At 37.6% G+C, this 115343-nt stretch carries 131 protein-coding genes, 1 tRNA gene and 4 pseudogenes (2 of these 136 cut by a window edge); 77 read left to right on the top strand and 59 right to left on the bottom strand.

What is annotated here, in order from left to right; all coding sequences use genetic code 11:
- The 5 genes from QW060_RS08800 to QW060_RS08780 all read left to right on the top strand — a co-directional run.
- Positions 1-466, top strand: partial view of a GLPGLI family protein gene (locus tag QW060_RS08800; protein ID WP_290363256.1) — the 3' portion only. The gene continues 278 nt to the left of window position 1, outside the view; the window shows 466 of its 744 coding nt (coding positions 279-744); the start codon falls outside the window, past its left edge; the stop codon is at positions 464-466.
- Between the two features lie 91 nt (positions 467-557).
- Complete coding sequence (locus tag QW060_RS08795; protein WP_290363255.1) at positions 558-872, top strand: hypothetical protein; 315 nt, start codon at positions 558-560, stop codon at positions 870-872.
- A 5-nt stretch (positions 873-877) separates the two neighbouring features.
- Positions 878-1621, top strand: a complete 744-nt coding sequence (locus QW060_RS08790) for a GLPGLI family protein (protein ID WP_290363254.1) — start codon at positions 878-880, stop codon at positions 1619-1621.
- A 218-nt stretch (positions 1622-1839) separates the two neighbouring features.
- The gene (locus QW060_RS08785) at positions 1840-4464 is read left to right on the top strand and encodes a TonB-dependent receptor (RefSeq protein ID WP_290363253.1); all 2625 of its coding nucleotides are present in this window, start codon (positions 1840-1842) and stop codon (positions 4462-4464) included.
- Positions 4465-4527: 63 nt separating this feature from the next.
- A complete protein-coding gene (locus QW060_RS08780; RefSeq protein WP_290363252.1) occupies positions 4528-4656 on the top strand; it encodes a hypothetical protein in 129 nt (42 codons plus the stop codon).
- A 36-nt stretch (positions 4657-4692) separates the two neighbouring features.
- Here the strand turns inward: QW060_RS08780 and QW060_RS08775 are convergent, their stop codons facing one another.
- Positions 4693-5055 (bottom strand): winged helix-turn-helix transcriptional regulator, encoded by a 363-nt coding sequence (locus tag QW060_RS08775; protein ID WP_290363251.1) that lies wholly within the window; start codon positions 5053-5055, stop codon positions 4693-4695.
- A gap of 299 nt (positions 5056-5354) precedes the next feature.
- Between QW060_RS08775 and QW060_RS08770 the strand changes: the two genes are divergently transcribed.
- Positions 5355-6284, top strand: coding sequence for a ClpXP adapter SpxH family protein (locus QW060_RS08770; RefSeq protein WP_290364734.1), 930 nt, complete (start codon positions 5355-5357; stop codon positions 6282-6284).
- Between the two features lie 62 nt (positions 6285-6346).
- On the opposite strand, the gene QW060_RS08765 is transcribed toward QW060_RS08770, so the two are convergent.
- Together QW060_RS08765 and QW060_RS08760 are read right to left on the bottom strand one after the other, a co-directional pair.
- Positions 6347-7528 (bottom strand): hypothetical protein, encoded by a 1182-nt coding sequence (locus QW060_RS08765; protein WP_290363250.1) that lies wholly within the window; start codon positions 7526-7528, stop codon positions 6347-6349.
- A gap of 144 nt (positions 7529-7672) precedes the next feature.
- Entirely contained in the window at positions 7673-8446 is a 774-nt protein-coding gene (locus QW060_RS08760; protein WP_290363249.1) for an XRE family transcriptional regulator, read from the bottom strand.
- A gap of 194 nt (positions 8447-8640) precedes the next feature.
- On the opposite strand from QW060_RS08760, the gene QW060_RS08755 reads away from it, so the two are divergent.
- The 3 genes from QW060_RS08755 to QW060_RS08745 are packed head-to-tail and all read left to right on the top strand — an operon-like array spanning position 8641 to position 11085.
- Positions 8641-10008 carry an exonuclease domain-containing protein gene (locus QW060_RS08755; protein WP_290364733.1) on the top strand — a complete coding sequence of 456 codons (1368 nt, stop codon included), beginning with the start codon at positions 8641-8643 and terminating at the stop codon, positions 10006-10008.
- Between the two features lie 26 nt (positions 10009-10034).
- On the top strand, positions 10035-10478 hold the full coding sequence (locus tag QW060_RS08750) for a DUF1810 domain-containing protein (protein WP_290363248.1): 444 nt from the start codon (positions 10035-10037) through the stop codon (positions 10476-10478).
- The gene (locus QW060_RS08745; RefSeq protein ID WP_290363247.1) at positions 10465-11085 is read left to right on the top strand and encodes an alpha-ketoglutarate-dependent dioxygenase AlkB family protein; all 621 of its coding nucleotides are present in this window, start codon (positions 10465-10467) and stop codon (positions 11083-11085) included. Before QW060_RS08750 ends, QW060_RS08745 begins: the two co-directional genes overlap by 14 nt.
- A 126-nt stretch (positions 11086-11211) precedes the next feature.
- Here QW060_RS08745 and QW060_RS08740 read toward each other — a convergent pair whose 3' ends face one another.
- Positions 11212-11973 (bottom strand): MBL fold metallo-hydrolase, encoded by a 762-nt coding sequence (locus QW060_RS08740; protein WP_290363246.1) that lies wholly within the window; start codon positions 11971-11973, stop codon positions 11212-11214.
- Between the two features lie 101 nt (positions 11974-12074).
- On the opposite strand from QW060_RS08740, the gene QW060_RS08735 reads away from it, so the two are divergent.
- Positions 12075-12410, top strand: a complete 336-nt coding sequence (locus QW060_RS08735) for a winged helix-turn-helix transcriptional regulator (RefSeq protein ID WP_290363245.1) — start codon at positions 12075-12077, stop codon at positions 12408-12410.
- A 55-nt stretch (positions 12411-12465) separates the two neighbouring features.
- On the opposite strand, the gene QW060_RS08730 is transcribed toward QW060_RS08735, so the two are convergent.
- Positions 12466-13305, bottom strand: a complete 840-nt coding sequence (locus QW060_RS08730; RefSeq protein WP_290363244.1) for an AraC family transcriptional regulator — start codon at positions 13303-13305, stop codon at positions 12466-12468.
- An 83-nt stretch (positions 13306-13388) separates the two neighbouring features.
- Between QW060_RS08730 and QW060_RS08725 the strand changes: the two genes are divergently transcribed.
- From QW060_RS08725 to QW060_RS08680, 10 genes are all read left to right on the top strand, one after another.
- Complete coding sequence (locus QW060_RS08725) at positions 13389-14336, top strand: NADP-dependent oxidoreductase (protein WP_290363243.1); 948 nt, start codon at positions 13389-13391, stop codon at positions 14334-14336.
- Between the two features lie 12 nt (positions 14337-14348).
- Complete coding sequence (locus QW060_RS08720; protein WP_290363242.1) at positions 14349-15305, top strand: alpha/beta hydrolase; 957 nt, start codon at positions 14349-14351, stop codon at positions 15303-15305.
- Positions 15306-15308: 3 nt separating this feature from the next.
- Positions 15309-15899, top strand: coding sequence for an NAD(P)H-dependent oxidoreductase (locus QW060_RS08715; RefSeq protein ID WP_290363241.1), 591 nt, complete (start codon positions 15309-15311; stop codon positions 15897-15899).
- A gap of 347 nt (positions 15900-16246) precedes the next feature.
- On the top strand, positions 16247-17284 hold the full coding sequence (locus QW060_RS08710; protein WP_290363240.1) for a retropepsin-like aspartic protease: 1038 nt from the start codon (positions 16247-16249) through the stop codon (positions 17282-17284).
- A gap of 103 nt (positions 17285-17387) precedes the next feature.
- Positions 17388-17516, top strand: a complete 129-nt coding sequence (locus QW060_RS08705) for a hypothetical protein (protein WP_290363239.1) — start codon at positions 17388-17390, stop codon at positions 17514-17516.
- Positions 17517-17543: 27 nt separating this feature from the next.
- Complete coding sequence (locus QW060_RS08700; RefSeq protein WP_290363238.1) at positions 17544-18062, top strand: hypothetical protein; 519 nt, start codon at positions 17544-17546, stop codon at positions 18060-18062.
- Between the two features lie 251 nt (positions 18063-18313).
- Positions 18314-19582, top strand: coding sequence for a hypothetical protein (locus QW060_RS08695; RefSeq protein ID WP_290363237.1), 1269 nt, complete (start codon positions 18314-18316; stop codon positions 19580-19582).
- Between the two features lie 3 nt (positions 19583-19585).
- Positions 19586-20074, top strand: a complete 489-nt coding sequence (locus QW060_RS08690) for a hypothetical protein (protein ID WP_290363236.1) — start codon at positions 19586-19588, stop codon at positions 20072-20074.
- A 211-nt stretch (positions 20075-20285) separates the two neighbouring features.
- Positions 20286-20585, top strand: a complete 300-nt coding sequence (locus QW060_RS08685) for a hypothetical protein (protein WP_290363235.1) — start codon at positions 20286-20288, stop codon at positions 20583-20585.
- Between the two features lie 129 nt (positions 20586-20714).
- Positions 20715-21119 carry a VOC family protein gene (locus tag QW060_RS08680; RefSeq protein ID WP_290363234.1) on the top strand — a complete coding sequence of 135 codons (405 nt, stop codon included), beginning with the start codon at positions 20715-20717 and terminating at the stop codon, positions 21117-21119.
- A 46-nt stretch (positions 21120-21165) separates the two neighbouring features.
- Here QW060_RS08680 and QW060_RS08675 read toward each other — a convergent pair whose 3' ends face one another.
- Entirely contained in the window at positions 21166-21630 is a 465-nt protein-coding gene (locus QW060_RS08675) for an N-acetyltransferase (protein ID WP_290363233.1), read from the bottom strand.
- Positions 21631-21707: 77 nt separating this feature from the next.
- Here QW060_RS08675 and QW060_RS08670 point away from each other — a divergent pair, with 77 nt between their 5' ends.
- Positions 21708-21935: a DUF6713 family protein gene (locus QW060_RS08670; RefSeq protein ID WP_290363232.1), complete on the top strand. Its 228-nt coding sequence runs from the start codon at positions 21708-21710 to the stop codon at positions 21933-21935.
- 185 nt (positions 21936-22120) lie between these two features.
- Here QW060_RS08670 and QW060_RS08665 read toward each other — a convergent pair whose 3' ends face one another.
- The 5 genes from QW060_RS08665 to pdxR form a co-directional block, all read right to left on the bottom strand.
- Positions 22121-22510 (bottom strand): barstar family protein, encoded by a 390-nt coding sequence (locus QW060_RS08665; RefSeq protein WP_290363231.1) that lies wholly within the window; start codon positions 22508-22510, stop codon positions 22121-22123.
- A gap of 1 nt (position 22511) precedes the next feature.
- Positions 22512-22769, bottom strand: coding sequence for a redox-active disulfide protein 2 (locus QW060_RS08660; protein ID WP_290363230.1), 258 nt, complete (start codon positions 22767-22769; stop codon positions 22512-22514).
- Between the two features lie 199 nt (positions 22770-22968).
- Positions 22969-23313 (bottom strand): hypothetical protein, encoded by a 345-nt coding sequence (locus QW060_RS08655; RefSeq protein WP_290363229.1) that lies wholly within the window; start codon positions 23311-23313, stop codon positions 22969-22971.
- A gap of 270 nt (positions 23314-23583) precedes the next feature.
- Complete coding sequence (locus QW060_RS08650) at positions 23584-24312, bottom strand: CPBP family intramembrane glutamic endopeptidase (protein WP_290363228.1); 729 nt, start codon at positions 24310-24312, stop codon at positions 23584-23586.
- A 165-nt stretch (positions 24313-24477) separates the two neighbouring features.
- Positions 24478-25908, bottom strand: a complete 1431-nt coding sequence (gene pdxR / locus QW060_RS08645; RefSeq protein WP_290363227.1) for a MocR-like pyridoxine biosynthesis transcription factor PdxR — start codon at positions 25906-25908, stop codon at positions 24478-24480.
- 100 nt (positions 25909-26008) lie between these two features.
- Here pdxR and QW060_RS08640 point away from each other — a divergent pair, with 100 nt between their 5' ends.
- The 8 genes from QW060_RS08640 to QW060_RS08605 all read left to right on the top strand — a co-directional run bounded on the left by QW060_RS08640 (position 26009) and on the right by QW060_RS08605 (position 31077).
- Positions 26009-26512, top strand: a complete 504-nt coding sequence (locus tag QW060_RS08640; RefSeq protein WP_290363226.1) for a cupin domain-containing protein — start codon at positions 26009-26011, stop codon at positions 26510-26512.
- A 33-nt stretch (positions 26513-26545) separates the two neighbouring features.
- A complete protein-coding gene (locus QW060_RS08635) occupies positions 26546-27433 on the top strand; it encodes a dihydrodipicolinate synthase family protein (protein ID WP_290363225.1) in 888 nt (295 codons plus the stop codon).
- Positions 27434-27535: 102 nt separating this feature from the next.
- Positions 27536-27766 (top strand): thioredoxin family protein, encoded by a 231-nt coding sequence (locus QW060_RS08630; RefSeq protein ID WP_290363224.1) that lies wholly within the window; start codon positions 27536-27538, stop codon positions 27764-27766.
- A gap of 66 nt (positions 27767-27832) precedes the next feature.
- The gene (locus tag QW060_RS08625; protein ID WP_290363223.1) at positions 27833-28279 is read left to right on the top strand and encodes a GNAT family N-acetyltransferase; all 447 of its coding nucleotides are present in this window, start codon (positions 27833-27835) and stop codon (positions 28277-28279) included.
- A 58-nt stretch (positions 28280-28337) separates the two neighbouring features.
- The gene (locus QW060_RS08620) at positions 28338-29072 is read left to right on the top strand and encodes a YggS family pyridoxal phosphate-dependent enzyme (RefSeq protein ID WP_290364732.1); all 735 of its coding nucleotides are present in this window, start codon (positions 28338-28340) and stop codon (positions 29070-29072) included.
- A gap of 143 nt (positions 29073-29215) precedes the next feature.
- Complete coding sequence (locus QW060_RS08615; RefSeq protein WP_290363222.1) at positions 29216-29686, top strand: Lrp/AsnC family transcriptional regulator; 471 nt, start codon at positions 29216-29218, stop codon at positions 29684-29686.
- A 2-nt stretch (positions 29687-29688) separates the two neighbouring features.
- A complete protein-coding gene (locus QW060_RS08610) occupies positions 29689-30795 on the top strand; it encodes an EamA family transporter (protein WP_290363221.1) in 1107 nt (368 codons plus the stop codon).
- Between the two features lie 57 nt (positions 30796-30852).
- Positions 30853-31077, top strand: a complete 225-nt coding sequence (locus QW060_RS08605; protein ID WP_290363220.1) for a hypothetical protein — start codon at positions 30853-30855, stop codon at positions 31075-31077.
- 65 nt (positions 31078-31142) lie between these two features.
- Here QW060_RS08605 and QW060_RS08600 read toward each other — a convergent pair whose 3' ends face one another.
- On the bottom strand, positions 31143-32507 hold the full coding sequence (locus tag QW060_RS08600; RefSeq protein ID WP_290363219.1) for a serine hydrolase domain-containing protein: 1365 nt from the start codon (positions 32505-32507) through the stop codon (positions 31143-31145).
- Between the two features lie 36 nt (positions 32508-32543).
- Here QW060_RS08600 and QW060_RS08595 point away from each other — a divergent pair, with 36 nt between their 5' ends.
- From QW060_RS08595 to QW060_RS08585, 3 genes are read left to right on the top strand one after another with little or no spacing between them, the layout of a single operon-like run.
- The gene (locus tag QW060_RS08595) at positions 32544-32723 is read left to right on the top strand and encodes a hypothetical protein (protein WP_290363218.1); all 180 of its coding nucleotides are present in this window, start codon (positions 32544-32546) and stop codon (positions 32721-32723) included.
- A gap of 15 nt (positions 32724-32738) precedes the next feature.
- Entirely contained in the window at positions 32739-33785 is a 1047-nt protein-coding gene (locus tag QW060_RS08590; RefSeq protein WP_290363217.1) for a sensor histidine kinase, read from the top strand.
- Between the two features lie 3 nt (positions 33786-33788).
- Positions 33789-34517: a LytR/AlgR family response regulator transcription factor gene (locus QW060_RS08585; protein ID WP_290363216.1), complete on the top strand. Its 729-nt coding sequence runs from the start codon at positions 33789-33791 to the stop codon at positions 34515-34517.
- Between the two features lie 82 nt (positions 34518-34599).
- Here QW060_RS08585 and QW060_RS08580 read toward each other — a convergent pair whose 3' ends face one another.
- The 4 genes from QW060_RS08580 to QW060_RS08565 all read right to left on the bottom strand — a co-directional run bounded on the left by QW060_RS08580 (position 34600) and on the right by QW060_RS08565 (position 38461).
- Positions 34600-35421 (bottom strand): alpha/beta hydrolase, encoded by an 822-nt coding sequence (locus QW060_RS08580; RefSeq protein WP_397386091.1) that lies wholly within the window; start codon positions 35419-35421, stop codon positions 34600-34602.
- Between the two features lie 118 nt (positions 35422-35539).
- Positions 35540-36523, bottom strand: a complete 984-nt coding sequence (locus tag QW060_RS08575) for an alpha/beta hydrolase (RefSeq protein ID WP_290363214.1) — start codon at positions 36521-36523, stop codon at positions 35540-35542.
- A 156-nt stretch (positions 36524-36679) separates the two neighbouring features.
- Positions 36680-37888: a hypothetical protein gene (locus QW060_RS08570; RefSeq protein WP_290363213.1), complete on the bottom strand. Its 1209-nt coding sequence runs from the start codon at positions 37886-37888 to the stop codon at positions 36680-36682.
- A 21-nt stretch (positions 37889-37909) separates the two neighbouring features.
- Positions 37910-38461, bottom strand: coding sequence for a DUF1003 domain-containing protein (locus QW060_RS08565; RefSeq protein WP_290363212.1), 552 nt, complete (start codon positions 38459-38461; stop codon positions 37910-37912).
- Positions 38462-38530: 69 nt separating this feature from the next.
- Between QW060_RS08565 and QW060_RS08560 the strand changes: the two genes are divergently transcribed.
- The 5 genes from QW060_RS08560 to QW060_RS08540 all read left to right on the top strand — a co-directional run bounded on the left by QW060_RS08560 (position 38531) and on the right by QW060_RS08540 (position 41421).
- Complete coding sequence (locus QW060_RS08560; protein WP_290363211.1) at positions 38531-39088, top strand: methylated-DNA--[protein]-cysteine S-methyltransferase; 558 nt, start codon at positions 38531-38533, stop codon at positions 39086-39088.
- 88 nt (positions 39089-39176) lie between these two features.
- A complete protein-coding gene (locus QW060_RS08555) occupies positions 39177-39767 on the top strand; it encodes a TetR/AcrR family transcriptional regulator (protein WP_290363210.1) in 591 nt (196 codons plus the stop codon).
- A 71-nt stretch (positions 39768-39838) separates the two neighbouring features.
- Positions 39839-40333: a hypothetical protein gene (locus QW060_RS08550; protein WP_290363209.1), complete on the top strand. Its 495-nt coding sequence runs from the start codon at positions 39839-39841 to the stop codon at positions 40331-40333.
- A 29-nt stretch (positions 40334-40362) separates the two neighbouring features.
- Positions 40363-40665, top strand: a complete 303-nt coding sequence (locus QW060_RS08545) for a DUF3817 domain-containing protein (protein WP_290363208.1) — start codon at positions 40363-40365, stop codon at positions 40663-40665.
- 12 nt (positions 40666-40677) lie between these two features.
- On the top strand, positions 40678-41421 hold the full coding sequence (locus QW060_RS08540; protein ID WP_290363207.1) for an HD domain-containing protein: 744 nt from the start codon (positions 40678-40680) through the stop codon (positions 41419-41421).
- Between the two features lie 152 nt (positions 41422-41573).
- Here QW060_RS08540 and bioA read toward each other — a convergent pair whose 3' ends face one another.
- From bioA to QW060_RS08515, 5 genes are read right to left on the bottom strand one after another with little or no spacing between them, the layout of a single operon-like run.
- Complete coding sequence (bioA, locus tag QW060_RS08535; protein ID WP_290363206.1) at positions 41574-42842, bottom strand: adenosylmethionine--8-amino-7-oxononanoate transaminase; 1269 nt, start codon at positions 42840-42842, stop codon at positions 41574-41576.
- Complete coding sequence (gene bioB, locus QW060_RS08530; RefSeq protein WP_290363205.1) at positions 42827-43822, bottom strand: biotin synthase BioB; 996 nt, start codon at positions 43820-43822, stop codon at positions 42827-42829. Before bioB ends, bioA begins: the two co-directional genes overlap by 16 nt.
- Before the next feature lie 4 nt (positions 43823-43826).
- Positions 43827-44450, bottom strand: a complete 624-nt coding sequence (gene bioD, locus QW060_RS08525; protein WP_290363204.1) for a dethiobiotin synthase — start codon at positions 44448-44450, stop codon at positions 43827-43829.
- A complete protein-coding gene (locus QW060_RS08520; protein ID WP_290363203.1) occupies positions 44450-45559 on the bottom strand; it encodes an aminotransferase class I/II-fold pyridoxal phosphate-dependent enzyme in 1110 nt (369 codons plus the stop codon). Before QW060_RS08520 ends, bioD begins: the two co-directional genes overlap by 1 nt.
- Positions 45552-46160 carry a hypothetical protein gene (locus QW060_RS08515; protein WP_290363202.1) on the bottom strand — a complete coding sequence of 203 codons (609 nt, stop codon included), beginning with the start codon at positions 46158-46160 and terminating at the stop codon, positions 45552-45554. Before QW060_RS08515 ends, QW060_RS08520 begins: the two co-directional genes overlap by 8 nt.
- A gap of 66 nt (positions 46161-46226) precedes the next feature.
- On the opposite strand from QW060_RS08515, the gene QW060_RS08510 reads away from it, so the two are divergent.
- From QW060_RS08510 to QW060_RS08490, 5 genes are all read left to right on the top strand, one after another.
- Positions 46227-47714, top strand: coding sequence for an aminotransferase-like domain-containing protein (locus QW060_RS08510; protein WP_290363201.1), 1488 nt, complete (start codon positions 46227-46229; stop codon positions 47712-47714).
- Between the two features lie 103 nt (positions 47715-47817).
- On the top strand, positions 47818-48528 hold the full coding sequence (locus QW060_RS08505; RefSeq protein WP_290363200.1) for a DNA alkylation repair protein: 711 nt from the start codon (positions 47818-47820) through the stop codon (positions 48526-48528).
- Between the two features lie 30 nt (positions 48529-48558).
- The gene (locus QW060_RS08500) at positions 48559-49284 is read left to right on the top strand and encodes an MBL fold metallo-hydrolase (protein ID WP_290363199.1); all 726 of its coding nucleotides are present in this window, start codon (positions 48559-48561) and stop codon (positions 49282-49284) included.
- 224 nt (positions 49285-49508) lie between these two features.
- A tRNA-Arg gene (locus QW060_RS08495) sits at positions 49509-49582 on the top strand.
- 440 nt (positions 49583-50022) lie between these two features.
- On the top strand, positions 50023-50169 hold the full coding sequence (locus tag QW060_RS08490; protein ID WP_290363198.1) for a hypothetical protein: 147 nt from the start codon (positions 50023-50025) through the stop codon (positions 50167-50169).
- Between the two features lie 146 nt (positions 50170-50315).
- Here the strand turns inward: QW060_RS08490 and QW060_RS08485 are convergent.
- The 3 genes and pseudogenes from QW060_RS08485 to QW060_RS08475 all read right to left on the bottom strand — a co-directional run.
- A pseudogene (locus QW060_RS08485) lies at positions 50316-51038 on the bottom strand (recombinase family protein); the annotation flags it as partial.
- Between the two features lie 101 nt (positions 51039-51139).
- The gene (locus QW060_RS08480; protein ID WP_199740917.1) at positions 51140-51301 is read right to left on the bottom strand and encodes a hypothetical protein; all 162 of its coding nucleotides are present in this window, start codon (positions 51299-51301) and stop codon (positions 51140-51142) included.
- A gap of 55 nt (positions 51302-51356) precedes the next feature.
- The gene (locus QW060_RS08475; protein WP_290363197.1) at positions 51357-51503 is read right to left on the bottom strand and encodes a hypothetical protein; all 147 of its coding nucleotides are present in this window, start codon (positions 51501-51503) and stop codon (positions 51357-51359) included.
- Between the two features lie 193 nt (positions 51504-51696).
- Here QW060_RS08475 and QW060_RS08470 point away from each other — a divergent pair, with 193 nt between their 5' ends.
- The gene (locus tag QW060_RS08470) at positions 51697-52329 is read left to right on the top strand and encodes an antirestriction protein ArdA (protein ID WP_290363196.1); all 633 of its coding nucleotides are present in this window, start codon (positions 51697-51699) and stop codon (positions 52327-52329) included.
- On the opposite strand, the gene QW060_RS08465 is transcribed toward QW060_RS08470, so the two are convergent.
- Complete coding sequence (locus QW060_RS08465) at positions 52317-52460, bottom strand: hypothetical protein (protein ID WP_290363195.1); 144 nt, start codon at positions 52458-52460, stop codon at positions 52317-52319. The two genes, QW060_RS08470 and QW060_RS08465, sit on opposite strands and share 13 nt — an antisense overlap.
- Positions 52461-52622: 162 nt before the next feature.
- Between QW060_RS08465 and QW060_RS08460 the strand changes: the two genes are divergently transcribed.
- Positions 52623-53558: a DUF4238 domain-containing protein gene (locus QW060_RS08460; RefSeq protein WP_290363194.1), complete on the top strand. Its 936-nt coding sequence runs from the start codon at positions 52623-52625 to the stop codon at positions 53556-53558.
- A gap of 89 nt (positions 53559-53647) precedes the next feature.
- Here QW060_RS08460 and QW060_RS08455 read toward each other — a convergent pair whose 3' ends face one another.
- Positions 53648-53863 (bottom strand): hypothetical protein, encoded by a 216-nt coding sequence (locus tag QW060_RS08455; RefSeq protein ID WP_290363193.1) that lies wholly within the window; start codon positions 53861-53863, stop codon positions 53648-53650.
- Positions 53864-53946: 83 nt separating this feature from the next.
- Between QW060_RS08455 and QW060_RS08450 the strand changes: the two genes are divergently transcribed.
- Positions 53947-54126 carry a hypothetical protein gene (locus QW060_RS08450; protein ID WP_290363192.1) on the top strand — a complete coding sequence of 60 codons (180 nt, stop codon included), beginning with the start codon at positions 53947-53949 and terminating at the stop codon, positions 54124-54126.
- Positions 54127-54375: 249 nt separating this feature from the next.
- Here QW060_RS08450 and QW060_RS08445 read toward each other — a convergent pair whose 3' ends face one another.
- The 12 genes and pseudogenes from QW060_RS08445 to QW060_RS08390 form a co-directional block, all read right to left on the bottom strand.
- A complete protein-coding gene (locus tag QW060_RS08445; RefSeq protein ID WP_290363191.1) occupies positions 54376-54780 on the bottom strand; it encodes a DUF3872 domain-containing protein in 405 nt (134 codons plus the stop codon).
- Between the two features lie 54 nt (positions 54781-54834).
- Complete coding sequence (locus tag QW060_RS08440) at positions 54835-55287, bottom strand: conjugal transfer protein TraO (RefSeq protein WP_290364731.1); 453 nt, start codon at positions 55285-55287, stop codon at positions 54835-54837.
- Between the two features lie 122 nt (positions 55288-55409).
- Positions 55410-56312: a conjugative transposon protein TraN gene (traN, locus tag QW060_RS08435; protein WP_290363190.1), complete on the bottom strand. Its 903-nt coding sequence runs from the start codon at positions 56310-56312 to the stop codon at positions 55410-55412.
- Between the two features lie 24 nt (positions 56313-56336).
- Complete coding sequence (traM, locus tag QW060_RS08430) at positions 56337-57662, bottom strand: conjugative transposon protein TraM (RefSeq protein WP_290363189.1); 1326 nt, start codon at positions 57660-57662, stop codon at positions 56337-56339.
- A 12-nt stretch (positions 57663-57674) separates the two neighbouring features.
- Complete coding sequence (locus QW060_RS08425; RefSeq protein WP_290363188.1) at positions 57675-57935, bottom strand: nitrogen regulatory IIA protein; 261 nt, start codon at positions 57933-57935, stop codon at positions 57675-57677.
- Between the two features lie 13 nt (positions 57936-57948).
- Positions 57949-58368, bottom strand: coding sequence for a hypothetical protein (locus QW060_RS08420; protein WP_290363187.1), 420 nt, complete (start codon positions 58366-58368; stop codon positions 57949-57951).
- A gap of 9 nt (positions 58369-58377) precedes the next feature.
- Positions 58378-59001 carry a conjugative transposon protein TraK gene (gene traK / locus QW060_RS08415; protein ID WP_290363186.1) on the bottom strand — a complete coding sequence of 208 codons (624 nt, stop codon included), beginning with the start codon at positions 58999-59001 and terminating at the stop codon, positions 58378-58380.
- A 13-nt stretch (positions 59002-59014) separates the two neighbouring features.
- Entirely contained in the window at positions 59015-60010 is a 996-nt protein-coding gene (traJ, locus tag QW060_RS08410) for a conjugative transposon protein TraJ (RefSeq protein WP_290363185.1), read from the bottom strand.
- Positions 60011-60013: 3 nt separating this feature from the next.
- Entirely contained in the window at positions 60014-60646 is a 633-nt protein-coding gene (locus QW060_RS08405) for a DUF4141 domain-containing protein (RefSeq protein ID WP_290364730.1), read from the bottom strand.
- A 22-nt stretch (positions 60647-60668) separates the two neighbouring features.
- Positions 60669-63226 (bottom strand): annotated as a pseudogene (locus QW060_RS08400) (TraG family conjugative transposon ATPase).
- Positions 63223-63555, bottom strand: a complete 333-nt coding sequence (locus QW060_RS08395; protein WP_290363184.1) for a DUF4133 domain-containing protein — start codon at positions 63553-63555, stop codon at positions 63223-63225. Before QW060_RS08395 ends, QW060_RS08400 begins: the two are co-directional and overlap by 4 nt.
- A gap of 11 nt (positions 63556-63566) precedes the next feature.
- Complete coding sequence (locus tag QW060_RS08390) at positions 63567-63872, bottom strand: DUF4134 domain-containing protein (RefSeq protein ID WP_290363183.1); 306 nt, start codon at positions 63870-63872, stop codon at positions 63567-63569.
- A gap of 115 nt (positions 63873-63987) precedes the next feature.
- Between QW060_RS08390 and QW060_RS08385 the strand changes: the two genes are divergently transcribed.
- Both QW060_RS08385 and QW060_RS08380 read left to right on the top strand, forming a co-directional pair.
- Positions 63988-65880 carry an ATP-dependent nuclease gene (locus tag QW060_RS08385; protein WP_290364729.1) on the top strand — a complete coding sequence of 631 codons (1893 nt, stop codon included), beginning with the start codon at positions 63988-63990 and terminating at the stop codon, positions 65878-65880.
- Entirely contained in the window at positions 65864-67873 is a 2010-nt protein-coding gene (locus QW060_RS08380) for a UvrD-helicase domain-containing protein (protein ID WP_290363182.1), read from the top strand. Before QW060_RS08385 ends, QW060_RS08380 begins: the two co-directional genes overlap by 17 nt.
- A gap of 27 nt (positions 67874-67900) precedes the next feature.
- On the opposite strand, the gene QW060_RS08375 is transcribed toward QW060_RS08380, so the two are convergent.
- A complete protein-coding gene (locus QW060_RS08375; protein ID WP_290363181.1) occupies positions 67901-69541 on the bottom strand; it encodes a hypothetical protein in 1641 nt (546 codons plus the stop codon).
- A 243-nt stretch (positions 69542-69784) separates the two neighbouring features.
- Positions 69785-70276, bottom strand: coding sequence for a conjugal transfer protein TraD (locus tag QW060_RS08370; protein WP_317623171.1), 492 nt, complete (start codon positions 70274-70276; stop codon positions 69785-69787).
- On the opposite strand from QW060_RS08370, the gene QW060_RS08365 reads away from it, so the two are divergent.
- Positions 70245-70523, top strand: coding sequence for a hypothetical protein (locus QW060_RS08365; protein WP_290364796.1), 279 nt, complete (start codon positions 70245-70247; stop codon positions 70521-70523). The genes QW060_RS08370 and QW060_RS08365 overlap by 32 nt on opposite strands.
- On the opposite strand, the gene QW060_RS08360 is transcribed toward QW060_RS08365, so the two are convergent.
- The 4 genes and pseudogenes from QW060_RS08360 to QW060_RS08350 form a co-directional block, all read right to left on the bottom strand.
- Positions 70426-70701, bottom strand: coding sequence for a DUF3408 domain-containing protein (locus QW060_RS08360; RefSeq protein ID WP_290363180.1), 276 nt, complete (start codon positions 70699-70701; stop codon positions 70426-70428). The genes QW060_RS08365 and QW060_RS08360 overlap by 98 nt on opposite strands.
- Positions 70702-70712: 11 nt before the next feature.
- Positions 70713-70907 carry a DUF3408 domain-containing protein gene (locus tag QW060_RS28465; RefSeq protein WP_397386098.1) on the bottom strand — a complete coding sequence of 65 codons (195 nt, stop codon included), beginning with the start codon at positions 70905-70907 and terminating at the stop codon, positions 70713-70715.
- A gap of 87 nt (positions 70908-70994) precedes the next feature.
- Positions 70995-71147: pseudogene (locus QW060_RS28460) on the bottom strand (hypothetical protein); the annotation flags it as partial.
- A gap of 5 nt (positions 71148-71152) precedes the next feature.
- Positions 71153-71920, bottom strand: a complete 768-nt coding sequence (locus tag QW060_RS08350) for a ParA family protein (RefSeq protein ID WP_290363178.1) — start codon at positions 71918-71920, stop codon at positions 71153-71155.
- A gap of 705 nt (positions 71921-72625) precedes the next feature.
- On the opposite strand from QW060_RS08350, the gene mobA reads away from it, so the two are divergent.
- From mobA to QW060_RS08325, 5 genes are all read left to right on the top strand, one after another.
- Positions 72626-73063 (top strand): conjugal transfer protein MobA, encoded by a 438-nt coding sequence (mobA, locus tag QW060_RS08345; protein WP_290364727.1) that lies wholly within the window; start codon positions 72626-72628, stop codon positions 73061-73063.
- Position 73064: 1 nt separating this feature from the next.
- Positions 73065-74366 (top strand): conjugal transfer protein MobB, encoded by a 1302-nt coding sequence (gene mobB / locus QW060_RS08340; protein WP_290363177.1) that lies wholly within the window; start codon positions 73065-73067, stop codon positions 74364-74366.
- 152 nt (positions 74367-74518) lie between these two features.
- The gene (locus QW060_RS08335; RefSeq protein ID WP_290363176.1) at positions 74519-75364 is read left to right on the top strand and encodes an abortive infection family protein; all 846 of its coding nucleotides are present in this window, start codon (positions 74519-74521) and stop codon (positions 75362-75364) included.
- A gap of 138 nt (positions 75365-75502) precedes the next feature.
- Complete coding sequence (gene mobC / locus QW060_RS08330) at positions 75503-77494, top strand: conjugal transfer protein MobC (protein ID WP_290363175.1); 1992 nt, start codon at positions 75503-75505, stop codon at positions 77492-77494.
- A gap of 259 nt (positions 77495-77753) precedes the next feature.
- The gene (locus QW060_RS08325; protein ID WP_290363174.1) at positions 77754-78320 is read left to right on the top strand and encodes a Crp/Fnr family transcriptional regulator; all 567 of its coding nucleotides are present in this window, start codon (positions 77754-77756) and stop codon (positions 78318-78320) included.
- 341 nt (positions 78321-78661) lie between these two features.
- Here QW060_RS08325 and QW060_RS08320 read toward each other — a convergent pair whose 3' ends face one another.
- Positions 78662-78937, bottom strand: coding sequence for a hypothetical protein (locus QW060_RS08320; protein ID WP_290364795.1), 276 nt, complete (start codon positions 78935-78937; stop codon positions 78662-78664).
- On the opposite strand from QW060_RS08320, the gene QW060_RS08315 reads away from it, so the two are divergent.
- The 6 genes from QW060_RS08315 (at position 78831) to QW060_RS08290 (ending at position 83360) form a co-directional block, all read left to right on the top strand.
- Positions 78831-79811 carry a calcium:proton antiporter gene (locus QW060_RS08315; protein ID WP_290364726.1) on the top strand — a complete coding sequence of 327 codons (981 nt, stop codon included), beginning with the start codon at positions 78831-78833 and terminating at the stop codon, positions 79809-79811. The genes QW060_RS08320 and QW060_RS08315 overlap by 107 nt on opposite strands.
- Before the next feature lie 11 nt (positions 79812-79822).
- Complete coding sequence (locus QW060_RS08310; RefSeq protein WP_290363173.1) at positions 79823-80803, top strand: deoxyhypusine synthase family protein; 981 nt, start codon at positions 79823-79825, stop codon at positions 80801-80803.
- Positions 80804-80897: 94 nt separating this feature from the next.
- Positions 80898-81953, top strand: a complete 1056-nt coding sequence (gene atpB / locus QW060_RS08305) for a F0F1 ATP synthase subunit A (RefSeq protein ID WP_290363172.1) — start codon at positions 80898-80900, stop codon at positions 81951-81953.
- Positions 81954-82110: 157 nt separating this feature from the next.
- Entirely contained in the window at positions 82111-82701 is a 591-nt protein-coding gene (locus QW060_RS08300) for an RteC domain-containing protein (RefSeq protein WP_290363171.1), read from the top strand.
- 92 nt (positions 82702-82793) lie between these two features.
- A complete protein-coding gene (locus QW060_RS08295) occupies positions 82794-83126 on the top strand; it encodes a hypothetical protein (RefSeq protein WP_290363170.1) in 333 nt (110 codons plus the stop codon).
- Positions 83127-83138: 12 nt separating this feature from the next.
- Positions 83139-83360: a hypothetical protein gene (locus tag QW060_RS08290; protein WP_290363169.1), complete on the top strand. Its 222-nt coding sequence runs from the start codon at positions 83139-83141 to the stop codon at positions 83358-83360.
- On the opposite strand, the gene QW060_RS08285 is transcribed toward QW060_RS08290, so the two are convergent.
- From QW060_RS08285 to QW060_RS28030, 3 genes are all read right to left on the bottom strand, one after another.
- Positions 83291-85375: a type IA DNA topoisomerase gene (locus QW060_RS08285; RefSeq protein WP_290363168.1), complete on the bottom strand. Its 2085-nt coding sequence runs from the start codon at positions 85373-85375 to the stop codon at positions 83291-83293. The two genes, QW060_RS08290 and QW060_RS08285, sit on opposite strands and share 70 nt — an antisense overlap.
- A gap of 104 nt (positions 85376-85479) precedes the next feature.
- Positions 85480-86451, bottom strand: coding sequence for a DUF3945 domain-containing protein (locus QW060_RS08280; protein ID WP_317623184.1), 972 nt, complete (start codon positions 86449-86451; stop codon positions 85480-85482).
- Positions 86433-86573: a hypothetical protein gene (locus QW060_RS28030; RefSeq protein WP_317623190.1), complete on the bottom strand. Its 141-nt coding sequence runs from the start codon at positions 86571-86573 to the stop codon at positions 86433-86435. The genes QW060_RS08280 and QW060_RS28030 overlap by 19 nt, the downstream gene beginning before the upstream one ends.
- Before the next feature lie 8 nt (positions 86574-86581).
- Between QW060_RS28030 and QW060_RS28025 the strand changes: the two genes are divergently transcribed.
- Entirely contained in the window at positions 86582-86938 is a 357-nt protein-coding gene (locus QW060_RS28025) for a hypothetical protein (RefSeq protein ID WP_317623189.1), read from the top strand.
- Positions 86939-87009: 71 nt separating this feature from the next.
- Here QW060_RS28025 and QW060_RS08275 read toward each other — a convergent pair whose 3' ends face one another.
- Positions 87010-87318, bottom strand: a complete 309-nt coding sequence (locus QW060_RS08275; protein ID WP_013632691.1) for a helix-turn-helix domain-containing protein — start codon at positions 87316-87318, stop codon at positions 87010-87012.
- Between the two features lie 14 nt (positions 87319-87332).
- On the opposite strand from QW060_RS08275, the gene QW060_RS08270 reads away from it, so the two are divergent.
- On the top strand, positions 87333-87515 hold the full coding sequence (locus QW060_RS08270) for a hypothetical protein (RefSeq protein WP_290363166.1): 183 nt from the start codon (positions 87333-87335) through the stop codon (positions 87513-87515).
- 68 nt (positions 87516-87583) lie between these two features.
- Here QW060_RS08270 and QW060_RS08265 read toward each other — a convergent pair whose 3' ends face one another.
- Positions 87584-88432: an RteC domain-containing protein gene (locus QW060_RS08265; RefSeq protein ID WP_290363165.1), complete on the bottom strand. Its 849-nt coding sequence runs from the start codon at positions 88430-88432 to the stop codon at positions 87584-87586.
- A gap of 593 nt (positions 88433-89025) precedes the next feature.
- On the opposite strand from QW060_RS08265, the gene QW060_RS08260 reads away from it, so the two are divergent.
- On the top strand, positions 89026-89466 hold the full coding sequence (locus tag QW060_RS08260; RefSeq protein WP_290363164.1) for a hypothetical protein: 441 nt from the start codon (positions 89026-89028) through the stop codon (positions 89464-89466).
- 33 nt (positions 89467-89499) lie between these two features.
- On the opposite strand, the gene QW060_RS08255 is transcribed toward QW060_RS08260, so the two are convergent.
- Positions 89500-89697, bottom strand: coding sequence for a hypothetical protein (locus tag QW060_RS08255; protein WP_290363163.1), 198 nt, complete (start codon positions 89695-89697; stop codon positions 89500-89502).
- 721 nt (positions 89698-90418) lie between these two features.
- Between QW060_RS08255 and QW060_RS08250 the strand changes: the two genes are divergently transcribed.
- The 3 genes and pseudogenes from QW060_RS08250 to QW060_RS28455 all read left to right on the top strand — a co-directional run.
- Positions 90419-90829 carry a DEAD/DEAH box helicase family protein gene (locus tag QW060_RS08250; protein ID WP_290363162.1) on the top strand — a complete coding sequence of 137 codons (411 nt, stop codon included), beginning with the start codon at positions 90419-90421 and terminating at the stop codon, positions 90827-90829.
- A complete protein-coding gene (gene avs1a / locus QW060_RS08245) occupies positions 90804-92030 on the top strand; it encodes an AVAST type 1 anti-phage system MBL fold metallo-hydrolase Avs1a (protein WP_290364725.1) in 1227 nt (408 codons plus the stop codon). The genes QW060_RS08250 and avs1a overlap by 26 nt, the downstream gene beginning before the upstream one ends.
- Positions 92027-92458, top strand: a pseudogene (locus tag QW060_RS28455) (hypothetical protein); the annotation flags it as partial. The gene avs1a and the pseudogene QW060_RS28455, both read left to right, overlap by 4 nt.
- On the opposite strand, the gene QW060_RS08240 reads toward QW060_RS28455, so the two are convergent.
- The 4 genes from QW060_RS08240 to QW060_RS08225 form a co-directional block, all read right to left on the bottom strand.
- On the bottom strand, positions 92341-92598 hold the full coding sequence (locus tag QW060_RS08240) for a hypothetical protein (protein WP_290363161.1): 258 nt from the start codon (positions 92596-92598) through the stop codon (positions 92341-92343). The pseudogene QW060_RS28455 and the gene QW060_RS08240 sit on opposite strands and share 118 nt — an antisense overlap.
- Before the next feature lie 151 nt (positions 92599-92749).
- Positions 92750-92908: a hypothetical protein gene (locus QW060_RS08235; protein WP_290363160.1), complete on the bottom strand. Its 159-nt coding sequence runs from the start codon at positions 92906-92908 to the stop codon at positions 92750-92752.
- Between the two features lie 548 nt (positions 92909-93456).
- Entirely contained in the window at positions 93457-93603 is a 147-nt protein-coding gene (locus QW060_RS08230; RefSeq protein WP_290363159.1) for a hypothetical protein, read from the bottom strand.
- 144 nt (positions 93604-93747) lie between these two features.
- Positions 93748-93957 carry a hypothetical protein gene (locus QW060_RS08225; protein ID WP_290363158.1) on the bottom strand — a complete coding sequence of 70 codons (210 nt, stop codon included), beginning with the start codon at positions 93955-93957 and terminating at the stop codon, positions 93748-93750.
- 617 nt (positions 93958-94574) lie between these two features.
- Here QW060_RS08225 and QW060_RS08220 point away from each other — a divergent pair.
- Positions 94575-94721 (top strand): hypothetical protein, encoded by a 147-nt coding sequence (locus tag QW060_RS08220; RefSeq protein ID WP_290363157.1) that lies wholly within the window; start codon positions 94575-94577, stop codon positions 94719-94721.
- Positions 94722-95142: 421 nt separating this feature from the next.
- On the opposite strand, the gene QW060_RS08215 is transcribed toward QW060_RS08220, so the two are convergent.
- Positions 95143-95385 carry a hypothetical protein gene (locus QW060_RS08215; RefSeq protein ID WP_290363156.1) on the bottom strand — a complete coding sequence of 81 codons (243 nt, stop codon included), beginning with the start codon at positions 95383-95385 and terminating at the stop codon, positions 95143-95145.
- Between the two features lie 295 nt (positions 95386-95680).
- Here QW060_RS08215 and QW060_RS08210 point away from each other — a divergent pair, with 295 nt between their 5' ends.
- Genes QW060_RS08210 through QW060_RS08195 form a run of 4 tightly spaced genes read left to right on the top strand, consistent with a single transcriptional unit; the run spans position 95681 to position 98579 of the window.
- Positions 95681-97867, top strand: coding sequence for a hypothetical protein (locus QW060_RS08210; RefSeq protein ID WP_290363155.1), 2187 nt, complete (start codon positions 95681-95683; stop codon positions 97865-97867).
- A complete protein-coding gene (gene avs1c, locus QW060_RS08205) occupies positions 97864-98109 on the top strand; it encodes an AVAST type 1 anti-phage system protein Avs1c (RefSeq protein ID WP_290363154.1) in 246 nt (81 codons plus the stop codon). Before QW060_RS08210 ends, avs1c (QW060_RS08205) begins: the two co-directional genes overlap by 4 nt.
- Complete coding sequence (gene avs1c / locus QW060_RS08200) at positions 98096-98341, top strand: AVAST type 1 anti-phage system protein Avs1c (RefSeq protein WP_290363153.1); 246 nt, start codon at positions 98096-98098, stop codon at positions 98339-98341. Before avs1c (QW060_RS08205) ends, avs1c (QW060_RS08200) begins: the two co-directional genes overlap by 14 nt.
- Positions 98328-98579, top strand: a complete 252-nt coding sequence (locus QW060_RS08195) for a hypothetical protein (RefSeq protein ID WP_290363152.1) — start codon at positions 98328-98330, stop codon at positions 98577-98579. The genes avs1c (QW060_RS08200) and QW060_RS08195 overlap by 14 nt, the downstream gene beginning before the upstream one ends.
- Before the next feature lie 203 nt (positions 98580-98782).
- On the opposite strand, the gene QW060_RS08190 is transcribed toward QW060_RS08195, so the two are convergent.
- Positions 98783-98950 (bottom strand): hypothetical protein, encoded by a 168-nt coding sequence (locus QW060_RS08190; RefSeq protein ID WP_290363151.1) that lies wholly within the window; start codon positions 98948-98950, stop codon positions 98783-98785.
- A 559-nt stretch (positions 98951-99509) separates the two neighbouring features.
- On the opposite strand from QW060_RS08190, the gene QW060_RS08185 reads away from it, so the two are divergent.
- The gene (locus QW060_RS08185) at positions 99510-100016 is read left to right on the top strand and encodes a hypothetical protein (RefSeq protein ID WP_290363150.1); all 507 of its coding nucleotides are present in this window, start codon (positions 99510-99512) and stop codon (positions 100014-100016) included.
- A 3-nt stretch (positions 100017-100019) separates the two neighbouring features.
- Entirely contained in the window at positions 100020-100199 is a 180-nt protein-coding gene (locus tag QW060_RS08180) for a hypothetical protein (RefSeq protein ID WP_290363149.1), read from the top strand.
- A 253-nt stretch (positions 100200-100452) separates the two neighbouring features.
- Here the strand turns inward: QW060_RS08180 and QW060_RS08175 are convergent, their stop codons facing one another.
- Together QW060_RS08175 and QW060_RS08170 are read right to left on the bottom strand one after the other, a co-directional pair.
- Positions 100453-100653: a hypothetical protein gene (locus QW060_RS08175; protein WP_290363148.1), complete on the bottom strand. Its 201-nt coding sequence runs from the start codon at positions 100651-100653 to the stop codon at positions 100453-100455.
- Between the two features lie 57 nt (positions 100654-100710).
- Positions 100711-100863 carry a hypothetical protein gene (locus QW060_RS08170; RefSeq protein WP_290363147.1) on the bottom strand — a complete coding sequence of 51 codons (153 nt, stop codon included), beginning with the start codon at positions 100861-100863 and terminating at the stop codon, positions 100711-100713.
- A gap of 170 nt (positions 100864-101033) precedes the next feature.
- On the opposite strand from QW060_RS08170, the gene QW060_RS08165 reads away from it, so the two are divergent.
- The 5 genes from QW060_RS08165 to QW060_RS08145 all read left to right on the top strand — a co-directional run.
- Positions 101034-101174, top strand: coding sequence for a hypothetical protein (locus tag QW060_RS08165; RefSeq protein ID WP_290363146.1), 141 nt, complete (start codon positions 101034-101036; stop codon positions 101172-101174).
- A 14-nt stretch (positions 101175-101188) separates the two neighbouring features.
- Positions 101189-101731 carry a dihydrofolate reductase family protein gene (locus tag QW060_RS08160; RefSeq protein ID WP_290363145.1) on the top strand — a complete coding sequence of 181 codons (543 nt, stop codon included), beginning with the start codon at positions 101189-101191 and terminating at the stop codon, positions 101729-101731.
- Between the two features lie 396 nt (positions 101732-102127).
- Positions 102128-103864, top strand: coding sequence for a T9SS type A sorting domain-containing protein (locus tag QW060_RS08155; RefSeq protein WP_290363144.1), 1737 nt, complete (start codon positions 102128-102130; stop codon positions 103862-103864).
- 33 nt (positions 103865-103897) lie between these two features.
- Positions 103898-114955, top strand: a complete 11058-nt coding sequence (locus tag QW060_RS08150; RefSeq protein ID WP_290363143.1) for a SpvB/TcaC N-terminal domain-containing protein — start codon at positions 103898-103900, stop codon at positions 114953-114955.
- Positions 114956-115188: 233 nt separating this feature from the next.
- A protein-coding gene (locus tag QW060_RS08145) for a hypothetical protein (RefSeq protein WP_290363142.1) crosses the window boundary here: on the top strand, positions 115189-115343 show its 5' portion. It continues 46 nt past the right edge of the window; 155 of the gene's 201 nt are visible here — the first part of the coding sequence; it begins with the start codon at positions 115189-115191; its stop codon lies beyond the right edge, outside the window.

Genomic DNA, 115343 nt, shown 5'->3' with positions numbered 1-115343 from the left:
ATTTTTATATGATGATTTTGCACTAAAAAACTATAAAGTAGAAGATAATCATCCTTTTACTGATTGGGATATTTCAGAAGAAAGCAAACTTATTGCTGGCTTCCGTACCTATAAAGCAAGTTCAGAATTCAGAGGTAGAAAATGGATTGTTTGGTTTACACCCGACATCCCTTTTCCTTATGGACCGTGGAAATTCTGCGGACTTCCGGGGCTTATCTTGGAAGCACATGATGCAGAGAAACAGTGGACTTATGTCGCTAAGGAAATCAACCTTAATTCTAAAGACCAGATAATGATTCCTGATGATAAACTGTTCACAAAAGTTTCAATTAAGGAATTTGTTACTTTGAAAGATGAATTTCATACAAATTTTCTTAATAGTGTAGATCAGGATGAGCGGGAGGCTGTCATGGTTGAGAAAAGAAACCTGAGAGCAGGTATTGAAACTAAGTTTGAATGGGAGTAAAATCTTATTTCATTAACTCGTATAACTAAAAATGTCCAAGCATATTGCTTGAATTTCAAAAGTATCTATAACCAAAAAAATTAATAATATTATGAAAAACGTTGTAATTATTGCAGCCTTGTTTGCAGCCATTGCTAATGTAAGTGCCAATACAAAAGAAATCAAAGATTCTTTGAAAGTGATTGAAGAATCTCAGAATGACAATCGTGGAAAGGGTAAAAATAAAGGTAATTGCTGGTTGCTTGTTCAGTATACAGATGAAGATGGAGCGAACTATCAAAGCAAAGATTATTACTGGGAAACTAAATCATTAGAGGAATGTTTTAGTAAAATCTCGGAAAAGACCAAATCATATGAAGAAAACAGGGCAATCTCTGTACTAAGCTTTAAGTCAGAATATAAATAAGGAAGATGAGGTATCTGTTATTAGTTATAGTAAATATCATCTCGTTGAATTTGTATCCTCAACATGTAGATATTGTCTATTCAAATTATTATGATAGTTCCATACCGATCAAGAGGGATAGTCGACTGGTAATAAATAAAGTTGAGCACAAAGCATTCTATCAGGAGATCTTCAGTTCTACAAAAAATATAGATAACGACAAAGATGATCAACTTGAAACTACTGTAGGAAGGGCTAAACGGGAGATGGATATGTTTATAGTGACGGACAATAGCTGTAAACGAATCATATATGATGATTTTGTCTTAAAGAAATATACCATTCAGGACGATTTTGCAATCTTTGACTGGCAAATATCTGAGGAGTCCAAAATGATCGAAAATTTTAAAGCGTATAAGGCAATAACTACCTTTCGGGGAAGAAAATGGATCGCCTGGTTTACCCCGGATATTCCATTTCCGTTCGGACCTTGGAAGTTTTGCGGTCTTCCCGGACTTATTCTGGAAGTGTATGATAAATCGAAGATATTTAATTTTAATGCGATTTCTATCAATCTAAATTCTACTCAAAATATTAAAATGCCTGATAGCAAAAGGTTCAAACACCTCCGGATTAAAGATTTTGTAGAATTAAAGGATGATTTTTATAACAATATTATGCAGGGAGTCGGTGGCGATGACAGAAATGTTACCGTAAAAAGAGAAATGAATCTTCGTTCCGGAATTGAATCAAAATTTGAATGGGAATAAAGCTCTTTGTTAACAATTAGAAGTATGTTTAACCGGAAGGTTGCGAAATATTAATAATATTTGCAACCTTTCTTTATAATAGCCTCCTAAGTGCTACCCAAAATATATAATTGCTTGTTAAACAGCTACCTGTAACATCTCTAAAATAAGGTTTTAAGCATACTAAAATATATAACATCAAATCAATGTGTAGATTAGTACTGATATTTTTTTTGACAATGACACTAAATTATAGTTGGTCCCAAACCCGACTGGAAGGAAATGTTGTCAGTACTGAAAATTTACCTATCAGTAATGCATCCGTCGTCATTAGAAATAGTGATAATCGCATCACCAATTATGCGTTTACAAATGAGGAGGGTAATTATACCATAATCCTCAACTATCATGGTAAAATCCAAATAGAAATAAACAAGTTAGGATTTGAGAAAATTGATAATACGATTACGATTACAAAAACTCAAAAGAATCTGCAATCAAAAATTGTACTTCAGGAAAATAGCACATTGTTAGAAGACATTATTATTAAGATCGATAATCCGGTTCAGGTACGTGGTGATACTTTAGAATATGATGCCCGGGCATTCTCTACCGGACGTGAGCAGGTTGTAGAGGATCTTCTCAAAAACATTCCGGGTATAAGTGTGGAAAAAGATGGGACGATCAAATATGAAGATAAAAAAATTGAGAAAGTAATGGTGGATGGTGATGACTTGTTTAATAGAGGGTATAGCATATTGACCAAGAATATGCCAAACAAACCGTTAAATAAGGTACAGGTATTGAAACGCTATTCTAACAATAAATTATTGAAAGGTATCGAGAATTCGGACAAGGTAGCAATTAACCTAACGATACAGGAGGACTATAAAGATGTGTGGTTTGGCGATATCAGTCTCGGATACGGTATAGTATCTGAGAACAGATATGATGTTAATGGAAATCTGATGAATTTCAGCAAAAATTTTAAGAATTTTTTGTCCTACAATTTGAATAATGTTGGTGATGACCGGGTTGGTTCGTTGGACGATATGTTCTATAATAATAGTGAGATAGAATCTGTTGGGCAGAATGCCCAACTCTACAATACTATGAATATAAACAGTGGTACAGCCAGCCGCTTAAAAGACCACCGAACACGTATTAATAATGCTGAGCATGTCGCACTGAGTAGTATTATCCCAGTCGTTGAAAAGTTAAAGCTAAAACTTACCGGATTCATTGGGGCAGATGAAAACTATTCATTTAATTCTCTAACAGAGGTGGTAGATGTTGATGAAACGTACTTTACAAATGCAGAAATAAATTCTTATAAAAATCATCTCAAAAAGGGATACCTGAATTTACTTGCTACATATGATATATCTGCCTTTCAAATGTTACAGATCAGCTCTGTATGGAATCAGGGAAATAATAATGTAGATAATGATATGATTTTCAATGGAGTGAGTACCTTAGAAAAACTACAGACTAAAAACACCTTTACTGATCAGAAAGTAACATTTACCCATAAATGGAAAGAAAAAAATGCCTTATTACTAAAAGCCCGATATTTTTCAAATAAAATACCTCAGCTCTATAATATTAATGATTTTCTTATGGACGATCTGTTTTCTTTTGACGCAAAGGGAATGGACAACACGATCCGGAACGGAAAAACATTTATAGGGGTAGAAGCCGATTTTAAACTTAAACAGGTAAATAATTCGGTTATTGAATTCCAGATCGGTTACCTCAATCATCAAGAAGACTTAAACATATCATTCCAATTATTTAACGATAATAGTCGCTTTTATCCTGAAAATTTTCAGACCCGAAGCTCATTTACTTTAGGTGATATATATGCGAAGTCCGCCTATACATGGATCAGGAAAAGTTTTAAATTAAATAGTAGCATAGATATCCATCAACTATTTAATAGTTTTACGACTTTAAAATCAACAAAGAAGAGCCAGCCCTTTTACATCAACCCTACTTTAAATGCAAGCTTCGAACTTAGCCCTACACAAATAGTCACTGCATCTTATCTTGTCAATTTTCAAAGTACTTCTATGGAAGATGTAAATGATACTTATCTGCTTACATCCTCAAGAAGTTTTCAAAAGGGGTTGGGAGAGTTTCACTTGACCGATTTTCAAATGGGAACTTTAAGATATTCCATAAGGCATTATCTGAACAGGTATAACTTTTCTATAAACCTGAATTACCGTACACAAAACAAAGTATTATCTTCTCAAAGATTGATAGAGCAGAATAGTTCATTATCACAAACCATATTTATTAAAGGAGGAGAAACATACAGTGTAAATCTTAGTTCTACATACTCACTAAAACCTCTTTTGAGTACAATCAAAGTAGATGTAGGCTATGTAAATAGCACTACTTTTAATGAAGTGAATGATTCAGGATTAAGGAAAAATGATTTTTACGATATAAGTTATAAACTGAGTTGGAAGTCTAATTTTCGTTCTGATTTCAATTTTCTTTTAGGTTCCGAATGGTCTGTGTCAAAAGTAAAATCTTCCAATTTTGAAAATAGGTTTACAAACGGCTTCACTTTTGTAGATCTTTACTATGACATTGGAGATAGGTTCAAAAGTAAATTTGTGACGGAGTATTACTATTTTGGTAATCTACCAGATAACCAAAAACATCATAGTTTTATAGATTTTGAAGTAACCTACCGGATTATTGGCGATAGATATACAGTGGGTATCCGAGGTAACAATCTTTTAAATAAACAGAATTTCACATCGTTTTATGCAACAGATATAGGATACAGTACAACAACTTACAGACTTATGCCCAGATATTTGATAGGTAGTTTTAAGATCAGATTCTAAAAAGACGATTTTAGGTGTCATAAATGCTACTTTTGTACCCCCAATACCAGCCAAACATGACCAGTGATAACTCGAACATACTATTTCATAGATATAGGAGTGATGTGTAATGTTAAAGGATATATATTTGATCGTTGTTCCAGAAAATATATATTTAATATGGAAATAGAGTTGACTACAGGAAGAATATAATTGATTACTAAGGAAGAATTAAAATAACACAGACGCTTATTTGGTATTATATAAGGAATTTCTGTAAGCAGCTCCCCATTTGGCTATTTCGTCAATAATAGGTGATAGGGTTTTACCGTATTCTGTAATTTCATATTCTACAGTTACCGGTTTAGTATTCAAAACAGTACGGGTTATCAGATGATTCATTTCCATATCCTGTAATTCTTTAGACAGCATCTTGGCTGCAATTCCATCCACTTCCCTCAATAAATCCATAAAACGCATTTTTCCGCCTTCAATTAAAGTACCCAGTATATGAAATTTCCATTTTCCCGACAGAATTTCCATCGCATCTTTAATGGCTGATATTCTCGCTGTACAATGTGGGGTATTGTTTATATGTTTTTCTTTGCTCATCACTTTTTCTAATTTACTAATAAATGAAAGGATAAAGTTAGTAAAATGTATGGATAGTTTCCTATTGGTAATTAGTTTCTAAAAGGAAACGCATAACATTTTTAAATCTTGAAAGTGATAATTTTACCCTCATAAAAAAGAAATTTTCAATTCTGAAAAACAATAACAGACTTGAATTTATTTTCTCCAGAATAATGAAAAGCCATTACATAATGCAAATGTATAAACACAATTTGTTTCATCTTTTCCTGATGCTGTCAATTTTCAACAGTTGTCAGGGACAATTAAAAAGTGATAAAATGAAAAACGAAACGTTACAAAACAATCCACTAATATGTGATCCGGTTGAAGGAATTTGCGGAGTACCAGAGAATTCAGCAAACAAGGAAATTGAGGTAGAAAAAATGGAAAAACCTCTAAAAGTTGTTTATTTTACTGATCCGATCTGTTCATCATGCTGGGGGATAGAACCTCAGTTAAGAAAACTGAAACTGGAATATGGCAACATTATAGACATTGAATATCGTATGGGCGGTTTGCTTCCTGATTGGAAGTACAACAGCGGAGGTATCAGCAAACCTTCAGATGTAGCACATCACTGGGATGAAGTAAGTATATATTATGATATGCCCATTGATGGTGATATTTGGCTTGAAGATCCTTTAGAATCTTCATATCCGCCTTCCATAGCTTTTAAAGCAGCACAATTACAGGATCCTGAAAAGGCCGTTTTATTCTTAAGAGAGTTACGCGAAATGGTCTTTTTACAAAAGAAAAATATCGCGAAATGGGAACATATAGAAGCAGCGGCTATAAAAGTAGGATTAGATATAAGGCAGTTAAAAACTGATTTTGATGGCAAGGCAAAAGTCTTGTTTCAAGAAGATCTGAAACTGGCAAAAGACTTTGGAGTAAGAGGATTTCCTACTATGTATTTTATGGATCACTCAGGTAATAAAGAAATCATCTACGGAACCAAGCCCTATGCTTTTTATGAAACAGCAGTTTTAAAGCTGTATCCGACAGCAGTTAAAAAAGAGTATAAAAAAGAGTGGCAGATGCTTTTTAGTAAGTATCATTCGCTTACCGCTAAGGAATTCTCTGAACTTTCAGGTATCTACAGAAATGAAAGTGAGAATGTTTTGGATGAACTGGTTACTCAGAAAAAATTAAGTAAACTCACAACTAAAAACGGAGCCATCTGGATGATAAAACAAAATAAGAAATAAAAATCGGGGTATTTACCCCGATTTTTTTATGTTCAAGTCATTTACAATAGCAATACACCTTATCATATTTCTGAAGTAAATGAATCGATTACTTCGTAATTCTGGTTTTTAATAACAAATGTATAGCTGCCCTTTTTTAGAAATAAGGGTACTGTGTTTTGCACATCTTGTAGTTCAATGATATCTGCCGGAATACCGTCATTTTTATATTCCTCAATGCGATATGCGAGAATCTGAACAGGATATGCATATTTTTTTAATCGTTTTTTTGAAATCCGATATGGTTTTTTATTGTAAGAAAGCCATTGCGGTCTGTTGTTTTGATAGTGTGTCACAGGATGTATCACCAAAACATCAGTTTGTTTTGGTTCAGTAAATCCGTTAAAAATCGTGTAATCCTGAGTTTTTAATATAAAGGGGTGTTTTTCTTGAGTCGCATATAAAAAATAATGGTTGAGCTCTGGTTTACTACGCTCTGATAGTTTTACCTGGTCAATGGTGAAAGGATCAATTCCCGTAAATTCTTTAAGTCTTCCTGCCATTGCTTTTTCCCAGTTACGCACCTCATTTTCATACACATGATCAAATCCGCAATGAATAAGATATTTTCCATCCGGATGTAGTTTCATAAACTTTTTGATGTTTTCCGCTTGCTCAATCTCGCGTTCTTTACCATTTTTACCGGCAGAAGCCTCATATCCAAAAACAGTAAAGCCTAATTTCAGTGCTTCATAAATAAGATTCCCAAATTCGGGTTCAGCGGTATAAAAGCCGCTATCGTGTACCGCATATTTTCTTTGATTGATAAGGGTATCGGACAATGCTTCAAGGCCTAAAAACCGATAGCCGTTTTGATATAAGCCTTCCAGTAAACTTGTGGTAAATGTTCTGTGTCGCGGATTGTGGTGCGCCTCATTGATGATAATGAGTTGTTCTTTTTCAGATTGTTTAAGAATATACTCTTTAGCGTCCAGAATATCGGAAGACTTTAGCATAAGAGAATCAGAAGTAGTAGGTTTTGAGCCTGCTTTTGGAATGGCTTTATCCCAGGCAATGAGGGTATTTTTATAATCACCGATAAAAGAATAGCGGACAGCTCCGGTTTGATATTTCCATTCTACTGTATCACGTTCAATTGCAGTTGTGATGTCTTTTGAAAATGGGTAAACTTCAGTAGTATTCTGTGCCTTGGCAACAGAGAATATACCGATAGATAGCAATAGGGTTCCTATTTTATTCTTCATTCCGTGTCTTTATGTATTCAAATAAAATCCTGAAAAGCTAAATATTAACAGATGTAAATTAAGCCTTTCAACACAAATTTAATAAAATATAAAAGTTGTAGGAGTAATAAAATACACCAAAAGCGGATGAGAGAATAAGAAAATTTACTTGTTTTTGCTTCTTAGTTCTTTTATTTCACTTTTTAACTCCTTAAGCATTTGTATAATAGTTTGATGATCCGGTGCAAAATCTTCTTTTTTAAATTCATCCGTAGCAATACTGCAGGTGTATTCCCATATTTCGAAGACATCGCTTATGGGCAGAGCATAAGGATCATAAAAATCATTGTCGGCACTAAGCAAAAACCTGTCATTACTTATTTCTTTAAGCCTTTTGTAAGTAATTCCCTCTTCTCTTGTAATAAAAACATAACTCTTTCCTGTTTTGAGTTGTCCGAAACTATCTATATACCGTCCGATGATATAGGCACCGTCTTTATGTGGTGGCATAGAATCACCTTCTGCCGGAAAGGCACGGTATTTTCCCAAGCCCAGAAAAGGAAGGGTAATATTCTGCAGCCTTTCTATATATTCAGGATCGCTATAACCCGTAAGATATCCCATTGATGCTCTGTGGGGAATGATTTCTATTCTATTTTCTCCTGCTTCGTCAACCTTAACAGGTAATAAAATGCGGTTATCGGGTAATTCCATAATCTCCTTAATCGATATACGACGCAGATCAACTGATACCATAAGATCGATGCTGATATGGAAATAACGCGATATTCTTAACAGTAATTCTATAGGTGGTTCAGAGGCTCCGTCTTCATATTTGGCATATCGTCCTCTGGTAATGAAAAGAGCATCAGCTACTTTTTGCTGAGAACTGCTGATCTGATTTCTCAGATACCTTATGTTTTCTGATAAAATGGACATTGCTATAATTTATAGCAACAAATTTATTTATTTTTGATATAAATCCTACTAATTTTGTTTATAAATAAAGTGGAGAGAAGAAATTTTATTTATGGGTTTGATTCGTAATCCGTTTGATTAGATATCAACAGCACATAACATTTTCTTTTCATGGATAATAATAAATGAGGAACAGGATTCAACGGAGATCATCAATGAAAAAGACGGAATATGCGATTGTAGATATCGAAACCACTGGCGGAAATGCCGGCGGAAGCCGCATTACGGAAATTGCAATCATTATTTATGATGGCACAAAAATTATTGATTGTTGGGAAACATTGGTAAATCCACAAAAAGAAATACCGCTTCCCATTTTTGCATTGACGGGCATTAACAACGAAATGGTACAAAATGCGCCTGTATTTGAAGCCATATCTGAAAAAGTATTTGAGATGCTCACGGATCGCATTTTTGTAGCGCATAATGTGAATTTTGATTACTCTTTTATACGTTACCAGCTGGAAGAAGCTGGATGGAAGTGGTCTGCCCGAAAACTGTGTACGGTACGGGCAGCAAGAAAAATAAAACCGGGCTTAGCCTCCTACAGCCTGGGCAATCTTTGCCGTTCTCTGGATATTGCGTTGGAAAACAGACACCGTGCCGGAGGAGATGCTGATGCTACCGCAGTATTATTAGACCTCCTTATCAAATGTGATGATCAGAACGTGATACAGCAGATGATAAAGAATACAGCTTATGATCAGCGTTTGCCCCCTAATCTGCCTGCTGCAGACTTTGAACAATTACCTCAAAAGCCCGGTGTTTATTACTTCTACAATCAGGATAAAAAAGTGATTTATGTAGGTAAGGCGGTAAATATTAAAAAACGGGTAGCTTCCCATTTCAGCGGAAATAAAATTACACCTCAACGACAGCATTTTTTGAGAGATATTTATGGAATTTCTTTTGAAGTGTGCGCTACAGAACTTATGGCTTTACTGCTTGAGTGTACCGAAATAAAAAAGCTCTGGCCTGTATATAACAAAGCTTTGAAGCGCTTTGAAGCCAAATACGGACTTTATGAATACACAGCCCGTAATGGTTATAAGTATCTTGCTATGGGCAAAATTGCAAAATTTCAGACCTGCATTGAAGTTTTCAATACTGTTCGTGACGGTACAGATGTGTTGCTGCGCCTTACGGAACAATTTAAAATTGACCATCGGTTTTGTAAATACTCAACTTCAGCAGAAGAAATTCCTGTGAGAGCAAATGATAAACAATTACCCCCGGTTGAGATACACAATAAAAGCATTGAAGAGGCTATTGAGCATGTATTGACCCATAAACAGAGTTATTTTATTACCGATAAAGGCAGAGTTCCGGCAGAGCGGAGCTGTATTTGGGTAGAAGAAGGTCAGTTTTATGGTATGGGATACATTCCTGCTGAGGCCGTAATTACCCAGACAGAAGAAATTAAAGAATACATAACACGGTATAAAAGTAATGAATATATCATGCAATTGATTCACTCGTTTGCAACAAAACACACTCATAAAGTGGTACAAATCTCGAAGTAAAAGAATGTTTTTATAAATCTTAACCTATGAACTCAAATACCATAAATCGTTTTTTAGAAGCACAAAATTATGTGTACCTAAAAGCTATTACAGAAATAAAAAAGGGGTATAAAGAAAGTGACTGGATGTGGTCTGTATTTCCACAGTTAAAAAGATGGAGTGATCATGAAGCATCCGGATTATATAGTATCGAAGATATAGAGGAAGCTCAAAAATATCTGTTACATCCGGTCTTGGGAAAGCATCTTATTGAAATTTCTAAGATTGTATTTGGACTTAAAGATACCACGGCAGAGAAGATTTTCGGATTTTCTGATGCTCTTAAATTTCATTCGTGTATGACGCTATTTGCATCTGTCCCCGATACACATCCTGTTTTTGAGCAGATATTAAAGAAATATTTCGATGAGTTACCGGAATACAGTACATGGAATCTGTTATTAAAAATGCATAGTGATGATGTTGTTTGATGATGCCGAATTATTCATGTGTGGTACTAAGGGGACTAAAGACTTTGAAATTCCCGATGGAGAACTTTTGCTTGTCGAAAATTTTTTTAATAAAAAAGAATCAGATGCTTATTATCACAGATTACTCACCGATACGGTTTGGAGTGAATATGAGATGCCGATGTATGACAAAGTTGTAAAAGCACCCAGAATGATCGCGTGGTTTGAAGATAAAGCTGATGTTCAGAATGAAAAAAAACCGATGGAACTTACAGAAGATCTGAAAAAAATACGCGAACGTGTTGAGCAGCAAACGCAATTGACCTTTAATGCTGTATTATTAAATTTGTATAGAAACGGCAACGACGGTGTTGCCTGGCACAGTGATAAAACAGGCAGATCAGGTATCAATCCTGTTATTGCTTCTGTAACATTTGGTGAAACCCGGATATTTCGTTTGCGGCATAAATTCCGTAAAGAAATCCCACAAGTAGAAATTCCATTGCATCATGGTTCTTTTCTTCTGATGTCCGGTACCACCAATAGCTTTTGGGAGCATCAGGTTCCCAAAACGGCAAGAAAAATTCTGCCCCGAATCAATCTGACGTTTAGAAGAGTTTTAAAATGATGGGATAAAAAATGCGCTATCAATAATAGATGAATTGTAGTAAAAAGCCCGTAATAAACTTCAGTTATTACGGGCTTCATTTAAGATCAGATCACACAAGGAAAGTGTCAGGTTATATGCTATCTTTCAGACCCTAAATTCTTCACCATCATCTGGTATGATTACTCGGTTTAAAAGAGCATTTTCTGATAGAAAAGTTTTCAGCACTTTTCTGGTTTCAGTTACAGGACTTACTGATTCAAGATGAACAACAGCGATGTTATAGTGAGAGTTATATTCAGCCAGTTTTTTGATGTCTGTACAGTTCATGGTTACATGTTCACCAATATCAAACTTTGCTCCACCGCCGTTTACAATTATAAAAGAAGGAGCATATAGATTGATTGCATCCATAACGTCATTACACCAGATTGTATCTCCCGTCAGATATAAAGTTTCTTTATCATGTCTGATGACAAATCCGCTTACATTTCCCATCAGATTACCAATCTCTCCTAATCCGTGTTTTCCTTCTGTCCTAAATAATTCAATATCGCCAAATAGGGTAGAATGTGACACAGTTTTTACATTTGTAAAATTCAAAAGTTCAATCTGTTCGGCATCTTCTGGCTGACAAAATATCGGAATGTTTTTCGGAAGCATTTCCTGTGCTTTATTATCCCAGTGATCCGGGTGCAAATGAGTAAGCAGAACTGCATCTACTTCATCAATCATACGCTTTAATTCATATTCTGAAAACGGCAGATCCGTTAAAGGATTGGCTCTCATATCATCAATCCAGGGAAATTTTCCCAGACTACCTTTAGCACCCAGCATAGGATCCACTAATATTTTTTTGTCATTAATACTGATGATCAGACTGGCATTTCTAATTAATTGTACTTTCATTATTTTACTAATTTTGTATGTTAATGATACAAACCTATAACTTGAAACAGGCAGTGACAAGTAATATACTTAGAGGTGTATTGTTTACAAATTTGTAACCTATGAACTATAAAGAATTTGAAAATTGTCCGTTAAATATCTTTCTGAAGCTTTTTACAGGAAAATGGAAACCATTGATACTCTATCATTTTTTTCATTATGGAGATATCCGTTTTACAGAACTGTGGAGAAAGATTCCGAAAGTCTCTAAAAAAGTATTGCTTGAACAGCTTAAGGAATTAGAAGAAAGTGAAATAGTAGAGCGCAGACAAGTAAATACTTTTCCACCTGAAGTATTTTATGGGTTATCAGAAAAAGGAAAGACTATCTTACCTGTTATCATGCAGATCGAAGAATGGACCAAAAAAATGATTCCGAGTAATACTGTTGAAGAATAGGATTTAGGAACAATTTACAGTTTTTTAGTGGCTTTATTTGAAAAATAAACAACAGTTATAAAGTAAATATTCGTTCGTTTCTGTATTGTTTTAAACTCATTCCGGTATGCCGTTTAAAGAACTTATTGATATGGCTTTCATCTGCAAAACCGAATTCATCTGCTATTTCGTGTACTCTTTTATCGCTGAAGCGCAGACGGTGCTCAATAAGTCTGATGCGATAAGAGGAGATATATTGCTGTATTGATTCATTGCACTGTTTGCGGAAATAACTTCCAAGATAGGTGGACGATAATCCGAATTTTTTGGCAATTTCAGCAATCTTGAGCAATTCCGGTTTGCGGATATGTTGTTGTATATAATCGAGTATCTGCAATAAGCGAATATCGGCATTAGGAAGGAGATTCTTTGGTTTTACAGCTGCTATATTTCGTGCTGCGATTACAATAACGGCATTGACCAGATGCAGTATAAGATCTTCCGCATACACGGATGTATGGTTTATGGTTTGCTGCAAATGCAGCATCAGAGAATGCACCATTTGTTTATCGTCATTTGTAACAAGCAAAGAACCGGATAAATGAGAGGCGTAATACAGCAGACATTCTATATGATCAATACTTTTCCATTGATACTCCCGGATGTAATTTTCTCCAAAACGAACCACCATAAATTCACAGATACCCTCTAAATCAAATTCATGACAGTCTTTTGGAGTGAGTAAAAACAAATCTCCGGATTGATACGAAAATGTATTACCGTTGACTGTGTAATATCCGGTACCCGAAACCACATACACCAATTCAAAAAAATTAAACTGTCGGTCCCGTAAAGGACATTCCTTAACTTTTTCGTAGAATACTTCAAGGGATTGATACATATTTTCTCTTGCCATCCTGCAAAGATACCTAAAGAAGCTTTAAATGTACCTGTTTTTTGCTTTTTTATAGGTCTATTTTTGTATTGTAAACTTATAATATGAAAGCGATAGTATTGGAAAAATTCGGAGGTGTTGAAAACCTCGTATTTAAAAATCTGGATAAGCCGGAGATTGCAGATCATGAAGTACTTATTAGAGTAAAAGCCATAAGTATCAATCCGGTAGACATCAAAGTACGCAATGGTCACGCACCTTTAGCGCAACAATTGGCAAAGGAACAGCCTCTGATTCTGGGATGGGATATTTCCGGAGAAATTGTAGCTGCAGGCAGTGAAGTTACATCATTTAAAACCGGCGATGCAGTATTTGGTATGATCAATTTTGTAGGTCATGGTAAAGCATACGCAGAGTATGTAGCTGCTGATGCCGCACATCTGGCATTAAAGCCTGAAAATATTACTCATGAAGAAGCTGCCGCCAGCAGTTTGGCAGCGCTGACGGCTTGGCAGGCATTTGACCGGTACGGAAAATTAAGACCTCATGATACCGTTTTAATTCATGCGGCCTCAGGAGGTGTGGGGCATTTTGCGGTACAGATGGCCAAGCATATCGGCGCTTCAGTTATAGGAGTGTCATCTGCCGCCAACCGGGATTTTGTATTACAGACAGGAGCAGATCAGCACATAGATTATAAATCGGTTCATTTCGAGAAGTTCCTCAAGGATATTGATTTTGTACTGGAATCGGTCGGAGGCAGTAATTTTCAAAAATCAGTACAGGTATTAAAGCCATTTGGTACTATTGTCACATTGCCTTCGGGTCATACGCAGGAAGATGAGATAAAAGCGCGGGAAAAGCAATTACATGCCTGCTATTTTATGTCGGTATATTCCGATGGAAACGATATGCGGTACATTGCCTCTCTTTTAGAAGCCGGAATAGTAAAACCTCAGGTTTCGCATACATTCGGATTTGATGAAATGGCAAAGGCGCATCTGCAGCTTGAAACCGGTCGTACAGTAGGTAAAGTAGTAGTAACATTGTAAACATATCACATCATGAATACTATCTTAGAAAAAATGGACTCCGGGTTGTGGAATGCAATTGAAAAAAGCGGATTTAAGCATATCGATTATGAACATCTCTTAGCAACTGATCCTGCAAGAATAAGGTTGGAAGAAGATAAAGTATCAGCAGTTGAAAAAACAATGAAAATACCGGAAAAAATCGTGGTGGAAAATAAATGGATACCTTCTTCAGATCCCTCAGTCAGCATAAGAGTAAGAATCTACCGCCCTAAAGACCAAAAACATTTACCGTTATGCCTATATTTTCATGGAGGCTCTTTTATCTACGGTACACCGGAACAATATGATTTTCTCTTTTTCAGATTGGTATCGGAAGTCAATATGCTTATTATTTCTGTTGATTACAGGCTGGCTCCTAAACACCCGTTTCCTGCCGCGATAAAAGACGGTTATGACGTTTTGCTATGGACATCCCGATATGCAGCTACTATAGGTGGTGATAACAAAAATATAATGATAGGCGGAAGCAGTGCAGGGGCAACTATTGCAGCGTCTATCACGCAGTGGGCAAGAGACAGAAAAGAGATAGCAATACAGCATCAGTACCTGATGTATCCGCCAATGAGCAACCTTCTCGATACAGCTTCTATGCAGGAACTGTCAAATGCACCCCTGCAGACCAAAAAAGCAGCAGCTTGGATGTGGAAACATTATTTACAAAATACGAATGACAGCCTATATAAGTATGCGGTTCCGCTGTTACAGAATACTTTTGAAAATCTGCCGGAAGCAACGCTTATTGTATGTGAGCTGGATCCACTGAAAGATGAGGGAATTATGTATGCAGAAAAATTAAAAAATGCAGGTGTTTCGGTAAACCTTATTGAGATAAAAGGAGCAGTCCACACCTTTGAATTTTTTGACTGTGCTTTATCTGAAAATTTCTATAAGCTACAAATTGAGCTGTTTAAAAAAATAATAGATTAAAAAATGAGAAAAATAGTTGTCATCAACGGACATCCCGATCCGTTAAGTTTTAATGCCGCCATAGCACAGTCTTATATTCAATCTGCCAGCGATGCAGGTTCTGAAGTACGGTATATTGCCATCGGATTACTTGATTTTAATCCGAATCTTGCGCATGGCTATCGTCAGCGTATGGAACTGGAACCGGACCTTGCAGAAGCACTGGATGCGATACGTTGGAGCGATCATCAGGTATGGATACATCCTTTGTGGTGGCTTGGAATGCCCGCCATTATGAAAGGCTTTTTTGACAGAGCTTTTCTTCCGGGTATTGTTTTTAAAAGTAACAAAGGCAGCCTTAGTGAAGGACTATTGAAAGGCAGAACCGGAAGAATTATAACAACAGCAGGCGATTTATCTGAAAATGTATATGAGGATGAATACAGTTCCAGCGGCCTCATACAGTTGCAAAAAGGTATTTTGGAATATTGCGGCGTTGATTCTATCCAAAACACTTTTATCGGACCCTTATATGAGCTGAAGGAAGAAGATCGAAAAAGATGGTTGGAAGAGATTGCTTCGATTGCCAAAACAGATGTGTATGCATCTGTATAAATACAAAAGTTTATTACGAAATGTTTTTAATAGCTGTTGTTTTTAAGCACATTTCATTTCCAATAAATTATCTGACAGGTTATTTAAAAAAAACTTTTTATTGTTTAGATTTGCTATTAAGTAGATATAAATCTTCGAAAATTTATGCAAGAGTATGTGTACTTCTGAGTTTATCAATCAAATAAATTTTTATGAAACCATTTTTTACCCTTTTTTTATGCTGTTTTTTTTCGGTATTTTCTTTTGCGCAAAATGAAATAAATCTGAATCAAGGTAGCATCGAACAAAAAAAATACCATACAACTATAAACTACGAAAAAACGAAATCAAAAATTTTTGTAGACGTAGTGATAGAGGGAAAGACATATAAATTTCTTTTGGATACCGGAGCACCGTTTGCAGTTTCTCAAAAGTTATACAACGAACTCAAGTTATCAACAGTTGGTAAAGTAGAGGTTTTGGATGCCTCTGGCAAGAGTGGAGAAATGATTATCACTTCTGTTCCAAAGCTTCAAATGGGAGAGCTTACCTTTTTAAACACGCCGGGTATTCTTTTTACAGAAGCTACAAATCAGATTTTTGATTGTTTGGATATTGACGGCATCATCGGAAGCAATATGCTGAGAAATTCTGTAATACAATTTGATGACAGAAATAATAAAATCATAGTAACAAATGATGCAGGAAAATTAGATCTGAAAAAAATACCGTATCAAAAATTAACACTGACACAGACTCAAAGTAATCCTTTTATACAAATCATGCTGAAGAAAGGAAATCAGGAAGCGACTGATAATATTTTGTTCGACACGGGAGCAGACGGATTTTATGAGATGTCTGTTCAGGCATATTATTTTCTCAAAGACCGGGTAGATGTAGTAAATACTATAGCGGAAAGTGAAGGTTCTTTTACATGGGGTCTTCATGGAATGACGGACAAAGAACACCAGTTTGTATTGGAGATTCCTCAGCTCAGTATCAATGGAAATATCCTTAAAAAAGTTCAGGTGACAACAACAAGCAGTAATGAATCAAGAATGGGAGCAGAGATACTTTCTCATGCTAAAGTAACTCTGGATTATAAAAAGAAACGTTTTTATTATGAGCCTTATGAAGCCGTTGATACGTTAAGTCAGCAAATATGGGCTATATCTCCTACACTGCAAAACAATAAAATGGTTGTAGGGATCATTTGGGACAAACAATTGGAAAGTAAGGTTAACATAGGGGATGAAATTCTGAATTTTAACGGTATTGATTACCAATCGATGGAGTTTTGCGATCTTGTAAGGTCAGAAAATAAATTTTCAGATAAAAAAGCAATTATTAAGTTCAAAGATGTACATACGGGAGCAGTAAAAACGCTGGAAATAAACCGTTTGTAAACAATTATTGTATAAATCCGTTTATGAAATTTGCCTGTATTGTTCAAACAGGGTATTTCCAAAAAAAGAAAGAGTCTTTCTACAGACTCTTTTTTTATAAGGTATGATGCAACCATCAGATAAAAAGTTTACTCCTCTTATTAAAAAATTCTTCAGCATCGTGAATAAGATTATTGAAGAGATGTACTTGAAGAAAAGAAGCCTAAGGAGCAGAGAAAGCAAGCTATATTAATAAGTCTTTAAAATTGCTGACATAGCAATGATAACAGCGCAGGCAATTATGGGATCAATGGCCTCATATCTTCTAACCGGCGGTATGCCATTTACTTTATTAGCCGCTATAGCTGGGGCATTACAAACTGCTGCAGTATTAGCAACACCAATTCCAAAGTACAAAACCGGACGTAAAGGAGGTAAAGAAGAGTTTGCTATTGTAGGTGATGGCGGTGTAAGTGAAGTTGTAGAGCATAAAGATGGATCTGCTTACCTGACGCCTAGAACAGATACATTGGTAAAACTTCTTCAGGGTGATACGGTCCATAAGTCAGTAGAAGATTATAGAAGAGATCGATCAAGAAGGCTGAGTGCAAATCTTCAAAAAGAAATGATTAAATCAGAGCTTTATTTAAATTCAAAAGATATTGAAACTAAGCGATTGGAATTTGAAATTTCCTCAATGCATAAAACTTTAAAAGATAAAAAAATGCAAACTGTTGTAAATGTTCCAAAGCTTGATATTAACAGTAGATTCTGGAAGTTTGGACAGAGAGGGTGGTAATTTGAAAGGGAAATGATGAGTCACCCTTTTTTTATTAGACTATTAAAAATATCTGTAGTTATATATTAAAATATCTTTTATTAAAAACCTTCGTTTTTTATATTTTACACTAATTAGAAATAGTATCATTAATATAAAACAAATTTGACTGTTAATGCTTTTGTTTAATCATAAAATAATGATATAAATACGGGAAGTCGTAATTTATTCTGATTTATATATCTATTTTTGCCAAAACTTAATAAAATATAATGAAACAAAAACTAAGAATTTTTAAATTCCTTATTCCGTTGTTAATTATTAGTTGTAATAATGCTGATAATTTGTATGAAGATATACCGGAAAAGGCAACGAAAGCAACTAAAAATTACGTTCCAGAAAGATTGGATATGGTTGTTTTAAAAAAGTACATTGAAGGAAATTATGCTGCATTAAAAGGGAAAGATTTGCTTTGGGATTATTCATATACTTATGAGCATACAAGCAAAATAAGTGCATACATTATTCCTATTAAGCTTAAACAAGACAATTCATATGAATTTATTGCTATAGCAGATTCAGAAGGTAGGGCTGATATGGCTTTGATTAAATTTGAATCTGAAAAAGTTAAGTTTGACGAAAATGTATACTCGGTTAGACCTTATGAGATAGCTAAAGAGTATAATTTTAAAGGTAATGTCAGATATACACAATTCAAGGATGATGTATTCAAAGTTTCCAATAGTTTCAATTCTCCGACTTGTAATAAGTGCCATAAAGACGGTTCAGGTCCAGAAATGCCAGGATTTCCAGACGAAACATTACCTGAGATGGTTATTGTTATTTCTGATCCTTTAGAAGATGCTTGGGATATTAAAAACCCTATTTCAATTGGAGGAGGAGTAGTTTTACATCCGCCGGAGCCACCAGCAGATCCATGTAAAAATTTTAATAAGAATATTAAAAATAATCTTCATAATACAAATCAAATATTAGAAGTTCTAAGTCAAATGGTAAATAGCTTACCTTTGTCTGAAAAGGGTTTTATGATTGATGCTGATGGAAATGTTACTGGCTTTGAAGAAAATGATGATTCGGCAACGCTTGAAATGCCTATGTTGCCATACGGAAAAAAAATAAACACATTAATTCATTCTCATTATGATGGATTATTGATTGGTCCTTCGCCTGCGGATTTGATTGAATTACATAGATTATATATGTTTGGTAATATTAATAATTATCAATCTTTTGAATTTGGAATAGTATCTTCTGAGGGTTATATGAGTGTGACCATCGACAGTCCACTCTATTTTTCTTTTAATATGATACCTTTGCTTAATGAAACACTGTTAAGCAGTATATTTAATACTTTGAATTTGACTCCTGAAAATAGAGATATGGATAATTATGCTAATAATTTAGCTCAATTGTTTAAGCTATTTAACGTTTCGTTATCAATTACGTATAAAAAGAATGATCCTAAAGATAATGATTGGAATTATTATGATAAAAAAGAAAATAAATTTAAAAAATGTTAAGTTATGAATACTATAAAAAAAATAATTGTTATCTATTTTTTAATGATTGGTTACGTTGTCTCCGCACAACTTCCGATTGAAAAAAATTTCATAGGTAGTTATGAATATAAAGACGAAAGAATTAAAATTGAAATCGATATAAAAAAGGTAATTATAAATGCTCCAAATGGTGATTTAGAAGTAATGGGTGGTGATATGTACTATTCAATTGATGGAAAAGTAATATTTAATAAAGTAGGGCTTAAATCTAATTATAATGTGCAAAATATGCAATTTATTCCATTTTTAGTCATAAATAATATGGATAAGACGGTGAGTTTTACAATTGATAAATGTAAACAAGTAATGGAATTATCCGATGTTGATGGAAAAAAATTTAAGCTGATCTATTCTGATGAAAGAACAAAATCTAAAAATAGATCGATAAGATATTTTAATAAATCAGTATCTACTTGTCAATTACCAAGTGAAACTATTTTAACTAAAAAGTAAGCCAGATTATAACACCAGAGATGTTGGTGTGATCATAATACAGTTTGTTTTTATATCAAAATGATTTCAATTACTATTGCATACAACTAACCGGATCACTCCGGTTTTTTTGTGGATAAAATTTGAAATACTGATTTTTATGCATTATTATTTGTTAATTATTATTAAATAAATTTATATATTTACTTTTATTAACTAAAATAATTATATTATGAAAAAAGTATTTTTAACTTTAGCACTATCCTTAGGAACTTTTGTAAGTGCATTTGCTGGCGGACCAATTGGTAGCGGACCAATTGCTTGTGGAGGAAATGTTTCTGTGAGACATTTTAAAGTAGTAAATGGCGTTAATCAATATTATGGAGACTATTACTATTTTAATACATTAGAAGATGCTTTTTCCTATATTCTATTTATGTATCCTACATTAGAATATCCAGAAACACGGAATGAAGGAGCAAATATAGTTTGTACAATTGAAACCAATGTTCCTGGACCTGTTGGGCCATAAATATATGATTAGGATTTTAATCAGTTTATTTACTAAAAGTCAGGATTTTTCTTGACTTTTTTTATATCTTGTGCCATTAGTGAGGTATTACATATCTTTTTTAGTGATTATAATTCTTAATTTAAAAATATGAAAAAAGTAACAGGCATCGGAGGCGTATTCTTTAAATGTGAGCATCCGAAAGAAATGAACGAATGGTATGCAAAAAATTTGGGAATAGCGGTCACAGATTACGGAGCAACATTTGAATGGAGAGATACAGAAGATCCTTCAAAAAAAGGTTCTACATCCTGGAGTACCTTTCCTCAGGGTACCACTTATTTTAAGCCTTCAGTAAAACCTTTTATGATCAATTATCGGGTAGATAATATTGTTGCTTTGGTTGAAGAGTTAAAAAAAGAAGGGGTAACAATCATTGATGAAATCAGTGAATATGTTTACGGAAAATTTGTACACATCTTAGACCCGGAAGGTAATATCGTGGAGCTATGGGAGCCAGCCGGAATTTCTGATCAAAATCAGGATATTCCGTAAGCTCTTATTTTTGTATTAATTAAGGCAATAATTAATTTTAGGGCAGCTATTCATCATCTGCCTTAAATTGCATAAGAAATTCTGTTTGAGCAGTTGCCTCATCAACAGATTCAGAAATTAGTTTAAAGCCTTTGGCCTGATAAAAATGAACACCTTGTACGTTCTTGCTATATACTTTTAAGCTGAGTTCTGTTCTGTTTTTTTGTGCATGAGCCAAAAGCATGCTTCCCAAGCCCATTCCTTGCATATTAGGTCTGATAAACAATGCCGCAATATGATTGCGGTCTACTAAAGAAATAAAACCATGTATACTATTTTCATCATGAATCAGATACGATTCGGATAAAGGTAAATAGTGATCTTGCATGATTTTTTTATTTTCTTGCCAATAAGATTCAGGAATAAAGTCATGTGAAAGGATCGAAGCTTCATACCATATATCAACAAGAACGCCGATATCAGCTTCAGTCGCACGCTTTATGGACAGAAAATCAGAATGTATTGTATTCATTTAATTATATTTGTTCCGGGTATTATTATCGCAAAGATACTTAACAATATCAGCCCATATAGTTTAAAATAACGAAATTGTCGGAACATGTCTTTTTTTATTTAGCTCTTTTTCTCTTTATCCTGCATGAAATGGATGCGATACGGTGTAAAGAATGGCGTATCTTTCCGGGGCTTTCTCTATTGGGAGATTACTGGGGATTTGTCATCTTTATGTTTGCACATCTGCCCATTTTTTTCTTTATTTATCATCAACTGAATAACCCTGAATCTTCTGAAGCATTTATGAGTTTACTATTTTTCTGATTGCCCATTTGCTGCTGCATATTTTATATCTGAAGCATAGCAAGAACGCTTTTAAAGATTGGATTTCCTGGACATTTATAGCCGGATCTGCTGTCTTTGCTCTGATAGATGTACTGGTGTAAAATATATAAGTGTTGCTTTCTATTTACAGCATGTTACGCTATCAAAAAGATAGTATTATTGCCTCAATACAGATTGAGATGAATGTTTTTATGTTCTGAAATGATTTCCAACAGTATTTCAAAATAGGTTGGTCCTGTACCTTTTTCTAAAGCAGATAATTTTTCTTCAATGATTTTTTTATTGTATGCTACTGCTTTTAATTTTTCTGAATAGTACTTTTGGGTCAGTTCAAATCCTAAAGCTTTTCTGCTATTTTCAGAATTCAACCAATGGAGTTGAACCGATTCATTTGCTTTAATAATTCCGAAGCCCCCATACAGCATATCATCAAACGCATCAAGACTGTTTCCTATTTTCCAGTCCTCTTCAGCCATAAAAATCCGGTTGATTTCTTCATAAAAGGAAGGAATGTCATGAATGAGATCTCCGTTGATGGTAATTGACTTTGGCATATCACAGGCGTTTTTTCAACTCTTCTTTTATCTCCTTTATTTTTTTATAGTTGACGATTATGATGGGCGACAATGCAAAAGGAATTATGATAAGCGGCGTAAATCCTTTTCTTATGCATATATACACAGCAGCAACTAATAAAATTATCAATAAACCTGTAAGAAAACCGGTTGTGCTTGCTAATGATTTCTTTTTTTTACGTAACTCTTCATTTGTCATTTCGTGGAATTCTTTATTTTTCATTCTATATTTTTTCATTCAAAATACGTTTTTTTATATATAAAATTGAAAAGAAATAGTTAAAAATGAAACAATAAATCTTTTTAAGATAGCAGGTTAATGTTATGATTATTTAAAGGATTATCCTATAAAGCTTAAGACGGTGAAAAGTAAAAAAGCCGTCTAAAGATTAAACGGCTTTTAATATGATGTATTGCAAAGTAACGCAACCCGTTATTTAATTGCAGGGATATAAAAGCGTATCATAAACAACTATGTTACAAACATCCGGATACATGGTCTGATATAACATCAGGTACATTGCTTTAACATTCGCTAATTGCGTAGCATCTAAACAAGCTGTTTGATCAATTGCCGTTTGAAATGAATCGTTTGACATACCGCCTGAACATACCCAAAAAATTCTGATGTCTATTTTATAAACATTTCCGGTATTGAAATTAGCATCGGATTCTGAAGCTGAACTATTTTCAATTTTCACCCCATTAAAGGTTTTGTCTGCTAATTCCTTTTGTCCATTTCCGGCAAAGGAAATCATGCTACACAGAGCAAATACACTCATAATAATTAATTTTTTCATAATAAAAATATAATTTAAGTTAATGTTGTGAATATAATTTTAATAAGTTAAATAAAATTGTTGTTTGTTTTTTATTTTTTGAATATTTTATAAAATAAAAATTATGCCATAAGAATAATGATATGGCATTTTTTAATTTATTCGGGTTTTCAGTTTTTTTTATAAAGAGTCGATAAAGCCTAAGTGTTACTTAGTTTTTATCTTAATTATAAATGATTTTAAGCTGTAAATGGTATTTTATAGAATAGTAGATTATTGTTCATTAATTGGAGTTCGTTTAGATTTTGTCAGCTTTTTGTTCCAAAAAATTAATAGCAGCATAAAGATGCTAAAACAAAGTATGGCCGCGATGTTGGTTTGAATAATAAAAGCATGGATCGTTGCGGCTACAAGGATGGATTTTGTTCTTTGAACTGCAAACGTAAGGATAAACGAAAAGATAATACAGAATGCTAAAAAGATCCAAAATCCACCGTATTGGTCAAAATTTTCAAAAATCAATAAATGCCATATTGCCCATAGAATACCAGAGATCAGACTTTTTAAAATAAAAGGAATTTTCCCCATACTCTCAATGAGATAACCTCTCCAGGCATACTCCTCCATGATATTGTAGATAAAGGCAAAAAAGCAAAAAATCAATGCCCAAAGATGCGGGTTAACTCCATGATGATTAGAAATTCCAAACACACCGTAACACACAAACAATATAAAAGGAAATAAAAGGCTCTTAATTTTGTGTTCTCCGAGTAAAGTAATTTGCTGTTTCTCTTTGCTTAATTTGTAAAATAGCAGGGAAACAAAAAGAGTTACAAGCCCGTGATTATAATTAAAGGTAAAAGGAATATCTGTAACTTTTTCAAGAACCAGATTCAATAGGTTAGGGAGTTTTCTTGCAAAATAAGTACCCGTGAGAACGATACTATAGAACAATAGTATTCTTAACCAATTAACATTTTTTGCAGTTTTTAATACATCCATTTTGTTGCTTTTATAATGATATTTTCTATTGTAATGGCTCAACCTGTTTCGATTATGCTGAACATTTCAATAAAACAGAAAAACACAAATTTATCTAAAATAAGCAACTATTTATCAAATCCAATACATTTCTTTTTTTTGCTTTGAAGAACGCCTGACAACTAATCAGAGATGTGATGATAACAAACTGCCAATCTCTTTAATTCCTTCTTCAAGCTGTTCTTCTGAAAGATAGGCATAACCTATACGTAAGCCGTTTACAGGCTCTTTCAGACTATATGTTTCTGGCAGTATAATCTTTATTCCTTTCTTTTGAAGAGCCGTATCAACCAATTTCCATTTCACTTGTTTTTTGGGAATAATCCAAAATGCCAGGCCGCCTTCAGGAACGTGAAATTCAGCTTTGTCGGAAAGATGCTTTATCAAGATGTTTTTTACAAAATTCCGTTTGGATTTATAGTATTGAGAAGCCTTTTTAAGATGTCTTTTTATCGTTCCATCTTTGATGAGATATAAAACAGCCTGTTCCATAATTGTATCGCCCTGTACGTCAATTATTTTGCGTAGATTTCCAATTTTTCCTATGAGATTTTCATCTTTACAGACCAGATAACCAATTCTTAAGGCGGGCGCCACCACCTTACTCATTGTACCTATATAAATATAGTTTTTCAATTCAACATAACTCGACAGAGGCAAAACAGGACGATAACCAAAGTGAAACTCATTATCATAATCATCTTCAATAATAGTAAAACCATGCTCATTTGACAATCGGATTAATTCCAATCTCCTTTGGAGCGATAAGGTTACAGTTGTAGGATATTGATGGTGAGGTGTGGTATAAATTGCTTTTATTGCAGGATATTTTTTAAGGTAGGCAAGCACATCTTCCATAATAAGACCTTCGTTATCCACCCGTAAAGGAAGTAACTTTGCGCCGGCATTCTCAAATGCTTTCCAGGCAGGCTTGTATCCCGGATTTTCAACCATTACATAATCATCTTTTTTAAACAGGCAATGAGCTGCAAGATACATCGCCATCTGACTGCCACGTGTTATACAGACATGCTCTTCACTGATCTGCATACCGCGTTGATGATTCAGCATTTGTACAATAGCTGCTCTAAAATCCTTATCTCCCAGAACATTCGTATATCCCATCATTTGCCATTTCGCTTTTCTGTTAAAAATTTGTCGGTAAGCTCTGGCTAATTCGGTTACGGGTGCTATTTTACTGTCTGGAGATCCATCATCAAAATTGATACGAAAAAGAGGACTTTCATTCTCTTTAGAGAGGCGTACTGAAGATTTTACAGAATTTTTTTTGAATACCGGTAACGTTTCCGCAACAAAAGTTCCTTTTCTTTCTTTTGTAACCAGCCATTCTTCATTCAACAATACCTGAAGGGCTTCCACTATTGTATTCCGATTGAGATTGAGCTCTTTTGCCAATATTCTGCTGCCGGGCAGAGCAGTTCCGTTTTGAAGCCTTCCGGATTGGATATCCATAATAATTGCATCTGCAATTTGCAGATATATCGGTTTATCCGCTTTGTGATCTATCTGTATTTCTAATTTCCAAGGGCGTAACATCTGGACTATTTGTTTATGTAAAAACTGTACTATGTATATGGTCCAAATATACAATAGTTTTGTTTCGCAATAATGCTATAACAATTTAAAATTTTTAATTATGTCAAAAGTAGAAAAAACAACAGCAGGTGTTCAAAAAACAGTACACGCAGAACAAAAACAATTCAGTTCTAAAGATTTTCATCAAACTTTTTCACGTCCGGTTTATATAAAACCGTCTCATGTTATTCATAAAAATGTTGAAAAAGCAGGTGTTCATGATCAGTTTTCTACAGAAAGAAAACATCCGGTATTTTTTGTGGATCTCCCAAGTAAAAATGTGAGCATGACAATAGGAGGACTTTTACCGGGACAACTGACCAACCGACACCGTCATACTTATGAAACCGTATTGTATGTGGTTGAAGGAAAAGGGTGGACGGAAGTAGAAAATGAAAGAGTTGAGTGGGAAGCTGGAGATGCTGTGTACATTCCTTCATGGGCATGGCACCGTCACCAAAACCTCAGTGACAGCGAACCAGCCAAATATATTGCCTGCGAAAATGCGCCACAGCTTCAGAATCTCGGAGTAGCATTACGCGAAGAAGAAGGAAGAGATTTATAAATAATCATTGTATAAAAAAATTAATAAGTAAAAATGAAAGATACAGTATTTAAAGGCATTATTGCTTATCCGATTACACCATTCGATAAAGAAGAAAAAGTAGATATTGTTTTGTTTAAAAAACTGGTAGAGCGATTGGTGGCTGCAGGCTCGCATGCAATTGCACCTTTGGGAAGTACAGGGGTATTGCCCTATCTGTCAGATGAAGAAAAAGAAGCAGTAACGGAAGCAACAATTGATCAGGTATCCGGAAGAGTACCAACACTCGTCGGAGTATCGAATCTGACAACGGAAAAGACAATTTATCATGCCCGGTTTGCAGAGAGAGCAGGGGCAGCAGCAGTAATGATAATTCCCATGAGTTACTGGAAACTCAGTGATGATGAAATTTTCAGGCATTATGATGCGGTTGCTTCTAAAATTTCTATACCGATTATGGCTTATAACAATCCGGCTACCAGCGGTGTAGACATGTCAACAGGTTTGTTAAAGCGTTTATTGGAAATACCGAATGTGACCATGATTAAAGAAAGTACAGGCGATATTCAGCGAATGCATACTCTGAAAAAAGAATTGGGGGAAGAGGTTGCCTTTTACAACGGATCAAATCCGCTTGCACTGGCAGCATTTGCAGCAGGTGCTGACGGATGGTGTACAGCGGCTACAAATCTGATTCCGGAACTGAACATCATGTTATATGATGCAGTACAGGCAAATGACTGGGAGAAAGCCCGACAATTGTTTTATAAGCAATTGGACGTATTAAAATTCATTGTTGCAAAAGGACTTCCGAGAGCAGTAAAAGCAGGACTTCATCTTTTGGATCAGGATGCTGGATATCTGCGCAGTCCTCTACAGCCTTTGGAAGAAAAGGAGGTCGTACACTTAAAACAGATTTTAAACGATGTAACCCAAATGTAATCGCTGGACTATCGGTTTATATAAAAACTGTATCAGTAAAAGATACGCTGATCAGGATAATTTAGCCTGAAAATTGTTTCACTAATTTAATGAAATGCAAAAATGAAAAAAGTAATTTATTATCATGCCGGATGCCCGGTTTGTATGAGTGCAGAAGAAAACATACTGCAATTTATACCTTCAGAGCAATTAACCATGGTTCATTTGGGCAATGAGCCTGAAAAAGTTGCAGAAGCAGAGAGCAGAGGAGTAGCATCTGTACCGGCACTTGTATTGCCGAATGGAAATGTACTGCACATCAATTTCGGAGCTTCTATTGAAGATTTAAAATAAAATACTGAGAATTATAGTATCAGACTTTTATTCATAATACCTAACTATTTTAATATTATATCTGTCATGAATTACAGCATCAAAAAAGCAAGTCTTGAAGACTTAAATGAAACCGCAGAATTATTTAATCTGTATCGTATTTTTTATCGTCAGGAATCTGATCTGGAAAGAGGGAAAGATTTTTTAAGAGAGCGATTTTTAAACAGTGAATCTGATATTTTCCTCGTAATTATAGATGAAAAAGCGGTTGGTTTTGTTCAACTATACAAGCTATTCCACTACACCAAATTGCAAAAACAATGGTTGTTGAGTGATCTGTTTGTACATCCGGATTACAGAGGCAAGGGGCTATCCGTAGCTTTGATCGACCGCAGTAAACAATGGTGTAAGGAAACGGGAGCATGTGGACTGATGCTGGAAACCGAAAAAACAAATGATATCGGAAATCAGCTTTATCCGCGTTGTGGATTTGAATATGACGGAGCCCATAATTACTATCATTGGTGGTTATAAAAAGAAACGATGGCGGATCTCTACAGATTCGCCATTTTCATTAAAAAAAACAGAAGAAATGGAAAAAGAGATATTGAAAAATCTGGAACAGGTTTTTACAAGAATAAAAAAAGCCTGCTATAACAGTAAAAGAGATCCGAAAGAGATAAAAGTTCTGCTGGCTACCAAAACAATTTCTGCTGAGCGTATTGGTATAGCATTACATGCGGGGCTTACACTCATAGCCGAAAATAAAGTTCAGGAGTTGAAAGAAAAACATCCTTTACTCGTCCATATTCCGCATACAAATCATTTTATTGGTCACTTACAATCCAATAAAATAAAGGATCTGCTTAAATATGACGTTAGCTGTCTTCAATCTATGGACAGGCTTGATTTAGCACAGAAACTGCAAAAGAGATTGGAATATGAAAATAAAACAATGGACGTACTCATTCAGGTAAATACTTCAGGTGAACAAAGTAAATTCGGAATAGCTCCGTCTCAGGCAATTGAATTGGTTACACACTTATCAAAACTGGACAGACTAAAGGTAAAAGGCTTGATGACTATTGGTTTATTTACGACAGATAAAGAAAAAGTGCGTTTATGCTTTCAACGGTTGCGCCATCTACAGCAACAACTTATGAACAGTAATATTCCGGATATTGAAATGAAGGAACTTTCTATGGGAATGAGTGGTGATTTGGAAATTGCTATCGAAGAAGGAGCTACAATCCTAAGAATAGGAACGGCTGTTTTTGGTAAAAGAGCCTTGCCAGACAGTTATTATTGGAATGAAACTACAGCATAATTAGGCGATTGTTAATAATTTACGCCATAAAACTATTTTTTTAGGTGTTTTTTATTTTATTTTTAGAGAATTAAATTCTGAATTATGTGTTAAAAAAAGAATTTAGTTTGTTTTATTTGTACATTTGCAGAATTATTAAGCAAATGGAATTTAATTTAGATCATATCGACCATCATATTATTCGAAGCATTCAGGATAATGCCCGAATCAATAATGCTGAAATTGCAAGGGAGTTGGGCATGGCTCCATCGGCTATTTTAGAAAGAGTAAAAAAATTAGAACAAAAACAGGTAATTCTGCAGTACAACGCCAAAATCAATCCTTTGGCTTACGGTCAGACACTATTATCTTTTATATTCATTAAATGTGCTGATATAATGAATCAGGAAAACATTCCCCTTATGTTAGCTGATATCCCCGAAGTTCAGGAAGTACACGATATCGCAGGTGATGATGGCTATCTGATAAAAGTACGTACAGCAGACACTATGGGGCTTGCAGATCTAATGCGCAACAGTCTTGGAAAAATAGAAGGTATTCTATCTACCAGAACGACTATTGTACTCGAAACCATTAAAGAACAACAAAAAATAGTAATTCCTTCAGAAGAATAATCATGACAGCAAATAAAACTTCTACCATCAGTATAGTATTGGCCTATTTGGTGGTGTACTTCGTATGGGGCTCTACATACTTTTTTATAGAAAAAGCCTTGCATTCATTTCCTCCTTTTGTATTAGGCTCTATTCGCTTTATCATAGCGGGTAGTTTACTTATGGGATATTGTGCGCTTCGCGGCTACAAACTCTTCAATAAAAGAGATGTGAAAAGAGCGGCATTGATTGGTTTCCTGTTGCTTTTTATTGATATGGCGGCTGTGATATGGGCAGAGCAGTATATCTCCAGCGGTATTGTTTCCATATTGGGTGCTGCTGCTGCTATCTGGTTTATTCTTTTGGATAAACCTAAATGGAAAGCCAACTTTGGCAGTCTCCCAATTGTATTAGGATTATTATTAGGGTTTACCGGAGTTGTCATGCTTTTTGGCGAGCAGATATTTAATGCTGATGTAAATAATGGAGATGGTAAGAATATTATTGCTATGATAGTGATGACGGTGGGGACAATAGGCTGGACAGTTGGTTCTCTTTATACAAAATACACACAGGATAAAAAAGATCCGGTTGAAGAAGAGAAAAAAGAAAAACCTTTAAATGTTATTGTTAAAACAGCCTGGCAAATGGTAACAGCCGGTGTAGCATTTACTACTGTTGCGTTGGCAACAGGAGAGTACAGTAGTTTTCATATAGAAAAAGTGCCTCTACATGACTGGGGAGCTCTTGCTTATCTGATAACCATGGGATCAATATTGGCTTTTAGCTGCTATATCTGGTTGTTACAGGTAAGGCCTGCTACTGAAGTAAGTACGTATGCCTATGTTAATCCTATTGTAGCGTTAATTCTGGCTCACTTTTTTACAGAACATTTAGTGACGGAATTACAGGTTTTCGGGTTGATCATTATTTTATTTTCCGTATTGCTGATGAACTGGAATTTATATAAAAATAACAGAACATTCAGAGTACTCCGTGCGCGTAAGAAAATTAAAAGACTTAAATATATGGCACCCAAAAGTAGTATTCCACGAATTGTTGAAGTAGCTGATTTTGATGAACGGGAAAAAAAGAAAAATCAAGCTAAAATTGATGAAAACAATTGTTAACAAGTAATGGGAGAGAATACAAAAGCAGTTGTATCTTTGTTTTATAAATAAATCAAAATGTCAAAAGAAACAAAAGAAGGTCTTTATCAGGGAATCATTGAAAAAGATGCCAAAGGAAACTATTTCTGCGGACCGTATTTACTGGATTATAAATTTACAGAAGCTAATTTCCAATTGGGAGATAAAATAAGTATCAAAACCCTTATCAATAATCCGAGTGATATAACGGTAGAACAGTATCCGAAAAAGTCGATGAAATTTTCAAAGGCAGCTGATAAATAATAAAAAAACCGTTTAATTCTTTAAACGGTTTTTTTTAGTAAGTCATTATTGTTGGCAACTATAAATTACACAGAAGTTTTCTCTTTTATAAATTCATAGTTTTCATTTCCTTCTTTAAACAGCATCGTTCCATCAGCCGGATTAAATTTTATCTGAAGATGATTTTCAAAATTAAATTCGGTATCAGAAGTTGGTTTTAAGAGAAACGGTATTTGTTCTTCTTCCATTCCTAATCCGTATAAACTTCCTCCTTCGTTATATATTTTTATTTTAAATGGATAGTCAGTTGATTCGTATATGCCTGAATATTGATTGAGTATTTCATCCGATATAAAAATGGGATAAGGCATATTGCCATTGTAAATAGCGTTGAATATTCCAACATAAAAATCACTTTTTACAGAACGGTTTCCATTAATCGCCATAGCAATAGAAAGATCGTTTTTTTCATTGTAGGTTAACAAGGTATGAGAACCTGTTGTATCGCCTCCGTGACCATACATAATAACTTCATAGAAAGGAACTTTCATCATTCCTCTGCCGAAATAGCTGTCAGCGGCCGGTTTCATCAGTTCTACACTCTCCTTACTGATTATTTTTCCATGAAATAAGGCATAATTGAGTTTATTCATTTCGGTTGTAGTGGAAGAAATACCTGTATACCCTATAATATATTTAGAAATATAGTCTTGTTCTGGCTGCCAGGAGTTATCAGTATAACGGTAAGAATCAAAATAGTTCTGAGACGAATTTACCAATCTGAAATCGTGTAGATTCAGTGGTGTAGCAATATAGTTTTGAAGGATATCTTTATACGCCATCTGATACTTTTGCTCTATAATTTTTCCCAGCAGAAAATAGGCAGAATTAGAATAAGACATAGAAGTACCCGGAGAAAATAAGACACCTGTTTTTTTAATCTCTGCCAGCATTTCTTTATCCGTAACCTCTCTTTCCTTTAACCAGCCATAAACACCGTTATGAAAATTGACATCTCCCAAACCACTCGTATGGTTTAGCAATTGTTCAATCGTAATCTTCTTCGCATCTGGCATGTCAGGAAAAAACGCAGCTAATTTGTCTTGAAGATTTAATTTTTTTTCTTCGATAAGCTTAAACACCAAAGTAGCCGTAACCATTTTAGAAATAGAGGCTATCTGGTAAGTGGTATGTTTGTCAAATTGTAAGTCCTGAATATTTTGCTGACCAAAATCTCTGTAATAAATTTCTGTATTCCCTTTAAAAATAGAGATACTGCCCACTGCTCTGTTATTTTGTTCAATATAATCAATAAAGTGGTCTATTTTTTCCTGCTCAATATCCTGTGCATAAATGCTGAGGCTCAAAAATAGTGTGACACCACAAAATAAAGCCCTTTTAATAAGTGAAATGATACCTTTATTTACAGTTGCTGTAATAGAATGTTTCATATATAGAATTTTAATTTTAGTAAATAGAAATAGCTATTGTTCTTACAGGTACAAAGAAACGGAAGATATAGTTTGTCCAAAGATTTATTTGACCAACAGCACACAATCCGGGACAAAAAGTATTGTGTCTGTGATGGGATTGTTTGTCCTTATTTTAGATGGTTTGGTGTAAAAAGAAATAAACAACTTTGTAAAAACAGTACATTTACAGTATAATGAAATCCGAAACCAATGAAACTAAAAAGAAGTACTGTTGTCAGATTCTTATTAAATAGCTTCTTTACAGGGTGGGTACTATATACCGCAATAGATAATAATGATGGAAAACTTCCTTTAGTCCATATCGTGATGTATAATGTATTGCTTTTTGTTCCGTCCTGGATTAATAATTTCTTGTTTTTTCCTTTAGTGCGTAAAAACAGAAATATTTTGCAATTTCTCTTATCAATGGCAGGTGTATTTATAGCAATAATTTTCATACAGGGAAATTATCTCAATTGGCTGAAACAGACCTTTCATACCAATGAGTTAAATGATTTTACTCCATTAGCGATTACATACACATCTCCGGAATTTTTAAAAAACTACCAATATTGCTTTGATGTTTTTCCGGGTGTTTTGATGATTACTGTTCTAATGGCAATAGGCTATGTCATGCAGGAACTTATTCTTAAAATTAAGAAACAAAAGCAGATAGAAAGCCAGCAGATTCTGGCAGAACTTCAATTACTTAAATCCCAAATAAGTCCGCATTTTTTGTTTAATGTTCTCAACAGTCTTTATGCATTATCGCTGAAAACATCCCATGAAACTCCTGATGTTATTTTAAAACTATCTGATATTTTGCGGTATTCTCTATATGAAGCTCAGGAAAAAGAAGTGCCCGTACGCGATGAAATACATATTATCAATACGTATATTGCAATCGAATCCCTTCGCATTTCTGAAAGAGCAGATGTATCTTTTGTGAGTGAAGGAATAAATGATACCATCAGGATTGCACCAATGCTTTTATTACCTTTGATTGAAAATGCTTTCAAGCATGGTATTGACTCTACAGTCGGACATTCTTATATCAAGGCTTCTCTTCACTATAAGGAGAATGCTCTGATATTTACATGTGAAAACAACTTTAAAGAAACAGCAGTAAAAAAAATAGGAGGTATTGGTATAGATAACATACGCAAACGCTTGCAATTGCTTTATCCGGCTATGCACAAAATAGACTTGGAAAAAAAAGACGATGTATTTACAATAACCCTCAAAATTAATTTGTAAGGTATGGAAAAAAAAATCAGATGTCTCGTAGTAGATGATGAAAAACTGGCTCAGGATGTGCTTATACATCACATTTCAAAATTTGAGGTATTGGAATTACAGGGAGTGTGCAATAATGTTTTTGAGCTTATTGCTTTTCTGAACAGAGATAAAAACATAGACCTGATTTTTCTGGACATTAAAATGCCTGAAATCAGCGGAACAGATTTTATAAATATGTTCAATCATCCGCCTGCCATTATATATACTACTGCTTATAATCAATATGCCTTAGATGCATTTGAACACAATGCTATAGACTATCTCTTAAAACCCATTTCACTCGACCGGTTTTCTAAAGCGATACAGAAGGCGTTGCCTGTTCTCGCAATACAAACAAGCCATAAAGCAACAACAGTAGTTTCAGATAAAGATGATGATAGTTTTTATGTAAAAAGCGATAAGAGACTTATAAAAATAGATCCGGGAGAACTGTTGTATATAGAAGGGATGAGAAATTATCTGTGTATATATACAACATCAGAAAAAGTGATGGTTCACGGTACTTTATCTTCTATAGAAGAAAACCTGAAACATTTGGAATATATATGCCGTGTACATAAATCATTTTTTATAAATCTGCGTATGATTAACTATATTGAACAGCAGGTAATTGTATTGACCAATAAAAAAACGATACCCGTAGGCTCAAGTTATCGCGATAAGGTATATGAAAAACTAAACATAATTTAACCAGGAAAATAGCGATATAAAACAGGGATACTGCAAGAGCGCAGTATCCCTGTAATTTTTGAGTATTAAAAAGAATTCTGTTTTAATTAAGAGCCCATATCAGTGCTTTTTCTTTTGTAGCTCTTAGTATCGTAGAATGTTGTTCTTTCGGTTCATGCGAATAAAGCCATCTGAGTCCTGAAACATTTTCTTCTTTTAAAACAGTAGCAAGTTCATCGGTGTAAGTTGCGATATCTGAAGAACCGGCAAACCAAACCGTTTTTTTATCTGCCGGTAAATGTCCAAGGGTATTTTTGGCTGCTTTTACAAGAGCATTGTCATTCCACCACAATGAAGGGTCAAATGCGATATAATAAGTAAACATATCAGGCTGTAACAGGAATGTTTCCATAACAAATAATCCGGCAAGTGATTCTCCTAATATTCCTCTGTCTGAAGTTGTTTTATAACGCGAACTGATTTCAGGAAACAGCTCTTCTTTCAAAAAAGCTCTGAATTTTTCTGAACCGCCTACAACCGGTGCAATTTCTTTGTCTTCAGCCACTTCTGTAGGTCCTGTCAGATCTCTTCTGCGTTGCGTATTTTCAATACCCACTAAAATAAAGGCAGGAATTTTTTTTGCTTTGATCAATTTAGCAAACGTATTGGCAATATGAGGAAAATCTTCTTTTACGCCTCCGTCCGCCATATACATTACAGGTAGGGGGTTTCCTTCTTTCGCGTAGGCTTCGGGAATCCATACATTGATGACTCTGTTTTCATTTACTATTTTAGAAGCAATGGTAAAGGTATCATGAACCGGAACCGGATCATTTGATGTATTATTTATTTTGGTACATCCGGTAAGGAATACAATTCCAATTAAAAAGGCGGAACATAAAAGCAGCATCCATTTTGTTTTCATATATATTCGGGTAAAGTTATTGATTATAACTGCCAAAAGACAGTTTAGGTTATTAACCGTAAAAATAAAAAAAAGAGAGCTATTTCCCTCTTTTTATTTATGATCTTTTTCATTCGTATTATTCAGGATTCAGTGCTTTTTTTAAAGCAATGGAAGCCTGATGTACAGAAGTCTGTACTGCCGGAATGTGTGCCAACGGATTCAGCATTCCATAGTCATGTATAAAGCCTTTATATACCGTTATGGTTGTTGGTACACCCGCTTCATCGAGTTTTCGGGCATACGCAAGTCCTTCATCATGAAGAATATCATTTTCTGCAATCTGAACCAGAGCCGGAGGCAGGTTTTTTAATTCCTGCAAGGTAGCCTGTAGCGGTGATGCATATTTTTCTTTGCGTTTATTGAGATCTGTCGTATAATGATTCCACATCCATTTCATCATAGGAGTGGTTAAAAAACGATCCTGTGCATATTTTATATACGATTCACGGGTAAAATCCGCGTCCGTCACAGGCCATAATAAAACCTGATAGGCAATTTCTGGACCCATTTTATCTTTAGCCATAAGCGCAACTACGGTTGCCATATTTCCACCAACACTATTACCGGCTACGGCAAGTCTTGAGCCATCAACACCGATTTCTTTTCCGTTTTCAGCTACCCATTTCGTAGCAGCGTAGGCTTCGTTTACAGCAACAGGATACTGAGCTTCGGGTGAGGGAGTATAATCAGGAAATACGGCAATTGCTCCGCTGTTTACAACTAAATCACGTACCAATCGTTTATGAGTTGGATAATCGCCTAAAACCCATCCTCCTCCGTGAAAAAACATAAATACGGGTAAGTTAGTCCCGGAACCCGCAGGTTTTACAATATGAATGTTTACAGTAAGTCCATCCTGTGTAATGGTTCTTTCAGATTCTTCAATATCGGAATAATCAAAATCAACAGATTTTTGAGCATCAATAAGTACCTGACGGGCTTCTTCAGGAGTCATTTCTTCCATAGGTTTGCCACCTTCATTATTGAGTTCCTTTAGAAATTCACGAATGTCTTTAGAAATTTCAGGATCTTGATGTGCAGGAATGTTGGTATGCGCCATAATGTATCAGAGTTTAGAGGTTTATAGTTCGATCTCTGTTATAAGATCGGATTTAGGTTACTATATAAATTTAATACATTAATTTAAAACAAGCCCAATCACTAATCCATAAAATGGAAATTTGGTTATACCAAGCTCTTTTTTTTAATCAGGATTTTAATCGATTGGCAGGTATTCATTTCCATATAAATCAATGTAAAAATATTTGTTTTCCTTTTTTACCCAAATATACAGATGTGCTTTTTTTCTCTTTTCTTCAACGGTATCTTTTTCCAGAGGTGTGGCTATTGCATAAGAAATCCACAAACCTTGATATTCTTCTGCGAGTTGTTTTTCCTGTTTCAATTCGTAAAGATCAAAAATTTTATTTTCCACCAGAATATAACCTAACGTATGCTCATGAGGCATATAGAATGGATAATCTTTTTGAGAAGACCGGTAGTAATAATATACAGATTGGGGTAATTGGTTCTTTAAGCGGTAGTATCCTTTGTGGTTGAGGTAACTATATGCATTATTGTTATTTTTCGACTGCTGTACCAGAAACCATACATCTTTGGTATCACGGGTACCTTTAATAGGGATAATTCGGTTGTGTTTAAAATCAAAACCAGAAAGAGTGTTTCCCTGTGGATCAATGATGCCATAGGAGGTAAGATGCGGATCTTCACTTTTTTTGCCAGCTATGGCAACTATTTTGTTGTCAATCTTCATCGGAATCAGCAGCGGTTGATTTTTATCATGCGAGCGGTATAAATCTGAATAAGCAGTAATATCAATATAATCTTCGTCCATGGTATATTGAAATCCGTTGTTACCTTCTGCAGAAGAAAGAACTTCTATATTTTGTGAATAAGCACGTGAAAAAAGTCCGGGAGGCAAAGCTTCCATTAAGCTTATTACAGAAATCTGAAAGTTGATTTTTCCTGACTTGTCAACAGTTACAATATAATCTGTTAAGGAAACAGTGTCATAAAAACTTCCTATATAGCCTTCTCCCTTATAAAACCCAAGCTGATCGAAAACGGCAGGAAGTCTTACCTGTAAGGTTCTTTTATCAAGATAGCCCCATAATTCTTTTTTTTGAAAAGGAACCAGATAAATAAAATCTTCTTTATCAATTTTTTCAAAGTAGGCAGCAATAACTGAAGAGCTTATGTTGGTCGATAATGAATCAAGATGCTGAGCATTTGCTATTAAAGGAAACAAAAACAGAATTTGGAGGCATATTTTTTTCATAAAAAAGACATTTTGTATTGGTGCAAAACAATTGATAACATTATCACAAAAATAACCTTTCATTGGAAAAGTATAACTCATGGATTTCAGTGATTTGAATGACTGAGCAGTAATTATATCCATCATTATAAAACGGTAGTTATCCGTTTATTTTTTTTCCATCTTTTCGATTTTCTCTTCCAGTTTTTCCAGTAATTTTAATTGGGCTACCTGAGATTCATATAATGCTTTAATTTCTTCATTGAGCAAAAGATCCAGTTTTTGATGTAGGCTGCGTATTTCGAGTTCCGCTTTTAAATTGATGAGGTAATCATTTTCTCCTCTCATACGGTCTTTTTCTTCCTGACGGTTCTGGCTCATCATGATAATGGGAGCCTGAAGAGCCGCAATACAGGACAATACAAGATTCATAAGGATAAACGGATACGGATCGAATTCAAGTTCTTTTGCTGCCATCGTATTGAATACAATCCAAACGGCTAAAACCAGTGTAAAAATAATGATGAATCTCCAGCTACCGCCAAATCGCGCTACCTTATCGGATATCCGCTGTCCGCTTGATAATATTTCTTTTGGTGGATGTAGCAAATTATTGATGATGAGCTGCTCTTCTTCCATTGTAGTGGCTACAATTTTTTGAAGCTTGCGCAGGTTTTCATTGCTCTGATCAATCATGGTATTGATTTCGTCCTGTTGCATTGTTAAGAAGTTTTAGTATCTACTAATGTAATAAAAATCTTTTTAGAGATCATTGAAAAGAATAGGGGAATGCCGTATCTTAGTAATATAAACTTAAACAAAAAACTACATAACATATTGTCTAATTACCATACATACATCGCTACTCCGGTTGGAGTATTAAAACTGATCGCAACAGAAAAGGGACTGGCGGCTGTGTTGTGGGAAAACGATGACGCAACACGGGTGACCCTTTCAGAAGGAATGCGTTTTGATGAACATCCTGTATTGGTGGAAACCGCAATTCAACTTCAGGAGTATTTTGCTAAAAAGCGCAAAGTATTTGACCTCCCTTTAGACTTTACCGGTACTGCGTTTCAACAACAAATATGGCAACAGTTATTGAAAATTCCTTATGGAGAAACGAGAAGCTATGGTGATCTGGCCAGAGAAATTGCCAATGAAAAGTCCGTCAGGGCAGTAGGGGGAGCCAACGGTAAAAATCCTATTTCTATCATTGCTCCATGCCATCGTGTTATAGGTACATCCGGTAAACTGACAGGATTTGCAGGCGGATTAAAAAATAAAGCATTTCTGTTAGCTCTCGAAAGATCACAGACACAACCCACACTTTGGGATGAGGAATAAGAAAAGGGCAGTAAAAAAAATTAATTCATATTGTAGATATAGCGAAAAATAATTTTCTTTGCTTAAAAAATACCAAATAGTATTTAATATGAAAAAAGCAGAAGCAACTCGTTTAACCATTTTGAAAAAGGCTTATGAGCTTATTTATATCAACGGTTACCAGACTACAAGTATTGACGATATTTTGGCGACGACCAAAGTTACCAAAGGAGCACTTTATTATCATTTCAAAAATAAAGACGAAATGGGGGTTGCTATTATCAGAGAGATAATAAAACCAAAATTCTTAGCACAGATTACACGTATTTTTAGCCTTGAAACTAATTCAGTTGAAGCTCTTTATATAATGGTTACTATGCTTTTATCAGATAATGAGTTTATGAAATTTGAGCAGGGTTGTCCGCTTTCCAACTTCATACAGGAAATGGCACCAAAAAATATTGTTTTTACAGAAGTACTTATAGAAGTGACAGATGAATGGCAAAAAATAATGGTTTCAAATATCGAAGCGGGAAAAAAAGAAGGCTTTATAAACGCTGATGTACAATCGAAATCCGTTGCCCTTTTTATCATTTCAAGCTATTGGGGCATACGCAATTTTGGTAGAATGGATAGCGAAAGCAATGTCTATCGCACTTATTTAAATGAACTAAAGAATTACCTAAATTCTCTTAAATAATTTTTATTTTACAAAACATACCAATTAGTATGTTTTTTACTTTATCTTTGCTTCATTAAAATTCAGAAGCAATGTACGCATTTCTTATTCCTTTACATTCTATATGCAGATGGCTTGTACTTCTCTCTCTTTTGTATGCTATCGGCAGAGCGTATTCAGGTTATAAATCGCATAGGGATTATTCGGATTACGACAATCAAGTAAGACACTGGACAGCTACAATAGCACATATCCAACTCATTATCGGAATGATACTCTATATCAAAAGTCCGTTCGCATCTTATTTTTGGAAAAATACAGGTACTTCCTTACAACATATCGAAATTGCTTTTTATGGCTTTCTACATCCTTTGCTTATGCTTGTCGCAGTTGTGATGATAACCATAGGTTCATCTTTGGCAAAAAGAAAAGAAGAAAGTACAGCCAAGTATAGAACATTGCTTATATGGTTTTCAGTTGCTTTACTGATTATTTTTTTAGCCATTCCCTGGCCATTTTCTTTTTTGTCCCAAAGACCCTATATACGGGTAAAGCTGATTTTGGAATACATCAGTAACATTAAATAAGCAGATAAACAACTAAACAGAATATAAAAATGATACAATTGCTAAAGACAAAAATTGGACGATTGCGGATAATTGCCATTTTAGAGGGGATTTCATTACTTATCCTTGTATTTATCGCTATGCCGTTAAAATATTTTTTTTCTTATCCGAACATTTCGCAGTTCATCGGACCATTACATGGAGCTTTATTTCTACTTTTCGTATTCAATACGTTGAATGTAGGGATAGAACAGCAATGGAAATTCAGCAAAACCACATGGATAGTGTTGATAGCCTGTATTATTCCGTTCGGTACTTTCTATATCGACAGAAAGATTCTAAATAAAATATAAAACCTTTTAACAATGGAAATTATCATCCCTGCATCAGGAATTTTAAGCAAAAATGAAATAAAAAAATTTAAAATGATGCTTATTGAATCACAAATCAAAGAAAAATACAATAAAGCATTGGCTTTACTAAATATAAAAAGATATATGAAATTTGATTTTAAAGATATATTAATTCCTGATTCATCATTATGTAGTAAAGCAATAGAGGAAGCACAGGATAGTTTTAATTCTATTTTATTTTATCATTCATATAGAACCTATTTTTGGAGTGCAGGATTTGCATTATCAGAAAAACTAAATATAGATAATGAATTATTGTTTGTCTCATCAATTTTACATGATATAGGATTAAGTGAAAAACATAATCATATTTGTTCAAAACAATGTTTTGCCAATTATGGAGGTGAATTCAGTCAAAATTTTTGCTTGGAAAATGGGTTAGATAAGAATAAAGCTACAATTGTTAAACAAGCCATTGATATGCATTTGAATCCTGTGATAGACAAAGAAAAGTATGGAAATGAATCCTATTTTCTCTCCAAAGGGGCTGCTATGGATGTAATCGGATTAAATAAATTTCAGTTAACTAAAAAATTCATATTGGAAGTTGATAAATCTTATTCAAGAAAAGGATTTAAACAGGATATTATTTATACTATGGAAAATTTTCATCATAGAGAAGGGACGAGAGCTGATATTTTGTACAAAATGGGATTCGCACAAATGGCAGGTAAAAACGCTCTTGATGAAGAATGATAGAATATATCCATACAAATAGTTGGATATAGCGAATATTTCAATAAACTTACTTGACAAATGTATGAGAGGGATAAAGTGTATTTGGTTAAAAGGTTTTTTTCCTGAAAACTTAAAAACAAAGCTACCGGAGACCGATAGCTTTATATAGTTTATAAATTCAAAGCCGTCTGTATGCTTTGGTAAATATATCTCAAATCAGAAGTTGAGATACAATAGGGAGGTACCAGATAAAGAATATTCCCTAAAGGACGTAAGATAATACCTTTGCTCAAAAAATAAGGATACAGGCTTTCATATTGCCTGTTGAAATAGGATGTTTCTTCTGTTATTTTTAATTCCAATGCCAGAATGGTACCGCGTTGACGAATAGATTTTATAGCTAAATGGTCTTTTATTTCATTTAAAAACTGTTGATGCTCCGAACATATTCTTTCAATATTTTCAAGAGTTTGTTTTTTCAAAAGCAAATCCAGACTGGCCAGCGCAGCAGTACAAGCCAAAGGGTTGGCGGTAAAAGAATGACCGTGGAATAATGCTTTACAGGCGTCATCAGCATAAAAAGCTTCATAAACAGCTTCAGAGCAAGTAGTCATTCCCAAAGGAAAAGTACCTCCTGTCAGGCCTTTTGAAAAGCACATAATATCCGGTTTTTCTGTTAAATAATCCGCTGCAAACAATTTGCCTGTACGACCAAAACCTACAAAAATTTCATCCTGAACCATTAAAATATTTTTAAACCGGCAGTATTGCATCAACGCACTGAGGTCTTCAGGTTCATGCATGAGCATTCCGGCTGCTCCCTGTACAAGAGGCTCATATATAAAACAGGCCAATTCATCAGAATAGAGGTCAATTGTTTTCTTTAATTCCTCCAGATTATCTTTTGTCGGCACATCGATAAAAATCACTTCAAAAAGCATTTCTCCAAAAGGCTGTGTCCATACAGTTCTGCTGCTTACAGACATGGCACCAAAAGTATCACCATGATAGGCATTGTGAAAAGAAAGGATTTTATTTTTTTTCAATCCCTTATTATGTGCATACTGAATGCACATTTTCAAAGCTACTTCAACCGCAGTAGATCCGTTGTCGGTATAAAAAACTTTAGTTTGATTTACAGGCAGTAATTTCAGGAGATTTTCGGAAAGCTTTATCGCAGGTTCATGCGTAAAACCTGCAAATATCACTTGTTCCAGTTGCAGTAACTGTTCCGATACTTTTTGTGCAATATAGGGATGTGCATGACCGTGTAAGGTAACCCACCACGAAGAAACCGCATCGATATAACGATTGCCCTTATCATCAAAAAGGTACGCATCTTTTCCCTTAACGATTGGTATTATCTCAGAAGCCGCTTTCATTTGAGTATACGGATGCCAGTTTACCGCTCTGTCTCTTTGTTTCAGATCGTTGTACATACGGCTTCTTTTTCTTTGACCATAGGTTGTAATCCTAAATTTTGAAACATTTGCATATCTTCACTAACTCCCGGATTTGGGGTAACCAATAACGTTTCGCGTTCTCCTGTAAAAATAGAATTGGCTCCTGCCATAAAGCACCATGCCTGTTCTTCTTCCGTCATCTCAATGCGCCCCGCGCTTAACCGTACTACAGATGCTGGCATAATAATACGGGCAGTAGCAATCATACGTACCATATCCCAGATGGGTACTTTTGGCTGATTTTCAAGCGGCGTGCCTTTTACCCGTGCCAGAGCATTTACCGGAACCGATTCAGGATGTTTAGGCATTGTAGCCAGTGTCAGCAGCATGGAAATGCGATCTGCAGCTGTTTCTCCCAATCCAATGATGCCTCCGGAACAAACTGTAATTCCGGCTTTTCTTACATTTTGAATGGTTTTTATACGATTGTCAAATTTTCGGGTAGATATAATTTCATCATAATAGGCTTCCGAAGTATCCAGATTGTGGTTGTACGCATGAAGTCCGGCTTCCTGTAATCTCAAAGCCTGTTCTTCTGTAAGCATACCCAGTGTACAGCATACTTCAAGGCCTAATTCATTGACTCCTTTCACCATATCAATGATACGGTCAAAATCCCGGTTATTGCGTACTTCCCGCCAGGCTGCTGCCATACAGAATCGGGATGATCCGGCGTCTTTCGCTTTTTTTGCATGTGCAATAACCGTTTCGGTGGGTAATAGTGCCTGTACTTTGATATCAGTATGATATCTGGCAGCCTGCCCGCAGTAGGAGCAGTCTTCAGGGCATCCTCCGGTTTTTACAGAAAGCAGTGTACATACCTGTATTTCTGAAGCTTTATGCCATTGTCTGTGGACGGTAGCAGCCTCATAGACCAATTCCAGTAAAGGTTTTTGGTAGATAGCTTCAATCTCTTCTTTTGTCCAGTTGTGTCTTAGTGGTTCTGTTGTTTGCATACGATCAGATATTTGTTAGTTGTTGTACAATCTTGTTGAGGTTATGTTTGTTTATTGTTTTGAGATGCGGAATCTGTAGAATTTTTGTTGATGCTTCCAGATTTTTAGCAATGATGCGGTAGGTATCAGGATCAAAAGTGCCATTGAACATAAAGTAGGCCAACGGAATTTTATTTTTTCGCAGCATGTCCAAGGATAATAAAGTATGATTGATACACCCCAGATAGTCCTTTGCGACCAGTACTGCCGGGAGGCCTAATTTTTTTATGAGGTCAATGATATAGACATCGTCAGAAAGGGGAACACAAAGCCCGCCGGCACCTTCTACAATCAAAGAATTATTCGTTTCAGGTAATTGGAAATCTTCAAGATGTATGGTAAGGTTTTCCTTAGCTGCTGATTTATGAGGAGAGGCAGCCAGTTCTAAAGAATATCTTTCGGGATGTATAACCACAGGAGCTTCTACGAGATGTTTTATCATCATACTGTCTGTCTGTTTCAAGTCTCCTGATTGTATAGGTTTCCAGTAATCAGCCTTAAAATAAGCGGTCAGTACAGCGGAACAAATTGTTTTGCCAATACCGGTTCCGATACCGGTTACAAATAATTTTTCGGGTGTTATAGTCATTATAAATGTTTTTTTATGAGATCACTCAACTGGTTAATTTCATCCGATGAATTATAGCTGTGCAAACAGATTCGAAGTCTTTCTTCACCTTTCTTTACAGTAGGAGCAAGAGCTGCAAAAGTCAAAAATCCTTCTTTTTCCAGCTGTTGTTGTAGGTTCTTTACACAAGAAATTGTTGTCCCACGCAAAATCTGTATCGGACTTTCTGAAGCAGACGAAAAGGGTAGTCCGCTGTTTCTCAACAAAAGAATATTATTTTGGAGATCCTGTATTCTTTCGGGATTTTCTTTTAGAAATTCATATCCTTTCTGAATGCTTATGGCATACAAATCACTACTTCCGGTTGTATAGATAAAAGCTGAACTGAAATTGATGAGAAAAGAAATAAGCAATTCAGTTCCTAAGATAGCTGCTCCGTGTAAGCCTAATGCTTTTCCGTATGTAATCATTGTTGCAAATACCCGATGCTGTAGTTTTTTTTGACTTACAAGTCCATATCCGAATATGCCGAATGCGTGGGCTTCATCTACAACCAAATTCGCATTATATCGTTTTGCTATTAGAGTTAAGGCATGCAACGGAGCAAAATCTCCGTCCATAGAATAAAGACTTTCAACTGCAATAAAGCAGTTACCCCGGGATCTTTTTAATAATTCCTCCAGATGCTGCATATCATTATGACGAAACTTGATTTTGTGAGCATCAGATAATCTCACCCCATCCCGTACTGATCGGTGGATACATTCATCCATTAATATTGTATCGCCACGTTGCGGTACGGACGAAAAAAAAGCCGTATTAGCTGTATAACCCGAAGGAAACAATAGCGCACTCTGAACCTGATGTTTATGTGCCAAAAAGGATTCTACCTGCATGGTGCGATCAGAATTACCGCTTATAAGTCTTGAGCCCGTAGCACCTTTCAACAAATCGGGTTGTTGTATTATTTCGTTTACTACTATTTCTGTTAATCCGGATTCTGTAGAAAACCCCAGATAATCATTAGAATAGAAATCTATTCCGTTTTTAGCAGCTGGGAGTTGTCGTAAAACTTTTTCCTGTTTTCGTTTCTCAATGGCTTGCTCCAGAAATGAGAGGGTACTAAGCATCTTTTAATTCTGTTTTTATAGCCGTAATCCATTCTGTAAACAACGACTGCTCCATAAGGAGAATAGCATGCGCATGTTGTTCCCAGTCTTTATGGAAGTTTTGGAGTTGCAGAATCATTTCTTCCAGATGTCCTTCTTCCTCTGCAATAATGGATTTCACCATCACTTTGTGTTTGTTCTGCGTAAGCACTTTCTGATATTGTGGATACAGTTCATCTGCACGTACCTCAATAGCATAGGTCACAAATAAATAGGCCGCATGTTTTAGGGCATAACCGCTCAATTCAAAATGTGTTTTCAGATAGCGACTCGTTTTTACATCCAAAATATCTAAATAATAGCGGGTAGCTTTGGCTGCCAGTAATTCATCGTTGGTATAGGTTACACAACTTTTGGGACTGATTTTACCAATCTGTTTTTTTAGATAATAAGCATGTCGGTGTTCTTCTGCTGCATGTTTGAGTTGCAGCAAATCTACTTTTGAAGGATGCTCACACAAAGAGATTTTTCGGGCTCCTGCATTTTCCATAAAAGATAAGGTATTGAGCCACTTTGAATGTAATTCATTGTCATTTACCAGATGTTGAAGTAAATTATGCATACTATTTTTAGTTTATGGCAAAAGTAGTATCTTGCCGGCTAATCAAATGGTGCCACTTTTTATATTATGAGTAGTCCGGTTATAATTCCTTATCAAAGTTTTGTACAAATTGACCGTACATCGGCTACGGCTGTTTATCTGCAGATTGCCTATCAACTGATTAATGCGATACAGAGAGGCTATCTGAATGCCGGAACGAAATTGCCGGGAACGCGTATGCTTAGTGAAATTCTGGAAGTACACCGCAAAACCATTGTGGCGGTCTATGAAGAACTCGATGCACAGGGATGGGTAGAAACACGGCCTAATAAAGGAACGTTTGTATTGCGTAAAAAAGAAGAGAGACCAGATCGTTTTCAGATTTCATTAGAACATCAGCTGGCATTATATCCTCAAAAAACAGGGTATTCATTCACAGAATCCAATCTCTTAGACAATCCTTTTGAACACTCTGCCTGTGAATATGTCTTTAATGACGGAACACCTGATATAAGACTTACACAGATAGAATATTTATCCCGTTTGTACAGTTCTAATATGAAGCGCAAAAGCAATCAGCGTAAATTCGGATATTACAATCAGGAAGGCAGCGAATATTTTAAAGAAAACCTGTCTAATTATCTCAATCTGTCCCGCGGGTTGCATATTTCTAAAAAAAATGTCCTCATTACACGCAGTATGGAGATGAGCGTTTATATTATTTCTGAAATACTATTAAACGCAGGCGATATTGTTGTGGTAGCCTCTCTGAGTTACTTTTCGGTAAACATGATCTTTCAGAAATCCGGTGCCCATATTCTTCAGGTACCTATTGATGCCGAAGGAATACAAACAGATGCTGTTCGTGATTTGTGCCGTAAGCATCGGATACGAATGCTGTATCTGACCCCTCATCATCATTATCCAACTACTGTTACACTAAGTGCCCGACGCAGAATTGAACTCCTGGATCTGGCCAATGAATACGGATTTGTCATTCTGGAAGATGACTATGATTATGATTTTCACTATGATAAAAGTGCTGTTTTGCCTTTGGCAAGTGCAGATACCAACGGAATGGTTATTTATGCAGGTTCTTTTGGTAAATCGCTGGCACCGGGTTTTAGAACCGGTTTTATTGTAGCTCCTGAAAATCTGATGAGTGAAATGCGCAAATATCTGGGAATTATAGACCGGCAGGGAGATGTACTGATGGAACAGGTTTTAGGAGAAATGATTGAAGAAGGAGAAATCCACAGACACCTTAAAAAATCTATAAAAGTATACCATCAGAGAAGAGATGTATTTACCACACTTTTAGAAAAAAAATTTGAACATATTCTTCATTTTCAAAAGCCATCAGGCGGATTGGCGGTTTGGGTAGAATGGCAGCAGCCGGTCAATCTCCTGCAGTTGAGTAATGCCTGTGCAAAAGACAATCTTTTTATTCCTAAAACTTTACTCTATCAAAACCGGAATCTTACTGCCATGAGACTTGGTTTCGGACATTTGGATGAGGCGGAGATGCAGCACAGCATCAATATTTTGGAATACCACATCAAAAAACAATCTTAAGGTTGTAAAAATATTTTGACAATGGATATTCCCTTACCTTTGTAAGGAGTCCATTTCCTAAAAAACTATTTGTATAATAGGAACTATAAATATCAGGATACTTATGGAAAATATACTATCTGAAATCAGAAACACATTGAAAGAAAATGCTGATGAGCAAACACTTCTTTCCAGTCAGCGTTTTTTTAAAGAAACTACACGTCAATATGGCGTTAAAAACCCGGAAGTGCGTAAAATAAGTAAAGTATATTTCAAAGAAATTAAAGATCTTTCCAAGGAAGAAATCTTCTCATATTGTGAGCAATTGCTACAGTCTGGATATATGGAGGAAGCTTTTATTGCCTGTCACTGGTCACAAAATCTCCATAAAAAATATGAGCCTTCAGATTTTCAGCTGTTTAAAAAATGGATTGATACATATATTGATAATTGGGCTACATGTGATACATTTTGTAATCATACAATGGGAATGTTTATTGAAAAATATCCCGAATATATGGATGCGTTAAAAGCGTTTACCCAATCTGAGAACCGCTGGATGAAAAGAGCAGCAGCGGTAAGCCTGATAGTACCGGCAAGAAAAGGCGCATTTTTGCAGGACATTTTTGAAATAGCAGATGCTCTGCTTATGGACCCTGATGATATGGTTCAAAAAGGGACAGGTTGGCTGTTAAAAACAGCAAGTGAAGCCCATCAGGATGAAGTATTTAATTACTTGATGCAACATAAAGACCGCATGCCACGAACTTCATTGCGATATGCTCTCGAAAAAATGCCGGCAGAAAAACGAGCAGCCGCAATGCAGCGAAGCTAAAGAATATTTAAAAAGATTAAAAAAGATCTTATGAAAGTAATTCCGTTGAAAGAAGGCCGTTTTGCGGTTAACAAGCAGAAAGAATTTACCCGTTTACAACAAGGAGAAAGGATAGATGACGGACGGCTTAAAATGGCCATTCAGCCTTTCCTCATACAAACAGATAATGATATTATCCTTTTTGATCTTGGTTTGGGAATTGTACAGGATGGCAAGCCGTTGATGTATGAACTTTTGGAGGATGAAGGTGTTTTTCCGCATCAGATCACCAAAATTGTACTTTCTCATCTGCATAAAGATCATTTAGATGGCATAGGGCATTTTTCCGGCAATGAATTTATTCCTCATTTTCCTGAAGCGACCCTCTATATACAAAAAAGGGAATTTGATTTTGCCTTAACTCAGAAAGAAACCTATTCGTATAATAGCAAAATATTGGAAATACTTCCTTCTTTATCTAATATAGTATGGATGGAAGAAGATAAAGGACAAATCACCGAGGAACTGTTTTTTGAAGTTACAGGCGGTCACACGCCGTTTCATCAGGTATTTTGGATGAGAGGACAGCAAACGGTTTTTTACGCAGCCGATAATCTGCCACAAAAAGGATATTTAGATTATGCTATAGCCTACAAGACGGATTATGATGGTAAACATGCAATGGAACTCCGGAAAGAATGGCAAACATTAGCTGAAAAAGAACATTGGATGGTATTACTGTATCACGATATGAAAACTCCCATACTTTATTACTAAATACTCAGTATACAAAGAAGATGCTGGTATAAAAATGGAAGTAAGATATGGTTAACACATGATTCTGCAGAAAAATCAAAGTGATATTCTTTTTAAACCCAGTGTTTTAGGGAATAGTTCAAAAAAAGGTGCAGATTTATGGTATGATAATTAAAAAAAGCAATATATTTGCACCGTTAAAATTTTAAACACAGTTCTGACATCAGAAGGTGTTAAAAAGGTAAGGTCCAATAGCTCAGCTGGATAGAGCAACTGCCTTCTAAGCAGTAGGTCTCAGGTTCGAATCCTGATTGGATCACTTCTTGGGACAAGTCTAAAAACGATAGACTTGTCCCATTTTTTTTACCCTGTAACTTACTGTTATTCTGATAAATAAGGGCAATCGCAGAATTTAATCTCGGAGTTCGATGTCTTGTTCCGTCAAATTCCAAAAATTCGGGGAACATCGAACTCACTATAAGCCTTTTTTCTTCAATATCGCCGTTTTCATAGCGTCTATCAATGTTTGCGACCTTTTTTAAGGTGGAAGCCACTAAGTCTTTAATCTCTGTTCCCACAACCGCCAAGTCGTTTAATCTTTTTTCTAAAACTTCAATCTTGCCTTTGGTCAATCTCTTTATTTCTTGGAAATCGTCATCTGCCATCTCTCCGTCCGCATTTTTTAGAAGTGAATTTTGATAGCGTTTATTCAATGTATCAATCTCACTTATGATATTTGTCCGCTCAGTGTTTTGAGCTTTGGTTTTCTTGTTAAAGTCTTTTATAAAGGCTTCGATAAAAACATCAACCATACCTTCTTTTGGAGAAAGATATTGCAGTTGTTTTAAAAAGGCATCATTAGCTAATTCTGCTTTAAACCTTGTTTTACATGGAGAACTACAATGATAATAATAGTAATAGTTTCCCATCTTGCCCCTTGATGCACTTCCTGTTAACATACGTTTACAATTAGGGCATTTTAAGAAAGCTCTAAGTGGTAGATTCTCTATTGATAGAATCTTAGGCTTAATTTCTTTTTTTCTTCCATCAAGAACATCTTGAACATCAGCAAACTGTTTTTCGCTAATTAGCGGTTGATGCTTGCCTAAAACGAAGTGTCCCTTTTCTTCTTTGTAGGGAGGAATGTAAATTTTACCACAGTATAATGGATTTCTTATCGCTATCCAGAAATTAGTTTTGCTAAATCTGCCTTTACCATTAGCTTTCTCTTTTATCATTTTCCAAATCTGTTCAGTGTTGAAATTATTTGAAATAATCTGAGAAAAAGCCCATTTTAGGATAGAAGCTTCAAATTCATGTGGTGCAATATATTTCTTTTTATCATCTGATATTTTATTCACATATCCTAATGGTGCACCTCCCATATAACGCCCCTCTTTTTTCGCCCTACGCATTCCGTGAAAGACATTTAATGCACGCCTGTCGTTCTCAACTTCCGGTGAAGCAAGATAGAACGCAAGCATGATTTTATTTTCGGGAATGGTAAGGTCTAAGGGCTGTTCTATCGCAACAGGCTCAACGCCATGTGTCCGTAACTGGTTAATCATTTGATACGCATCCCCTGCATTTCTACTGAACCTATCCCATTTGGTAAATAATATTATCGACCCCGATTTGTTGTTCTTTGTTTTGCGTAGGTTGGTTAAATATTTCTGCCACTCTGGACGTTTGAAAGATTTTGCCGAATGGTCTTCTATATAAACATCCCTTACCGGAATGCCTTTTATCTCACAATATCTTCTTAGTCTGTCTTCTTGGTCACGTTGCGAATATCCCTTGTCCGCTTGCTCGTCTGTCGATACACGTATGTATAAATCTGCCTTTCTCATCACAACAATTTTCCTTTTTCATTGGGTTAAAGTTTTCCTCTTAGATACTGGTTAACTGCAATGTGAGCTATCTTCTTGACAAACTCCAAAATAGCTTGTGCTTCCTCTAAATCGACTTCCGTTCCTTTCTTTTTCAAGATTTGCTTAACTCTTTCGGGGGTTAAATCGTTCGCTTTTTCTTTCTCCATCTTCAACTGATTTTTGCCTGTTAACCACACGGATTAATCCGCATCACAAACAAACTTATAGATATGATGGAATGGCTCTTTGAATATGTCTTTGGGTTGAATTACTTGGCATAGTCTGCCTGTTTAGAACCATTTCGGCAATGCTATCCTCATTACTTCCACGTTTGGTTATGCCTAAAAAGCGAGTATGCCTATTGTTCACGTTTCATGGAGCAAAGGTAACCCGTGTTTATGTCGCCCCAAGGTCAAGACACGTTTGGAAAAAAAATCTCCAGCCCGTTGGGTGTATTTTTTTTCCCAAAACCTTGTGTCACCCTAAACACTAACCTTGACTTGCTCCCGAAACGAAACATAGCATACTCCGGCTCTTTACACGAATAAAAAAAATGTCAGGCATGAGGAATATAAGCATTGGAAATGGTATTGAAACAAAACAACAGCACCTCCTCTCATTGCCGAATAAATCAAAAAAATTAATTCAAAACTGTAAAGAAATGACACATCAAATAAACACATCGGAAGCAAGCGTATATGTCGGCACATACGGAAAATATAATGACGGTTCAATCTTTGGGGAGAGGCTAACGCTATCCGATTATGCGGACAAGGAAGAATTTTACACCGCTTGTAGGGAGTTGCACAATGACGAGGAAGACCCCGAATTTATGTTCCAAGATTACGAGAATATCCCGAACGGCTTAATCGGCGAATGTTGGATAAGCGATAGCATATTTGAGGTTTTGGTGGCTTTGGAAGATATGGACGAAACCCGAAAAGAGGCATTTCTAATATGGTGTGACAATGGACACCGTAAGCTGTCCGAGGGTGATATTGACGACCTAATAAGCGACTTTGACGATGACTATATAGGGGAATACAAGGACCAGGAAGATTTTGCCTATGAACAGGTAGAGCAAATGGACTTGCCCGAATTTGCAAAAACCTACTTCGATTATGAAGCTTATGCTCGTGACCTATTTTGCGGTGACTATTGGAGCGATAACGGTCATGTATTTTATAATTCATAGATTTTAGGGAACGGTGCACCGTTCCCATTTTTGTTAAAATTCAGTCCGGCAAAAAGACAGATCCTCCCCAGGTCGGAACAGTCTTTTTGCGGAAAGCGGAACAACACCTTTGCAAAATGCCTCCGCCTCATCGTTCCTTAAACCTGCATTTTCCAAATACGTTGTATTCGGATTAGACTACTTTCTTTCGTGAGTTGAGACGAAAAAGAAAGTAACAAATAAACTTTAATATTACCACAGATGAGCGTTATAAGGCTTTATGTTTTATTATTTTTGATAAAATAATAAATGCTATGAGTAATTTAAAAAAACGACAACATTATGTTTGGAGGCATTACCTTAGACCTTGGTCTGAAAACGAAAGTGTTTGGACTTACCTTAAAGAACAAGACAAAGTTTTGAATACTGGACTTATGAATGTTGCCCAAGAAAAATATTTTTATGAACTCGAAGACTTTACTCATGAAGAAATAAGTTTTTTGAAAAAAATCGTTGACAAAAGCCACCCCTCTCTAAAGGCTCTCAATGAAGATTTTCTTTTAATATTCACAAGTACTTCTATCCTTAAAATCCAATTAGCAAAAGTTAGCAATCCGAATCATAAAAAAGTCTTAGAAGCTAAAATACGTGAGGTAGAAGTTAATTCGATGGAAGAAATTCACAGCTATATAGAGAACTTAGGTTCCAAAATTATTCAATGTCGAAGTTTGAAAGATTTAAAAGATCTAGATACAGATGATAACTTATTTAGTGCAATTATGTTCTTATGTGTCCAATATTTTAGGACAAAGAACATGAGAAAGTCTATTGAAACTTCTTTTATGGGAGAGAAACTGGAAAAATTAGCGAAGAAGTCATGGAGTTTTATGAGTTTTACAATGGCGACAAACCTTTCACGAAATATTTTATTTGATGAAAAATTGAGGTTTATTTTTATTGAAAATAATACAACTACACCATTTATAACCTGTGACCAGCCCGTTTTTAATATCCTTAATGATAAACTGAATGACAATGGAGAAGTTGTTGAAATGGAGCTATATTATCCTTTAACATCTAAATGTTCTTTCTATCTTCATTTCCGCCCAACACAAATTGATAGGTTTGAATCTATGATAGCAGATGAAGATTATGTAACCTATTTAAATAGAAAAGTGTTTGAAAATGCGTCCTATTATGTATTTTCAGACAATAAACATGTACTAGAGCAAATTAGAAGAAACGAATAACTTATCCATTGACCACACCGTCAATGGCTTTTTTCATATCATTGCCAATCAGCACATATTTTGAGATAATTTTTTCGTCATCCGTATCGCTATGAGCAATTACTTAGTTCCTTTATTTTCTTTATGATGCAAATATCGGGTAGCGTTTGTAAGGAAAATAGTTGATTGTTTCCTTTCGCAATATTATCGGAACGAAAGACAATACCGCCCCCCGAAGAAAGGAGGTCATCATGTATAAAATCCATGAAAGGGCTTTTATCATTGATAAATGCAGTAGTAATTCGGCTTATGTTCTTAGTCTCCATATTGACGTAGTTTTTCTATCTGTATGGAGTTCCTGCAATAAAAAAGCGCGGGCAACTACACTTACCGATACTGGGGCACTGGTATGCCTGACAACGAATATGCGAGCTCCCACGCCATAGGCGTGAGTATTCCTACTTATTGTCTCGTTGTCTTAAAAATTACCAGTTTTCAGTATAGAGACTTAAAGCAAAAACACTTTAAGCATTTTAATATTTTCTATTTGCAAATAGAACGAAGCGATTTATTATACACAATATTATAATCCTACCCTTTAAGTACAAAACACCTTAATATATTAAGCCCATTAAAAAGAGGCTGTATCAAAAGTCAATTTTACTAGATTGGCACCAAATAAAATTTTGACGCTTTGTTAGATTCAGCGAAAAAGGATCAAATCTCTGATGATATTTGATCCTTTTTTTATAATTTCTGTAATTAAAAACTATACTCCCAAATTTAATTCTAATTTGCAATTATGAATTTCATTTATGATACAGCCTCTTTTCTGTTTTTAATCACGGCTGTTAAACTGAAAACTTAGTTGCTTTTCGTTCCCGAAGTTGTCCGAAATCCAAATATCAAACGACTGTGATACGGTGGCTTGCGAAGTATAATACAGCGTAAATTGTGTCTGTGGCAACAGGTACACGTCATTGGGAATATACGGCGGTTCGCTGTAATAGCGCAATGCTCCCTGTCCGTCAAACTGGAAATAGCGAATAAAATATTTCGCATCACTGAAATTACCCGACCGTTGAACGGTGATACGTATTTCAACGGTCTGTCCGTTCGATACCTCTTTGGGTACAGGCATTACCTGTACCTTAAACGGGTAATTCTGCCTGATGTCGAGTTCGTCTTTTTCGCACGAGGTCAGCACCACGGCGCAGACCAACATCGCCAAGAGCATGAACATAGCCTGTACATTTACCGCGTATTTTCTGATTAATGTTTTCATCGCAAATCAATTTTAAAAGTTAAACCTTAGTCCAATCCCTGCCGATGGACGGAACTGTTTCAAATCCGTACCCCATAATACTTTTGTCCGCCCTTGCATGAGCAGGACAAAACGGTCGGACAGGTATGTTTCGAGCGTGAGCCGTCCGTCCGAACCATAGACAAAATTGTCTTTGTCGAGGATGGTCGAGCCGTCCGGTAGCATTGCCTCGCTCCGGTTGATGGTTTCGTAACCTGCCACGGCGGAAAGCCCTGCATTCAGCGTGACGGTCTTTCTCGCATTGCCCAATAGCTGAAGACTGTAACCTACCTCGCCCGTATAGGTTTCGAGCGGTATCTGTACATCCCTGTAACCGGAAAACTGATGGGTGTACTCCGCACCCCATATCCAGTAATTGCCGTTCTTTCCGTTCACGGTCAATGTCAAATTCAGATAGTAATTGTCGCTTATTTCTTTGGACAGCATACCTGCGTTTATTTCCAATCCCTTTTGTTTGGGGAGCATCCGCTGTGCCTGTGCTGCCGTCATGCTTAGCATGGCAAGCACCACGGCAAAAATGTATCTCATCATTGTTCGTTCTTTTTGGGTTAATTAATCTTTAGGTGCATATCACTTATCAGCTTGGCGTCTACCAAATCAGAATTTTCCACCTGCAATACCTGTTGTCTGCCCCCGTTCTTTTCAAAAATTTCGATAATCAGAACCTTGTCATCCGTGATGGTAAACTGGTCAAGCAGGAACACGTTTTGGTCGGTGCTATTGCCCGTTATTTCACCGAGCGTTTTGTACATACGCAACGGGTTCATTGCCTTTTCCTGCACCACGGTACGCTTGGCGACTTTCTTGTCCACGACCTTGAAATTCACAAAGTCGATGTTGAACGGAACATTGCTTTTATTGCGCAGTTCCGTATGGAAATAGAATTTTCCGTTATGGACGTAGATACCTTTTAGCAGGAATTGTATGCCGTAGCTTTTTGCGCCGATATGCTTTACAATCCTTTTGTTCTTTTTGTAAATCGTTTCCATAAGCAACCCTGCCAGTGACGGCGAATTGCCCCCCAATTCCTCAAACAGAACATCGTTGCCGTTTTCCCTGTCCGATGCCTTTTGCATGGTCAGCAAATCATAATTCAGCGTTGAGGGATAAGGGCTGTAAAAGACATTGAAATTGTAAAACCGACCATCGTCCGTGATGACCGAAAAATTGGTTTCCTCATCAAAATCCCTTACGCTTGCCTTTATACGGAGTACGTTTTCCGCATCTTCGGCTTTGCCTGCAATAAGGTATTCACTGCCCAAATCCACGTAGCGGATTGCGGACGGGAATATGAGGTGCGAGGTCTTGCTGTACGTCACCTGCATTTCGTAAGGGTCAACCTTACCCATGCTCAATTTTGTGGTACTGGATGCAATTTGCTGTGCATTCGCACCTGTGATAAAGACCGTTAAGAAGACCATTGCCATGAGGCTTTTAAATATTGCTTTCATTTTCTTTCTGATTTTAGTTAAACATTAATTTTTTGAAACGAGGAATAGCTGATGACCGGCTTTGACGGTTACTTTCGGTGTCCTCACTTTCTTGGAGAAGTAACCCGATACCCCTTGCACCACGCCACGGGAGAGGTCGCCTGCCATCTGTTGCCCCGCCGAGCGTGTCATCATGATACTTGTTCCCCCCGTTTGGCTCATGTTGGAGGCTATCTCGGTAAGGGCATTCATTTCGGGGGAATAAGGCACATATAGCCCTTGCTGTCCGTCCACATCATACACGGTTATATCGACCGGAATAATGTTGCTCTCAAATTCGATGGACGTTACCTTTAATTGCAACCTGCCACTTTGAAACTTGGCGTTAGCCGTCAGTACCGTTCCTGCCGGAATGGAACGGACGGGAGTTTGCGCCGTTTCCAACAAACGCAACCGTACACCGCTTTCGCCCGTCACGGTCTGTGTTTCCTGCACCACAGCCCTTATGCTGTTTTTAGGTTGTATGACCTGTTCGGAAACGCCTGCCGTATAAAAGCCACGGTTTCGGGTTTCGTTCCAGTTTGCCAAAAAAGCACTGTCGGTCGGTTCACGGTACAAGGCGGAAACCGCATTTTTCCTTACGGGGGTGAATGTCACGAAATGTTCCTTTTGCGAGGCTTTCTTTACCGAAACTGTTGTGTCCGCATTGCCCGTCTGTGCCGGAGTTGACGGTAGGTAACGGGATGCCATTTCGTATGACTTTTCCATCAAAGCCAGTTGGTCTTCCACGGTCGTTACAGGCGGTACGTCTTTTTCTGCCAGTTGCTCTTTCAGTTCCTCAACCTGTCTGCGGAGTTCCTGCGTTTCGTAATCGCTGTTGTCGTAGAACGAGGTCAGCGTACTTTGCGCACTTCGGTAACTGTTCAATGCAGGGTTGCTGTTCCGGCGTGTACCACCGCCATAAGCGTAGCCGTCTTCGTAATCTTCATCCGGTTGCTCCGCTTCCGGATCGGCGGTACTGTCCTCGCTCCAATAGTCGGATAGTGAAAGGAGCGCATTGCGCTTTTCCTGCATCTTCTGTTCGAGCATTTCCTGTTCATAAGCCTTTTGCTTATCGGATTGAAGCCCTGCATCGGTCGCCTGTGGTACGGCATCGTTCAGACCAATATCCTCAACCGCTTTCTTATCGGAGGACGGTTTGAAGATTAGGTACATACAGCCGAAGAACACCACGCCCATGAGGGCAAAAATGATGGGCTTCTTTAGCTTGTCGGCTTTGTTCTGCGCACCGTCCTGCGGTGCATCCATTCCGTTTTTTTGGTCGTCATCTTCGACCAAAAAACTTACCCTCTTGTTTTCACTGTCTTTCATACATTTTACGTGTTAAGATTTGTTAATACTGTCCTGCGGAGAAACCGAGGATTTGTTTTGTCCGTTAATCGGGTTTTCGATATGCTCAATGGTCATGGTATTATCGGAATGTGCTACATCGTAGCACACTTTCAACAGTACGATGACGGACAATAACGCATAGCTCAAAAAGAGCAGTAGCGTATAGCGGTGCTGTTTTTTAACAGACATCGTCCGCCACTGCCCATCGAGCTTGTCAAACCAATTGTTGATTGTTGTTCTTAGATTTTTCATGCCTTGATCGTGTTTAGTGCTTGAAACGCCTGTTTTGGGAAGTAGCCTTTCGTGCAGGTGCATCGCTGACCATAGCGATTGCTTCCTTTGCTTTGGGAGCGGTCACGACCGACAGGTCGGTCAGTTCCGATTGTTTCAGCACTTGCCCGTAACGATCTTTTTTCGCAACTTCCATGCTGTTAAGGAAGAATTTGTCGTTTAGGTACTTCACCCTCATGAGGCATTCTATCCTGGGCAGGTCTTCGCCTGCCCATTGCAGAAAGCAGGTCAGCAACAACTCCTGTTTAGCTACACCTTTGGGGCAACCTGCGAGATATTCGCTGATCCTTGCTTTCAGTTTTCCGGCATACGCACCCTGCGTATGGAAATAGCCGTCATACCCTTTGGCGGTAAGGATTTTGGCAAACGTGTTCAAATCTGATATTGCTTCCATAATCTTGTTTTAGCGGTCTACGACTTCTACGTCTCTGTTTTCCAACACGGCAAACTTTTCGATATTGAAGCCCTGTGGATTGTTGTCCGAGCGGACAGAGTTCACGAGATAGCAGGAGGTCACAAGGTTTCGCCTTGTGACATTGCTTGACCGGATAATAAATTGTTTCGCATACGTCCTAACGGCATAGGGATATGTATCGAAGTTGCAGACCACGCTGTCCACCTCTACACGCTGTTGCACGTTGCCCGAAATGATGCGATTGTAATAACCCTTTTCCGAGAGGTCTTTGTAATAATCAAATGCCGATTTGTCGGCAAGATTAAAAGCCCTTTTCATGTTGCTTTCGATAGCGTTCTTATCGGGTGCGAGCGTAAAGAACAGTTCGTGGAAACGCCTTACGTGTTCCCTTGCCTCAACAGGTCTGTTGATGCTTGCATCCTGTGACAGTGCCAGCATCAATGATTTGCCGTTGTCCAGTACATAAACTTTTTGGCGTTGTGCCTCCGCAAACTGGTAGGATTGCCATACGGCATAACCTACCACAGCGATGCAGAGTACCGCAAATACAATGGCGTACAGCCGTATCTGCCTAAAGCTGTTTTCGATATTTCTTAGTGTCTTAAATTCCATTGCTTCTTGATTTTTATTTATTCATTAACCTGCCACCGATATTGCCTGCCACCGCACCCGTTCCCGCTCCGGCGATGTTTCCGGTCTTCGATGCCGTAGAGTTTACGTTGCGCATGAAGTTCCCTGCGCCCCCTGCCTGTATTACCCAACCTGCCACCGTTGGAACGGTGAAGTAGCCCACTATGCCAATTATCATGAAGATGATATACACGGTGTTGGATGTGTCGGGGATGTAGGTCGGGTCGGCAAGCATATCAATATCCCGTTCGATGATAAGGGATTGTATCTTGGCGAGCATGGAGCTGAACATATCGGCGATGGGCAACCACAGGTAGACGCTGATATATCGGGTCAGCCATTGCGTAAGTGTGGATTGAAAACCATCCCATACACTAATCGCAAAGGCTATCGGCCCGAGTATGGACAGCACGATAAGGAAGAATGTCCGTATGGTGTCAATGACCAAAGCGGATGCTTGGAAAAGGACTTCCAGTAGCTCCCGAAACCAGTCACGGATGCTTTTCTTTAAATCGTACATTCCACGCTCCATGTACATACCCGACATGGCAATCAGGTCGGACGGCGACCATCCCAATTCGTCCAGTTTCTTATCAAATTCCTCATCGCTTACGAGGTAAGCGGTTTCGGGATTGCGGAGCATCGACTCTCTCTCCAACAGGTCTTTTTGTTCCTGCAATTTGTTGAGGTCAAGCACTTGGTTTTCGAGCATGACGTTTGTGCCTTTTACGACCGGACTTAATACCGCATTGATAGTTCCCAATACGATGGTCGGGAAGAACATAATGCAAAGCCCGATGGCGAACGGTCGCAGGAGCGGAAACACGTCTATCGGTTCTGCACGGCTCAATGCCTGCCACACTTTCAGTGCCACGTAGAACAGTGCGCCCAATCCGGCGATGCCCTTAGCCACTGTCGCCATATCGGCGGACAGTGGGAGCATCTCATCGTAAAGCGAGCGCAGGAGTTCGTGAAGATTGTTCCATTCCATAGCTTACCAGTATTTTTGTTCAGCAGTTCCGTACAGTTCAAGCACCCTTTTGGTGTTGTTCTGTTTCTTAGCCCTCAAAATGCTTACGGAAATGTTTTTGTTGGTGTAATAGCGGACAAGGCTGTGATAATCCTTGACCTCTTTGTAAACCCTGTCGATGATGTCCATACGCTCTTTATCGTTCAGCGAAAGCGAGGTCGAGGAAACAATCTGTTTCAGTTCTTTGAGCAGTTCGGTACTCTCGTTCAACAGCGTGGAATAGCCGTTGGCGATTGCCGTCAGTTCCTGCGGACTGAAATTGTGGTCGTTCATCATCTTGCCGAAATTGTTCACGTACATTTCGGACACATCGCCCACGAGCAACACGGTCTGTTGCACTTTTCGGGCATCTTTCACCAAGTTGCTTACGGCTTTCAGTTTGTCGTAATACTCCTTACCCTGTTCATACACTTTTTTTACCTCGTTGAAATTCTTTACCACGTTTGAAACGGTGGATGAAGTCTGTATGATTTCATTTGCACTGTTGATGATACCCGATGCAAGGTTTGCAGGGTCGGTCACAATCCATTGTGCCTTTGCGGACGGTGCAACGGCAAGCATAAATGCCGTACACACCAGTAACATTGTTTTCTTCATTGTCTCTGATTTTTTTAAATGATTAATAATTATTTGCATTCTCACGTCTTTGTTGGGCAATGCGTTTTATCGCCAGTTCCACATTGCCGTCCAGTTCGGATGCCAGTTGCATGACTTCCATTTTTTCGGTTTCCTCTGTGGTGTAAGCCAAATATTCTTCGAGCGAAACCTCGGTGGCATACACGGCGGAATGCGTACCGCCAAGCCCAATCCATACCTCTTTGTAAAGCCTTGACGGGTCATTGTTCTGATTGATGGAAAGGATTTGGGATTTTTCCTTTTCTGTAAGCCCCAACATTTCCTGTATCGCATCGAATTTGTTCATGTACTTTCTTTGGTCAAGCAGGATTTTACAGTCGGAATTGTTGATGATACTTTCCTTGACCACGGATGACTGGATGATGTCGTCCACTTCCTGCGTGACCACGATAGCCTCACCAAAAAATTTGCGGACGGTCTTAAAAAGGTACTTGATGTACTCCGCCATTCCTTCTTTGGCGATGGCTTTCCACGCTTCCTCAATCAGTATCATTTTGCGCACACCTTTGAGCCTGCGCATCTTATTGATGAATACTTCCATAATGATGATGGTCACTATGGGAAAGAGGATTTTGTGGTCTTTAATCGCATCAATTTCAAACACGATAAAGCGTTTGGAAAGCAGGTCGAGTTGCTTGTCGGAGTTCAGCAGATAGTCGTACTCTCCGCCTTTGTAATAGGGTTCAAGCACGTTCAGAAAATTGGCGAGGTCAAAGTCTTTTTCCCTTACCTGTTTGTCTTCCAGTACCTTTTTATAGTCGCCCCGTACATACTCGTAAAATCCATTGAAATAGGGATATTCACCGCTTTGCTTGATACGGTCGATATAACCGCTCACGGCATTGGACAATGCCACTTCCTCTGAACGGGTCGGCGGTTCATCGTCACGCTTCCAAAGCGTAAGGATGAGCGTTTTGATACTTTCCCTTTTCTCAATGTCGAATACGCCGTCATCCGTATAAAATGGATTGAACGCTATCGGGTTGTCTTCGGTGTAGGTAAAATACACACCGTCCTTTCCCTTTGTCTTCCCCTTAATCAGTTCGCACAGCCCTTGATAAGAGTTGCCCGTATCGACCAATAGTACATGAGAGCCTTGCTCATAATACTGCCTCACCATGTGATTGGTGAAGAATGATTTTCCACTTCCAGTTTGGAGGGTTGGCGGGCTACTCAATTAAGAATAGCCCGCCAACCCCCAGATGGGCCTAAAACGAAGCGGTTGCGATTTGTGATAATGCCCCGCTTCATAGGCAAATCTGATATATCCAAATGGATGGGCTTTCCTGTCAATCGGTCTGCCATCTTGATACCGAAAGGCGATGGCGAATTTTGGTAGTTGGTTTCCTCGGTGAAGAAACACAGCGCAGGTTCGATGAACGTGTAAAAACTTTCCTCTGCCGGAAAGTCGCCTGCATTGCCTGCCATACCAGACCAATACAGTGTAGCAACATCCACTGTGTTATGCCTCGGCTTGCACTCCATCAAAGCAAGCGCACTGCCCGTGTCGTTCTTTAGCTGTTTGAGTTCGTTCGGGTCATCCGACCACGCCATCACATTGAAGTGCGCACGGATAGCCGATAGTCCGAAGCTATGCGCTTCGTTCAGATACCGTTCAATCCACTCTTTGTTAATCTGATTGGCACGACTGTACCTTGCCAGTGAGTGCATATTGCGGGCTGACTTTTCAAACTTGCGCAGGTTCTCATCGCTGTTATCCAAAAACAGATACTGATTGTAAATATGGTTACAGCTAAGAAGCAAGCCCACCGGAGAGGCAAAGGACAGCAGGCAATCGCTCCTGTCCGTGGACAGCTTTTCATACCTCGTATTTGCCGATACCGTGTTGGGCAAATCGTCCGTATCGGACAGGGTGTGCAGGCACAGCCTTTTGTTGCCGATACGCACGTCTTCGCTTCCCAAAGCTATATCCTGCATGGGCGTTCCGGCTTCCCTCGACAGGGTAAGGTACTGTTCGAGTAATCCCTGTTTTTCGCCAGTGCCGATGATGTCATCCTCGGTCAAGCGTTCCAGTTTCACAAACCCGCTATCGTTGACAATGCGCTCAAACTGTGTCACCGCTTCCATGAACTTTCGGACGGTTTCTTTATCCCTTATTTCTTTCGGGATAAGAACGCCTTTGCAAAGCGAACTAAAGTTGCTCTGCATCCGCATGCGCTCTTTGGTCGTCTTGGTCAAAAAGAGATAGCAGTAATGGTTTAAAAAAGGACGTTCGTTGAAATGCTGTTGATAGGACTTTGCAAGGAAACTCAATCCGTCCTGTGCAATATCCGGCGCATAACTTTCCTTAATGTACCAGTCCTGTTTATGGACAATGGTATAGTCCGGCAAGGTCTTGATAGCCTTGTGCCATGCCGAGTGTATGGCATCGTACTCCGCCGAAGCTACGGTAAACAGTTCCGGCAGGTGTACCCGAAAGCAAGCTGTGATGTCCGCATCCTTTGAAATGATGCAGTTGTGTTCCACCGCCAGTAATGGAAACTTGCTTTCCAACGTTGTGGCTTTTCCTGTATTTCTCATAAACGATTGGATTTAAAAGTGAATTTTAAATAGCGGTGTACGGCTCTGCGACAGATGATGTATTTCGGATGCCTTTTCTTTGCCCCGACTTTCATTAATCCGTGTTCGCCGTACTTGCCGTTCAATGCGAATGTTTGCCAAACGATGAGCGATGCACCGCCTGCCCCGATAAACAGGCAGATGTAAGGGTTTACACCTGCCATGTACATAATCATGACGAGGATAAGCACACCGAGCAGACCACCTGCGAAGATGAACAGGTACTGTGCTTTCAGTCCTTTGAACTCGACCGTTCTGCCGATACCTTTATTGATATTGTAATTGCTCATAATACGCCAGCTTAAAGGAAGAATGAGCGGAGAATGGTCGCCGCTACGATTAGGAAGATACAAGCCCCAAACCACGACGCCGCAGTCTTGCTTGTATCGGGGTCTCCGCTACTAAATTTGTTGTACACCTTTACGCCACCGATTAGCCCGACCACCGCCCCAATCGCATAGATTAATTGGGTCGCAGGGTCGAAATAGGATGTCACCATCTGCGTGGCTTCGGTGATACCTGCCGAGCCGTTGCCCTGTGCGAACACGCCGAATGCGGACAGGAGCGCAACGCCTGTCAGCAACACTTTTTTGCTTTGTTTTACCATGATTAAACTGAATTAAATTGTTATTACTTTCCCACCTCGTGCGGGCTTTCGCAACAAAAGTCTTATGGAAATCGAAGCGTTATGGGAAACTGGAAATCAGTGGAATTAATTGGCAGTGAGTGGCTCTAAGTATATTATTTTATATCTTAGAGGAGTATATAAACCTTATCAAATATTATCAGTGTATTTATCAAATATTAAGTTGTGGAATTTTAGAAAATTTGGTTCGGACAGCGAAATTGAACTTGACAAACCAAATTTGGATTTGAACCTAACCAAAGGTTTAAATGTGATTATTGGTGAAAACGATTCAGGCAAAACTGCAATCATCGATGCGATAAAACTAGTGCTGAAAACACATAGCTACGATTACATAAGAGTTGATGACAAAGATTTTTTCAAAGAAGCTTCTCGTTTTCGAATTGAATTAACATTTGAAGATTTAATACCCGAGGAGGCTAAAAATTTCACGGAATGGTTAAGCTGGAATGGCACAGGAGAAAATGTGAAACCATTTTTAAAGCTCAATTATGATGTAAAACGTCAAGCAAAAAAGATATTCCCAACTGATGTAAAAGCAGGTGTTGATGACGATGGCTATTTACTTACGGCAGAAGCAAAGGAATATCTGAAAGCGACCTATTTAAAACCATTACGTGATGCTGAAAACGAACTGATAGCCAAACGTAACTCACGTTTATCGCAAATTCTTTTAGGTGATGAAGCATTTAAAGGAAAAGAACAAGACAATGAATTATTGCAAATCTTTTCTGGTCTGAAAGACGAATTAGAAAAGTATTTTAATGATGTAGATATTGCAGGTCAGCCCAAAGCAGGTAAACAGATAAAAGACAAGATTGACGGGTATATCCAAAGTTTTTACGGCAATGATTACGAAACGGAATTTGGAGCAACTTCCAATGACATTAAAAGCATACTTGAAAAATTAGCATTGTCATTGAAAGGCGAGACAAATCCTGGTTTAGGAACATTGAATCGCTTATTTATGGCAACCGAATTACTTCATTTAAATAAATTAAACTGGAGTGGTTTACGTTTGGGATTGGTAGAAGAATTGGAAGCACATTTGCATCCTCAAGCACAAATGCAGGTAATTGAAGCATTACAAAAACAAGAAACCATTCAATTAATTCTTACAACACATAGTCCCAATTTAGCTTCGAAACTCAAACTTGAAAATTTGATTATTTGCAATAATGTAAACGCTTTTCCAATGGGAGAAGCATACACTAAATTAGGGTCGGATAGCTATAAGTTTTTAGAAAAGTTTTTGGACACCACAAAAGCGAATTTGTTTTTTGCCAAAGGTGTGATATTAGTAGAAGGATGGGCAGAAGAAATTCTAATTCCAAGCATAGCTAAATCAATAGGGATTAATCTTACTGAAAAGGGTATTTCTATCGTAAATATCGGACATACAGGCTTTGACCACTACGCAAAAATCTACTTGCGAACAAAGGAACCCGATATGGAGATTCCTGTTGCTGTAATCACAGACTGTGATATTAGGGAATACAAAAAGGATCTGAAAGTTGATGATGATGGAAAGCCGATAAAAAATGATAAAGGGAAGAACCAATACGATTATATTAAAATAGATGTTGATAAAGGAACAGAGGAAGCAATTACTGATATAACCTCAAAGTCTGAAAAAAATATCAAGTATTTCTCTGCACCAAAATGGACTTTGGAATATTCATTATTCAAATCAGTAAGTTTAACGTCACTATTCCAAAAAGTGGTAAAAGATAGTGTTCATAAAGGAACAGATTGGGAGACAGATTTTGAAAAAGCCCTCGCCGAGAAATTAATCAATAAAGGTTTAGATAAAACAAAAATTGCTTATGAAATGGCAAACGCTGTAGATGAAGATTTAAAAAAGTTTGAAAATGGGGAAATTGATGCAAAATCAATCATAATTTCAGAAAAAGATGAGGACACAATTAATTACCTTGTAAAAGCGATTAAGTATGCCACAGGTAATTAACATAACCGATGAAGAAATTCAATATGCTGAACAATTGCTTTTGCCTACAGGTAAAACTTTTGATGATGAAAGAAAGGCATTTATACGAAATTTCAACACAATTGATTTACAAGCAGTACCTGGGAGTGGAAAAACAACCGCTTTGCTTGCAAAATTGCTTGTTTTGGAACGTAAGCTTCCTTTTGCAGACGGTTCGGGAATTTTGGTTTTATCACATACCAACACCGCCATTGACGAGATAAAAGAAAAAATACAAAAGCATTGCCCTCGACTTTTTTCTTATCCAAATTTCATTGGAACAATACAAAGTTTCGTTGACACATTTCTGGCTATCCCAATTTACAACCTAGTTTTTAAAAGAAAATTAAATTGGATTGATAAAGACAGATATGAAGAAGAATTGGTAAAGCTGTTCAATATAATTGCGTGGCAAAAAGATTATGATGAGCCAACAAAATTATTTTACCAAAGGCATATTAAAAGAGCTGAAAAGGAAGCCGACGGCGATAAAAAAATAACAAGAAAAATTGTTGCTAAACATATTGAAAATGAAATTCGTGGCTTGTATTACGACTTTATCACTGATGAAATAAAAAATCGAGACAATGACGTTTTATTGAAAACCCAAACGAACAAAAGATACATCGGACTTAAAGAAATAATTTTCGAAGTCTTAAAGAAAGGAATCGTATCATACGACTACGCATATCATCTTGGTGAATACTATCTTCATGAAATTCCTTTAATAAAAGAGCTTTTACAGAAGCGTTTTTCATTTGTTTTCGTTGACGAGATGCAAGATATGGACACTCACCAATACAATTTGTTAGAAAAGCTTTTTTACGATGACGGAAATTGCATTTCAACATTTCAAAGAATTGGTGATAAAAACCAAGCAATTTACTATTCAGTAAAAGCAGATAATATTTGGAATGACAGAGCAGATGTTTTGAGATTAAATGGTAGTCAGCGTTTGAGCAAACCTATTGCAAATGTTGTTAAGAAATTTGCTTTACACAACGATGCAAATTTTGATATTATCGGAAAAAACGAATGTGAAATAAAACCACATATTTTGGTTTTTGAAGATGCTACAATCGGAAATATCATTCCTTGTTTTGCCCAAATGGTAAAAGAATACCATGAAATGGGCATTTTAAAATCTAAGAAAGATATTAAAGTTGTTTGTTGGAATACCGACTGGAAAGAAAATGATGAAAGCAGAATCGATATAGCAAAACTTCGCTTAGAAGACTATCACAAAGGCTTCAAAAAAGAAAAACACAAACCTAAAGAAGATTACGACAACTTAAAAAGTTATTTGATGTACTATGCCCAAAAGAAGACATTAGAACCGTTGCGTAAAAATATTTTGAATGCTTTCCTTAAGATTTTACGTTTCGAAAACATCGATACTGTAGACGGCCGACCTTATACAAAGAAAAAACTAATTGACTTTATCCAGGAAAAAGATATTCAACAATATGACCAATTAAATTTGCACCTCTACAATTGGTCAATTGCAATAGTCCAAGAAAGAACTAATGAAGTATGGAATTGCATAAAAGAATACATTCCTACTTTGCTTGCCCTTTTTGACAAAACTATTTCCGCAAGTCTGAATTTTATCAATAATGACAATGTTGAAATTCCGGTGGAAAATGCTCTGATTTTTTCACCAACAAATTATTACAAGACAGACGGGCTTGAAATTGAGATTACAAGCGTACATGCAGTAAAAGGGCAAACACATTGCGCAACTTTGTATTTAGAATCTTGTTATTACAGCAATTACGAGTCGGAAAGATTATCCCATCAATTTTTGGGAAATAGTTTCAAAGAGAAAAAAATCCATCATAAAAGTTCTATAAAAATGGCTTATGTAGGCTTCTCTCGTCCAACAGACTTGCTTTGTGTCGCAATACACAAAAGCAGATTTGACGCTCAACTAAATGGGATTGACACCAACGTCTGGGAAGTCAAAACAGTTTAAAAAACGGGGTCTGTAAAATGAACTGTGTCAAGATTCCGTTTCCTTAGTGTAGAATTTTTCGATAATCTTCACTTCATTTTTAAACCCCCGTTCGGTTAAGAGTTTTATTAGTGATTGTCTTTCATATCCTGCTTCTAGTTGTAAAGGCTTAAGCTTACTTTTGTTTATGGTGGTTATAAAATCGTGACCGTCGGGGTAGAAATTTGCTGATGTGATATACACGCCTTTACCAACTTTACCCTCTTTAATATATCTATCATATTGTTTAATACCAAATGGAAGAGTGCGCCGAAAAAACCATTTCAAAGATGATTTCGTGTTTCGGTCTCCTAGCGGGATAGTTGCACCAGAATTATATCCTTTTAATTCGATAAAAATAAGTTCCGGAGGATTATTATTTACTACGATATAATCATATTCATACTTCTCAATAGTTGTCTCTCCGGTTTTTTCAACTGTTTCAGAAGATAATATTTTTCCACGTTCTATATGGGTTTGGGGATATAAATTTACTATTAATGGATACATTAAAAATTCAAACAACGTACCTTTTAAATCCCTTAATGCATCTTCTTGTCCGGCGTTCGATATGGTTTTTAATATACCGGAAATCTCTTTTTCGATATCCTCAGGATCGTTTATTAATTGAACTAAGTTTTGTGTTTTAAGTAAGATGTCAATAATCTTAGTACCGAAGATAGAGTTTATGTCGAAAGCGATAATACCTAGCTTACCAAGTGTATTAATAACAAGTTGTGACGCAGATTTATAGACGACGATAGGGAGAACTTTTCTGCTGTCTCCTTTTGTAGAATGTCTATTGTGTTGAATTCTTTCAAAAAAAGCATCCAAATGAAGCTTAGTATAATCAGAACTTAGAACAACATCGAGAACCACGAGTGTTTGTTTTTCTATATCATCACTTTGAACGCCTAGACTAGGATTTATGCCTGTCGCTTTAGTATAGCCGTAAGCATCCCAAACCAAGTTGTTTTGAACAGCACCTCTACTAGGCGTTTTCTTATTTCTATATATCGGTTGAGAATTACCGATAATATTCGAGTTGACAAGCCAACGTAACACATCTGGTATTAAGGTACAGTCAGTAACCATCTTGTTATAATGGTCTGACATCTTTTGCTTTTCTACTGGAGAACTTAATTTTTGATTCTGTTCGTAAAGAATAAGATACTCTACACTATTTTCATCCTTTTTTCTATAAATAATAGAAAGTGCTGTGAGCATATGTTCGATGTCCGACAATAAGGAAATCTTAGCCGAATTTTTCTTGATTGGAGTTGATGTGATTTTTAATGCCTCATAAATAGATATAATTCCGCCATTCATTTGCATTAACTCTAGTAATCTGTAAATGGGAGGACGGTATTTTTTACAAATCTTTAATACGTTTGATAAGTTTAAATTTTCCTTACTTAAAAAATACACGTACTGACCAGTACCGAACATATGGGGAGCAGATGATTTTATTCTGTCTTTCTCAACACTTCTTTTAAGAATTTGTCTTGCATACTGGGGAGTTACACCGAACTCACTTACCAAAGCTTCGTTCAATTCAATGCCTGACTTACAAAAGCTTTTCTTTAAAAGCGAAATAAGAAAAGCATTAAATTGTTCTTGATTAGTATTGGTTTTGTTTACCATTGTCACACTGCCCTTATAAATTATATATTATTTCTTTTTATCCTCGCCGAAAAAAATTAAAACCCTTTAAAGTTTAATAAAATAAATCACTAAAAATCAACAAGTTGAAAAATAAAATGTTATATTCTTGATATATAAAAAATCGTAGTTAACGCCTTTAGTTGTCACAAGATAGTTCTTTTTACGATTAATACACTTATTTTATCTTGAAAATATTATAACATAAACCTAAATAAAAAAGGAGTTTGCTCACACAAACTCCCCAATGTCGAAATCTTCAAAATCACTTTTCCGCAAATCGGAAGAACTGAAATCCGTTCCGGCGGAGAGGCTCTTGTCCAACAACTCTGCAATCTTCCGTGAAGCCCCGTCCATTGAGTTTTCGAGCAGACTTAACAATTCCGTTCCCTGTAATCGCTGAACTATATCCACCGCTTTCTGTTGCTGGGCAGGTTCAAGTGTATCTTGCTCCAACCATGCCCCCACGGTTGTCAGTTCATCAAAGGTAACCCCTGTGGCAAACTCATTGTCGCTGTCCCCAAACCCGTATTCATCCCATTCGTCTTCCTCATTTTCAAAATCGGACATACTCCCGAAAACTTCATCCGGCTCTCTCTCAATCTGCGGATTTTCCAATCCAAAACCTATCCCGTAGGTTTCTGTTCCAAAATTATCAGCTATCCCGTCACGTTCGCCCGATTGTCTCTTTGTGGCATTCAGTGGCAAGGTGTGGCGTTCCACAGGCTTGGAAAGCCCCATAATATCCGGCAGGTCGGGGCTTTTCTTTTCCGGCTTTATTTCCCTGCGGACGTTCTTATGGATGACCACCTTATCTTTTAGCAAAAGGATAATGACGAAGATAAGGCATATTACAATCAATGTTTCCATAGCTATAAGATTGGCTTTTGGTTTCGGGCATGGATTGTATTTATTTCCTCGCCGAAATCCTCAAAGTGGTGTTTCAATACACTGTGCAGGTAATCGGTAAGCGTAATTTCTCCCTCGCCGAGAATACAGACGATACGGGATAATTTCTTGTGGAAGTCGGGGCAGATATACACCGATTTTCCGCACCGTGCGACAACTCCGGTCGGACTTAAAAAAGCCGACTTATATCGGGTTATGCGCAGTATCTTTTTCTGTTGGTTTTGCTGTTGCTTTTTCATAATCGAATGCTTTAAAAAATGGGTTTAAACTTATTGTTGAAATCATCGGTGATGGCTTTCTCGAACTGTTCAAAATGATGTTCGAGAATATTGTCCAAATAGGCGTACAGGGGTATTTTATCCTCGCCGATAACCTGTACAATACGCGAAAGCCGTTCGTGGTATTCCTGCCGGATATAGATGCTCTTATCGCCACGGCGTGTCATGGTGTGGCTATTGAGAAAACGCTCGCCATAGCCCGTATCGGAAGCCCTCTCTTGTCGGGTACGTTCTTTGGCTATGTGCTTTTCCGTTGGCGTTTCCTTTGTCGGCTCTGCGCTCGGCTCTGCGCTCGGCTCTTGCGGTGCTACCGCATGTTGGGGCTTCTTTGTTTCGCCTGCCATGATGGACATGAGATACGCCTCGTCAATCGGAGCATTCGGCTTTTTCTTGTTTTCATTCTCCATAGCGGTTACAGTTTGACGGTTCTTAAAAATTCACTGATGAACAAGTTCAAGCCGGAGGCTTTCATCAATCTTTTGTCGGGGGGCAATAGCGTGGAGCGGAAGACGGTCTTTGCCGTTGCCTCGCTCTCCTTGCGGAAGCGTTTGCTATCGGCAATGCGTGTTTCCATTGCCTGCAGTCCGACCTCGTGAATGACGTTGCCGTAGATTTCGTACAGTTGCGATTTTTCCCTGCCATCGACCATGTTCCAAAACAGCCGTATGGTTTCGATGGAAGTCTGACCTTGTTTCATAAGGACATTGGTCAGCACATCGGTAAAGCTCAATGTGCTTTCCATGACCACACGGTCTGCCGTGATGGGCGAAAAGATATGGTGCATTCCTGCCAGTGTGTTCAGCAAACCCGAAGTGTTCACCGTTCCGGTCAAATCAAAGAAAACCACATCCACGGGAACGGTCGAGGACTGTACAAATGCTTCCGCATCCGTTAGGGCATTGTCAGCCTTGCTTTGCAGTACCGGATAGGCTTTCTTGTTGATGGTGGAAAATTGGCGGTGTGCCAGTTTTTTCAGCACCTCGTTCTGCATGACCGCTTTCAAATCCCGTTCCCTCATTTGGCAGATACTGTGCTGTGGATAATCGCAGTCAAAGACGGCTACATTATAACCCATTTGGTAATGGAGTGTGCTTGCCATAACTGTTGTAAACGTGCTTTTTCCAACGCCCCCTTTTTGGCTTGAAAAAGCAATAAATTTTGTCCTGTTTGTTGCTTCCATTTCTATTCTATTTTTAAGTTTCTATTTCCGAGTGGACTGCCTGCCATCCGGCGTGAAACAGGGCTGTCATCCCTGCACACCGTCCGGCAGTCTTGATACAATCCCGTCTGTCGGGCTCGCCGTCATTCGTTCAGTCAGCCGTGCGGTCATTCCGGCTCTCGCACAGGCAAGACCGATGGCTTGCCTGTCGTCCTGCCTGTTGGAATGGCTACCTGATAGTTTTCATGCCGTCCGGTATTCCTGCGCTCCGGCTTTCCTAACTGCCATCGGGAGCAGATGCCTGCAAACAGGCTTGCGTGACTGATAGCGCAAAGAAGCAGGTTATTCCGATGCACTCTTTTAATGCGGTAGTTTGGGGCATTTTTTGGAAATGTTTGGTCGTGGCTGTTAGGTCAATGCTTTGAAAAAGCTACCCTTACTTTGTAAGGGCTTAAATGCAAAGGGTGAATGGAAAAATCATTGGCGTATGGAAGTTGTGGGCGGAACGGCGAAAAGCCGTTTTTTTCCGCTTTACCCAAGCCGACCCGTAGGGCGGATTTTCTGTTCACCCGAACAGAGCAAGTTATGTTTTGAGATGCTCGAAATAAATTCCGCACCTCAAAACCACTTGCCCTTGCAGGGGGTTGAAAACCGCTCCGAAGTCGCAGTTTATAGTAATTAACTAAAGTTGAGCTCGCTGAAGCTCGGTTATTAATGGATTTAGATATGGAAGAAAACAGAAGAAACCGAACAAACAAAGTTGGTCGCAAGCCTAAGAAAGACCCTGCCATCCACCGTTATTCGATTAGTCTCAACGACATGGAAAACGCACAGTTCCTTACATTGTTCGAGCAATCGGGAATGAAAGTAATGGCACATTTTATTACTGCCTGCATCTTTCAGAAGCCAGTCAAGACCGTAAAGATTGATATGGATGCAGTCGATTTTCATACGAGGCTGACCAATTTTTACAGCCAGTTCAGAGCGGTTGGCGTAAATTACAACCAAATCGTGAAGATACTTTACCGCAATTTCTCGGAGAAAAAGGCATCGGCTTACCTCTTTAAACTGGAAAAGCAGACGGCAGAAATGGCTGACTTGTGCCGGAAAGTGATTGAGCTAACACAGGAATTTGAAAAAGAACACCTGCAAAAACACAGATAAGATGATAGCAAAGATTGGCAAGGGTGAGAATTTGTACGGTGCTATTTCCTATAATCAAAAGAAGATTGATAGTGAAAACGGGCAGGTTTTGTTATTGAACAGAATACCCGAAACGTTGGATAATACCTATTCGACAAGCTACATGCACCAGTGTTTTGAGCCATATCTGTCCGCAAATATCAAAACAGAAAAGCCAGTGCGCCACATATCGCTGAACCCTGATCCTGCGGATAGGGTCAGCGATGGGCAGTTCTTAAAAATGGCGCAGGAGTATATGGAGCGCATGGGGTATGGCAACCAACCTTATATCGTTTTTAAGCATACCGATATTGAACGCACCCATATTCACATCGTAACGGTCTGTGTGGGTTTGGACGGCAAGAAGCTACCGGACAATTACGACCATCCACGTTCGATGGCTATCTGTCGGGATTTGGAAAAAACGTACAATCTTATACCTGCAACGGAAAAACAGCGCACCGGAAACGAGCAGGTATTCCGTCCGGTGGATTACAAAACCAGAGACATTAAGAGCCAAATCGCATCGGTGGTGCGACACCTGCCGAAGTATTACGGGTACGCAAGCCTCGGCGCATACAACGCCTTACTTTCACTTTTCAATATTACGGCAGAGGAAGTCAAAGGAGAATTACACGGACAGCCTAAAAACGGTCTTGTCTATTTTGTGCTGAACGAACAGGGAGAAAAAGCAAGCAATCCCTTTAAGGCATCTCTTTTCGGCAAACAGGCAGGATTGGACGAACTGCAAAACCAATTTGCACAGGCTAAGGAGAAAATGAAAGCCGACCCCACAAGAGCCGTACTGAAAAGCACCATTGAAGTAGCGATGCACACCGCCACTAACGAAGCCGATTTTAAAAAGCAACTGTTGGAGCAGGGCATCAATACCGTGGTACGGCGCAACGATGAGGGGCGTATATATGGTATGACCTTTATCGACCACGAAAGCCGTACCGTTTGGAACGGTTCAGCTTTGGGCAAAAACCTATCGGCTAATGTCTTTAATGATTGGTGGAAGGAGCAGGCGGTCGGGCAACGCCAAGAAGCTGAAAAAGCAACCGCACAAAATCAGTCATCGACCACAGGCAACACCGTAGAGAAAGAGGAAGCCCATGCACTTTTTAACTTCCTAAATGAAGAACAGCAGACCGATGATTTGTTGATAGATGGATTGGGTGGGCTATTGCCGGAGGCACAGGGCGAAGACTATGAGGAACAGGAATTTGCCAACCGTATGAAGAAAAAGAAGAAACGCAACCGTCGCCAGTTCAGAGCAAACTGACAGCTTCTAACTATTAAATGGTTGACTATATTATTTTTACTAAACTAATTTTTAATTCGTTAAATTCGTACCTATAAAAAACACAACTCTTTGCTGACAAAAAAAATGAGTTCATTTATTTGAAAGTGAGTTGGTATTCATTCCAAAAAAACATGGCAGATTTAAAACTTCAAGAGAAAAATAAAATTGAAAAATTTCTGGATATGAGCTCAGGTTATGTTTCAAATTTTAGTGACAGAACGTTTAGAGAATTCATATCAGATGCTGTTGATTTAGATATTGATGATGAAAAGTATCACTACGCCTCCAACTCTAAAGCAAATCGACTAAGACAATTTATTAAAGTCGAAGAAGATTATACTGTGGGGAAACTGTTATGCGAACTTCTAAGCCATCATTTAGAGCATTTAAAAGAAAGAAAAACAGGCTCTTGGTTTAATATTGAGAATGATGAATTTGACCTGAAAGAAGAACTTTATAAGGAATGTCAAAAAACAGCAGAGCGATTAAAAGGCAATATTGTAAATGATATTAATGCTATCAAACCAAACGTTGAAGATTTAGATTTCAAAAAACTATCAGAGTCTATAAAAGATAGTATTGATAAAAATTTGCCGGAAATTGCACTTGATAGATTACATACTTTCGTAATGAAATATATTAGAGAGCTATGTAAAAAACACAACATTTCATATCTACAAGATGAAGCATTACATAGCTTATTTGGTAAATATGTGAAATTTTTGATTACCAATAATCATATTGAATCTGAAATGTCCCAAAGAATATTGAGAACGTCCATTAGTAATCTTGATTCATTCAACGATATTAGGAACAACAGAAGTTTTGCCCACGACAACCCTATATTGAACTACGAGGAGAGTGTATTGATATTCAATAACATTTCAAGTACAATTAAGTTTATTGAGGCTATTGAAAATCGAGTTGACAATAATAAAGAAGTTCATAATACTGATTGGAAAGACTTAGAGTTTTAAAAAACAGCTAAAACCTCGACTTTCTCTATTTTAGTGATTAAAGCATGTCAAACTAAGCCACCAAATGCCATCCGACACCCTTTTGTATAAGTGCTTTTAAATAGCCTCTAAATTCCCCGCATCACTAATTTTTTTGTTATGCAGGGAGAAGACGATTTGAGAGGATTAGCCAAAATCATGGCTTTTATGCGTGCCGTAAGTATCCTTTTGGTACTGATGCACTTTTATTGGTTCTGTTACGGGTTCTTTGCCGAACGTGGGTGGACACTGGAAATTATCGGCAAGATACTGACCAATTTCAACCGTACCGCAGGGCTGTTTGCCCACACCCTTTATACCAAGATTTTTGCATTACTGTTGTTGGCGTTAAGCTGTCTCGGTACTAAGGGCGTAAAGAATGAAAAGATAACATGGGCTAAGATTTACACCGCCTTAGTTATAGGTTTTGTACTGTTCTTTCTGAACACGCCATTATTAAGGCTGTCGGCAGGTGTTGCCACATCGCTTTACATCCTTACAACGAGTTTGGGATATATAGCCGTGCTCATGGCAGGGGTATGGATGAGCCGACTACTCCGTAACAATCTGATGGACGATGTTTTCAATAATGAAAACGAGAGTTTCCAACAGGAAACCCGTTTGATAGAAAATGAATACTCGGTCAATCTTCCTACGAAGTTTTTTTACAAAGGCAAATGGAACAATGGATGGATTAATATCGTCAATCCTTTTCGGGCTTCGATTGTACTTGGTACTCCCGGCTCGGGAAAATCCTACGCCATCGTAAACAACTACATCAAGCAACATATCGAAAAGGGGTTTGCGATGTATATCTACGATTTCAAGTTTGACGACCTGTCCACCATTGCCTACAACCATCTGCTGAAACATTCCGATAAGTATAAGGTAAAGCCGAAATTTTATGTTATCAATTTTGACGACCCACGCCGAAGCCACCGATGCAATCCGCTAAGTCCTGCCTTTATGACGGATATATCCGATGCTTACGAAGCCTCATATACCATCATGCTGAACCTCAACAGGTCGTGGATTTTGAAGCAAGGGGATTTTTTCGTGGAAAGCCCAATTATATTGCTTGCTTCAATCATTTGGTTTCTGAAAATCTATGAAGACGGAAAATACTGCACGTTTCCCCATGCTATTGAATTGCTGAATAAAAAATATGCAGATGTTTTTACGATACTTACCTCATATCCCGAACTCGAAAACTATCTTTCAGCTTTCATGGATGCGTGGCAGGGCGGAGCGCAAGACCAGTTGCAGGGGCAGATAGCATCGGCAAAAATTCCCTTGTCACGGATGATTTCGCCACAGCTTTATTGGGTGATGACGGGGGATGATTTTTCACTGGACATCAACAACCCACAAGAGCCGAAAATCCTGTGCGTGGGCAATAATCCCGACCGCCAAAATATCTATTCGTCCGCTTTGGGATTGTACAATTCGAGGATTGTAAAACTCATCAATAAGAAAGGACAGCTTCAAAGTTCCATTATCATAGATGAGTTGCCCACCATTTATTTTAGGGGTTTGAATTTTATCAGTACGGCACGTTCAAATCGAATTTCGTCACTTTTTGGCATCCAAGACTATTCGCAGTTAACGAGGGATTACGGCGACAAAGAAAGTAAAGTCATACAAAATCTGGTCGGTAATATCTTTAGTGGGCAGGTCGTTGGAGAGACAGCAAAAACACTTTCTGAACGCTTTGGAAAGGTCTTGCAGAAACGGCAGAGCATCACCATTAACCGCAATGATAAATCCACTTCCATATCCACCCAATTGGACACCCTTATACCTGCATCCAAAATATCTACCTTGACACAGGGAATGTTTGTGGGGTCTGTTTCTGACAACTTCGATGAGCGTATCGAGCAAAAAATCTTTCATGCTGAAATTGTCGTGAATAACGAAAAGGTTTCTGCCGAAACCAAAGCCTATAAGAAGATACCGCAGATATTATCCTTTACTGATGAACAGGGCAAGGACAATATGAAACAGGTCATTGAAGCCAATTACAGGCAGGTCAAAGCGGACGTTGTGCATATTGTCGAAAGTGAAATAGAGCGGATTAAGAACGACCCCGATTTACGATATTTGACTCAATAAGAATAAAAGTAGATAAGATAAGATAGCACCTGTTTTTTTAAATTACTGTTTTCGAAAGGTGAAATTCCCAATAAAATTTCAAAAGATCATTTGATATGTTTTTGCTAAAAATTATATTTTATAAAAAAGGAGTTTTTAACATATGTTAAATAAACTGTATTGAATTTGAAGTAATTTAGTTAATCTAATTTTTATTCGTTATTATTCTTATCCTAACGTAATTTCATATTGAATTAGAATGAATTAAAACTATTATAAAATGGAAATTGATTTTATTCTTGATCAGTTTTATAAACTACCTGCACCATCAGCAACTAAATTGAAAAATTATGTTTCGGTATTGAATTGTCCAAAAGGTCATATACTTATAAAATCTGGTTGCATTGAAAGAAAACTCTATTTTATAAAAAAGGGAATCGTTAGAGCTTTTTCAGATTCTGAAAAAGGTGAAATTACCTTTTGGTTCGGAGAAGAAGGTGAAACAGCCATATCAATGAATGGGTATGTTCAGAATGAAAAAGGATATGAAAACATCGAACTTTTGGAAGACTGCGAATTATATGAACTCAATATCAAAGATCTGAATTACTTATACCAAAATGACATACATATTGCTAACTGGGGAAGAAAGTTCGCTGAAAATGAAATCCTTAAAATGGAAGATAGGATAATATCAAGACAATTATTGGAGGCAAGTGAAAGATATAAACTTCTTTTAGTAAATTCACCAAACCTTTTTCGTAGAGTCCCTTTAAAGCATATTGCTTCGTATCTCGGGATCACCCAAGTCAGTCTGAGCCGTATTCGCAAGAATAAGTTTAAGTAAAAGTTTGTACAAGCTATGCGAATCCTTAAAATAGAAATTGGAACTATGCGCACAATCCAACATGGCTATTAGTGAAACAGATTTTCGAAAATCTGTGAACGTTAGTCTAATAGCAAAAATAAACGGCTGACTCACAAAAAACTACATACTCCATACAACACATTATTTCCTTTGATCCATCTTTTTTAGGGTTCAATATTGTGGATTTCATCATTAATTGGGATTTAAATCATTATTTATCATAGGATAAATTTATTGCTAGATGTTCTCTATAGCTTTGAATCGGTTTTTAAAGAAGAAGATATGTCGAATAAATCTCAAAGTATCCGTTACACATTAGGTCAGGTTTTAACAACAAAAACAGTGGTAAGGCTGATCGTTGTTTGGTTGATGGTGATTGCATTTATGGTTTTCGGAAGTACATTTTTAGACGATAAAATGTCCCCAGCAACAGCCGTTATAAGTTTTGTCATTTTACTTGCAACCATAATAACTGCCTGTTTTGGAGTTCTGAAGGAAGCTGACCAACTGGCGGATAAATTAGGAGAGCCATATGGTACATTAATTCTTACTTTATCTGTTCTTTTTATTGAAGTCGTTCTGATTGCAGCTGTCATGCTAGGTCCTGGAGAGAATCCAACAATTGGGAAGGATTCTATATTCTCTGTTATGATGATTATTATGAATTTGGTCATCGGTCTATCCATATTATTAGGTGGACTTACCTATGGTGAACAGGAATATAATAGTCAAGGGACGATGTCTTATTTAGCAATGATTATAGTACTTGGCGGAATAGGACTTATGCTACCAAACTTCATTCAAAGTGCGGGAGGAGGTAAATTTAGTGATACTCAAGCCATAGTTCTCTCAGTAATTATCTTTACACTGTATGGATTGTTCCTGTCATTACAACTGAAAAGATACAGACATTTATATGTACAACCTAAAACTGGCTCGATGGATATTCCTTTTAAAGAGAGATTTTCGATGATTATTCCAGTCAGTAAAAATAATAGAGATAAAAGTAACAACAAAAAAGAATTGTGGATTCGTTCTGCTCTTTTAGTATTAACACTTTTGCCTATTATATTGCTTGCTCAGAATATGGCGGTGGTCATTGACTATGGTATTAAAGCGGCCAGTCTGCCGCCAGCACTGACTGGCGTACTGATCGCTATAATTGTATTTACACCTGAATCGATGACGGCTATAAATGCAGCGCTGAATAATGAGTTTCAACGAACAGTAAATCTATGCCAAGGCGCCTTCATGTCCACAGTTGGCCTGACAGTTCCCATTATTTTGATCATCGGATTAATTACGGGAAAAACCATTTTGTTTGGGTTAACGACCACAGAAACATTATTATTTGTAATCACTTTAGTTCTCAGTATCATAACTTTTTCAGGAAAGCGTACAACACCGACGATTGGTATAATGCACTTAGCGGTCTTCGCTGTATTTATTATGTTAATTTTTAATCCTTAAATATTTAAAAAATGAAAAATAAGAAAGGGGCTGTCTCGCAGTTTTTAGAGCACAATTTTTTACATTTTAATGCTGCAACTGTAGTAGATGCTGCAAAAGGTTACGAAGCACATTTAACTTCGGGAGGTAAAATGCTTATTTCGCTTGCTGGGGCTATGAGTACGGCTGAATTGGGTATTTCATTAGCTGAAATGATCCGGCAGGGCAAAGTCGACATAATCAGCTGCACTGGAGCTAATCTGGAGGAAGATATTATGAATTTGGTAGCTCATTCACATTACAAAAGAATACCGAATTATAGAGACTTGACGCCAAAGGACGATCTTGAGCTATTAAATAATAAACTAAACCGTGTAACAGATACTTGTATTCCAGAAGAAGAAGCTTTCAGAAAAATACAGCACCATATAGAAAAAATATGGAAGGATGCAGAAATCAACAATGAACGCTGTTTTCCACACGAGTTTATGTACAGATTGTTATTAAGCGGTGTATTGGAAGGTGATTATGAAATAGATCCAAAAAACTCATGGATGTTAGCAGCTGCTGAACGAAATTTGCCAATCGTCGTTCCGGGATGGGAAGATTCTACGATGGGAAATATCTTTGCATCCTATGTAATCAAAGGGCAACTAAAAGTGAACACGGTGAAAAGTGGCATGGAATATATGATATGGCTGGCTGATTTCTATGAGAAAAATGCAATAGGACAAGGAATAGGATTTTTTCAGATTGGTGGCGGTATAGCTGGAGACTTTTCGATGTGTGTAGCCCCGATGCTGGAACAGGATTTGGAAAAGAAGGATATTCTGAAATGGCGTTATTATTGCCAAATTACGGACTCGACTACATCCTATGGGTCTTATTCTGGATGCATGCCCCACGAGAAAATAACTTGGGGGAAATTAGATATTGATACCCCTAGCTATTTTATTGAATCAGATGCTACTATAGTAGCTCCATTGATATTTGCATGGGTTCTAAACATGTAGAATATCGAATCACGTAAAATAATATAAAAAGAAGGCTGATCCGTTACTCTTAACCAGCCTTCTTCTTAAACATTTTAAATAAAAAATCCTTTTAATGCGATATTTCCAATTTTTAACCGTTGCTTTATTTGTGCTATTTACATCAAAAGTTTTTGCAGCTAATGATAGTTTACAAGATCAAAGCTTGAAAATAAAGAAAACAATAGAACATCATCTTTTAGACGATCATTACTTTACACTATTTGAAGACGAAGAGAAATCGAGAATTTATGGTTTTCCCTTACCCGTCATTTTAATTGATGGAGAATTAAAAATTTTCTCCTCATCAGAGTTTTTTGTCGGTAACAGAGTGGCTGAACAGGGAAGTGATTTCTATGTCTTGGATCATAATAAAATATATAAATCAAATAAGGACGGAAAGAAATTACTTATAAAAAACAAATACGTTAAACCGTTAGATTTTTCTATAACAAAAAACGTTGTCGGTTTATTACTTACTGCTATACTAATGTTTTACATATTTATAAGAATGGCTAAAAGCTATAAGAGTGACTACAACAAAGTTCCTCGTGGTCTAGGTCGCCTTTTAGAGCCTTTAATTTTGTTTGTTAGAGATGAAATAGCTATGCCCAATATTGGTAGAGAATATAAAAGATTTATGCCTTTTTTACTATCTGTATTTTTTTTGATCTGGACACTTAACATTCTCGGGTTGACACCGTTTGGTTTCAATGTAACTGGTAGCATTAGTGTCACTTTTTGTTTATCAATTTTCACTTTACTACTGGTTAACCTAAATGGAAATAAAAATTATTGGAAACATATATTATGGATGCCAGGAGTTCCTTATCCAGTACGATTTATACTATTACCTATTGAGGTATTAGGGATTTTCAGTAAAGGTGTTTCTTTGATGATTAGATTATATGCAAATAACGTTGCTGGTCACACCGTGATTATGGGATTTATAGCCATAATCTATCTGTTAAATGAAAAACTGACAATTGGAGGTAGTATCGGTATATCTATGTTTCTAACTATATTCATTTATTTCATAAAAATTTTAGCTGCTTTCTTGCAAGCGTACATTTTCACAATATTATCATCACTGTTTATAGGTCAAGCTGTTCAAACGGAAAGTGAACACTAAAAATTACTTTACTTTGGTAATCATTCGAGTTTTCGAATTTCAATCGATTATAAAATAGAATATCTATTTATTCTAAAAACAGATTTAATTGTATTACCTGAAATTCAATGTTCTAAAGACGAGAAACCTCCAAAGCGATCCAAACTGACCAACTATAATGATGACATATATACGACTGAGAAGAGAGATTCATAAATCCAAACGCAATAAAAAAAAACTAAAAAAATTAAAGTTTTTTTTTGACAACAATATTAATTTCTATACATCCTGTATAAGAAAGAACGTTCTTGTAGATAAATATTTCGTTCGTGGAAAACATGATATAAAGCTGTGGTTGGATGCTTATTATTTCCAGTCCTACTATTCCTTTTCCACCTTTCACGATTACAATGTCGCCAAGTTAATAGCCAACGATTTGATACAGGTCTATATCGAAGACCAGTTGTATCATAAATTCCAAAAAGATAAATCGAAAGCCCCGAAAAAGCTGAAATGGACAGGTAGCAAAGTAGCCTTGATAGAACTGGTTTATGCACTGCATTATCAAGGCGTGTTCGATAATGGGAACAACGATATAAGAGTGGTCGCTCAATATTTTGAAAGTACCTTTGATATTGATTTGGGGAATTTCTATCAGACTTATTTGGAGTTGCGAAACCGTAAGATGAACCGTACAAAATTCCTTGATGGGCTTCAGGAAACTCTTATCAAGAAAATGGACGAAATGGACGAAAGACAATCGTTTTAAATATCAATATTTTTCAATATTTTAGTTGAGAATAAAAACGTTAACATTATAAAATCTACGTCATAACAATTTAGCTTTAAACTAATAAAATAATGGAATTCTCATACGCACGAGGAAAAATTGGAGTAGCTGTCGAAGACCTTGCTACAGGAACAGGAAATATTAAAGAAAGAATACTGGACGCTTATGTTGGAGGATTTCATACACTTGGACGGGATGACTTTCCCGAAGAACTTAAAGAGTATTGGGATAAGATTTATGAAGTACTGACCAAAGAAGAACCTACGTACAACGAAAAGGGAGAAGCTGTAAAAGGAAGTGCAGAGAATAGTTTATCAAAAATTTCAAATGACGATGCAGTAGAGCTTGCGAGGTCAATCTGTTATTTGGATGCAAAATTACAAGATGGTGATTTGAGTATTTAATTTTATTTGGGCGTGCCTCCGTCTGCATTTTATACCCTTGCCCAGGCTAACGAAAAAATGCAGACGGGTCGGGCTATCCGCTCTATCTTTTGCGGATCTGCGAGGATCGCAAAAGGATGTCGCTTCTATCCCTCACGCTGTATGCCGTCCAAAAACATTGACTTTTATTTCCTTTTTGGTTTCCTGTTTTCAAACTCAAAGGAGGTTTCGGCTTTATCGTTCATGACAATGTAGGCATTGAATTTATTGCCCGAATTGCTTTTCATGCCTTTGATAAGGCTGGTCTTTCCATTGGTCACGAGGCTTTCTATATCGGCAAGGCTCAACGGCACTCCGCACACGGTACGGAACTGAAGCCAACCACAAGCCTCTTCGGGGCATTTTACAACCTTGTGCCAAACCAATAGCTGACGGCTCTTGCATTTGGGGCAGGTCAGTTCCGGTTGTTTTTCATGGGCAATGCCCGTGTCCAAAAGTTCCCGTGTAATGGAAGTGGCATAGGCTTCCATTTCACGGTGAAAAGCACCTGCATCCGCCTGGTTGTTTTCAATTTTCTGCAATGCCATTTCCCATTCGGCGGTCATGGCTACATCGGCAATCTTTTTGTCCTTTACTGCCCCGTAAACCTGCAGTCCCTTATGGGTAGGGATTAGGGATTTCTTTTCACGTCTAATGTAATCCCTTTTAAATAGCGTTTCTATAATGGAGGCTCTTGTGGCAGGTGTGCCGATACCGATGTCTTTTAGGGCTTTCCGTTCGTCCTCTTTATCAATCTCTTTTCCGCCATTTTCCATTGCGGACAACAGACCTGCCTCGTTGTAAAGCACGGGCGGTTTGGTTTTCTTTTCCAGTACGGATGCCTCTTTGATTTTCAATTCATCGCCGACCTTTAATTCCGGCAGTTCCTGTACAGGCTCGCTGTCCTCATCTGTAAATTTTTCCTTGATGCCACGCCAGCCGGCTTCGAGGATTTTACATCCTTTCAGTGTGAAGTCATAGTGAAAAGCCTGCAATCCGATGTCGGTTATTTCTTTGGTACAGGCAGGCGAAAGGGCTTCCAGTAGGCGGTGCGCAATCATATCATAGATAGCATTTTCGTGTGCTGACAGTTCGGACGGGATTTTTTCGGTAATCAGCAGACCGTGGTGGTCTGTGACCTTTACGTCATTCACGATGCGTTTGTTGAAACGCCCCCATTTCACTTTTCCGACCGCTTTTTTGCAGGAAGCCCGTGCTTCCAAATTCCTTAACAGTGCAGGGATTTCTGACCATATATCTTCGGGGATGTATTTGCTCCCTGTACGGGGGTAGGTGATAAACTTCTTTTCATACAGGCTTTGGGCAATGTTCAATGTTTCCTCAGCAGTATAGGATACTCTTTTATTGGCTTCTTTCTGCAATCCCGTAAGGTCGAACAGCAAAGGCGGTTGCTCCGAAACCGTTTTGGTTTCCACCGCCGTAACGGTCGCTGTTCCGTTACGCTGAATGGATTTCAGCGTATCTTCAGCAAGTTTCCTGTCATCCCATTTGGTCTTTGACAGGCTCTTAAAGTCTGTAAATTCCTTGCGGTGTTCCAACTGGATTTGGAAGTATTTCTTGACGGCAAAGTCTTTGTTTTCCAAATGCCGCTTGCAGATAAGGGCAAGCGTAGGCGTTTGTACCCTGCCAAGCGAGTAAACGCCATGCCCTGCTGAAATACTCAACGCCTGCGAGGCATTGATGCCCACAAGCCAATCGGCTTTGCTCCGCCCTTGTCCGGCACGGTACAGTCCGTCAAAATCGCTTCCGGCTTTTAGGCTGTCAAAACCCTGTTTAATCGCCTTTTCCGTAAGTGAGCTTATCCATAGACGTTCAAAGGGCTTCCGGCACTTTACGTATTCATAGATGTACCTAAAGATGAGTTCACCCTCACGTCCGGCATCGGTGGCAACGATGATACTATCGCATCTACCGATGACCTGTTCGATAATCTTCAACTGTTTTAACGCTTCGCTATCAGGAACATAACTTTTGCCTTTTTTTACCTTGCGCACCGTAAGTATAAAAGGGTCGGGCAATATAGGCAGGGCTTCCCTTTGGAAGCCCGATAACCCGTAATCTTCGGGCATCGCCAGTCCGACCAAATGCCCCAATGCCCACGTAACTTCATAGCCGTTCCCTGTGAGGTAGCCATCCCGTTTTTCGGTCGCTCCCAATAGGGAGGCTATTTCCCTCGCCACACTTGGCTTTTCTGCAATGACTGCTTTCATGATACTATCTCTTTTAATGGATTATATGATGGACATTTCTCTTTGAGAAACCCCTTCGTATTCTGTGAAAGGGGATTTCCAAAGAAAAATGTTTTTTGATGGTATTATCTTCTTACCCCTCTGGATTTAGCCGGACGGTTGGGTTCATTCTGCCGTTGCTGTTGCGTTTTGTTTTTCGGCGTTTGTTGCTCCGGTTTCAACGGTTCGTTGACGTGTTTGGTTGCTTCGTTGGTTTTCCCGTTGGAGTTTACGGCAACCTGTGTTTTGTGCGCTTCGGCAGGCTGTGCCTTATTTTTCAGCGCATTGGGGTTCTTAAAGTCGAAATTATAACCCCCTGTTTCTTTGTTCAGCGTAACGTAGCCTTTATAGGGGTTTCCCTGCCCATCTTTGAAATCCGAAACGTAAAGTGTTTTGCCTTCGGTTAGTTGCTTGTATTGTTCATCGGAGAACGTTTTGCCACGGTAGTATTTCGGGTCGTTTTCCTGTGCTTGTTTGGGAGCTTTATCTCCAAAAAGAAACTCCGTATATTTTTTGTCGGCGTTGAACTGCACATGGGCATTTTTGTTCATGCTGTTCTTAAAATCCAATCCCTCTAAATAAATGGCTTTCCCATCTTTCAAATCCCGTTTTTGGTCTTCGGTCAACTTTATGCCCTTAATCTCATCGGGTACTTTTATCCTGTCCTGTCGGAATGCGATAACCTCGTTTGTTAGGTGGTCAATACTGATAACGGACGGTATCTTTTCGCCTGTTTTGCGGTTGGTCAGTTCCACGACATGCCCCATGTTTCCCGTTTTGAGCAGGTTTTCCCTATCTTCTTTGGTAAATTCGTGACCAAAGAAAGGGATTTTGAGGTTAGGTTCATGGCGTACACCATACATCATAAGTACAGGTTTTCCGTCTTCACCGTCTTGGAAACCGAGCCTTGCATCCGAGCGCATGATAACCTCACCGAAATTGACACTTGTGGGATATACCTTATTGGTCTTATAGCCCTTTAACAGCAAATCCAATTGCCCGTCTTTTTCAAGCCTCTCTTTGTTTATCCCAAATTGCGCTAAATAATTCCAGTCCATATCTTCCGCCTTATAGCGGTATTCGTTTTTCTCTTGTGCTTGCGGTGTTTCCGGTGTCGCCTGTGGTGCTTCCACATCCTTTTTGGTTTCCTGTTGTTGCTCCTTTGGCTCTTTGACCTCATGCTTTGCCATGACAGCCTCACCCTCTTTGGTGGGGGTATCGACCTGTTTCTGCATTTCTTTGGCGGTTTCGACCGCTTCCTTTGCAGGTACTTTGAAGAATGAAAAATGGGTCGGGTCTTTAAGCTGTCGCCAAAAGTTGGAGAAGAAATTTGTAAACAAATCTCCGGCTCTGTCCACTCGCATAAATTGGCTTTGGTTTTTCTTGGTGGCATCAACGGTTTTCAGATTGCCGTTTTCGTCAACACCCGTAACGGCTTGGATTTTCTTTTTTTCCTTGTCCATCACCAACAGCACATCCCAAAGCTGTTCGGGATATTGCTGTGGATTTTCATTTGTCTGTTCGCTCATGATATTGATTATTTAAAGATTATATTGTCCGAAAGTAGGTTAAGCAGATACGGCTATGCCGTACCCGTCTTTTGGTGGTAGGGTTTGTCATCGGTTTTCTTTTGTACGCCGTATGGGGGCTTTGAAACTTTCCCTAATGAACTGGTGTACATCCGATAGTTTGTAGTACAGCTTTCCGCTGATGGTGTAATATGGTAACTTGCCCGTGGAGCGGTATCGTTGTAAAGAGCGATGGCTGATTTTCAGCATGAGAAGCAGGTCTTGGTTGTCCAGTAATTCCTCGCCGTCTATGCTGTGCCGTTCTTTCTTGATGTTTAGGACGTACTCTTTCAAAATATCGAAACGCTCCATTATACGTTCCATCCATGCGATAAATTCCATTCTGTCGATGTTCATAACAAATACTTTTAATGATTTCTAACACCACAAAATTGGAGCGATTGGCGCAGGCTGTCTTCCGATACGTGTCTATCAAAAAGGCACTTTTTTCATTTTTTTACAATTCGTGTAAAGTGCTGTTTTTAGGGGATTTCCGCATTTTTTGTCAATCTGTCGGCATCCGGTTCAATGGATTTGCCGATAGACACATATAGGCAAACGGGCAAAAAAAAAGACAGCACCGTTTGATGCTGTCCTTTTTGATGGAAAGAGAAGACAAAAATTATGGGTTGTCTTCCCTGTCCATATATTCCTCCAAACTGTATTTGAGTTGGTCTAAAAACAATGTCCGTGAGCCTGCACGGGTCTTCATTCGGTGGAAGCTGTTATGGATGTCGTTCAGCGATATACGGAACAGGATTTGGAATACCATGCTGATTTTGCGGATGCCTATTTTCCCGTGCGAAATGGCATCGCAGGCGTATAGTGCATAAATCAATTCGATAAGGGCATTTTTTGATTGTGTCCAGAAAATATCTTTGGTTTCCTCATTCTGTAGCAGTACATAGGGATTTTGTTCGGGGCTTAGCTTTGTTATCAGATAGTTGTAAACTAATTCATTGGCTATGATTTTCGCCACCTTGTAATCAAAGTAAGTGGAGAATTTGGTGTCGATTTCAAACACAAAACTGTTCAGTCCATCGTAGCAGTTGATTTTACCAAGTGTGAAGTATTGTTCATCCCTATCGGTTCTACTGGAACGGTAATAGCGGTAAAAATCGGAATTGCAGACATGTTCCGTATATTCCTCTTTTAATTCTCGCAGGTGCATGGCAAAATAGCTTTCATAGATATTTCCATTGCTTGCAGGACAGGCAGTTTCAATTCTAAACACTTTGTTGTAATAAATGAGTTTACCAAGAACGATAGGCTTTATCTCCTTGAAGAAAAGTATTTCGTCCTCTAAAGTTGCGAAGCCCTCGTTTAAAATATCTTCTTTGATGTCTCCGAGAAGCTCTTTCAGATAGATTGTCATCCCGTAAGCTTCGTCCATAAAACTCGATGCCTCAGCCGACAATTTCTGCTCCTGTTTTTGTATGTCGGAGACTATTTTGTGTAATAGGTGTCTCATAATACTAAAGGTTTATTAAATGAATCCACTACTCCTGCACAAATTTTAGCATTAGCATCGAGGTTTTTTCATGAGACAGGTCGAAGTTGGGCAAGATTTTTTTTTGGAGAATAGTCAATCGACATTATCAAGAGCTTTTGTGAAAGATTAGATAATAAGGTTTATTTCCTTTATATTATCTTTGTGAAATCAATGATAAACCAAAGACAACGTTAAGTAAATATTTAGATTAATAAATTACATTGATGCGAACGAGACGTGTCAGTTTTATGTTATATACACGATATAATATTATGATAAAAGATGCATTTTTAAGTCATACTGCGGAGGTTTTAGCTGAAACACATCATGGAATGACATGGACACAAATTGTTAAATACTTTTTAGAAAAGGCTGTCAAATATGATAGGGATATTCCCTATACGGACAAAAATTTCATGGATTTGTTGGATAAAAATGGAAATAAGGTAGCAAACAAGCGAACTGCATTCTATGAAAATCTTAAGGCTTTTAGCCCTAATGAACAATTCGAAATTATTAACGAATTATGTAATGTACATTCTGCTATTCCGAATTCCTTGGAATTAAAGCAAATGTTAGTAACACAATATAAGGCTTTAAGAAGTACTTCACCTCTTGAAAGTAGCATAGAACAGATTAATGAGGTAAAAGGGCTTTTAGCTGATTACCCTAATGCTGAAACTTCTTATAATTCGGGTATTCAAAAACTTGAAGATGGTGTCTATGAAAGAAATGCGATAGATGATTTGCGATTAAGTTTAGAATTGCTTTTAAAAGCAATACTCGGAAACGAAAAATCTCTGGAAAATCAACAACCGGAATTTAAGGGATTTCTCAAAGAAAAGGGGATAGTTCCTGAAATAGCTAATCTTCTTTGGGCTAATATTGACAATATTGCCAAATACAATAACAAATATGTAAAACACAATGACAATGTAGGCAAGGTAGATAGCGAAATGATACTTGACCTTATTACCGCCGTTATAAAGCAAATTGTAAAAGTTAGCATATAACGATTGTGTTTATGTTGCAAGGATGAGATTATGTCATCTTTTAATTTTTACTACTTTCGCAGAAATTTGAGGTTGTTTAGGTTTAAGCTGATTGCCCCCCATATCATATTGATATGGACTGTCTTTCAATTGGTTCAATCGCCTTAAATCTTCCAAAAAAGAGTTCGAGTTTTGTCCCAGCGGGATCACAAAAAAAGCCAAATGGCGCCATTGGAAGACAAATGGTGCCATTTTTCATCATAATCCCTTTATTTTTACTATAGCAAGGTTTTCTTAAAAATCTCTTCTAATTAAATACTCTTCAGATTAGTATCATGGATTAATTTTGAGCTAAAAGCTGGAAATATGTTAACAGTTTTCGAACCGATTCATTTAATTTCCTTAAAACTCCAAATTTTCGTCAGTCTTGTTAAAAAAATAAAATTTTGGCCGCTTTTTGAATTGATATTTTATTTCCTTTACGCCTCGAGTATCTTATCTTTGCTTGTTCGATTTTTCTGACTAGAATGTATATGATTGCTGTTGTCATTAGTTTCTCATGATAACGTTAAAGTTTTCAAAGAGAACCAGCTCAGCATTAAATAAGACACTTTTATTTACAACTCGAATAGGGTTTTCCGTAATCTAAAGAGCTTTTATTTGGTTATATTTGTGTGAATTGCAATTTATTACTTAGTAAATTGTAATTCAATCACCTCTAATAATAATCTTGAGAATGAATTTGATGTAACATATGAAAATAACTTTACCCTCTCTTGAGTCAACTTTCTATCAAAAAACTGGAAGCAAAAATATTATAAAGCAACTATTGGCTTCAAAGCGATCAATACCACTTAATGTATTGCAGGAAAATCGCTTTTACTTATTGGTAGAAGACAATGGAAATAAAATCTGTCTCACTACCAAAGAAGAATATATTCCCGAAGAAATTGAATACGCTCTTTTTACTAATATGCTCCCTAGTAAACAACGGTTTGAAGAAGGTAAAATAGTTATAAAGGGATGGGCGAAACACCCTCTTTTAAAAGAGTACTCATCCAATGAGATTATACAATCATGGGAAAATGATTTTCTATTTAAAGAAGAAGATAAAAGCGAGTCAGGATTAAGACAACCTCAGATTGCTGCATTACATATGATAATGAGACATCTGAAACTTCCTTTAGATGCAGCAACCGTAGTAATGCCTACAGGTACAGGTAAGACAGAAACTATGTTAGCTACACTAATAGCTAATAGATGTGAAAAGCTTTTGGTTACGGTGCCTTCAGATTCTTTACGAAATCAGATAGCTGAAAAGTTTTTCAATTTAGGGTTGCTAAAACAATTTGGTATTGGTGGCGAAAAGTCTTTATATAGATAAGAGTAAAATGAATGTTAGTATTAAAATATATCCCGCCAAAAACGGCGATTGTTTCCTGGTAAGTTTTTGGGAAATCACAACGGAGAAAAAGCATTTGCTCATTGACTGCGGCTACGTTGATACATTCCAAAAGTATCTAAAAGATGATTTAATAAAAATTGGTGAAAGCGGCGGAACCCTTGAAAAACTAATTCTGACACATATTGACGCAGACCATATTCAGGGAGCAATAAGGTTTTTAAAAGATAACAATGCCGAAAAGTTTATAGCAATAAAAGAAGTTTGGCATAACACATATCGTCATCTCTGTGTGCAAAAGGAAGGTGAAATAGATATAAAGCAAGAGCGAATTTTACAACAGATAATTCGAAGAGGAAATCCCCAAAGCGAAAGCAAACAGGGAGAGAAAGGAATCAGTGCAGAGCAAGGAACAACAGTGGGCGCATTGTTGCTACAAGGAAAATATTCATGGAATAGCGACTTTAATAATCAGGCTGTTTGTATTGAACAAAGGTCTGAAATTGAACTAAAGCCTGGTACTAATATCTACCTGCTTTCCCCTGACAAGCAAAAGTTAGGAAAGCTAAAAGATCTATGGACTGATGAATTAAAAAGGTATGGCGCTAATTTCAATTCAGGCAATGCGCAGCTATATGATGACGCATTTGAGATGCTTTTGTCATGGAAAATAGAGAAGGCTAAAATAGCTCCTAAGCCAATTTCAGCTACAAAAGAAACGCTTGAAGAACTATTAAAAACACCTTTTGATGAAGATTGTACGGCTACAAATGGCAGTTCTATTGCCTTTATTTTACAGGTTCAAGACAAAAAAATACTTTTTCTTGCCGATGCTCACCCTGGTTTGATAGTTCAATCCCTTAATGAATATCAAAATGAAGGCACAATAATCTTCGATTTAATAAAAGTGTCCCATCATGGCAGCTTTGGTAATATCAGCCGTGAGTTGTTACATAAAATTGATTCGGAAAAGTACCTTATCTCTACTAACGGCCAAAAGCATGGTCATCCGGACAAAGAAACTATAGTGCATATTATTACCAGGAAGGCAGGTTTTCATAGAAAACTATATTTTAATTATATCACTGCTAATTCAAAATATTTTGATAGGAAAGATTGGAAGGAGAAATATAATTACTCAATCCACTACCTAGATCAGCAGCCTTATACACTAACATTATGAGCCAAAAAATATTAAACCCAAAGCAAATAGAAACAGCAACTGTGCAGGTCACTTGCGGAAACAAGTCAGGTACAGCCTTTTTTGTTGTCACCGAAGGAGATAAACAAATCTTACTTACATCTGAGCATAATTTGCCTGAAGGGCAACCAGTGAAGCTATATCTAAATGATGAGGAAGTAGAGGCGGAAATTTTGGAAAGAATATCAGATCGTGATGTGGCCATACTGGAACTTAAAAATCAATCTGCAACTATTATTCCTGGTCTTCCTTTAAAAAAAATAGAAATCCCCTACAATGAAAATTGGGAAACCTATGGTTTCCCGACACAAAGGGTAAACTCTGGTGGAAGATATACCGGCAATGTCTCTCGGACTAATGAAGGCACAAAATGGGATGTGGATTTAGAATGTGAACAATACAGCAATATAAAACAATTTGATGGATTGTCAGGTGCACCGCTGGTAATGAATGGGCATGTAGTAGGAGTTATTGGGTATGATACCGTAGGAACGCTCGGTGCAACAAGTATCAGTAGTATTACTGAGATTTTGAACAAGCACCACATCATTGTCACTATCGATAAAGGCCATTCTATACCAGATTCGATAGAAAGTGATATATCAGACACTACGCCCAATGAGGAAGTGTTGCAAAAAATAAATGATGTAGTTGCAGCGCAAATTGACGGGAGTTATTTTTTGGTAAGTGGCAGCCCGGGTTCAGGCAAAACTACAATAGCTGCTCAATTCAAATTTGAGCGTGGCAATCATATTATAAGCGATAGGTTTTTTGTAAAAGTTCCGGAGAGCGAAGAAATTCCAACACAAATCAGGGCGACACCGGATTTTTTTATGAAATGGGTAGAAGAAGTTTGTCACCGTACCTTGTATAATAGTCCGCCACCCAAACCCAAAGCTGAAAAAACACTAAATGACAGGATAATAGAAATTCACCAAGCAATACAGCAGTTATCCATACATTATCAACAACAAGGGAAAATAGCCTTTTTGATTATAGACGGTTTGGATGATGTTAGCAAATCCCAAATAGAGAACTTTCTCTCCGTGCTGCCTGTTAAGTTACCTCCACATATCAAGGTGATTTTCTCATGTACATCAAAAGAGTTATTACCTAATGCAATCCAGACCACAATTGATGCATCAAAAGAAATTAAGGTCACACCACTCTCAATTCAGAATGCGGAGAAATACCTTTTGGAGCATATAAAAGAAAAAGGGCTTAACGCAAATCAAATAGCCGCACTGGCAGAAAAATCAGAAGGGCATCCGCTTTATCTAAGGTATTTGACCAAGTATATTTTAGGAATGGACGAAATACCTTCTATTGATGATTGGATTAGTTCGATTCCTGTAATTGGTGGAGAAATAGAAAACTATTATAACAAAATCTGGCTGCAAATAAATGATCATCCAGAAGAAATCTGGCTTGCAGCTACTTTATCAAGGTTAAGAATACCGGTGGATAAGAAAACCTTATCAGAAATACAGCCCGAAGCTACAAGGCATAGTTTCCTGTCAGGTTTTAAGAAGATCGAACACTTGTTAAGAGACAATGAAGCGATAAGTATCTATCACACCTCTTTTTCTGATTTTGTAAATAAAAAGACAGATGAATTAGACGAACAGGTACATAAAAACATAAGTAATTATATTCAAAAATACCCTCAGACAAATTTTAGCCTGTCTGAGAAAGTGTATCACCTGGCACATGGAGATGAGCAAAGTAAAAGAAACGCATTAGACGAATGTAACCAGGTATGGATTGATGACTGTGCATTAAACAGTATTAACCCTGATATTGTTTTGATAGACGTTAAAAATGTAATCGGCCTTGCTGCTGAATTAGGGATAGCGCACAAAGTCATTTCTTTATTGCTTCTTTCACAGCGAGTGAATTTTAGGTACAATACACTTTTTCAAGAAAACGCCATTTTCCTTGTAAATGCTTTACTGGCTTTAGGCAGACCGGAAGAGGCGATAAGGTATATTGTACGCAATAAAACACTAATCACTTCCGACGGGGATGCATTATACCTTTTGCAAAAATTTTATGAATATGGAGCAGATGAAGAAGCTGAAATATTATTAAATACAATTAGTCAGACGTGTAGAAATATAGTAGAAAGTGGCTTTGATACTGATACCTTCAATCGATTTATCCAATTAAAATTCAGCGCTGTTACCTTATCATCAAACTCTGATTTTGAAAATGCTTTTCATGAGTTTGGACACCTGAAGAAAACGGCAATTAAAATGATTGAAGCAAGTGGTAATCCAAAAGAAGCTATACATAAATTTAAAGATGATATAGGTTCTTACAATAGCGGCTATCTTATCTGGAGATTTAATCTACCCCCATTTACTAAGGAAACTGAGGACAAGTTCACATTTGACGATAAGTCAAGTGGCTTTATCTCAATAAGCATATACCATGCATTAGAATTTCAAGAAAAAAGCCCCATTGTTAAAACAGAAGATAATATTCCTGCCTGGATAGAAGATCTAGAGTATGTGATTGACAAGTATGGTACTCATCCTGATTATCATTTCTTTTTGCTTTATATTTTATTGGGAAGATCAAAAAGTCTTGATCTTGTTGAGAATCTATACAAGAATGTCTTTCCAGGTGCCGAGGAATTCGATTTGCGAAAAGAAAATGGCGTTGATTTAAATCATCAATCCATACATCGGTTTACACTCAATGCAGAATGTCTTGGGTATTTTGATACTGTAGACCAATATCCGGAACTATCAGAATATGGGTACTTATCCAATTGGGAAGAAAGTATAAAATCTGTTTTTAAGCATTTATGCTTCCTGGCAGGAAAAGTAAAGCGTTATAAAATTGATGGCAGGAATGAAGAGATCAAACAGCTTCAGAGTAAACTAACCGCGCTAATTGAAAAATTAATTCCGGACTTAAGAGATAGGATGAGTTGGAAGAGAAGCTATGCCCTTCCTGAATCTATTTACCCGGTCATCTACAAAAACCTGATTCATTTATTGATAGATGCTTTCCCAGATTATATTCCCGCTTTTGTTGAGCAAATAGTCAATAAGAAGCCATATCAGCTTGGGTTATACACCGAAGGTTATACAGATAGCTTATTTGTTATTGCCAGGGAATTAGCTAAGGAAGCCAAACATGAAGTGTCTGCTTTCAAAGTAGCAAAAGTATTAGAAGGCCATATTGTAAACACTGTAGAAAATAGATGGGAAAGAAATGAATACTTGTTGAGATTAGTTGAATTATATGCACTCCTAAAGAATGAGGATAAGGCTAGAAAAGCATTTAAGGAAATGATTGATACCTCAATGGGACCATCATGGTACAAAGAAGCTCAATTGGGAATAATAAATACTGCTGTTTCAAATATTGTTCCTAAAGATGGTAATCTTTCCTACCTCCAGAAGTTCGCAGCGCATCTTCATAATGCATCCGGCGAGATGACATTCCAACGATATGTGAAACAGCAGCAGGAAGAGTTTGTCGGCGATTTGGCCAAAGTCGGGTTTTTAAACAAGTCAATAGAATACTTTAAACATTTGTTGCTTCCGGATCATCAAACCATTATTGCTAATGCTGAGTCTGGGACGGTTGATATGCCTTACAAAGGCGAAGGATATATATTGGGGGCCAGGACAATTGAAGAGCAGAGTGGTGTAATGGACATGTTGCGGAATATTAAAGATTCAGGTTCTCCTATCGTTTGGGGACTTAGCGAATTGTTTATGCTTGGGGATGATAGATACATTAGCGGTTATGCAAAGATTCAGGCAGGTATTTTGAACCATTTGGAAAACAATGATACAGAAAAGTTAGACATAATATTTAAGCGTCTGGCTCGGTTTCTGGTTACTGAAATAAGCGATGAATTTCGATATGAGTATTTACGGGAATTGTTTAGCGAATTGAGCACTTCAAATTTTGAGAAATTGAAACCGTATTTAGAAGCGGTTGAAATGCAACCGACTCAACCCTCAAAAGAAGAAACTGAAGAAGAAACTGAAGAAGAAAGAAAACCTTCAACTCCTAAACGAGAAGAAAAAGATCCTCTTGACGAACTAATTATTGCAAAAGACGAGGCACAAAAGAAGATTGATATAGAAAATAAAAGCGGTGCAAGAAAAGTGATAATCGACGCATTGCAAAAAGTTCAAAATGAAAAATATGGAATATGGTCATTTAACTATTCCAATAAAATTAATGACATAAGAAATCTTTTTGCTGAAACGTATAATAACTCTGAAGAATTTATTAAAGACATAAAACAACTGATTATTAATGAGCCTTATTTTGAAGAATGGGTCATTGCCAACCAAATTATTTCATTGCTTCGGAATATAAATGACGAGCAAGAAAAGCAGTTGATTTTAGAAACTGTCCTGGAGCATATTAATTTGATGGTGAGAACTGACCAGCATTTTTATGACCGGTATGAGTGGCTGAATAAAGGAGCCGATAAAGTAAATACCGATGAACAAGATGATCATTTACTAAAGTTCCTTATTTGGTTTTTAAATCATCCTTCGTTAGTTGTAAAAAATCGAGTTATTGAAATCTTGGTTTGGCTCGGTTCCATTAATCCAGGTATTATTTTGCGAGCACTCGTTAAGGAAATACTTAGTGGCGGCTATAGCATTTCACAGGAACTTTCCGCTGCAATTATTCATCAGCTCTCAAATGTAAATCCTGATGGTTTTGCCGAAAATCTGAAAACTGCTTTTGAAGAAAAGGAACAAGAACTATTGAAGCTTAATCACTTTATGGTAAGGGAGGCCATTCTTACATCTCTTATCGAGCTTAAAAATAGTGGCATTACCGACCTAGATGAGTTGATTGCAAAGTTTGAGCAAACTTTTGCTGTATCTAATAAAAGAAAAGGTGAAATAGTGTTTGAAGAAGAATATTTGGAACCGTTAAGCGACCCCTTATATGAGCTTAACGAGTTAAATATTTTAACCAAACAGTTTGCTGAGATATTGGTGGGACAGGTAAAAGCATTGACCCCACTATCTATTGAGGATACTCAAAAAGTAAGTGAATATATTGATCGGAGTTTCAATGATCATAACGACATCTCCCTTGTTTCGGATTTTGATGTTCTTTTGAGATACGCTTTAAATGTTGCTGTGTGCTCTTGCACTACACTCAGTGACAGAGAGAAAGTTGCTAATATATTACGGTTTTATCAACCAACTTTCCCGGAAAACAAATTAACACCTCAGTTTAATAGCAATAATGAAAGTTTTGAAAACGCTGTAAAAGATTTTTTTGAAACCGGTAATATTGCTTTTGACAAATTATTAGTTAACAATGAGCTTCCGTTGAATTACTATGCTACAGAACACTCGGAATCTCGCCGAAGCTCTAAAGAAAAAATAGAGCTCACGGCCTACCTGATCCCAGTAGCAAAATTCTCTGTAAAACGCCACTCTTATCCTTGGCCGACTTTTCCTGCGAATGCTTATCCTGGTATTGTTTCTGAGAAAGAAGAAGATGTAATTCCGTTATTTATTAAGAGTGAATATGCAAGTAATGTTACCGGAAGTGAGCTGGTACCGGCTGTAATGACTGCAACTCTAGGCACTCTAATTCCAAATCTAAAAGACAATACTAAATCTGTATATTGGCGTAAAGGAAGAAATTGGGATAATAGAGAACAGGGGGTTGCTGAAAAAACAGGCTATTATACCACCGTAACAAAAGATAGAATAGAAACGCTGAAATCCGGGTATAAACTGATTTGGCAAATATCATTTGGATACAAATTCAGATACATTGATGTGTTTGAACAAAAGGAAATAATAAGATGATTACGCCGAGCAATAGAAAAGAATTTGAACGGCATATTGACATCCTTGCTGAAAGCATCGAAAGGAAGACATTTCAATTGCCGCCTAGTCGGAGGATACTCAATAGCTTGTTGAAGGCAAAACAATTGCCAAATAGGCGTACAAACTTTTTAACTATTGATGAATCGACACGGCTATTAGCTAATTCACTAGCAAATTTCGACAGACCAGAATTTAAAAACAGAAAAGATGCCAAACAGTAGAAAGGAGTTTGAACATAATATGCATTTGCTTAAAGAAAGGGCAGAAAAAGGACAGATACACCTTACTAAATCTAGTATAAGATCAATTAAAGGAATGATGAATGCAAGATATGCTCCTAATCAAAGGGTAAACCTTCATACAGTTGATGAAATGGCACGACTCATGGCAAATATGGTGACACAAATGAGTTATCAAAAGGAATTTAAAACAAAAGAAAATGGAGAAGAATAAGTATGGTATGTCTCCGCCTAAAACGAGAAGAGAATTTGAACACAATCTTTTTCTATTGGCAGAGGATACCTACCGAATAACGGAAAGCGGTGACGATGATTTATTTAGAAATTTTTTATGGGCCACGTATCCGCATATAAAAAACATAAAAAATCACCCTAATCGCCGGCTGAATTTTTTGACGATAAATGAGCAAGCACGATTACAAGCAAACATGAAAAAATGGATGAGTGATTAATGTTTACAAATGAAATACTACCTAATTATTATCCAAAAGTTTTTTATGCGCTTTGAAAAAGGCTGTCTTTTATAATAGCAATTCCATCTATCCGCCTAATCATCGCACGAGGCTATATTAATAAATAAACTCTAATATTATAGATACGAAGGAATTTGTTTGCTATACGGCACGACGTCAAAAAGAAATTTGCAAATCAGCCTTTATGTTTTTAATCTCCTACCTTGCTTCGTATTCTTCGGCTGTGTAGGTTTATGCTCATATTCCTCTGAGTCGTATTGATATGGACTGTCTTTCAACTGATTTAATCGCCTTAAATCTTCCAAAAAAGAGTTCGAGTTCTGTACCAGCGGGATCACTTTACGGAACAAGATAGAGAAATCTACTTTGTTCCGTTTTTTTTTAATTATTCTCGATTTTTTTTAAAATAAAACTTTTTTATAGTTTTCCTTATATAGATTTAGAGCAATTTTCCTCCATTTTAAGCAGTTCATTAATGATATGAAAAAATGAAGAAAGTTTATCAGATACTATGTTTATTATGTTTAAAGAAATAAAACTGAATGTTTAAACATTTGATTTTCAAAACAATATTTTTTAAATATTTAATTTTTTCACTGAAAATAATTTGTTTCTTTAAATTATTATACTTTACTTTGAGAATAACCTACCACAAGACTTAGACGGGTAACAGACTGCAGACCACTACCACACATGCAGCTGACTACGGTAGATTTTTAGATAACAAAAATATTTGAACCGGGTTTTGTGAGATCACTGATATCATAAAATTTTAGTATCCCTTGCTATAATAAATTTTAGAGATCTATAAAATTCTATAACTAAAAAATAATATAAGTGGATAACTTAAAAAAATAGTAAAACTAAAAACCTTGAATTATGAAAAAAACAATTGTATTATTAGGACTATTGCTTTTTGGCTTAGGAACTTTTGCACAGGAAGCAGAAAAAGATAACGTTGCAATATTTCAGGACTTTGTAGACGAATCAGTTGCGTTTTTTGCTTCGGATGAATTTATATCTATGAATGAGTGTTATGATACTTTTTATGATATGATTAATTTGACTGTTACAAAACCCCCATTAGGTGGTGGTGAACAAATGGATTTAGGAGATTGGCTTACAGAAAACTTAGGCGTAACTAAGTTTTCTTCTGCGGAAGAAGGAGTAATGATGCTTTACCGATGTGGACAGCAGGCGGATGCTGTATCTTACAAAATGAGGATATTATTTAGTAAACTGGACTCTATAGTTAGTGACCTTAGTAAAGAGGAAATGTACGAAGTTTTTTTTCCTGTACTTTCCCGTTATATTGTGAATGAAGCTTACAATAAAAGTCAAGAACGAAAGGAATTCTCTGAAAGCATTATTCGTAATTCCGATACCACCGCACAGATCAAACATAGTAATCCTTAGAAAATGAAAAAAACAGTCGTATTATTAGGCTTATTGCTTTTTGATTTAGGTACAAAAGCACAGGAGCAAGCAACCGATCGGGTACAGCAATTCCGCGATCTGATGGAAGAGCCAGTAAATTATTATACTTCTGACGAATATAGAGTATCTATAGCAACACGAGACGAGTTTTTGATAAGGTAAATTCATACGAGACAAATCCACCATGGGAAGGAGGTGAACAAATGGATTTTACGGATTGGCTTACCGAAAACCTGTTGTTGACGAAGTTTAAAACAGTAGAAGAGGGTGTACAACTTCTTTATAAGTGTGAAGATACCTCAATGGCTGTCGTCATAAAAGAGGAAGAATTATATCAAAAAAAGGAAAAGCTACTTGCACAGCTTAGTCGTGAAGAAATAGCTGAATTGTTTGATGAAATTACGAGTATTTATATTCAATATGAAGCTATTGGGATTAATAGATTCAATGATATGGTAAAAGAGGTTAACAAGATATCCGACTTAGAGAACAATTGATTAAGGGTCTGGTCTTCAAATAAAATCATATATCCCGCAGCATCCGGGCTTACTTCTCTTAAAGAAGTTACATTGCCCTGTCTGACGAATAAGATTTCATTTTCCTTTATAGATACCACATTGGCATCTATCTGTTGTTTGGCACTTCCTTTAGTGATGTGAAAATAAAGTTAAATTCAGGTTGGTGGAGTAGGTACTTTAATAAAACCCGATGTTTTAGCTATATCGTGTACCTGAATCGGAGTTTTCAGAATCGCAAAATCAGCCGATATTTCCGGCATAAATTCTCCTCTGAAATCCGTAGGAGTTATTCTTTTTATTGTATTCATATGGTAAGTTGTTAATATAAGATGAGGTAAGGAACCTTTTTAGTTCAGACAAAGAACATGAATGGTTTATTTTTTTAGATTTTCAGCAACAGATGAAGAGATGTCCATCAAAAAGAAAAAAAGGATTTTTATTTAAAGTATCCCGCTACATGTGAAAAGGTTACCTAATAATGCCTTCTCATAAGAAGTACAAATATAGCAGAAATTTTAAAAATGACGCAGGAAACCATTTTCTTAGCCCTTATATTTCCTACATGATTTTGACAGATTCTGTTCTCCAGACTTTAAAATGGATTTCTATCTTTGCTTAAAAAAAACAAGCAATATGAAACAGATCATCTTAAATTTGGCGATGAGTTTAGACGGTTTTATTGAAGGACCAAATGGAGAAACCGACTGGTGTATTATGGACGATGATATGGATTTTGATGCTTTTCTTGATAGTATTGATACCATATTGTATGGACGTATTAGTTATGAGCAGTGGGGAAATTATCAACCTGATGAAAATGCAGAAAAGCCAGAAAAAGAAATGTGGACTGCAATTCATTCCAAAAACAAAGTAGTGTTTTCTCATCAGAGCAGAACAGATAAAAATGCGATCTATATTTCGGATAATATCGCAGAGAAGATGGCTGAAATAAAACAAAATGCGAAAAAGGACCTCTGGCTTTATGGAGGGGCCCATCTTATCAAAACCTTTATTGGTTTAGGCTTGGTCGATGTCTACAAAATATCCGTTCATCCGGTTGTTCTCGGAAGTGGCAAGCCTTTGTTTGAAAGTATTACAGATCGCGTACAGCTGCAATTAACAAATACAAAAATTTTCAGATCTGGTGTAGTGGAACTCACTTATCATTCTATGTGATAAAGTGCGAATAATTCATCAGACCCTTTTTTAAAAATTTAGCATTTTTCATAGAGCAACGCCAAAAGTTGCTCTTTTTTTTGTTTTTCGGCATAACTGAATTTGTAAAAAATGACATTTTAATTGTATTTATTTGATCTGTAATCGTTTATAAATGATGTTTTTTATCCTTATTTAAGGATAAATTAAAATTATTGTTTATTTCTCATTTTAGTTAAAAAAGATAGATCGTTCTAAATAACTATAATTTAGTTTTTGTTAAAATTTATTTTTTATCATAAAATTATTGATTAAAAATATTGCTTTTGGCAGTTTTGGCACTGTTATTTTTACTAAAATTATTTTTTTTGCAAATAATTTGTATTTTTATCACCCTTAAATATTAATAAAATACGCATGAAAACAAAGTTAATTTTAACTTTTTTCGTGGTATTTGTACTTTACTTTGATTGTTTTTCTCAAAAAAGCCCTTCATTTCGACCTACCTTATGGGTGTACAATCATCAGAAAGTTAACGATACAACTACTGCGTTAAGCACTTTGAATTTCCATACTCATATCAACGCTTCCGGAGCTGATATATGGAGTTCATCTAAAAAAATCAATAATTCCAATCACTTATTTCTGGTTTACAAATCAGAAAAAGGAAAAGAAGAATATCTGATCTCAATTTTAGGTGAAAATAACAGCCTGTTCCTCGATGGTAAAAATCAGGTTATAAATGATTCCATAAAGCTTTCCGGGTACAATGAGGCATTCGGAGAACTCGCAGATATTAGTTTTTCAAATATAGAGAACGGCAGATTCTGGATGAATGCCGACCTGAAAAATACCAATCTGTATGAACTTATTTTGGTCAACGGATCCGGTTATGACAATGCAAATGAGATCAGAACCTATCTGAGCCTTAAATACGGAATTGACCTGATTGATTATAAAAAATATGTGTATAAAGACAAAAGATTATGGGAGGGCACACAAAAAGCCTTTAACCATGCCATTTTCGGAATAGGATATGCCTCTTATTTCAATTTATGGCAGGAAAAAAGCATACACTCCAAAGATCAGGATCTCATGGTTTCCTTCTCTGACCCTGAAAAAATATTTGGCAGAGATGGTTCCTTTGTATTATTGGGAAATAATAAAAAAGAATTTGCTTTTGATAAAAAAACAAAACGCAGCAAAAAAATATGGCTTGCCCGAACCGCTATACAGAATGTAGAAGTGAATCTTGCTTTTCCGGAAAAACTACTGCAGGGAAAAGAGTTATCTGATTATGAGCTAATTGTGCAGCGTGATGGAAAAGAAACAGTATTTGAAGCCGTGCTGCAGGACGGTCATATCGCCTTTAAAAATATTCCGCTGATAGCGGATACGGATCATTTTTTCCAGTTCAGAATTCGGGAAACAGAACTGCAGGTAACTTATCAAGCAGATTGCCGTGCTACAGATTTGCTGTTGAAAAATAACAACAAACTGCGCGATTTCAGTCTGTTGGTAACCGATGATAAGAAACAAGTAGTACTATCAACCAACCAATACAAAGAAAACTATACCTTACCTACAGAACAGACTGCTTTCTACGATGTGAGTATCGGTTATAACAGCAAAAAACTACAACGCAGAATACCTGCTGCTTCAGCAATGCTAAAACAAAGCAGCCTGAAAGAATATTATATTCTGGAACAGGAACCGGTCTCTATCAATCTGAATACGGAGGCATCAAATAAGGCAACATTAAATTATCAATGGCTCAAAAACGGAAAAGAAATAGGTACAGGAACTACAATACAACTTACCGAAGAAGGTACTTATGAACTGATCACATATCAGAGTGCAGATTGTTTTGTAAAACAGTCCTTCAGCGTTTTCCAACAAAATAGCAAAGAAGTCTGGGCTATCTATCCGAATCCGGCAACGGATACCGATGAAGTTTACGTGCGATTTGATCTCCCTGATACAGCACTTGTAGAGATTGCCATCTATGAAATCAATGGTAAGCTGATACACAAAAAAGCACTGGGAAATATTCAGCAGCAAACCCACTCTTTGGGAAGATTCTCAACAGGTACTTACATCGTAGTAGCCTATATCAACAAAGAATTACAGATAAAAAAAATACGTATCAAATAAAACCATATAAACCACGCTATTACCCTTATAACAATGTTACATAAACGCTTAAAATTCCGCCATACCTTCCTGTACCATGTGGTATTATTTGCCATGTTATTCAACTTTATAGGTTATCCGGCTTATGCCATGATAGAATACTATCCGTATTATGCGGTAAAATACCCCCCAACATTTTCTTTTTTCGATACAGATGAGTTCCTTTCAAAGGAGCTCTCTGTTGTCGGAAAACCGGAAGCCACTGCTGAGCAAAATCAAAATACCATATATACAACAACGGCACAAACCATCACTACACAAAGCACAGCAAATAAAGAGATTGTTGAAATTCATTCTGCAGACAAACAGGGAATCATCGGATATGATGAAGAGCATACCAGCGACGATCCGTCAGACAATATTTTTAGCTTTACAGTAGATAAAAATCTTCTCAACAATAAAGAAATCAGATTGAGTTATGATGTCTTTGGTATCGATAATCCATCGGGTATTTCAAGAAGCATTAATGAAAACAATGCAGTCGGGGGGTATATCATCCAAAAAAACAATCAGTGGAAAACCGTAGAAGAAGTTCTGGTTCCGGAACAATTAAAAAACGGTCTGAACCATATCATGTTTACCGTTCCGGAACATGAAAACATCCGTTATAAGGTGAAAAACCTTAAAATAACACTTAGCCCGGAAACAAATAAACAACCTGTTTACTTTACAGATGCCCATACACTGTATTTCAAAGGAAACACCTCCTATATCAAAGGAACAGTGTCTGACAAAGACGCCGTTTTATCCATCAATGGCCAACCAATACGCGTAGTAAATCATGAATTTGAAACCCTTTTGGAAGACACCGGATCTCTAAACGAACTGGAAGTCATTCTAAAAAATAGTTCAGGAGAAACACTGTATGCCCAAACAAATTCTATTGAACATAAAATAGATGCCACACATCAGATCGTCTATAAAAAACCGGCAGCACTGCAAAAAATAGTCCGAACATCAGATGAAGTATATGCTTTTACTACTGACGCTATGGATTTTCAGATCAATCTGCAAGACTATAAAGACGCCCGGTATATCACTGCTCAGAAACTGCGATCGGTAGATATTGCCCCTCTGGGGACCAACATCATCAATGTAACACACGATGCCGCTGCGTATCGCTTTTTACCAGAAGGAGCCAGATTTGCACAAAAGGCAAAACTCGCACTACACTACAATACAGCACTCTTGCCAAAAGGATACAGTGAAAAAGACATACAAATACTCTACTTTGATCTGCAGCAAAGAAGATGGTTAGCCGTAGAAACAGACAGTATTGATACGGAGCATCAGAAAATCATATCGCTAACCGATCACTTTACCGACTATATTGCCGGAATCATACAGGCACCTGATTCCCCTGAAACCAATTCCTATACACCGACCTCCATATCCGACATTAAAATAGCCGATCCGACGGCTAATACCATGCAGATACAGCCGCCTGTTGCCAACCAGAAAGGAGACGGTACTCTTGATTTTCCGATTCAGCTGCCATCGGGAAGAAACGGATTACAGCCATCGGTTGCTGTATCATACAACAACAACGGATCCAGTGGTATTGCCGGTTTTGGATGGGACATATCCATGGCATCCATCACCGTAGACACCAAATTCGGAGTACCGGAATACCATGCTTCAAAAGAAACGGAAAGCTACCTGTTCAACGGAGAAGAGCTACAGCTCAAAAACGGCACACAATTATACCTGCCGCACCGCAGTTTTACCACCATCAACAGAGTAAACAATGCCGTTTTTTATCCGAAAACAGAAAGCAGCTTCTCTAAAATAGAACGTAAAGGAACCCATCCTTCCAATTACTACTGGGTTGTTTCGGATAAATCCGGAACAAAATACTACTACGGACAAACCGCATCCGGCAGATTGACATCGGGTACCAATTCCGGTAATATTGCCAAATGGATGTTAGAAAAAGTAGAAGACAAAAACGGCAATTATATACAATATAATTACTACACCAAAACCTACAACTCCGGAATCTTATCAGGAGGAAAAGAGCTGTTGATAAATTCCATATCCTATACCCTGCATCCTTCCATAAATTATTCCGGAATGGAAAAAGGCATGCACAAGGTCAACTTTATTTATAATACAGAACAGCGCACCGATCAGTCAGTGAGTTACCGCTATGGTTTCAAAGAGGTAAGTGCTTCGTCTGTGAACAGCATTCAGGTATTTAGTGCTACCCAGAGAAAAAAAGATGTAGAAAACTATCAGATCCATTACAACTTTAAATACAAAACAGGAGCGTTTGGAAAACAGCTGCTCGATGGCATAGAAACAAACAACATAAAAATACATAAAGACCAATCACAGGAAACAACCTCGTATGTGCATACATTTGAGTATTATAATGATGTTCAGAACGGCTTGTTCGGACCGGATGTAAGGTTGAATTCATATGACGATTTCGAAGATGAAAAGCACTCTACGCTGAGTTCCGGAAAAGAATCGTATAAAACATCAGAGTTTACTGTTGGGGGTGGTGTTTCTCCTTTATATAACGTTCCTTCCTGGTGGCCTTTCAGTACCGGTGGCACCTTTAATATGACATTTCCGTCAAATGTTTCGAGTAAAACATCACCTGCTATGGTGCTCATGGACATCGATGGAGACGGATTGGATGACAAAGTCATGAAAATAGGCAATGATGTCAAATACCGAAAAAACCTTGGCGGGGTACTTTTTAGCGAGCAGCTCTATAAAGTAAGTCATTTGCCTGAACTGGGACTTACGGAAAACAGAAGCTCAACGGCTCCCGAAAAATCCATTTCCCTGATTGCTTTTAACCTGCAATCTTCCAAGTCCAACTCCAATTCGAGAGTACGTACCTTCTTTACCGATGTAAATGGTGACGGACTCGTAGATTATGTAAAGGATAAAATAGTATATTTCAACAGAATAGACCCGAATTCGGGTTTACCTTCTTTTACCAGTAACAGTGAACTCACACCCAACCTTATTTTCAAAGAAGGAGATGTAGATCCGGGTATTTCCGAACCACTGCCTGATCTTACACTGGGCAATGACCTCATGGATGTTGTTAAAGTATGGGTAGCACCCAAAGCCGGGAAAATCAACATCACAGGACAGATCAGCAAGCCATTTGTCGCTTCTGAAAACGGAGTACGTTACTCCGTTGAAAAAAGCAGCTTTAAAAATCTTGTAGTAGGACCTCCTGTAAATCTGGGCAGTTATTATGCTGCGCTATCACAAACAACAGAAGATACTTTCAATTCATTCCTATTAGTAAATGAAGAAGTCAATCAGACCGACAGCCAGTTTTTCAATCCTGCACTATCAGAAACAGCAGAAAATACCTGGATGTCTGATCTGTTGGTAAATGAGCACGTTAATGAAGCCGATAGTCTGTTTGTCAATCCTGCACTATCCGGCCTTACTGCCGATGTTCCGGTAGCATGGCCTGTTGATGATTCTGAGGCATACGATCTGCCTTATGAGCAGGACTTTACTGATTTGCTGGATAGTATGGGCACCCCAATGATGGCAGAGCCCTTCAATACTATGGCAGCTAATGCTTTGCCGGTCATTCCGGGAGGACCCATTGGTGGTGGTTCACTCATTCCATACACTACTACCTATATCAAACAGCCGTCACTATTAGTTGTCAATTCAGAAACCACCAACTTTTCAAATATATCCGTCAGCAAAGGCGATATGATCTTTTTCAGAGTCAACAGCAGTCAGATCCCTACAGAACCGGCAGCGGTAACATGGGACCCTGCAATTACCTACACCACTCAGGATTATCCTTCTGCGAACCAATACCCGCAATATTCCTCCCGATTCAGCGAATCATTTGTCTATGGCAATGCCATCAGCGAACCGCACCTGTTTACCGGTAAAGGCAATTACCGATTGCAGTGGGATGCTTTTACCATCAACAACAGCGGCACCAATGCACAGCTCTCTGATGATGTTTTTATCACCGTGACCGGATACCAACTCAAAACCAATCCGGACAATTCGGTAAGCAAAGTACCCTTTAACGGATACTCGTCCACACAGCTCCAGAAAAGACATATCAAAGCCAATACCAACAATGCTATACCAGCCATCAATCTGGCCTTCAACTTTACGGATATCAACAGCAACGACCCTGATACCTATAAATACCTTGAAATAGAAGTAGAAACCACCTCTCAGATCAACTGGAAATTATTGGACAATCTTTTTAAACCGAGAGTAATCAAAACCGATAACAATCAGCTAACCTATATAAAACCAAAATACCAATCATACCACAAACAACATAACAACAATTATAAATCTACTTTTCCTACAGCAACGACTTTAGGCATCAACCATAACTTCAGTCTTGCAGGCTGTGATGAGCCGACCTGTAAAGACCGCACCATTTTTATGGTGGTTAAAAATGCCAATGGTAAAATCATTTCAACCCTAAACGGGCGTCCGGCAAAATTCCGTTACCTCATCAACCAAAACGGCGTCATTACAGAAAAAAGACAGTTCAACGGAACCACTTTTGTAACCTTGACGGGTAACTCTTATCAGGCAAGCCTGCCTGCCAACACCACTTTATTTATTGAATACTATACCGATAGCGGAACTATAGCCACAAAACTAAATGCATTTCAGAACACAAACGGCAACAACCTGGTAACGGCTACCTCGGCAACTACCAATACCAGTTTTTACAAACCCAATATCTTTTATTCGGATGAAATGAACGGTTTCGGAACCTTGTTCCGCAACTGGGGAGTCTTTGCCTACAAAGGCGCACAACCCGAAGAAAACTTTGTACCCATCAAACGATCGTATCTGGGCAGGCTTGCCATAGCCGGTTTGTCTTCTGCAGAAACACCGACACAAACGGAGATCAATCAGATGAACAATCTGGCAAACACCAATATAGAGGATATTGATTACGATTTTGAAACAGACCAGTTTACGGGCGGCAGTCCGGGCATAAACCTCAACCCGCAAAGTATTGAGGCTGCGAGACATTTTACACCATTGAGTCCCGATCGTGCCAATATGGCGTGGAGTGCTCATGAACGCCTCTACATAAAAGCAACGGAAATGAGTCCGTATCTTCGTTATAACAATGAAGATGAAATACAGATGCTTCCGATACCGGCACCAACGGGTGTAGGATTATACGGAGCGGTTTCCATTACAAAAGAAAACACTTCTGAATCCAACTCAGTTGGTAAAAGCATCTCTTTCTACGGTATCTCTCTGGGGAACACTACAAGCAGGGCAACAAGCAGACAGCTCAACGAATACCGTGACGTCAACGGAGACGGATATCCGGATATCATAGGAAACAATAAAATACAGCTCACTTCCAAAAGAGGAGGGCTCACCAACTCATCACTCAATATCAATATGTTGGGCAAAATCACCAGCAACGGAAGCGGAAAAGCAGCCGGAGGGTCTGCTGCCCACATTGTAGCCTTAACAGATCCTACCACACAAAAAACAAATGTGAAAATAGGTAATAGTGCTACCTTTTCAGGTAACTTTGGCGGCAGTGAATTCATCACCAATTCCAACCACGAACAGACCCTGATCGATGTAAACGGAGACGGACTGCTCGATATTGTAATGACGGGCGGTACCGTAAGGCTCAATACCTCAGGCGGATTTGTTCCGGCAACATGGCCGGGATACGGCGTTGCCAGACTGAGCCGCACCATTTCAAAATCGATTTCAGCAGGTTTTGGCGGAAGTGTTTCTGCATTTCCGGAAACAGTCAGCACCATCAACGGAGAATCTATGGTTACTTCATCTAATCTCGATATTGCATTTGGAGTCACAGGCTCACGCAGTGTCACACAAGACAAAAATGATTTTGCCGACTTTAACGGCGATGGTCTGCCGGATTATGTAGACAGTAACAACCGCATATATTTCAATACCGGTACGCGCCATATCGCTTCAGACTTATATCTTTCCAGACTTACAGAATCATCTTCCTCTTCTGTAGGAAACATCAAAAACCTCGGGATGATGGTTCCGTTTCCCATACCATTCTTTGGCATCATCATCAAAGCAGGTGTAGGCGGCGGTCTTAATAAAGTAGACACCTTTAGTGAAGAAAACGTAAGCCTGCGCGATTTTGACGGGGATGGCTATCTCGATATTGTAAAATCGACTACTGAAAAAGAACTCGTCATCAATTACTCCAGAATCGCCCGTACCAATATGCTCAAAACGGTAAACAACCCCACCGGTTCCAGTATCGAACTTGATTATGCTACTAAAAACGTAATTTCAGGTACCGGATTCGGCAACAACTACAAAATGCCGTTTAAAAAATGGGTATTGAGCCGTGTACAAATAAACGATGGATTTGAATCAGACGGAGAAGATATACAAAAATGGGCATTTGAATATAAAAACGGATTTAAAGACCGCAGAGAACGTAAATTCTTAGGATTCGGAGAAGTCATTTCGCATCAGTTGCGCAAAGACGGTACAGTGTACCGCACCTCTGTTACCGAGTATATGCTCAACAGCATGCAGCAGCATGAAATCTATTTACAGGGAAATGCTTCTGACAGCAGAAAATACCAATACATAGGACACCTTCCGATCAAACAAACAGTAAGCGATGCTGCCAACCGCATATGGAGCACCACAGACTATGAATACAGCATCTATTCACTTGGTGCAGCAGACAGCACCTCTGATTTTATAACCGCTGCTACCCCGACAGTCACCTATACGGATCAAAGCAGAATACTGTCATTGTTAAAGAAAAACAAAAACGTTATCACCCATTACGAGGGTAACAGTACCAATGCCATAAACATGGAAAACCGTTATGCTTTTTTACGGTATGACCGCTATGGAAACGTTCTGGAACATCTGGATGAAACCATGAACCTGAATTCCAAAATAAAATACCACGATATAAACAACCAGACGGTATATATGGTTAACATCCCTAAAGAACATACGGTAAACGCTGCTTCTTCGGGTACGGTTCTCCGAAAAAGCACCACAGAACTGAGTGCATCTAACAATATTGCCCGTATCAACAAAATCAAAACCTTAGAGAATCAGGGACAGACTGCATCAACGGATTTTGAATACAATGTGCTGGGCAATCTGATCAAAGTACGGCATCCGAAACCTCAGATGAATGCGCCGGAAAGCAGCCGCTTTTATCAGGAATATACCTATGATACCATGTTTGACCAGTTTATAACAAAAACCAAAGACGCGTATGGATATGAGAGCACAGCGGAGTATGTAAACTTTGGAATGCCATTGGTACAAACCGATATCAACGCCATACCGTTTCATTATACCTATGACGGTCAGCGCCGTATGGTACAGTTCAAAGGACCGTATCACAAAGAGTGGACCATCCGCAACCAATACCGTATAGCCGATAACAAAATGTGGTATGCGGTTACGCAGCACAATCTCAGCGATGAAATGGGCGATGCTACGGGTGAAATCTTACATACCTCTGCTTTTGCTGATGGTTTGGGACGCATTGTACAAACCAAAAAACAACTGGAGGTACAGCAAACCTGTGAAAGTGAACCCGGTACGGGGTACCGTTTTGCCGTTTCAGGAGCGGTGATCTATGACGAATTCGGCAGAACCATAACCACTCATCTGCCACAGGAACAAAAAGACTGTACGGGTGATTTCATTCATGCATTGAGAAACTATACGCCATTGACCCATACCGAAGCAGAAAAAACAAGCTACTTTTATGATATGCAGGATCGTTTACTGCAACAGCATGTGTATGGGCTCAATGCCACAACCACCTATGAATACGGTTTTGGTTTTGACGGCACCTCTGGCGGGGCAAAAAGCAGGGAAAAAATACAACTTCCTGAAGGTAATATATCCGAAACCTATAAAGACCACAAAGGCAGAATCACCTCTGTAGTACAGACAGATCCGGGTACGGGGCAGAGTCTGGCTACTGTGTACCAGTATGATGCACTAAGCCAGCTCTTAAAATTAACAGATGCCGAAAATAAAACCACCTCATATACCTACGATAGCTTTGGGCAAAAGAGCAGCACCAAACATCCTGACAACGGTACTACCACATTTAAATATGACCTTACCGGAAAATTGATCACAACTGCCAATCAGAATCTAATCCATCAGGGGCAGGAGGTACAATACCAGTACCATTTCAATCAGTTAAGACAAATCCTTTATCCGAGTCATAAGGTACGCTATGATTACGGGGCTGCCGGAGAAGCCTTTAATACTGCCGGACGTCTGAAGAAGATAACAGACCTTACAGGAACCCGCGGTATGCAATACGGTGCTTTGGGAGAAGTGATCCGCGATATGCGTTATTTATCGGATCAGTCCGGAGAGCTTAAAACGTTTGATAGCAGTTACCGTTATGATTCTTGGGGGCGTATCATGGAAATGACCTATCCGGATCAGGAACATCTGAGATACCGCTATAATGAGGTCGGGCAATTGTCAGGCATTTACAGTAATTCCGGAGAAACGTATCTCAAAAACGTACAGTACAACTACTTTGATCAGCCGGTTCGTATAGTATATGGAAACGATGTAGTCACCACTCAGGAATACGACATCACGCAGCGCATCCGTGCGATGCAGCTCGACCGTCCGGATGAAAGTACTTTTATGCGCAACCTATATAATTATGATCGCAATCAGAATATTGTAAATATCAAAAATGGGTATTCGCAACATCAGATCATCCGAATGGGAGGTCATTATGAAAAAAGTTATAAATATGACGGATTTAACCGTCTTGCAAGTGCGGTTGGTGAATGGAAAGGATATCAGGAATCCCATAAGTACAAGCTCAATATGGAGTACAACCGTACGCATGGTATCGTAAACAAAAACCAGTGGCATGTCACCGGTTCACCGCAGTATTCCGGCGAAACGGTACATTCTTACCAGAGCAAATATACCTATCAAAATGAGCAGCATCCGCATGCGCCTTCTAACATTAGATATACTAATTTTGAGGGACAATACCGTGGCGAAGTTTTTTTCAGATATGATGCCAATGGTAATATGATCAATGCCATAAATAAAGACGTCAGAGGCATAGAATGGCGTAAGCGCGATATGCTGTGGGACGAGCAAAACCGTCTGACAGCTGTGATTGATGATGACAAAAAAATCAGTCACTATGTGTACGATCACAGCGGTGAGCGTACCTTTAAATCAGAAGGAAGCGTTTCTGAAGTCAGCATTGCCGGAGAAAACATATACCGTGTGCTTGATTTTAATCAGTATTTGCTCTACCCTTCGGGCTATATGGTAGTCAATCCGGCACGGGATCAGATCACCAAGCACTACTACATCAACGGCAAGCGTTTTGCCAGCCGTCTGGGGCGTATCGGAAAATGGATGGACAATACAACAAATAAAAGAAGAACCCTTTCTTCAGAATCGGGTGATACCAATACAGCAGCTGATTTTAACCAGCTGGCACAGGCAAACGGACTGAACCTGCCGTATGCAACCTACAGCATCAGTGTAGGCAACTCGGCAGCGAACTGTATCTCACAGCTGCAGTCCCTGCTGAACCTGTACAATACCCCGACAACGCAGCATTGTCGCAACTATATACAGTCTGCAATGAACAACCTGCCGGCATGTGAAGCATTGGTATTGGTCAACAACTATATCTGCAGCCCGGTAACACCGCCTAATAAGCCGATCGATACCACGCTTCCGGGATACACACCGGGGCAGTTGCAGGAGTTTGACTGTCTTACCGAGCTCAACATCCTTATCGGAGAATATACCGCTATACTGATACCAACACCTGATGAAAATGGCAGACCTGTAAAAAATCCAAAAGAGGCTTGTGCCAGAAATGCTTTATATTACATTCAGACCCAGCTCACGTTTAATCCGGCACTCAATGCCTGTGAAGTATATCTGCATCTACAGGCAAACTATAGCTGTGATCCGGCACCCGGTACAATAGAAGGACCGGGTACACCCGGCACCTTACCGGATAACTGGACCGACAACGGGGGAAATGAAGGCGATCCAAAAGAAGAATATGATGAATCGAAAAGAAAACCGATCTGGTGGTACCATACCGACCATCTGGGAAGCAGTACGTACCTAACGGATAACTTTGGAAGACCAAGTCATTACTATGACAACCTGCCTTTTGGAGAGACCATGGTTGAACACAACCAAAGTCAGTATTATGGCAATCAGTATAAATTCAACGGAAAAGAGTTAGACAGCACTACGGGAATGTATTATTACGGCGCACGCTATTATGAGCCAAGATTTAGTATATTTGTTAGTGTTGATCCTCTTGTAGAAATGACTATGGAACCGTATTCGTATGTAGGCAATAATCCGATTATGTTTACAGACCCAACGGGGATGAGTAAAGATGATATCATTATCAAGAATAAAGATAAAAAGGAAATAGCAAGGATAATAGTAGATACGGGGGATAAAGACTATGTTTTTGATACTGACCTCAATATTAATCCTGACAAGCCACTTGTTTTTGATACAGGTATGAGCATTAAAGAACTTAAAAAAGAGTATGATGCTATAGGTGTAAATCTTAGTGGTTCTGCGACTGTTGGTGGAGGAATGGAGTTTGGATTGTCGATTGCGTATTTCTTAAATGGTGAAAGCGAGGGTAATTTGGGTATTTATACTTCTAAAGGAGGAAATGTAGGTGTCGGAGGTGGTGCTGGTTTTAGTTTCTTTGGAGCGAATTTTAATAGGAAAGCAAATAGTACTTTTTTTGACGCGTCCGGTTTTGCAGGAAATTATAACTCAGCTTCAATAGGTATTTTAGGTTTTGGTTATTCTATAACCTGGAGTAATGAAAATAATACCCACGATCAAATTTATCGAGGACAGCGAGGAAACAAACCAACTTGGACATCGCAGTCTATTGGTTATGGCAGTGCGCCTAAGACTTTGTCACAAGTGTTAGGTAAAGCCGGGAAAGCAAGTGCTGCCTATTCCGGAGGAACCAGTACTTTGTCGAGAGAGTTTAAATCTAAAAAAGTAAAGAAATGAAAATACTTAAACCATACCTTATCTTTTTCGGAATTGTAGCTTTTATTGTACTTGTGATAAATATAATAAAACAGATTACTTTTAGTGATGGATTAAAAAAAGCTATTGAAGATAATTATAAATCAATTGTTGTTGATGTTTATAATCCAAGGGAGTGGATAAAAGAGCCAACTTCTATTAAAATAAAAAGAGATTATGGTATAGAAGAAAGTATTGCACTAAGTAATGAAATAATGAATTATATATCCGTTGGCGACAGTCTGATCAAGGTAAAGGATGAGAATATTTGCTATGTAAAGAAGCCTGACGGTGAGTATAAATCGTTTTATTACATACGGATTTCTCTACAGGATCGAAATCATTGGACATTTCCTAAAGAGTGGAAAGA

Source organism: Paenimyroides ceti (assembly GCF_030409925.1).
Note: the sequence above shows the minus strand (reverse complement) of the source record. Positions and strands in the feature narration are given on the sequence as shown.

Coding starts and splice junctions, on each gene's coding strand:
- QW060_RS08270 (WP_290363166.1), top strand. CDS start 87,333: ATGATTTCTAACACCACAAAATTGGAGCGATTGGCGCAGGCTGTCTTC.
- QW060_RS08505 (WP_290363200.1), top strand. CDS start 47,818: ATGGAAAATATACTATCTGAAATCAGAAACACATTGAAAGAAAATGCT.
- bioD (WP_290363204.1), bottom strand. CDS start 44,450: ATGACTATAACACCCGAAAAATTATTTGTAACCGGTATCGGAACCGGT.
- QW060_RS08335 (WP_290363176.1), top strand. CDS start 74,519: ATGGCAGATTTAAAACTTCAAGAGAAAAATAAAATTGAAAAATTTCTG.
- QW060_RS08630 (WP_290363224.1), top strand. CDS start 27,536: ATGAAAAAAGTAATTTATTATCATGCCGGATGCCCGGTTTGTATGAGT.
- traK (WP_290363186.1), bottom strand. CDS start 59,001: ATGGAATTTAAGACACTAAGAAATATCGAAAACAGCTTTAGGCAGATA.
- QW060_RS08395 (WP_290363184.1), bottom strand. CDS start 63,555: ATGAGCAATTACAATATCAATAAAGGTATCGGCAGAACGGTCGAGTTC.
- QW060_RS08750 (WP_290363248.1), top strand. CDS start 10,035: ATGAACTCAAATACCATAAATCGTTTTTTAGAAGCACAAAATTATGTG.
- QW060_RS08775 (WP_290363251.1), bottom strand. CDS start 5,055: ATGAGCAAAGAAAAACATATAAACAATACCCCACATTGTACAGCGAGA.
- QW060_RS08725 (WP_290363243.1), top strand. CDS start 13,389: ATGAAAGCGATAGTATTGGAAAAATTCGGAGGTGTTGAAAACCTCGTA.
- QW060_RS08255 (WP_290363163.1), bottom strand. CDS start 89,697: ATGGCACCATTTGTCTTCCAATGGCGCCATTTGGCTTTTTTTGTGATC.
- QW060_RS08170 (WP_290363147.1), bottom strand. CDS start 100,863: ATGAATACAATAAAAAGAATAACTCCTACGGATTTCAGAGGAGAATTT.
- QW060_RS08260 (WP_290363164.1), top strand. CDS start 89,026: ATGTTAGTAACACAATATAAGGCTTTAAGAAGTACTTCACCTCTTGAA.
- QW060_RS08735 (WP_290363245.1), top strand. CDS start 12,075: ATGAACTATAAAGAATTTGAAAATTGTCCGTTAAATATCTTTCTGAAG.
- QW060_RS08770 (WP_290364734.1), top strand. CDS start 5,355: ATGAAAAACGAAACGTTACAAAACAATCCACTAATATGTGATCCGGTT.
- QW060_RS08265 (WP_290363165.1), bottom strand. CDS start 88,432: ATGAGACACCTATTACACAAAATAGTCTCCGACATACAAAAACAGGAG.
- QW060_RS08605 (WP_290363220.1), top strand. CDS start 30,853: ATGTCAAAAGAAACAAAAGAAGGTCTTTATCAGGGAATCATTGAAAAA.
- QW060_RS08160 (WP_290363145.1), top strand. CDS start 101,189: ATGAAACAGATCATCTTAAATTTGGCGATGAGTTTAGACGGTTTTATT.
- QW060_RS08420 (WP_290363187.1), bottom strand. CDS start 58,368: ATGGAAGCAATATCAGATTTGAACACGTTTGCCAAAATCCTTACCGCC.
- QW060_RS08590 (WP_290363217.1), top strand. CDS start 32,739: ATGAAACTAAAAAGAAGTACTGTTGTCAGATTCTTATTAAATAGCTTC.
- QW060_RS08350 (WP_290363178.1), bottom strand. CDS start 71,920: ATGGAAGCAACAAACAGGACAAAATTTATTGCTTTTTCAAGCCAAAAA.
- QW060_RS08655 (WP_290363229.1), bottom strand. CDS start 23,313: ATGAGTGTATTTGCTCTGTGTAGCATGATTTCCTTTGCCGGAAATGGA.
- QW060_RS08470 (WP_290363196.1), top strand. CDS start 51,697: ATGAGGAATATAAGCATTGGAAATGGTATTGAAACAAAACAACAGCAC.
- QW060_RS08550 (WP_290363209.1), top strand. CDS start 39,839: ATGTACGCATTTCTTATTCCTTTACATTCTATATGCAGATGGCTTGTA.
- QW060_RS08570 (WP_290363213.1), bottom strand. CDS start 37,888: ATGATGGATATAATTACTGCTCAGTCATTCAAATCACTGAAATCCATG.
- QW060_RS08280 (WP_317623184.1), bottom strand. CDS start 86,451: ATGGACTGGAATTATTTAGCGCAATTTGGGATAAACAAAGAGAGGCTT.
- QW060_RS08635 (WP_290363225.1), top strand. CDS start 26,546: ATGAAAGATACAGTATTTAAAGGCATTATTGCTTATCCGATTACACCA.
- QW060_RS08220 (WP_290363157.1), top strand. CDS start 94,575: ATGGTACTCATCCTGATTATCATTTCTTTTTGCTTTATATTTTATTGG.
- QW060_RS08510 (WP_290363201.1), top strand. CDS start 46,227: ATGAGTAGTCCGGTTATAATTCCTTATCAAAGTTTTGTACAAATTGAC.
- QW060_RS08575 (WP_290363214.1), bottom strand. CDS start 36,523: ATGGCGCATACCAACATTCCTGCACATCAAGATCCTGAAATTTCTAAA.
- QW060_RS08730 (WP_290363244.1), bottom strand. CDS start 13,305: ATGGCAAGAGAAAATATGTATCAATCCCTTGAAGTATTCTACGAAAAA.
- QW060_RS08620 (WP_290364732.1), top strand. CDS start 28,338: ATGGAAAAAGAGATATTGAAAAATCTGGAACAGGTTTTTACAAGAATA.
- QW060_RS08155 (WP_290363144.1), top strand. CDS start 102,128: ATGAAAACAAAGTTAATTTTAACTTTTTTCGTGGTATTTGTACTTTAC.
- QW060_RS08625 (WP_290363223.1), top strand. CDS start 27,833: ATGAATTACAGCATCAAAAAAGCAAGTCTTGAAGACTTAAATGAAACC.
- QW060_RS08310 (WP_290363173.1), top strand. CDS start 79,823: ATGAAAAATAAGAAAGGGGCTGTCTCGCAGTTTTTAGAGCACAATTTT.
- QW060_RS08700 (WP_290363238.1), top strand. CDS start 17,544: ATGATAACAGCGCAGGCAATTATGGGATCAATGGCCTCATATCTTCTA.
- QW060_RS08720 (WP_290363242.1), top strand. CDS start 14,349: ATGAATACTATCTTAGAAAAAATGGACTCCGGGTTGTGGAATGCAATT.
- QW060_RS08680 (WP_290363234.1), top strand. CDS start 20,715: ATGAAAAAAGTAACAGGCATCGGAGGCGTATTCTTTAAATGTGAGCAT.
- QW060_RS08520 (WP_290363203.1), bottom strand. CDS start 45,559: ATGCTTAGTACCCTCTCATTTCTGGAGCAAGCCATTGAGAAACGAAAA.
- QW060_RS08480 (WP_199740917.1), bottom strand. CDS start 51,301: ATGGAGAAAGAAAAAGCGAACGATTTAACCCCCGAAAGAGTTAAGCAA.
- traM (WP_290363189.1), bottom strand. CDS start 57,662: ATGAAAGACAGTGAAAACAAGAGGGTAAGTTTTTTGGTCGAAGATGAC.
- QW060_RS08500 (WP_290363199.1), top strand. CDS start 48,559: ATGAAAGTAATTCCGTTGAAAGAAGGCCGTTTTGCGGTTAACAAGCAG.
- QW060_RS08445 (WP_290363191.1), bottom strand. CDS start 54,780: ATGTTCATGCTCTTGGCGATGTTGGTCTGCGCCGTGGTGCTGACCTCG.
- QW060_RS08425 (WP_290363188.1), bottom strand. CDS start 57,935: ATGAAAAATCTAAGAACAACAATCAACAATTGGTTTGACAAGCTCGAT.
- QW060_RS08785 (WP_290363253.1), top strand. CDS start 1,840: ATGACACTAAATTATAGTTGGTCCCAAACCCGACTGGAAGGAAATGTT.
- QW060_RS08390 (WP_290363183.1), bottom strand. CDS start 63,872: ATGGTAAAACAAAGCAAAAAAGTGTTGCTGACAGGCGTTGCGCTCCTG.
- QW060_RS08545 (WP_290363208.1), top strand. CDS start 40,363: ATGATACAATTGCTAAAGACAAAAATTGGACGATTGCGGATAATTGCC.
- QW060_RS28025 (WP_317623189.1), top strand. CDS start 86,582: ATGACAGCCTCACCCTCTTTGGTGGGGGTATCGACCTGTTTCTGCATT.
- QW060_RS28030 (WP_317623190.1), bottom strand. CDS start 86,573: ATGAGGTCAAAGAGCCAAAGGAGCAACAACAGGAAACCAAAAAGGATG.
- QW060_RS08515 (WP_290363202.1), bottom strand. CDS start 46,160: ATGCATAATTTACTTCAACATCTGGTAAATGACAATGAATTACATTCA.
- avs1c (WP_290363153.1), top strand. CDS start 98,096: ATGCCAAACAGTAGAAAGGAGTTTGAACATAATATGCATTTGCTTAAA.
- QW060_RS08675 (WP_290363233.1), bottom strand. CDS start 21,630: ATGAATACAATACATTCTGATTTTCTGTCCATAAAGCGTGCGACTGAA.
- traN (WP_290363190.1), bottom strand. CDS start 56,312: ATGAAAGCAATATTTAAAAGCCTCATGGCAATGGTCTTCTTAACGGTC.
- QW060_RS08360 (WP_290363180.1), bottom strand. CDS start 70,701: ATGAAAAAGCAACAGCAAAACCAACAGAAAAAGATACTGCGCATAACC.
- QW060_RS08615 (WP_290363222.1), top strand. CDS start 29,216: ATGGAATTTAATTTAGATCATATCGACCATCATATTATTCGAAGCATT.
- QW060_RS08380 (WP_290363182.1), top strand. CDS start 65,864: ATGCCACAGGTAATTAACATAACCGATGAAGAAATTCAATATGCTGAA.
- QW060_RS08585 (WP_290363216.1), top strand. CDS start 33,789: ATGGAAAAAAAAATCAGATGTCTCGTAGTAGATGATGAAAAACTGGCT.
- QW060_RS08460 (WP_290363194.1), top strand. CDS start 52,623: ATGAGTAATTTAAAAAAACGACAACATTATGTTTGGAGGCATTACCTT.
- QW060_RS08465 (WP_290363195.1), bottom strand. CDS start 52,460: ATGAGGCGGAGGCATTTTGCAAAGGTGTTGTTCCGCTTTCCGCAAAAA.
- QW060_RS08180 (WP_290363149.1), top strand. CDS start 100,020: ATGAAAAAAACAGTCGTATTATTAGGCTTATTGCTTTTTGATTTAGGT.
- QW060_RS08685 (WP_290363235.1), top strand. CDS start 20,286: ATGAAAAAAGTATTTTTAACTTTAGCACTATCCTTAGGAACTTTTGTA.
- QW060_RS08300 (WP_290363171.1), top strand. CDS start 82,111: ATGATGACATATATACGACTGAGAAGAGAGATTCATAAATCCAAACGC.
- QW060_RS08440 (WP_290364731.1), bottom strand. CDS start 55,287: ATGCTGTCCAAAGAAATAAGCGACAATTACTATCTGAATTTGACATTG.
- QW060_RS08665 (WP_290363231.1), bottom strand. CDS start 22,510: ATGCCAAAGTCAATTACCATCAACGGAGATCTCATTCATGACATTCCT.
- QW060_RS08705 (WP_290363239.1), top strand. CDS start 17,388: ATGATGCAACCATCAGATAAAAAGTTTACTCCTCTTATTAAAAAATTC.
- QW060_RS08455 (WP_290363193.1), bottom strand. CDS start 53,863: ATGGAGACTAAGAACATAAGCCGAATTACTACTGCATTTATCAATGAT.
- traJ (WP_290363185.1), bottom strand. CDS start 60,010: ATGGAATGGAACAATCTTCACGAACTCCTGCGCTCGCTTTACGATGAG.
- QW060_RS08295 (WP_290363170.1), top strand. CDS start 82,794: ATGGAATTCTCATACGCACGAGGAAAAATTGGAGTAGCTGTCGAAGAC.
- mobA (WP_290364727.1), top strand. CDS start 72,626: ATGGAAGAAAACAGAAGAAACCGAACAAACAAAGTTGGTCGCAAGCCT.
- QW060_RS08450 (WP_290363192.1), top strand. CDS start 53,947: ATGCCTGACAACGAATATGCGAGCTCCCACGCCATAGGCGTGAGTATT.
- mobB (WP_290363177.1), top strand. CDS start 73,065: ATGATAGCAAAGATTGGCAAGGGTGAGAATTTGTACGGTGCTATTTCC.
- QW060_RS08565 (WP_290363212.1), bottom strand. CDS start 38,461: ATGCAACAGGACGAAATCAATACCATGATTGATCAGAGCAATGAAAAC.
- QW060_RS08285 (WP_290363168.1), bottom strand. CDS start 85,375: ATGAAAGCAGTCATTGCAGAAAAGCCAAGTGTGGCGAGGGAAATAGCC.
- QW060_RS08795 (WP_290363255.1), top strand. CDS start 558: ATGAAAAACGTTGTAATTATTGCAGCCTTGTTTGCAGCCATTGCTAAT.
- bioA (WP_290363206.1), bottom strand. CDS start 42,842: ATGTACAACGATCTGAAACAAAGAGACAGAGCGGTAAACTGGCATCCG.
- QW060_RS08740 (WP_290363246.1), bottom strand. CDS start 11,973: ATGAAAGTACAATTAATTAGAAATGCCAGTCTGATCATCAGTATTAAT.
- atpB (WP_290363172.1), top strand. CDS start 80,898: ATGCGATATTTCCAATTTTTAACCGTTGCTTTATTTGTGCTATTTACA.
- QW060_RS08150 (WP_290363143.1), top strand. CDS start 103,898: ATGTTACATAAACGCTTAAAATTCCGCCATACCTTCCTGTACCATGTG.
- QW060_RS08760 (WP_290363249.1), bottom strand. CDS start 8,446: ATGTCCATTTTATCAGAAAACATAAGGTATCTGAGAAATCAGATCAGC.
- avs1c (WP_290363154.1), top strand. CDS start 97,864: ATGATTACGCCGAGCAATAGAAAAGAATTTGAACGGCATATTGACATC.
- QW060_RS28465 (WP_397386098.1), bottom strand. CDS start 70,907: ATGACACGCCGTGGCGATAAGAGCATCTATATCCGGCAGGAATACCAC.
- QW060_RS08745 (WP_290363247.1), top strand. CDS start 10,465: ATGATGTTGTTTGATGATGCCGAATTATTCATGTGTGGTACTAAGGGG.
- QW060_RS08755 (WP_290364733.1), top strand. CDS start 8,641: ATGAAAAAGACGGAATATGCGATTGTAGATATCGAAACCACTGGCGGA.
- bioB (WP_290363205.1), bottom strand. CDS start 43,822: ATGCAAACAACAGAACCACTAAGACACAACTGGACAAAAGAAGAGATT.
- QW060_RS08610 (WP_290363221.1), top strand. CDS start 29,689: ATGACAGCAAATAAAACTTCTACCATCAGTATAGTATTGGCCTATTTG.
- QW060_RS08195 (WP_290363152.1), top strand. CDS start 98,328: ATGGAGAAGAATAAGTATGGTATGTCTCCGCCTAAAACGAGAAGAGAA.
- QW060_RS08765 (WP_290363250.1), bottom strand. CDS start 7,528: ATGAAGAATAAAATAGGAACCCTATTGCTATCTATCGGTATATTCTCT.
- QW060_RS08560 (WP_290363211.1), top strand. CDS start 38,531: ATGCCGTATCTTAGTAATATAAACTTAAACAAAAAACTACATAACATA.
- QW060_RS08405 (WP_290364730.1), bottom strand. CDS start 60,646: ATGAAGAAAACAATGTTACTGGTGTGTACGGCATTTATGCTTGCCGTT.
- QW060_RS08640 (WP_290363226.1), top strand. CDS start 26,009: ATGTCAAAAGTAGAAAAAACAACAGCAGGTGTTCAAAAAACAGTACAC.
- QW060_RS08695 (WP_290363237.1), top strand. CDS start 18,314: ATGAAACAAAAACTAAGAATTTTTAAATTCCTTATTCCGTTGTTAATT.
- QW060_RS08540 (WP_290363207.1), top strand. CDS start 40,678: ATGGAAATTATCATCCCTGCATCAGGAATTTTAAGCAAAAATGAAATA.
- QW060_RS08275 (WP_013632691.1), bottom strand. CDS start 87,318: ATGAACATCGACAGAATGGAATTTATCGCATGGATGGAACGTATAATG.
- QW060_RS08650 (WP_290363228.1), bottom strand. CDS start 24,312: ATGGATGTATTAAAAACTGCAAAAAATGTTAATTGGTTAAGAATACTA.
- QW060_RS08250 (WP_290363162.1), top strand. CDS start 90,419: ATGCTCCCTAGTAAACAACGGTTTGAAGAAGGTAAAATAGTTATAAAG.
- QW060_RS08320 (WP_290364795.1), bottom strand. CDS start 78,937: ATGACAGCTGCAATCAGAACGACTTCAATAAAAAGAACAGATAAAGTA.
- QW060_RS08165 (WP_290363146.1), top strand. CDS start 101,034: ATGCCTTCTCATAAGAAGTACAAATATAGCAGAAATTTTAAAAATGAC.
- QW060_RS08715 (WP_290363241.1), top strand. CDS start 15,309: ATGAGAAAAATAGTTGTCATCAACGGACATCCCGATCCGTTAAGTTTT.
- mobC (WP_290363175.1), top strand. CDS start 75,503: ATGCAGGGAGAAGACGATTTGAGAGGATTAGCCAAAATCATGGCTTTT.
- pdxR (WP_290363227.1), bottom strand. CDS start 25,908: ATGTTACGCCCTTGGAAATTAGAAATACAGATAGATCACAAAGCGGAT.
- QW060_RS08660 (WP_290363230.1), bottom strand. CDS start 22,769: ATGAAAAAATATAGAATGAAAAATAAAGAATTCCACGAAATGACAAAT.
- QW060_RS08555 (WP_290363210.1), top strand. CDS start 39,177: ATGAAAAAAGCAGAAGCAACTCGTTTAACCATTTTGAAAAAGGCTTAT.
- QW060_RS08790 (WP_290363254.1), top strand. CDS start 878: ATGAGGTATCTGTTATTAGTTATAGTAAATATCATCTCGTTGAATTTG.
- QW060_RS08580 (WP_397386091.1), bottom strand. CDS start 35,421: ATGAAAACAAAATGGATGCTGCTTTTATGTTCCGCCTTTTTAATTGGA.
- QW060_RS08240 (WP_290363161.1), bottom strand. CDS start 92,598: ATGATGTGGTGCTTGTTCAAAATCTCAGTAATACTACTGATACTTGTT.
- QW060_RS08325 (WP_290363174.1), top strand. CDS start 77,754: ATGGAAATTGATTTTATTCTTGATCAGTTTTATAAACTACCTGCACCA.
- QW060_RS08600 (WP_290363219.1), bottom strand. CDS start 32,507: ATGAAACATTCTATTACAGCAACTGTAAATAAAGGTATCATTTCACTT.
- QW060_RS08690 (WP_290363236.1), top strand. CDS start 19,586: ATGAATACTATAAAAAAAATAATTGTTATCTATTTTTTAATGATTGGT.